This is a genomic window from Pseudomonas sp. NFX98 (assembly GCF_047784845.1).
Classification (GTDB): domain Bacteria; phylum Pseudomonadota; class Gammaproteobacteria; order Pseudomonadales; family Pseudomonadaceae; genus Aquipseudomonas.
Window position 1 is genome coordinate 173014 of sequence record NZ_JBLNNF010000005.1, and the last position, 115051, is coordinate 288064.

Here is a 115051-nt window from a genome sequence, read left to right on the forward strand (position 1 = left end):
GGCGTGGCCGTAGCGACGGATGCCTTTCTTGTCGCCGATGGCTTTGGTGAATGCCTGGCCGAGGGTGATACCGACGTCTTCCACGGTGTGGTGGTCATCGATATGCAGGTCGCCCTTGCTGACAATATCCAGGTCGATCAACCCGTGACGGGCGATCTGGTCCAGCATGTGCTCAAGAAAAGGAACACCGATATCGAATCGGGCCTTTCCGGTGCCATCAAGGTTGATCGAGGCTTTGATCTGGGTTTCCAGAGTGTCGCGCTCGACAGACGCCATACGTTCGGCCATCACCAGCTCCGCAAAATCATTGGGCGAAAAAGGCAACCATTATAGGGGCGCGGGCCGGAAACAGAAACACGAGAGGTGATATCGCTGACGGATAGAATCCCCAGTCGTCGGGGATAGACATGTCCATACAAGCCATTTCAGACACCCCAAAACAACTGTAGGAGCGAGCCTGCTCGCGATGAGGCCCTGACATTCAACATCTTCGTTGACTGTCAGACCGCAATCGCGAGCAGGCTCGCTCCTACAAGGAGAGTGCGTTTTACTTAGTGAAACAGTACCGCCGTCTTCTGCAGAGTCACCCACACGCCCCAAGCCAACGGAATACCCACCGCCAGCCAGGCAGCGATTGCCAGAGGCTTGGTGCCCGGCGCCGCTTTCCACTCCAGCGAAGTACTGGCATCAGCGCCTTTGTCGTGACCCAGCGCCTGTTCGGCAGCCAGTTCAGCGTCGGTCATGAAGTACTTGTCAGCCACCGGACGCACCAGCAGGTTGCAGATGAAACCCAACACCAGCAGGCCGGCAAGGATGTACAAGGTGATGTCGTAAGCCGCGGCACGTTCAACGCCGATGCTCAGCTGATATTCACGCAGGTAGTTCACCAGCACCGGACCCAACACGCCCGCCGCTGCCCATGCGGTCAGCAGACGACCGTGGATCGCACCGACCATTTGTGTACCGAACAGGTCCGCCAGATACGCCGGAACCGTCGCAAAACCGCCGCCGTACATCGACAGGATGATGCAGAACGCCGCCACGAACAGCGCAACGTTGCCCAGATGACCCAGGTTTGGAATCAGTGCGTACAGCGCAAAGCCCAAGGCGAAGAACACGAAGTAGGTGTTTTTACGGCCCAGGTAGTCCGAGAACGATGCCCAGAAGAAACGGCCACCAATGTTGAACAGGCTCAGCAGACCGGTGAAACCGGCGGCGATCGCGGCGATCGAAGCCAGTTGACCTGCATCCAGCTGACCGAACGGCAGATCATTGCCCAGCAATTTGCCGCCGAACACTTCCTGCAGCAACGGCGACGCCATGCCGAGGATGCCGATACCGGCGGATACGTTCAGGCACAGCACCAGCCAAACGAGACGGAATTGCGGGGTTTTCCACGCCACATTCACGTGCACGTGACGGTTGGTGATCATCGCGTTCGACGCTTTTTTCGCCGGAGCGGTCCAGCCTTCAGGCTTCCAGCCGGTTGGTGGTACGCGGTAGGACAGTGCGCCGCCGATCATGAACACGAAGTAGATCGCGGCCATCGCCACGAAGCTCTGCCATACGCCAACACCTTCAGGCGAACCAAAGTGGCTCATCAAGGCTGTCGCCAACGGTGCACCGACCATCGCACCGCCGCCAAAACCCATGATCGCCATGCCGGTCGCCATGCCGCGCTTGTCCGGGAACCACTTGATCAAGGTCGACACCGGCGAGATGTAGCCCAGCCCCAGGCCGATACCACCGATGACACCGGAGCCGATCCACATCAGCCAGATCTGGTGGGTATAAATACCCAGCGCCGAAATCAGCAGACCGCCACACCAGCACAGTGCCGACACGACACCGGCCTTGCGTGGCCCGGCATGTTCCAGCCAGCCGCCCCAGATGGCTGCCGAGCAACCCAGGAAGATGAAGAACAGGGTGTAGATCCAGCCGAGCATCGAAATCGGCCAGTCGCATTGCGAAGAAAAGACTTGAGCAATGAAGCTCATGTCAGGCGCACAGGCCATCGGTTTGGTGATGCCCAGCGCTTTGGACAGTGGCAGCCAGAACACCGAAAAGCCGTAGGCCATGCCGATGCAGAGGTGGATGGCCAGAGCGGCCGGTGGCACCAGCCAACGGTTGAAACCGGGCTTGGCGATGATGCGCTCCTTTGACAGGAACGAGGGCTGGTCGGCATAGCCGTCCGCCGCGATACTCGTGGTCATTGTGTATCCCCCAATTATTAGTATGGTTCGCCAGCCACTCTTCACCCCCAGCCTTTATGCGCACGCATGACTGTTTTTAAGGGTGAAGCTCCATTTTAGTGCGACATCAGGTCGCAGAAGGACCGACGAACGGGTGAAGGTTACCATTTGCACGTGACAGAAAAACCAAACTGATATCACCTTTTTCTACGTTGTCCGTTCTCGTACCACTGAAGGAAGCTCCATGCCCATCGTTGTCGAGTCATTGAACCAAGCCACCGAGCAAGATCGGCTGGATTTGCAGAAGATCTACCATGACGCCCCGCAGAGGCTGTTTACGCCGTTTACAGAGGCTGCGCAGCTGATGGAGGCCTGTTTACGGGACGGTTCGCTGATTGCCGGACGCTTCAATGATCGACTACTGGGTGCGGCACGCCTGCAACGGCACCCGGGCGTTTGGCATCTGTCTTATTTGTGTGTAAGAAAAATTACCCGGCGTCGTGGCGTCGCGGAGCGACTGGTGCGAGAAGCACAGAGCATGGCCACGCAATCCGGCGCCGAATTGCGCCTGCTCGCGCCCGCCGGTCATCTGGAGGCCCAGGCATTGGCGGCCAGCCTGAACGTGCCGCTGGATACCCTGTCCGACTGATCACTGACCGGTCGTCTCTTTTGGAGCGCTATACTCCCCGGCTAAATTTCGAATTCGACTAACTACAAGGACTCGCCCATGAAAGCGTTCGGCAAAATCCTGGGTCTGGTACTTCTCGGGCTGTTGCTGATCATTGTGGCGCTGGGCTTTGCCCTGACCCACCTCTTCGATCCCAACGACTACAAAGACGAGATTCGCCAGATTGCCCGCGACAAGGCCCACATCGAGCTGACGCTCAATGGCGATATCGGCTGGAGCCTGTTCCCGTGGCTGGGCCTGGAATTGCACGACGCCGCTGTCGCGACCCTGGCCAAACCCGCCGAGCCGTTCGCCGATTTGCAGATGCTTGGTCTGTCAGTCCGCGTGCTGCCGCTGCTGCGCCGCGAAGTGCAGATGAGCGATGTGCGCGTCGAAGGCCTGAACCTGCGTCTGAACCGCGACAAGGAGGGCCACGGCAACTGGGAAGACATCGGCAAGGTGCCGAAGCCTGCAACCACGGAGACGCCGCCTGCAACCACCAGCGAACCTGAACCGCAAACCACCGCCCAAGCGGAGAAACCGGCGCAGCCGATTCGCCTGGACATCGACAGCCTGACCGTCAACAACGCCCGCGTTGAGTACAACGACGAAAAAACCGGCAAGCAGTTCAGCGCCGAAAGCATCCAGCTCAGCACCGGTCCGGTGCATGACTCCACCAACATACCGGTCAAGCTCACCGCGTTCCTCGGCACCAACCAGCCGGTTCTGCGAGTGCGCACCGAGCTCAATGGCGAGTTGCGTTTCGAGCGCGCATTGCAGCGCTACAAGCTTGAAGACATGAAACTGTCCGGTGAAGTGGCTGGCGATCCATTGCAAGGCAAGACCATGACCTTCGCCGCTCAGGGCCAGTTGCTGCTGGACAAGGCTGCCAACGTCGCCGAGTGGACCGGCATCAAGATTTCCGCCAACCAGCTTCGTGCGCTGGGTGAGCTGAAGGTCAACGACCTCGACAAGACGCCACAGGTCAGTGGCGGCCTGTCGATTGCCCAATTCGATCTGGCGAAATTCGTCGACAGCATCGGTCAGAAACTCCCGGCCATGGCCGAAGGCAGCCTGAGCAAAGTGGAACTGGCGACCCGGCTGGCCGGTACGCCCACCAGCCTCACGCTGGATGACATCAACCTGAAACTCGATGACAGCACTTTCAGCGGTCGCATCGCCGTCGAGGACTTTGCCAAGCAATCGCTGCGCGCAACCCTCAAGGCAGATACCTTCAACGTCGACCGTTACCTCGCGCCGAAGTCAGCCGAAGCCAACAGCGCCAAACAAGTGCGTCAGGCCGAAGTCGCCAGTACCGAAGCCGATGCGATGGCCGGCGCCGGCAGCACACCGCTGCCGCAATCCCCGACCAAAGAAGCGTGGAGCAACGAACGCCTGGTACCGGTGGAGCGCCTGAGCAAACTGGATGTGGACGCTGACCTGACCTTCGGCCAGTTGACCCTGGAAAAACTGCCAATCCATAACGCGGTACTCAAGGCCAACGGCCAGGGCGGATTGCTGACGCTGTCGAGCCTGCGCGGCGATCTCTACGAAGGCAACTTCGAAGCCAAGGGCACCCTCGATGTGCGCCAGCAAGCGCCTGTGCTGAACATGCAGACGCAGATCAGCCGCGTACCTGCGGAGAAAATCCTCGAAAGCCAGGGCAAAGAACCACCGGTCAAAGGTCTGGTCACGCTCAACAGCACCCTGACCGGTACCGGCAACAGCCAGAAAGCGCTGATCGAAACCCTCAACGGCAACGCCAGTTTCGTTATCAACAATGGCGTGCTGCTCAATGCCAACCTTGAACAACAGCTGTGCAAAGGCATCGCCACGCTCAACCGCAAAACCCTCAACGGCGAGCCTCGGGGCAAGGACACACCGTTCCAGGAACTCAAGGGTAACCTGAATTTCCGCAATGGCGTGGCCAGCAACCCGGACCTGAAAGTGCGTATCCCGGGCATGACCGTCAACGGCGACGGCGACATCGACCTGCGGGTGCTGGGCATGGACTATCGCGTGGGCATCATCGTCGAAGGCGATACCAGCGCCATGCCGGACCCGGCCTGCCAGGTCGGCGACAGGTTTGTCGGCATCGAGTGGCCATTGCGCTGCCGTGGCCCGCTGGAGTTGGGCGCCAAGGCCTGCCGCCTGGATAACGAGCGCATGGGTCAGGTCGCCAGCAAAATGGCGGGCGAGCGGATCAGCGAAAAGATCGACGAGAAACTGGGCGACAAGGTCAGCCCGGAACTGAAAGACGCGCTCAAGGGGCTGTTCAAGCGATGAGAGCCGAGCAGTTTTCAACGGCGGTGCTGGACTGGTTCGACCGCCATGGCCGTCACGATTTGCCCTGGCAACAGGACATCAACCCGTATCGGGTGTGGGTCTCGGAAATCATGTTGCAGCAGACCCAGGTCAGCACCGTGCTGAACTACTTCGACCGTTTCATGGCCTCGCTGCCCACGGTCGAAGCCCTGGCCGCTGCGCCGGAAGACGAAGTGCTGCACCTTTGGACGGGGCTGGGTTACTACACCCGTGCGCGCAATTTGCAGAAGACCGCGAAGATCGTCGTCGAGCAGTACGGTGGCGAGTTTCCCCGGGACGTGGAAAAACTCACTGACCTGCCCGGCATCGGCCTGTCCACCGCCGGCGCGATCGCCAGCATCAGCATGGGCCTGCGTGCGCCGATCCTCGATGGCAACGTCAAACGCGTGCTGGCGCGCTTTACCGCGCAAGAGGGTTATCCCGGCGAGCCGAAGGTTGCCAAACAGCTCTGGGCGAACGCTGAGCGTTTTACGCCGCATGATCGGGTCAACGCCTACACCCAGGCGATGATGGACCTGGGCGCGACGCTCTGTACCCGCAGCAAACCCAGCTGTCTGCTGTGTCCGCTAGAGAAGGGATGCGAAGCGCACATGCTCGGCTTGGAAACCCGTTACCCGATCCCCAAGCCGCGCAAAGCCATTCCGCAAAAACGTACGTTGATGCCGATGCTCGCCAACGGTGAAGGGGCGATTCTGCTTTACCGTCGCCCTTCGACGGGCTTGTGGGGCGGTCTGTGGAGCCTGCCGGAACTCGACGACCTCGACGACCTGCAGCATCTGGCGACTCAGCACTCGCTGGAACTGGGCGCGCAACAGTCGTTGCCGAGCCTGGTACACACCTTCAGCCATTTTCAGTTATCCATCGAACCCTGGCTGGTTCAGGTCCAGGAGGCCGGCCAACACGTGGCCGAGGCCGACTGGCTCTGGTATAACCTCGCCACCCCGCCGCGCCTGGGCCTTGCCGCCCCGGTCAAAACCTTGCTCGAACGCGCGGCCGCCGTATTGAACGCAGGAGAGTCGTCATGACCCGCACCATCATGTGCCGCAAGTACAAAGAAGAATTGCCAGGCCTGGAACGCGCTCCGTTCCCGGGCGCCAAAGGCCAGGATATTTTCGACCACGTCTCGCAAAAGGCCTGGGCCGACTGGCAGAAGCACCAGACCCTGCTGATCAACGAAAAGCGCCTGAACATGATGAACGCCGAAGATCGCAAATATCTTCAGGGCGAGATGGACAAGTTCTTTTCCGGCGAGGATTACGCCAAGGCCGAAGGCTACGTGCCGCCGTCGGAATAACCCCCCGATTTCGTAAGCGACGGAATTAATTTAAGAAATTTTAAAAAAGTCGTTGACGTAAATCCGAAAAACCCTTTTAATGCGCCCCGTTGCCCAGATAGCTCAGTCGGTAGAGCAGGGGATTGAAAATCCCCGTGTCGGCGGTTCGATTCCGTCTCTGGGCACCAAATACCGAAAACCCTGAATCGCAAGATTCAGGGTTTTTTTATGCCTGCGATTTAATAGCCCTCGCTAGTTAGCTCTCACCGTTCCAATGGAAGACCAGGTTCCGGGCCGCACCGTTGCCGATATCCGCCACGTCCCGCCGCACCTCACCATTGCGAGTGGCGATGACGGTGTACTTGCCGGCTGGCAGTTGCACATACACCAACGGACCGGCGTCATTCAGGGTCAATACGGTTTGGCCTTGGGCTTTTTCAATGACCACATCCACGTCCGGAATGTATTTGTTATCCGTGCCGATCGCGAAGGTCATATGCAGGTTGTAACCTGTGGTTTGCTGGATGGCTTTTGCCTCATCCTCGCCAATCCCGCCGGACAGGTAGGTAATGCCGTTCTGCTCCTGCCGTTGAACCTGCACGCCAGCGCTGTCGACGGGCTCAAGGCTCGCGGCAGGCGAGATCACAGGAAACAGCAACATGCTGACGGCGACGAGGGGCAACATCAATGAATGGATATTTTTCATGATGACGACTCCCGGGTTCTGATGAACCCAATCGTTACCTTCTTTGGATTTGCTGGCGGCGTCAGGGGTTTTAGATTTATTTGGTCTGGGGGTGAGTACGAAACGTACTACGTAATTTGTGCCTCGAATTAACCTTGATTGTTCATCTGAAGCGCGAAGACTATTGTTGGCAGCTACCCGCAAAGGTCCGATACCGATGAATTTGCAGGACATGTCATCACTCGCCCCTGATCAGATCGAACTGCCGCTGACGGCTGACGCATCTGGCGAACCCTTCAAGCAACCCGCCGCCGACGGCTTCGTGCTCGGCGGCTTTACCTGGCGCCATGCTGCCCGGAACATCTCCCGTCCGGTCGTCATCATCAACGCCGCCACTTCCGTTCGTTGTCGCCATTACTCACGTTTCGCCGACTACCTGTTCGCTAACGGCTTCGACGTCATCACCTACGACTACCGCGGCATCGGCGAATCGCGTCCTGCATCGCTCAGGGGGCTTGAGGCTACATGGACCGATTGGGGCGCACTGGATTTCGAGGCGATGCTCAAACGCGCACAGCGTGAATTCCCCGGTCAGCCTGTCGATGTGGTCGGCCACAGTTTCGGCGGCTGTGCCGCGGGCCTGGGAGCCTCAGGGCACCTTATCCGGCGACTAGTGACCGTTGGCGCGCAGTTCGCTTATTGGCGCGATTATGCGCCGACCCACCGCTGGCGGATGTTCGGCAAATGGCATGTGGTGATGCCGCTGGTGACGATGATTTGCGGTTACTTTCCCGGCAAACGCCTCGGCTGGCTGGAAGATACGCCCGCAGGCGTTGTCCGTGACTGGAGCACGCCAACTGCCCGGTTTGAAACTCGCCCCAGCGGCCACGCAATCAACGCCGCCAAAGGGCGCCTGCCCTTCGTCACCGTTAACGCGCAAATCCTCGCGATCAGCATCAGCGACGACCCTTACGGCACAATCCCGGCCATCGAACGCCTGCTCGGTTACTTTACCGGCAGCGCCAATACCCACCTGCGCATCACCCCCGAAGACATCGGCGAGACAGAAGTTGGACATTTCGCCTTTTTTCGCAGCGCATACCAAGCCACACTATGGCCCATTGCATTGTCCTGGCTGCAAAACGGCGAACTGGCCCCCGATACACCCGGGCGGACAGTGCCCCGTAGCTGAGCCACTGCCCTTTCAACGAATTACGGAACGACGCCCATGGCCTCCGCCAACAAGCAGCAAAAACGCGCCTCTCGCGCCAAGGCCAAGGCCAAGCAGAACCGCACCCAACGCGCTGCCGCGCCGGTCGAACTGGACCCGAACGACGATCGCATCGATTTCGAATCGGTGGACCTGACCGACCTGTTCAAAGAAATGATCGATGCACAAAAGATCAGCCAACAAGCAATGTGTACAGCCTTTCTTGAACACCCGCTGCTCGCACTGGTGCTGGAGCAGGAGGGCGAAGAAACAGCGACAGACTTCATCATCGCTGCACTGATCGAGTATCGCCAATGGTCTACCGAAGCGGATGAAGCCAGTGCCCTGGCGTGGATCGAATCCCCGGCCTTCCAGACTGACTACGTAACGGCGTCCGAAGTCATCGCAGCCCAAAACCAACAGAAACCGAACTGAGTTCCCATGGCCTCCCTGAACAAGCAACAGAAACGCGCCAAACGTGCAAAAGCCAAAGCCAAGCAGATCCGCATGGTCGGCAGAAAATCGATTATGGATCAGGATCTACCCGATTTCGGCGAGCCGATCCCGGAATACACCCTGGCGATGTTCAGCAAAATGCGCGATGCGGAAGCCGTCAGCCGCAGCGAAATGCTCTCGGTCTTGCTGACGAACCTCGCCTTTATCATTATCGAACATCCCGAATTGCTGGACATGGAAAACGCCGACGACGAAGGCATGGCCGCCACCCACCTGGCCGCCGATATGCTGATCGATTACCGCATGTGGGCCGACGGCATGGATCGCGAAACCGCCCAGGCCTGGCTCAGCGAGCCGCAATTCATCAGCGACTTCGGCGATGCCCTGGACGTCTACACCCAGTCTTTGGAAGCGCCGGAAGAAAAAGCCGAGTAAGTGTTACAGCTCGAATAAAAACGGCCGCTTGTCATCACTGACAGCGGCCGTTTTTGTTTGAACCAGAGTACCTAGCGCGCGACAGCCGCGACCAGTTTCTCATTGCGACGACGGCGGGCGACCAGCAAGCCGGCAGCCACCACCATCAGGCTCAACAAACCTGTGGCGAGGATTTCCACGCGATGCGCATCCTGGAACAGCATGATGGTCAGGGCCGCGACGATAAACACAATCACCGCGTAGGTCAGGCCCGGGAACAGCCACATGCTGAAGACGATTTTTTCACCACGAGCCATACGCTGTTTGCGCATGCGAAGTTGCGAGATCGCGATCACCAGGTACACCAGCAGCGCAATGGCGCCGGAGCTGGCCAGCAGAAACTCGAACACCGCAGCCGGGGCCACGTAGTTGGCGAATGTGGCCAGGAACGCTGCGCCAGTGGACAACATCACGGCCCAGTACGGCGTACCGCTTTTATTGGTGCGCGTGGACATCGCCGGTGCATCACCGCGTTTGCCCAGGGAGAACAGCATGCGCGACGACGTGTAGAGCGCCGAGTTCAGGCAGCTGGTCACAGCAACCAGCACCACAATATCGACGATCATCTTGGCGTTCGGGATGCCCATGCGATCAAGTACGGTCTGGTAGGAACCGACGCTGGCCAGAATCGGGTCGTTCCATGGCACCAGGGCCACAACGATGAAGATCGATACGAGGTAGAACAAACCGATCCGCCAGATCACCGAATTGGTGGCCTTGGAAATTTGCTTGCCTGGGTCTTTCGATTCCGCGGCCGCAATGGTCACGATCTCGGTTCCCATGAAGGAGAACATGGTGGTCAGAATGGCACCCAGCACCGCGCCCATGCCATTTGGCAGGAAGCCTTGGGTGTCGAACAGGTGCGAAACGCCGCTGACCTGGCTGTTCGGCAGGAAGCCGAAAATCGCTGCCAAGCCGAGAACAATAAAGCCGATGATCGCCAATACTTTGATCAGGGCGAACCAGAACTCGAACTCACCGTAGTTCTTCACGCTAAACAGATTGGTCACGGTCAGCAGCATCGTGATGACCAGTGCGAAGGCCCAGATGTCCACACCCGGGAACCAGGCGTGCAGGATAGTCGCGGCGGCGTTGGCCTCCAGCGGAATCACCAGGACCCAGAACCACCAGTACAACCAGCCGATGGTGAAACCGGCCCAGTGACCGATCGCCCGATCGGCATATGTAGAGAAGGAACCTGTGTCCGGCGAGGCAACAGCCATTTCACCGAGCATGCGCATCACCAACACCACCAGCATACCGGCGGCCGCGTAGGCCAACAGCACGGCCGGGCCTGCTGCAGCGATGGCGTGGCCCGAGCCAACGAACAGGCCGGCGCCGATAACCCCGGCGATCGACAGCATGGTCACATGACGCGGTTTAAGCCCCTGTTCGAGGCCGTTAGAGCTTTGGGTACTGCTCATTGAAACTACCTTTGTAAGGAAAAGCGAATGCATGCATCCCGCCGAGAATTCTCTTCTGTAAAAAGAAACCAACGGGGCGTTCCGGAATCTGCACGCAATAATTACGCCAAAATGTTTCAAAACCCTCTATCCCGGCGACTTGGACCTGACCGGACAGTCATCGCAAGTCATTGAAAGTAATAGCACTTTGCCAGAACGTTACCCTGCGACTCACTTAAAAGACGAAACAGCACTCCGGAAACACACCCGTTAATGGCTCAATGCACAATAAAAGTGCAGATCAGCCACGTTTGGCCGGTTAGCGCTTCACACCCCCCGCCAAAGCTGGCAACATCGCGCCCTTTTTTACGCGACAGCCACCGCGCTTTACCTGAAAGCAGGGTTCAAACGGCTGTTCGGTTGTTGATGGGGCGACAGTCTGCTGTGCCGATGCGACAACCTGCCACATGCCACCCGTTTACTGCCCGTAACGCTGTTGGCTGCCTTTGAAACGCTATGCTAGGTTGGCCGCCTCGCCAGGAAGGCCACCAACAGCAGGAGCGAATACACAATGAGGAACGCACATGGCTGAGGCCACGCCCGCGCTTGAAATCCGCAACTTGCACAAACGCTACGGCTCGCTGGAGGTGCTCAAAGGCATCTCGCTGACCGCCCGCGACGGCGACGTGATCTCGATCCTCGGCTCCTCCGGCTCCGGCAAGTCCACGTTCCTGCGTTGCATCAACCTGCTGGAAAACCCGCATCAGGGCCAGATCCTGGTGGCCGGCGAAGAACTCAAGCTCAAGGCCGCCAAGAACGGCGAACTGGTTGCTGCCGACGGCAAGCAGATCAACCGCCTGCGCAGCGAGATTGGTTTTGTGTTTCAAAACTTTAATCTGTGGCCGCACATGAGCGTGCTCGACAACATCATCGAAGCCCCGCGCCGCGTGCTCGGCCAGAGCAAGGCCGAAGCCATCGAAGTTGCCGAAGCCTTGCTGGCCAAGGTCGGCATCGCCGACAAGCGCCACGCTTACCCGGCGCAGTTGTCCGGCGGTCAGCAACAACGCGCGGCCATCGCCCGCACCTTGGCCATGCAGCCCAAGGTCATCCTGTTCGACGAGCCCACCTCGGCGCTTGACCCGGAAATGGTCCAGGAAGTACTTAATGTCATCCGCGCACTGGCCGAAGAAGGCCGCACCATGCTGCTGGTCACCCATGAAATGGGCTTCGCCCGTCAGGTTTCCAGCGAAGTGGTGTTCCTCCACCAGGGCCTGGTAGAAGAGCAAGGATCGCCACAGCAGGTGTTTGAAAACCCGCTTTCGGCGCGCTGCAAACAATTCATGTCCAGCAACCGCTAACGGAGCTACCCACATGCAGAACTACAAAAAGGTCTTCCTGGCTGCCGCCGTCACCCTGGCGTTCAGCGCCGGTGCCATGGCCGAAACCCTGAAGATGGGCATCGAAGCGGCTTATCCGCCGTTCAACAACAAAGATGCCAGTGGCAATGTCGTCGGCTTCGACAAGGAAATCGGCGACGCCCTGTGCGCCAAGATGAAAGTCGAGTGCACCGTGGTCACGTCCGACTGGGACGGCATCATCCCGGCCCTGAACGCCAAGAAGTTCGACTTCCTGATTTCCTCGATGTCGATCACCGACGAGCGCAAGCAAGCGGTGGACTTCACCGAACCGTACTACTCCAACAAGCTGCAATTCATTGCGCCGAAGACCGTCGACTTCAAAACCGACAAGGCTTCCCTGAAAGGCAAAGTGATCGGCGCCCAGCGCGCAACCCTGGCCGGCACCTGGCTTGAAGACAACATTGGTGACGACATCACCATCAAGCTCTACGACACCCAGGAAAACGCCTACCTCGACCTGACCTCCGGTCGCCTGGACGGCATCCTCGCCGACAAATACGTCAACTACGAGTGGCTGAAAAGCGACGCTGGCAAATCCTATGAGTTCAAGGGTGACCCGGTAGAAGAAAGCGACAAGATCGGTATCGCCGTGCGTAAAAACGATCCTATCCGCGAGAAGCTGAACGTCGCGCTGAAAGAAATCGTTGCTGACGGCACCTACAAGAAGATCAACGACAAGTACTTCCCGTTCAGCATCTATTGATACTGACCTGCCTGGCCGGCGCCTGAGGGCGCCGGTTCTCGGCCTTGCCTGCCGCGATTTGAAAAGAAATCCATGATTATCGACCTCTACGGATTCGGCCCGGCGCTCGCCGCTGGCGCGCTGATGACTGTGAAACTGGCACTCTCGGCCCTGTGCCTGGGGCTGGTGCTCGGTCTGCTCGGCGCCTTGGCCAAGACTTCCCCGTACAAGCCGCTGCAATGGCTTGGCGGCACTTATTCGACCCTGGTGCGCGGCATCCCGGAATTGCTCTGGGTGCTGTTGATCTACTTCGGTACGGTCAACCTGATGCGTGCCTTGGGTGAGTTCTTCGGCAATCCCGACCTGGAACTCAACGCCTTCGCCGCCGGCGTGATTGCGCTCGGCCTGTGCTTCGGCGCCTACGCCACGGAAGTGTTTCGTGGCGCGATTCTCGCCATTCCCAAAGGCCACCGTGAGGCCGGCGTGGCCCTGGGCCTGTCGAAGTGGCGCATCTTCACCAGGTTGATCATGCCGCAGATGTGGCGTATCGCCCTGCCCGGCCTGGGCAACCTGTTCATGATCCTGATGAAAGACACCGCGCTGGTGTCGGTGATCGGCCTGGAAGAAATCATGCGTCACGCGCAAATCGGCGTGACCGTGTCCAAGCAGCCGTTCACCTTCTATATGGTGGCCGCGTTCATGTATCTGGGCCTGACCGTTCTAGCCATGACCGGCATGCACTTGCTGGAAAAACGCGCCGCTCGCGGCTTCGCGAGGAGCACCCAATGAACTGGGAAGTCATCATCAAGTGGCTGCCGAAACTGGCCCAGGGCGCGACCCTGACCCTGGAGCTCGTCGCCATTGCCGTTATCGCTGGCCTGCTGCTGGCAATTCCACTGGGCATCGCTCGCTCGTCGCGCCTGTGGTGGGTGCGCGCATTTCCCTACGGCTACATCTTCTTTTTCCGTGGCACGCCGTTGCTGGTTCAGCTGTTCCTGGTCTACTACGGCCTGGCGCAGTTCGACGTGATCCGCAACAGCTCGATGTGGCCGTACCTGCGCGATCCGTTCTGGTGCGCCACCGCGACCATGACCCTGCATACCGCGGCCTACATCGCCGAGATCCTGCGCGGCGCCATTCAGGCAATTCCACCGGGCGAGATCGAAGCGGCGCGAGCCTTGGGCATGTCCAAACCCAAAGCGCTGTTCTACATCATCCTGCCCCGTGCGGCGCGCATCGGCCTGCCCGCCTACAGCAACGAAGTGATCCTGATGCTCAAGGCCAGCGCCTTGGCCAGCACCGTGACCTTGCTGGAACTGACCGGCATGGCGCGCACCATCATTGCCCGGACCTACCTGCCCGTGGAGATCTTCTTCGCCGCCGGCATGTTCTACCTGCTGATGGCTTATGTGCTGGTGCGCGGCTTCAAGCTGCTGGAGCGCTGGCTGCGCGTCGATGCCTGCCAAGGGCGTTGATTCCCGCGTGCTGACGGGCGAGGACCTGCTCGCCCGCTTCACCGCGCTGGATGCTTTTCTGACAGAGCATCAGGCGCTGTGGAAGCCGCGGCCGTTCACTTACCTGCATCTTCCCTGGGAAACCTCCTACCCCGAGTTGGCCGGTTGGCTACGCGGGCGCTCGCTGGAGGATGCGGAAAACAGTCATAACCAACCTTGCCTGCTTGATGCGCCAGAGCCATTTGCGACCCTGGCGCAGATGTCCCTTGCCCTGAGCGCTGTGGATGAATTGCCCGTTCATGCACTGGAAGCCGCCGGCCATCGACTGAACGTCGATGTTCCGGGCCGCAAGTGGCAGCAGATCGAAGCCTTCGCCAGTCGCTTGCAGTTTGCCGAAGCGCCACGGCATTGGCTGGATTGGTGTTCGGGCAAAGGACACCTGGGCCGGCGTCTGCTGCAAACCGGGCAACAACTGACCTGCCTGGAATACGACCCGGCACTGGTTGCCAGCGGCCAGATGCTCAGTCAACGGCATCATTTGCATGCGCTGCACGTAGGACAGGATGTACTCGCGGCCAACACGGCCTCGTTATTGAAGTCCGAACATACGCCCGTTGCACTGCACGCCTGCGGCGATCTGCATGTGCAACTGATCCGGCTCGCCAGTGCCGCAGGCTGCAAACAACTCGCCATCGCCCCTTGTTGTTACAACCGGATCAGTCTGACCCAGTACTCGCCAATGTCCTCGGCGGCGCAGGGTTCCGACCTACAGCTGTCCCTCGACGATCTCGCGCTGCCGATGAGTGAAACCGTCACCGCTGGCGCTCGCGTGCGACGTCAACGCGATATGTCCATGGCCCGGCGACTGGGGTTCGACTTGTTGCAGCGAGAGCTGCGCGGCGTTGACGAGTATCTGCCCACCCCTTCCTTGCCGAGCGCCTGGCTCGATAAAACGTTTGCCGACTACTGCCATCATTTGGCCGTGCTCAAAGAGTTATCCACAATCGGCCCGCAGGATTGGCCAGCCAGGGAAGCCGCCGGCTGGCAACGCTTGGCGCAAGTGCGCAATCTGGAGCTGCTGCGCGGACTTTTCCGACGCCCGCTGGAGCTTTGGCTGGTGCTTGATCGGGCGCTTTTCCTGCGTGATCAAGGCTACGAAGTTCGTCTCGGCACCTTCTGCGAAACCCCGCTCACACCACGCAATTTCCTACTGCTGGCAGAACGCGCATAAAGCACCGCAGCCTGTGGATAACTCTGTTGATGAAAATATCGTGGATCCAATATTTACAGCTGTTTCAGGGGTGAAACGATACTGTTCAGTTTTCGTACACCTGAATAAAAAACCCGTAAAACAGTGATTTGCGTGCTGATGAGAACGGATCCACAAATTCGTCATATAGCCCGTGCATTGCAAATCCAGTTGTGCATAAGCATTCGATCAAAAGGACATAACTGCCGAAATAGAGGTACTTGTGCAGTAAATGCGGGGGAGGTCGTGACATGCCGGTCGCAGGTTTTCGACATGGATTTTCCAGCGCTTGATAACGCCTCTGGAGCGCTCGCCATCGACGATGGAAGCCAATCCAAAAATAGTCAGAATTCAGGGGTTTACAGAACCTCTCCAATCGCTATAATCGTCGCCCTGACACGCCGGTATAGCTCAGATGGTAGAGCAACTGACTTGTAATCAGTAGGTCCCGGGTTCGATTCCTGGTGCCGGCACCATACAAAACAAAGGCTTGCAGCGATGCAGGCCTTTTTTTTGCGCTACACGTAACAAGGCACGTAACAAGCAGAGCGTACGCGACATTTCTAGGGGCATCGCCGAGTCTTGGCTCATTTCTTGGAAGAGTCCTCCTTCGCAAGTTCTCCACGCTCTGGGCAACTCACTCTTCTTCTCGAGTCGCGTCGTGCGTTTCAGCGGCAATCTCAAAAAATTCCAATATTGCTTTTTGCTGGTCGAGATCAAAGGAGTGAGTTCATGAATGGCAAGGTAATTGGCTTCCTCGCTACCATCGTGCTACCGATTTTGTTATACCTAATCAGCCCGTACTGGAGTGCATACTTTTCTGACAAAAAGGAGTTGAGTTATGAGGTGCTACTCAAGCGCCAAATTACAAATCTCGACGCGTCAGAAAAATCTTGGCCTGGGATTACCATCTCTTATCAGGGTATTGATGTTAGCACTGGTTCGTTTTTAACGCTTGCTATTACTAACACTGGGAAACTGCCAATTAAACGTGAAGATTTCGATAGTCCAATTCTAATTCACATCTCTGAAAAAGAATCGATAATCTCTTTCCAATCCATATTCGCTTTCCCGGCAAACCTTGATGTAGTTTTGACCAGAGTAAAGGAAGGTTTAGCTGCTGCGCCACTGCTGCTTAATCCTGGCGACAGCTTCGTAATCGAGATTTTTTCTCGCGTTCCACTAGAGGTCTCAGACGTGACCAGCCGGGTGGTAGGCCTCCCCAAAATCAATCAGATTAAACAAGAGAAACGCACTGGGTTTGATATTACCCTTGCATCCAATTCAGACATTGGAAAGTCTGCTAAAAATCCGGTTAGCAATATTCCAGGGTGGGTAAATTTCATTATTACTCACCTAATGCTTATCGGATCACTACTATCCATAACAAGCGCTAAGCGCGCGCACAACTGGATAGGGAAAGTTTTCTTTGTTTCTTCATCGCTTGTACATTACTTGATTGCTATCGCCTCTCTGCAATTGACGGTAGTGTATTTAACAGAGGCGTTAGAGATACATAAAGCCGTTAGCTTTATTATTTTGATGGCGACCACCGTCATCTCAGCGATGGTGGCGTACTTCGTTAGGCGGAATGTATTAAATAAGCCATCCAGTGATAAGTCCCTACACCGCAGATTCCAGAGCTGATACGAAGGATCGCTTCAACTGCTCGGAGATTCTCTGGCCTCCAGTGGTGCGCACATGGCTCTGCTCAATTGGGGCCATGTTTGCATGCACACAGATGGCAGGACCTCTTCCGGGCGCTCCCGTAGGTGCTTTCGGCTATTCATGTTGACCCACGGGAAAGAGGTTAGGACGGTTAGTTTTTTTCTGATCGCCTTGTAAGCCTTGCTCTATACGGCTTTGCGGCTACTGCTCCAAGTTAGGTTTTGGTTAGCACAGGGTTATTTACTAACCTTTATAGATGTTAAAAAACCATAAAATAAATTCCTTATAAATCAGCACCTTAGAATTTACCAACCTAAAACCTAACCATAACTTACCCATCAAAGTTAGCTCTCAAGCCCAGTAAACATGGGGCCTGTAGAGAATCTCCCTCCCCATTTATAAAAACTAACCCTTTTCCCGAGCCACCTCTCAAAATCGCCTGCTGACAGCACTCAGCCATGCGCTAAAAAACAGGCCGCTCCTGCAGGGTTTCGCAGGCTTTTCGGTCCCACTGAATGACAGAGCGAGTCCCAGCAGGCCATCCGCTGGTTCTGGGGCCGTTGTGGCCCTTGGACCACCATAGACATGGTCAATCAGCCTGGCGGACATTCGCCGGTATCAGAAAAGTACGACAGCGAGATCCTATGAGGCGGTCCCGTAAACACAACCCACACATACCGGTGCAGATCGATCAGGCCGCCATTCCGGCGGCCGTTTTTTTCGACCACCGTTGGAGCGGCGTTTGGTACACCTCCTTCCGAGACGAAGGCGGAAACCGCAAGCGCGTCAATATCGCTGGCCCCACTGCAACGCTCGCTGAGCTGCACCGGATCATGGAAGAGCGGAACGGTGTCGATCGTGAGAGCCTCGGCCATTTGTGCAAAGAATTCCACGACAGCTTGAAGTTCAAGCAGCTTGCCAAGAAGACCGAGATGATTACGAATATTGCCGCGGCGTGCTGTTGACCGTCCCAACGAAATTGAAGAAGCCACTTGGGGAGCTCTCCGTGCGTAAATTCACCCCTGCACTCGTTCAACGTCTGATCGATCGGATTGCCGACGAGGGCACTCCTTCGAAAGCTGCCCATGCGCTACGTTATCTGCGGCGAGTGATGCAATGGGGTCGCAACCGCGGTTTTCTGGATACCAACGTTGCCCTGGGCATTGAGGCTCCGACCGAGCGGAAACAACGACGTCTGCCGAGCCCGAAGGTTATGCGTCAGCTTATTGCCAGGGCGCACGAGCGTGGCCAACTCAAGCGCGGGCAATCAGGATCATGTCCCGAGTATCTCGGATTCGTGATGGAATTGGCTTACCTGTGCAGGCTCCGTGGAATCGAGGATGTTACCCTGACCGATGCAAACGAACTGGAAGAAGGCGTGCAAACCAATCGCCGGAAAGGCAGCCGCGACAACATTGTGCGATGGACTCCGCGACTACGCGCCGCTTGGGACGGGGCAAAAGCCTACCGCCGATTGGTCTGGACGAGACAGGCCTACCCCATTCCGGTCGCGAAAGAGCGCCGTTTTATTATTGTGGCGGCACATGGAGGGGCGCTGCAGAAGTCGAGTCTGGACACTGCGTGGCAGCGCTTCATCACCAAGGCGGTCGAGGACGGCTCAATTACCCAAGAACAGCGCTTTGGATTGCACGATCTCAAGCGCCGGGGTATCACTGACACCCCTGGAACGAGGGCGGAAAAACAAGAAGCAAGTGGGCACCGTGACTCTTCAATGATGGATGTTTACGACTACAGCTTACCCATCGTTCCCCCATCTACAGGCTGAACACTAAATCAAGGAGCGGCGTCGAGTCTAGAAAAACAGATTTAACCAAAGGCTCGACAATGTGCCCATTACACACAGCTATAAAATTAAATCTATATTCCAACTCGGCCCTATACGAGTCAGGTTTCGTAAATGCCATATTCGCCATTTTCAACATAAATTCATTCAAAGGTAACGGACTACCATCATATAAATGTACTTCCCTAGCTACGTACTCAACTTTCCTGTGCTCCAAACGGATCTCTAGGGCTTCAAGGTCTGTATTTTCGGACAAAACGAATCTACCCAGAGCATGCTCACTGTAGATATGCTGAAGGAGAAGGCCTCCCAGCTTTACGCCAAACTCTTGTGCTTGTGACTCTCGAAGGTACCAGTAGTCATCGCATCCAGAAAAAATGCCTTTACAGTCTCCAGTCTTCCGTACACGTGACATGCAAAAAATAAAGCTGTTAAGAGACTCTCGCGAATAGACTGCGGAAGAATCGCGAAGTACAACTGTCGTTTCAGTCCTTCTCTCTATGTTAACTTTTTCTATGTGGGCACTGTGTCGCCCAGGAAATATAGTTGGCCGGTAGTCACCTAATCCAATGGTTCCACCACCGATCGTAACGAACCATTGAATTGGAACTTCAACGACGCCATCAAACAGCAATCGAAACGTGAGCATCCCCTCATTGGCATCGAGCAATTCTTCATTTTCGATACTCCGATATTCATACAGCGTCCCAAGTTTAATAGTGCCGTTATTGATATTGAATTTCTGCTGACAGCTTTTCGCTAGAAGCATTCCCCCGACCCTCTACTTGTCCCCACGAAGTCCTATCGTGCCCGAATGGAGAACTGCGAGGAAGCTGACTGGCCGAGAAACAGGATGGTCCTCCTCTACACCACGTACCAATGGGCGCGTCCCCCAAGAAAAACCAGAAATGTAGAGCGTCGTTCACGTACCAAGAATGAGCCTAAGTCTCTGATTTATCTACGGTGAGCAGCTTCCTTGTAATCAGTAGGTCCCGGGTTCGATTCCTGGTGCCGGCACCATACAAAACAAAGCCCTCGTAGCAATACGAGGGCTTTGTTGTTTCTGCCGTTTAAAAAATCCCAGGTCTTAGTGACCCGCGCTCTGCCCGCCATCGACGTGCAGGATTTCGCCAGTGACGAACTTGGCGTTGTCCAGGTACACGACCGCTTGTGCAATGTCTTCAATCTCGCCCATGTGCCCGACCGGGTGCAGAGCGCCCAGTGCGGCGTGGGTTTCTTCGCCGTGCATCGGGGTTTTGATGATGCCTGGGCTCACCGCGTTTACACGGATGCCGCGCTTGGCGTACTCGATAGCCAGGGAGCGGGTTGCTGCGTTCAGGCCACCTTTGGTCAGCGAAGCCAGTACCGAAGGCACGCCGTCGATCGCATGGTCCACCAGGCTGGTGGTGATGTTGACGATGTGGCCGCTGCCGTTTTTCTCCATCTCGTTGATAGCGAGTTGGGTGATGTAGAAGAAGCCGTTGAGGTTCACCGACAACACGTTGGCGTAGTCTTCAGCGGTGTACGCGGTGAACGGTTTGGCGATGAAGATGCCGGCGTTGTTGACCAGGGTGTCGATGCGGCCGAAACGGACGATTGCTTCACGGATCACGCGCTGGGCGGTTTCCGGTTCGCCGATGTCGCCGGCCACGGTGAGGATGTCCGGATCGGTGGAAGGTTTGATCGAACGCGAAGTGGCGACGATCTGGTAACCGAGTTCACGGAAGGCCTTGACCATGCCATCGCCGAGACCTTGGGATGCGCCAGTGATGACAACGACTTTTTTCGAATTGCTCATGATGAAATCCTCAGACAATAAAGAGTGGGGTAGAAAATTTGTGAATCAGGCTTCGGCGGGGGCCTGGGCCATTTGTCGCAACATCTGTTCGTAGTACTCGATCGATTGCGAACCGGACACCAGGTGACGGCCGTTCAGCACCATGGCCGGGACCGAATTGATGCCGTGCTGCCGGTAAAACTCCTCCAGCTCACGCACTTCGTCGGCAAACGCGCCCGACGCCAACACCTCGCGAGCACGGGCTTCGTCCAACCCGGCTTCTCCTGCCAGCCGCACCAGCGTCTGCTGATCACTCGGGTTCTGGCCTTCGCTGAAGTAAGCGCGAAGCAGGATCTTCTTCAGCGCCACCTGACGCCCCTCCTCCAATGCCCAAAGCAACAAACGGTGAGCGTCGAAGGTGTTGTAGAAGTGGGTGCGCTTCTCCAGGTCGAACTTGAAGCCGATGGCATTGCCACGTTCGATCTGCATTGCTTTGCCATTGGCGACGTCCTGGGCGGTACGTCCGTATTTGCGCATCAAGTGCTCGACGGCTTTCTCGCCTTCGGCCGGCATGCTCGGGTTCAGCTCAAAAGGCTTGTAGGTCAGCTCAACCGAAATCTCGCCCGCCACGTTCTCGATCGCCCGTTCCAGCGCCGCCGCTCCCAGTGCGCACCAAGGGCACACCACGTCGGAGACGAAATCGATGGTCACCGACGCCGTCATGACTGCCCCTCTTCCGCCAGTTGCTTGCGGTATTGGGTGGTGGTGATCCCGGCGTAGCCCCAGTTATCGGTGTCGACTTCCTCGATCACGATGTGGGTCAGGTCAGGGCGTTTGTTGAGCACGCGCTCCAGTGTTTCAGTGATCTCGGCAATCACCTGAGCTTTCTGCTCAGTGGTAACGCCATCGCGGGTGATGCGCACGCTTACGAAAGGCATGAGGAAACTCCAGTGACCTTCCCGTCGGGATGATGGGAGAGGCGTTGGAGTTCAATGTATGGAGTTAGCTGGAGGGGATAAAGGTGGGGGCGGGAACTACATTCGTTACGTGGTGTAATGAGTAGGAAACATCTCTAGTAGGGTAAGACTGTAAGATTCAGTCCGACCGGGCGTAATCCGATTGCTTACGTGTCGCCATTTTCCAGTTTCAGCGACACGTTTTTCTGATATGTCGCTGATGACGACACATCAGGATCAATGCGATCCAATTTGTTCGATGGCACTATCCTGACGACATGAACTACGCGATGTGCGTTCATTTCCCGAACAGAATCCAAAAGATCCTGCTGAAACTGTATCTGCTCAATTTCCATTTTGATGTTTGTCTCGTCCTGAATAAGGTCTACACGATCACCGTTTCCACAGTGATCTGCTTGAGCGCATAAAACGGCGCAAGCATCGCCTCATCCGCCGCCGCACAGGTTATCAACCGCCACTCGCGCTCAATCGGCGTCCAATGCTGCTGCCTGGCCCGACCAAGTTTGTCGGTGTCGGCGAGGACGACGATCTGCGCGGCCCGTTTGATGATGCATTCCTTGAGATACGCCTGCTGCGCACTCGCTTCGCACAAGCCGAATTCCGCGACCACGCCGTCCGCGCCGAGGAAGGCTTTGTCGACGCTCAAGCGGCTGAGGGTCAGTTCTGCCAAGGGTCCCAACGTGCTCATGCTCGATCCGCGCAAGTCGCCGCCAATCAAGGTCAGACGTACGCCGGGTGCGTTGGCCAGGGTCATCACGGCGAGCAGGTTGTTGGTGACCACGTGCACGTCCTGGCGTGAGCAAAGGTGATGGGCCAGTGCGGCGCAGGTGGTGCCGCCGTCGAGCAGCACGGTATCGCCGTCCTGCACGTGGGCAGCGGCCGCCAGGGCGATGGCGTCTTTCTGTTCCCACTGGCTGGTTTTGCGTTCTTCCAGCGAGGCTTCCGGTTCGTGCACGCCGACCACGGCGGTGGCGCCGCCGTAGGTGCGCACCAGGTGCCGCTGTTTGGCGAGCATGGTCAGGTCGCGTCGCACGGTCGCTTCCGAGACGCCGAGCGCCGCGCTCAATTGCTCGACGTTGGCATCGCCGATGCGCACGAGTTCGAGGATGGCGCGGTGACGTTCGGACACTTTCATGGCGGGTCTCGTTGTTTGGACGGTTGCCGATCTTACACGACAGCGCCGCCGCAGCTCATCCCCGTCGAGTGGCCAGCTCCGCGCCCTGGCGCAGTGCTTCGAGCAGGCTGCGTTCATCGGCGATGCCCTTGCCGGCGATATCGAAAGCGGTGCCGTGGTCGACCGAGGTACGAATCACTTCCAGGCCGACAGTCACGTTTACACCGGCTTCGAGCCCGAGCACTTTGACCGGGCCGTGGCCCTGGTCGTGATACATCGCTACCACCAAGTCGAAATCGCCGCGACCGGCACGGAAGAACAGCGTGTCGGCCGGCAACGGGCCGGTCACGTCGAGGCCGCGCTCCTGCAGCAGCTTCACCGCCGGGATGATTTTTTCTTCCTCTTCGCCATAACCGAACAAGCCGTTTTCGCCGGCATGCGGGTTGATGCCGCACACGCCGATGCGTGGCCGGGCAATGCCTGCCTTGATCAACGTTGCGTTGCCGCGTTCGATGGTGCGTTGCACCAAGCCCGGCTCGATCTTGCGGATCGCGTCGATGATGCCGATGTGGGTCGTGACGTGGATCACCCGCAGCTGCGGCGCCACCAGCATCATCGAGACTTCGTCGACGTGGGTCAGGTGCGCGAGCATTTCAGTGTGGCCGGGGTACTTGTGGCCGCCGGCGTGCAGCGCTTCCTTGTTCAGTGGCGCGGTGCAGATCGCATCGATTTGCTTGGCTTCGGCCAGCTCCACGGCGCGGGCGATGTATTGATACGCGGCGTCACCGGCAATCGGCGACAGCTCGCCGAATGGCAAGTCGTCGGGGATCAGGTCGAGGTCGATGCAATCGATGATGCCCGCCTCGTAGCGCGCCTGTGACGCGTCCTCAATTCGGCGCACTTTGGCGCTGCCACCGACGATCACGTTGGCCTGTTCCAGGCGTCGCGCATCGCCGATCACCAACGGCCGGCATTGTTGATAGACGATGTCGTGGGTCAGGCTTTTGACGATGATTTCCGGACCGACACCCGAAGCGTCGCCCATGGTGATGCCGATAATGGGGAGGTAATTGCTCATAGTGTTCATTCGAGTCCTTGGGTTCGTGTGCGTTGAGGCTGGGAGCGATCATTGATTTCGCTCAGGTGCTGCCATGCCGCATACAGGGCGCGGTCGGTGCCGAACGCGCCTGCCTTGGTAATGATTGCCGGGCGATAGCCATGGCGGGAGGCGGTGGGTCGACCATAGGCCACTCCGGCTTCGACTTCCGCCAGCAGTTGCAGGCTGTCGATGCCGACCGTGGTCAAGATCGCCCGCGCCGTCTCGCCGCCCGTGGCGATCAGACCACCGATCTTGGCGAAGTGCGGCTCGACCAGCACAGCCAACTGGGTCGAGAGGTGCGCGCCTTCCTGCGGATCGAACGCGTCGTCGCGACCGATGCGCAGCAACAGGTCACTCCAGCCGTCGAGCTGCTCGCCGATGCGCGCCTGCCAGGTCGCCCAATCCGGATGGCTGATGCCTTGGCGCAGGACCGCTGGCGGTACGATCAATTCGCTCAATCCGCCGCTCTCTTTCAGCACGCTGCACTGCCGCTCGCAGACACCGGAGAGGCTGCCGACCAGCACCAGGATCGGCGCCTGATTGCTTTCGCTGACGGCGGTTTCGGCACGCGGGTCAGGCGTGTCGAAGAAGTCTGGCAGCCGGGCGATTTCCCGCGCCAGGCCACCCGAACCGATCCAGAACAGCGGCTGCTCCAGGCTGGCGGTCAGCCGCGCCAAGGTCAGCAGATCGTCTTCGGTTTGCGCATCGACGATCAGTGCCTGCGTCGTGCTGCGGGCCAGTTCGGCGAAATGATGGACCAGTGCATCGGGGTTGCCACGCAAGGTGTCGAGGTCCAGTTTCGCGGTGCTCAGGCCGGCGGCGATGAGCATCGCTTCAACATCTGCCGGGCGGTCGGCGTTTTCCAGTTTCCAGGTGTCGGTGGTTTCCAGCGGCTGGCCGTTGACGAACACCCGACCGCCGCGCAGCGTGCGCCCGGTGGCCGGGAACGCCGGAGCGACGATGGCCAGGCCTGCCAGCGGTTGCAGGGCGGCAACTTCGGCCGCCCAGTTGCCGCGTAAGGTCGAATCGATTTTCTTGTACAAGCGCTGCCCGGGTTTGCGCAGGGCCTTGAACGCAGCGACGGTACGCTCGGCGGCCTGCTCGGGTGACAGGCGCCGCGTGTCGGTATCGGCGGCGATCACCTGCGCGTCGGGCTGATCATTCGAGGCGTCGAGCGTCACCACGGTCTGCAAACCGGCACTGGCAAAGCCGATGGCGCAATCCGCCGCGCCGGACAGATCGTCAGCGATGATCAACATGCTCATCGCAACGCCTCCTGCTCCTGGGGTTCGCGCTTCGGGACGGCGGCGGGTTGGCGTTGCTGGACGCGTTTGGCAACGGCGGCGGTGAGCAACGGCGCGAGAATGGCGGTGACGACTACACAAGCGGCCACCAGCAACGTCGCACTCTTGGCGGCTTCGGCGTACACCGGGTTCGCCGCTGCGATCAACGCGGGTACGGCGGCGGCATTGCCGGCAGTCGTCGCTGCGGCTACACCGGCTACGCCTGTGCCACCGGTTGCACGGTCAGCGAAAAACAGCGGGATACCCGTCAACACAACAACCGCTACACCGAGACCGAGGCCAAGCAGACCGGCCTGCCAGACGTTATGCAGATCCAGGCTGGCGCCAAGGGCCAAGGCAAAGAACGGGATCATCACCGGCACGGCTTTGGCCAGAAAATCGCGCATGTCCCGGTCGAGATTACCCAACAGCATGCCGAGCGCCAGCGGCAGAATGCTGCCCACCAGCGTCGGCCATGGGAACGCGGACAAGCCGGCGATGCCCAGCGTCACCATGGTCAGGAAAGGCCCGGACTCCAGCGACATCACCGAATAGGCGCCGACATCTTCGGAGCGGCCGTACTGCCCCATCAACGCCATGTAGAGGCCGCCGTTGGTGTCGTTCATTGCAGCGACTACCGCCAGCGTGGAAATGCCGGCGAAGAGCCCCGAGGAAATCGGCTGTTCGCCCAGGAAATGCCCGAGCACAATGCCGATCAGCACGGCGATACCGACTTTGGTCGCCAGCAGCGTGCCGCCCTTTTTCAGCAGGTAAGGCGTGGACTTGATGTTGATGCTCGCGCCCATGCACACATAGAACACCGCCAGAATGGGCAGTGCACCGGTGAACAACGCGTTGGTGAAGGAACCGAAAAATTTGGGGGTGTCCGGCAGGAATGTCGCCACCAGTGAACCGATGAGCAGAGGCACGATCATCATGCCGCCGGGGATGCGTTCAATGGTGCGCTTGATTGGAATCTGGGCCACGAGGGTCTCCTTTTATAATTGTTTGGTAAGACGTGTTTCACCTCGAAAGTGACTGAACCGATCACACAGTGATTGATTCAGTCAAAATAATCTTAGGGCATTGCCTTGAATTGCGCAAATCAATCATTCTATATGATCATTTCGATCAATCGAGAGGCCCGCTCGTGGTTGCCGTTCGGGTTGACACAAGCGCTATCGATGCCAGAGAATCAGCGCAAGAGCGCGAAACCGACTGCCTTCAGGTGGCGACAGTCGGCGTTAGGAACCCCGTTGATGACCTGAAAATCAACGCTCGGGTGAGACCTCTTCTCCCCCGCTTGAGGGAGCACAATATCAAGCACGTTCTGCGGAAAAGCAGCCTTAATCAGGCTGCTTTTTTTGTTTGTGCCGGCACGAGAAATCAGGCAGGTCTTCTTCTTTCCTCAGAGGCTTCCGACAATCTTGCAGGGCATTGCCTTTCAAAAACTCCTGCTGAGTTTTCTTACAGGCGAAAAAAACCCCGAACCAGTCGGGGTTTCAATCGAGCGGGGAAACTCAACCAATCATCAGAAAATATTGATCGGGTAATCCACGAACACACGCACTTCGTTGCCGCTGACGTTGTACTCGCTCGACTTCTGCGACACGCGCAGGATCGAGCTGCGCAGTTTCACGCTCAGGTCTTTGGCCGGGCCGCTTTGCACGACGTATTTGAACTGGTTGAAGATTTCGCGCTCGGTGCCACCTTCGCTGGTGGAAGTGGTGATGTTGTCACCGCGTACGTAGGCGAAGTTGTAGCTCAGGCCCGGAACACCGAAGGTGCTGAAGTCCAGGCCGTAGCCCAGTTGCCAGCTGCGCTCGTCTTCGGCGTTGAAGTCGGACCAGTAGGAGTTGGCCAGGTAGATGGTGTTGCCACCGTCACCCACGCGGTTTTGATCTTTCTGGTAGCCGCCGTAGGCGTAGCCCAGGTTGCTGTCGCCGGTGCTGCGCTGGTAGCCGAGGGTGAACGAGTGCGGCCCGGTGGCGTAGATGGCTGCCAGGCTCCAGATCTTGTTGTCGTCGCCGGTAGCGCCGACATCGCTGACGTAGGAGTCGTCCAGCTTGGTACGGTAGCCGTTGAAGTCCAGGGTCAGGGACTGATCCTTGGCGAGGGGGAACACGTAGTTGGCGTTCACGTATTGCTTCTTCAGCACGTCTTCGACGTCGGAGGCGTACAGGGAAGCCTTGAACTGTTCGGTGAACTGGTAGCTACCGCCCAATACGTTGATCGACTTCAAGCCACCACTGTCACGGCCTTCAGCGCTTTTACGCGATTCGGCGGTGAAGCGACCGGCGTTCAGCTCCAGGCCCTTGATCTCCTTGGAGGTGATCAAAGTACCGGTGTAGCTTTCCGGCAGCAGACGCACGTTGTCGTAGCTCAATACCGGCAATGCCGGCATTTGGTCGCCGTAGGTCAGTGTGGTGCTGGACAGACGGAATTTGACCGCCGCGCCGCCCTTGGACAGGTCGTCTGCTGCGTTGCCGCTGTCGCCTTGTTTAAAGAAGTCGATACCGCCGGCGCCGCTTTTGCCTTTGCCGCCGTCCAGACGCAGTGCGTACAGACCGAAAGCATCCACACCGACACCGATGGTGCCTTGGGTGAAGCCGGAAGAGAAAGTACCGATGGCCGCTTGGCCCCACTCGGCTTTGTCTTCGTTGCCGTCTTTGTAATCACGGTTCATGTAGGCGTTGCGCAGCAGCACTTTGAGGCTGCTGTCTTCAACAAATCCCTTGGATTCGGCCTGGTCGTTAGCCATGGCCTGTGTAGCGCTCAAAATCCCCAGAGCGATCAGGCTGATTCGCTTGTTCAACATTTTGTTTTCCTTATTACGGGTTGAAACGCGCTGTGTCGAACGGCTGAAACGGCACTATCGCGCTCTTTTTTCATTCCGCAAACAAAAAGGCCCGCACACGAGTACTCGCGGCGGGCCTTTTTATTGTTTTAGGGTCATGGCGGTCTGCCACAGGCGTTGGCCGAATCGTAGCGGCGTGCCTAAGGATGTGTCAATTTCATGAATCTTCTGTATTTAGGCGAAAATCGTCTAAGAAATTGCTTTACGTGGCAGAAAATTAAACTTGGCTGCGTTTTGACAGGCAATTTCAGTGCAGCAATTCCCGGTTTTTCGGGAGGAACATTCCGCTGCAAAGGCTGTGCGTAACAACATCGACACAATTGGAAACAAACAACCAAGGGAACTTCTCAAGAATAATTAACGGAAGTAAATAGCAAGCATTACCATTCGCACCCTAAACGCTACAGCCAAAAAAATCCTACGGATGCGCTTTTCAATGCCTGCCCCTTTTCGTCTTACGCCCTACAGTCTTGGGCTTTCTGCCTTGTTGTCTGCCGGTTTTTCCTACGCTGCACCTACAACGTTACCTGCCACCGCCATCAGCGCCGAAGCGGAAGCCGATGACCCGCGCGTGCAGGAAACCAACACTGCGACCCGCACCAACACGCCGGTACGCTATGTCCCGCAAGCCATTGATTCGATCAAAACCTCGAACGTCGTTGACTACGGCACCAACGATCTGGGCACTGCACTCAGCGGCATCCCCAACGTCAGCAGTGGCGCCGACACCCGTTTCGACAGCCTGCGCATCCGTGGCTTTGACGCCAGCAATGACTTCTATCTGGACGGCATCCGCGACGACAGCCAGTACGTGCGCGACTTGCACAACATCGAACGCATCGATGTGCTCAAAGGCCCGGCGGCAGTGTTGTACGGCCGTGGCAGCCAGGGTGGGATCGTCAACCGAGTGAGCAAACTGCCGGAGTTCGGCCGCCGCTCGACCATCGAAGCCCAGGGCGGCAGCGAGGACCTGCGCAGTCTTTACGCCGACCTCAGCACTGATCCGTCCGAGAACATCAGCCTGCGCCTGAACATGGGCAACATGGACGAAAACAGCTTCCGCGATGGCGTGAGTGGCAATCGCCAATTGTTCGCGCCTTCGATGAGCTGGCAACTGACACCCGATTTGAACTGGCTGGTGCAGTACGAATACAGCCGCTACAACCGCACGCCGGATCGCGGAGTCCCGGGCGTGAATGGCCGCCCGGCCGATGTCGGGCGCGACACGACATACGGCAGCGAGCACGATTTCATCGACGACAAGTCGCAATCCCTGCGCTCGAAACTCACCTACGAACTCAGCGACAACTGGCAACTGCGCCAGACGCTGGGCGTGTTCAAGCTCAACAGCGACTTCGACAACACCTACCTCACCGGCTACACCCCGGCGACCAATCGGGTCACGCGCCAGCACTGGCAGCAAGACCTGACCACCCGCAACGTCTACAACAACGTCGAGCTGGAAGGCGGATTCGATACCTTCGGCCTGGAACATCGTCTGCTGACCGGCATCGAGATCGGCAGCCAGCGCCGCGACCCAACTTTGTACACCGCCGCCACTTCCGGGCCGGGCAGTTCACCGGTGCCGTCGCTGGACTTGAACAACCCCAACCGCGACTTGCGCCACACCGGGCGCATGCAGGTATCGAGCAGTTCTCACACCGAAGTCGAAAGCCGCGCGGTGTATGTGCAGGATCAGTTGCAGCTGAACGATCAATGGCAACTGCTCGGCGGTTTGCGTTACGACACGTTCGACATCGAGTCGACCAACAAGCTGCGGGACATTTCCGAAGACCGTGACAGCCACAGCACCAGTCCACGTGTAGGACTGGTCTGGACGCCACTGCAGAATCATTCTTTCTACGCGTCCTGGTCGAAGACGTTCTCGCCGGTCGGCGGCGGTTTGATCGGCATCACGCCGGGCGCGGCGGGTAACACCAACGACCTGAGCCCCGAGCTGACCAAGCAAAAGGAAATCGGCGTGAAGAGCGATTGGCTCGACGATCGCCTGAGCACCACGCTCGCGATCTACGAACTGGAACTCTACAACCGCCGCACCAGCGATCCGAACAACCCGACCATTACCTTGCTCACCGGCCTGCAACGATCTCGCGGTATAGAGCTGACCGCAGCCGGCAAGATCACCGGCAACTGGTACGTACGCGGCGGCGTGGGTGTGCAGGACGCAACGGTCGAGAAAGACAACAACGGCTTCGAAGGCAAACGCATCAGCAACGTGGCCAAGCACAACGGCAGCCTGTTCCTGACCTGGAAACCGGAAATGGGCTGGTACGCCGAAACCGGCCTGACCCTGGTCGGTGACCGTTATGCCGACAACCTCAACACCACCGTGCTGCCGGGTTATGGCCGCTGGGACGCGTTGGCTGGGTTCCGGCAGAAGGATTGGGATTTGCGCGCGGCGCTGAACAACATCAGCGACAAGACCTATTACTCGTCGGCCACCAGTGCGGCGCAGATTCAACCGGGTGCGCCGCGTAGTGTGGTGGTGACCGGGACTTACAGTTTCTAAACACAAGATCAAAAGATCGCAGCCTGCGGCAGCTCCTACATTGGAATGCATTCCTCCTGAGCTGTCGCAGGCTGCGATCTTTTAAGCTAAAAAAAAGCGCTGCCCTCCCGGCAGCGCTTTTTTTGATCAATCCGTTGTTTTTCTTCTTATCCTTCCATCACATCCCACAACGCTTCCAGTTCTGCTTCGCTGAATAATCCAGCGGGGTAGCGCTCGATCATTGTCCGGCGCGGATCAGTTTCACTGATCGGACGCGTTCCATTGGACTTGAACCAGTGCGCCAGAATCTGGAGCGATTCGCTGTTTACCGCCAGGGGATGCATTGCCCGCTCGCTCACTACATTCACTTCGGCGTTCATTTCAGCGCTCTCTCCCGGTTTGTGAGCGGCTAACTTATCCAAGGTTTATGACAGAACAACTAAGTTCTCCCCCTCCCTGTTTTGCACCGTGAGCGATACAAGAGCTATGCCAATGTGTCCAGATTGTCGACGAGCGGATACAAAAAAGCCCGCAGTCCTTGAGGGCTGCGGGCTTGGTGCAGGGCGAGGCGCGAAAACGTTTGCCTGATCGATTTCACAATCAACTCAAGCTGTTACAACTGCACTCATTCTTTGTGCGGCGCCGGCTGTTGTTGGGTAAGGCAGTGGATGTTGCCGCCCCCCAGTAACAGTTCACGGCCAGGCACCATGACCACTTCGTGCTGCGGGAACAGGTTCTGCAAAATCTCTTTTGCCGGACCATCCAGCGGGTCGTCGAAGCTCGGGGCGATGATGCCGCCGTTGACGATCAGGAAGTTCACGTAGGACCCGGCCAGGCGTACCGACGGGTTGCGTTCCTGAGTGCCATCGACCGGATCGACACCGGCGCATTCTTCCTCGGTCGCATACAGCGGCCCCGGAATCGGCATTTTGTGCACCGTGAACGGGCGCCCCTTGGCGTCCGTGCTGCTTTGCAGCACTTTCATGGCCGCCTGGCAGCGTGGGTAGTTCGGATCCTGCGGGTCATCGGTCCAGGCCAGCAGCACTTCACCCGGACGCACGTAACAGCAGAAGTTATCCACATGGCCGTCGGTTTCGTCGTTGAACAAACCGTCCGGCAGCCAGATGATTTTATCCACAGCCAGATTCGCGCTGAGCACCGCTTCGATTTCTGCACGGTTCAGGTGCGGATTGCGATTACGATTGAGCAGGCATTCTTCAGTGGTGATCAGCGTGCCTTCGCCGTCGACGTGGATCGAGCCGCCTTCGAGCACGAAGCCCTCGGTGCGATAGCGCGAACTGCGCTCAATTTCGAGGATCTTGCCACCGACCTGCGAATCACGGTTCCACGGCGAATACAGACCACCATCGAAACCGCCCCAGGAGTTGAAGTCCCAGTTCACGCCACGGACTTCACCGTTGTTATTGATGACAAACGTCGGCCCGGTATCGCGGACCCAGGCGTCGTCGCTGGACATCTCGACAACGCGGATATTCGGCACGTCCAGGCGAGCGCGGGCGTTTTCGTACTGGCCGGCGGAAACCGCCACGGTCACCGGTTCGAAACGGGCGATGGCCTTGGCCACCGCCACGTGCGCGGCTTGCGCCGGTTTGCCACCCAGGCGCCAGTTGTCCGGGCGCTCGGGCCAAATCATCCACGTCTGGGTTTGCGGTGCCCACTCGGCTGGCATGTAAAAGCCGTCTGCGCGAGGGGTGCTGTTCAAAGTGGTCATGGCAGTCAGGACTCCAGGGATCCGTCGAGGGTTTTGAGAGCACCATACAGGTTCGGACGACGGTCGCGGAAGGAGCCCCAGGCGCTGCGTGTGTGTTCGAGTTTGTCGAGATCGAAGCTGTGGACCAATACGCCTTCTTCAGTCTCGTTGAGTTCCTGCATTTTCTCGCCGAACTGGTTGGCGATAAACGACGAACCGTAGAAGGTAATGTCGTAGCCGTCCTGCTCTTCGTTGCCGATGCGGTTGCTGGCGATCAGAGGCATCAGGTTGGCGCCGGCATGGCCTTGTTGTACACGCTGCCAGTGATCACGGGACGAAATGGTCTTGTCGTGCGGCTCGCTGCCGATGGCGGTCGGGTAGAACAGGATTTCCGCGCCTTGCAACGCCATGCTGCGCGCAGCTTCAGGAAACCACTGGTCCCAGCAGATGCCCACGCCGATTTTCGCGTAACGGGTGTTCCACACTTTGAAGCCGGTATCGCCCGGGTTGAAGTAGTACTTTTCGTGGTAGCCAGGGCCGTCCGGGATATGGCTTTTACGATAAATCCCGAGGTTGCTGCCGTCGGCATCAATGATCGCGATGCTGTTGAAACGTGCACGACCCGCCAGCTCGTAGAAGCTGATCGGCAGCACCACTTGCAGTTCCTTGGCGACTTTCTGGAAGTGCTTGATGGCGACGTTGTCTTCAACCGTCGTGGCCAGTTGCAGGTAATCCGGGTTCGGCTTCTGGCAGAAGTACGGCGCCTCGAACAGTTCCTGGATCAGGATGATCTGCGCGCCTTTGGCGGCGGCTTCACGGACCAGTCTTTCAGCAACTTCGATGTTGCCTTCCAGGTCCCAGGAACAGGCCATCTGAGTGGCGGCGACGGTAACGATACGGCTCATGGATCATCTCCGGGCAAGTGCTTGACGGTCGGGCATGGTTATCCATGCCCTGGCAATGGCGACTTTATAGCCGATAAAAATCGGCTTTCAAAGCGATTACTTTGCCTTCCGTCTAATTTTAAGCACTTAAACCCGATAACAATCGAATTAACACCCCGAAACTGTAGGAGCGAGCCTGCTCGCGATAGCGGTGTATCAGTCGCCATCAATGGCGCCTGTTCGACCGTGATCGCGAGCAGGCTCGCTCCTACAGGGGTTCTGTGTTTACAGACCTTCCGCGAGTACCTTCGAGAGCATGTCGACAAAGAAATCCACGCTCTGACGCGACGTCACCATCGGCGGCTTGATCTTCAGCACGTTGAGGAAGTCGCCGGTCGGCTGCATGAAAATCCCCAGTTCACGCAAGCGATCGCACAGCGCCGTGGTTTCCTCGGTCGCCGGTTCCAGGGTCTCGCGGTTACGGATCAACTCCACACCCAGATAGAAGCCCGAACCATGCACCGCGCCGACTAACGGATGAATATCGATCAGCGCTTCAAGGCGCTCCTTGAAATACCCGCCAACAACCTGGGCGTTCTCCCAGAGTTTTTCTTCTTCCATCACGTCCAGCACCGCCATGCCGACCTGGCAACTTACCGGACTGCCGCCGGCCGACGAGAAGAAATAACCTTCGGCCTCCAGCGCTTCGGCGATTTCCCGGCGAGTGATCACCGCGCCCAGTGGCTGGCCGTTGCCCATGCCTTTGGCCATGGTGATGATGTCCGGCACTACGCCCTGCTCTTCAAAGCCCCAGAAGAAATGACCCATGCGCCCGTAGCCGACCTGCACTTCGTCGGCGATGCACACGCCGCCCTGAGCGCGGACCATGGCATAGACCTGCTTCAAGTAACCCGGTGGCAGCGAGATGCCACCGGCATTGCCATACACCGGCTCGCAGATGAAACCGGCCAATTGACGCTTCTGTTCAGCGATTTTCGCCAGGTTGTGCTCGACGCTGCGCACGTAGTCCGGCGCGCTGTCCGGGCCACGGAATTCACCGCGATAGGTGTTCGGCGCAGTCACCGGGTGCACCCAGTCCGGGCGACTGCTCAGTGCCTTGGGGTTGTCGGCAATCGAGGTCGACACCGCGTCAGCGCCCACCGTCCAGCCGTGATACGCCTCCAGCACGCTGAGCATGTCGCGTCCGCCGCTGTAGGCCCACGCCAGACGGATCGCCAGATCGTTGGCCTCGCTGCCGCTGTTGACCAGGAACACACGGTCCATCGAATCCGGCGCAAGTTTCAACAAGCGCTCGGAGAACTCGGCGACCGCTGCATAGTTGAACCGCGAGTTGGTGTTGAGCAGCGACCACTGGCGACTGGTAACCGCAGCCATGCGCGGATGCCCGTGCCCCAGCACCGCGACGTTGTTGAGCATGTCGAGGTAGGAGCGGCCCTGCATGTCGATCAGGTGGTTGCGCCAGCCGCGCTCGATGCGCGGCGGGTCGACGTAATAGTGTTTTTGCGTGCGGGCGAAACTGGCGTCGCGACGGGCGAGCAAAGTCTGCGAATCGAGCTCTGCCTCAGCATCGCAGGCCAGCCCCAGCAAGGCTGCGGGCGACGGGCACAATGCTTGCCAGGCTGCGGCGCGCGACGGCGTACAGAACAGCGGCGCATCGATCCCCGAACCACGGCACAACTGCACGATCAACGGCCCGTTGACCGAACCCAAAACCTGGCCTTTGACCAACGCCGCACCGTTTTGCAGTGATGGCGTCAGGCCCCACAGCCGCACGCTCAATTGCGGGCCATCCAGTTGCAGCACGCCCTGCAACGGTTGATGAACGACACCGGCAAACGGCGCCTCGACTGCCGTGCCTTCGGGTACGCGCAATTCAACGTGCAACGGGCAAGTGTCCGGTTCGATGGCGCTGTCCGGCCGGGTGCGGGACAACCTGTATTGTCCGTAGCGACTGGCCGCCAAGCCATGGGCAGCGGAGGCTTCATTGAGCAGACGCTGATCGACGCCTTCCTGTTCCCAGTTCCCTGCCTCGAAATGCGGGCTGAGGACGCCCAGATCGATCAAGGCAAACTCCCGTCCGACCAGGCTCGGCAGCAGCGGCGCAAAACCTTCGCTGACAATACCCGGCAGGTTCTGGCCGACCGAGGTCAGGATCGCCGCGTCCATCAGCGCGAGCGGCACCGAAGTCGCGACGCGGAAAATCTCCCATTCGTGGGTCAGGTTGTCGCGGCTGTAGGTGTTGCCCGGATCGATGCTCACCTGTTGCTCGCCGCTGAGCACCAGCACCGCCGCGCGGGCGACGATCAGCGGCCACAACGCCAGCAACTCTTCATGGGTCAGCGGATTGACCGCGTGATACGCCTGCACCGCCGGCAAGATGCAGAACGGATCGCCTTCACCGTGATGTAACAACGCCGCGCACGTCACCGACAGGTCAGTGATGCGCCAGGTGCGCACCAGATCGCCGAAATCGATCACGCCTTGCAGTTGCCAATGTCGTTGCGCATCGCGCTGCCACACCACGTTGTCATCGGTGATGTCCATGTGGATGGCTTGCACTGGCAGCTTGTCGATCAAGGGCTGCAAGCGGCGCTCAGCGAGTTCGGCCGCGTCGGCGATCAGTTTGCGCTGCGCGTCATCCTGGATGACCGGCAACAGATGCGCGATCAGTGCCTGGGCATGTCGCGCATCCCATTGCAGGGTGCGCACCAGACCCGGATGATCAAATGCCGCCAGCGCCAGATCCATCTCCCCGCACAGGCGACCGAAACCGGCCACCACCGTGGGGTTGAAATAATCGAGGTGCGTCAGCGACTGGCCCTCGATGTAGTCCAACAGGCGCACATGCACTGCCTGACCGCAGACATCCAGAGACAGCAGGTCGGCGCCGTTGTTCGCCGGGATCACGCGCGGCACGTGCACCTCGGGATGCTCGCCCAAATGCTTGAGCCCGGCATGCTGGGCTTGCAGCTCCAGCGCCGAATAATCGCCCCGGCAGATTTTCAGGACGAAACGCCCCTGATCGCTGTCAACGCGGTAGTTGAGGTCCTGCTGGCTGCCGAGTGCCTGCAATCTGCCGCTCAGTCCGTAATGCTCCTGCAACAGCTCAAGCGCTTGCTCCGCAGTCACTTGCGGGCTGGGCAAACTGGCGCGATGAATCAACGTGGCGAGCGGCATACAACAACCTCTGGAATTTTATTAGGCGCCTATATCGCCACCGCTCGGGGCGATAAGCAACCCCTTGCCGGTCCGTCACGCCCAGCGGTGACGTGCAAGATGCTCGCACGTCACCGTCTAGGCATAATGCGTCCATACCCACAGGCGTTCGATGCATATGACTCCGACCCTCCCCCGCAGACCCCGCTGGCGCAGCCTGGCCCTGCTCGCGCTGTGCCTGGCGCCGTTGCTGTGGCCGCTGGAGCATCTGGCCGAGCGTTACTACCGCAGCGAACTGGCCGGGCAGAACCGCCAGACCCTCGATCTTTATGTCGCCAACCTGCTGGGGACGCTGCACCGTTACGAGGTGCTGCCGCAGATCCTCGGCGACTTGCCGGCCCTGCGCGCCGTACTCGGTGCGCCGGACGATAGCGTGACCCAAGGCAACGCCAACCGCCTGCTGAAAAACATCAGCGCCCAGACTGGCGCCGAGGTCATGTACCTGATGGACACCACGGGCAAGACCCTGGCCGCGTCCAACTGGGACAAACACGACAGTTTCGTCGGGCGCAATTTCTCGTTCCGGCCGTATTTCAGTGAAGCCATGGCCGGGCGGCTCGGGCGCTTTTTCGGACTCGGTACCACGTCCGCCAAACGCGGTTATTTCTTCGCCGCTGCCGTGCGTGACGGCGAGAAGATCACCGGCGTATTGGTGGTCAAAGTCGACCTCGACCACACCGAAAGCCTCTGGGGCAACACCCCGGAACAGCTGTTGCTGACCGATCACAACGGCGTGGTCATCCTCACTTCACGCCCGGAATGGCGCTTCCGCTCGACACGCCCGCTGAGCGAGGACGAGCGCAAAGCCATCAGCGCGATTCAACCTTATCCGACCCGCGATCCGAAGCCGTTGAAGCTTAACTCCAATGCCTGGCTGACCCAGACCCAGGCGATCGCGGAAACCGGCTGGAACGTCAGCATTCTCGCCCCGCGCACGCTGATCGACCGCCCGGTGCGCACGGTGGTCGCCATCGGTGGCGCGATGCTGTTGGTGTTGATGCTGTTGCTCGGCCTGATGATGCAGCGCCGCCGTCATTATCTGGAACGGATCGCCTTCGAAGGCAAGGCCCGGCGCGAACTGGAAGGCCGGGTCGCCGAGCGCACCAGCGATTTGGAAGGGCTCAACCGTCGTCTGAAACAGGAAGTGCTGGAGCGCGAACAGGCCCAGCAAGAACTGGTTCGCGCCCAGGATGATCTGGTGCAGGCCGGCAAGCTCTCGGCGTTGGGGACAATGTCCGCGAGCATCAGCCACGAACTCAATCAGCCGCTGGCCGCGATCCGCAGCTACGCGGAAAACGCCGAAGTGCTGCTCGATCATCAACGCACCGACGATGCCCGTGGCAACCTCAAACTGATCAGCGAACTGACCGGACGCATGGCCTCGATCATCGCGCACCTGCGCGCCTTCGCCCGACGCGATCGCCATGCGCCGGAAAGCGTCGCCCTGCAACCGGCGCTGGACGATGCGCTGGCGTTGCTGGCCAAGCGGCGGCGCAGCATGGAGGTCGAACTGATCCGCGATCTGCCCGCTGCGGCCTTGTGGGTCGAGGCCGGGGAAACCCGTCTGCGCCAGGTGCTCGGCAACCTGCTGGCCAACGCCCTCGATGCCCTCACGGAAAAAGGCCCGCCGCGCAAACTCTGGCTGAGTGCCCAATCCACCGCCGACGGCGTCAACCTGTACATTCGCGACAACGGCCCCGGTTTCTGCATGGAAGCCCTTGGTCGCGCCAGCGAGCCCTTCTACACCACCAAGACCCGCACCCAAGGCCTTGGCTTGGGGCTGGCGATCTGCGAAACCCTGATGCGTGCCTTCGGTGGTGAACTGTCGTTCGCCAACCACAAGGAAGGCGGCGCCTTGATTACCCTGAAGCTACGCGCAGGCGCGCCGGGTGTGAGCCTGCAACCGTCCGAGGACCGAAGTGCATGACCATCGACAACCGCATTCAGGTCGTGCTGATCGACGACGATCCCCATCTGCGTCAGGCCTTGAGCCAGACGCTGGATCTGGCGGGCCTGAAAATTCTGCCGCTGGCCGAGGCCAAGGGTTTGGCTGGCCAGTTGGAACGTGACTGGCCGGGCGTAGTCGTCAGCGACATCCGCATGCCGGGCATGGACGGCCTCGAACTGCTGACTGAACTCCACGCCCAGGACCCGGAGCTGCCGGTGCTGCTGATCACCGGCCATGGCGACGTGCCGCTGGCGGTGCAAGCCATGCGCGCCGGGGCCTATGACTTTCTCGAAAAACCTTTCGCCAGCGACGCCTTGCTCGACAGCGTGCGCCGCGCATTGGCCTTGCGCCGTTTGGTGCTGGATAACCGCAGCCTGCGTCTGGCCCTGAGCGATCGCAATGAGCTGAGCACGCGTCTGGTCGGGCAATCGCCGTCGATGCTGCGCCTGCGCGAGCAGATCGGCGCGTTGGCGGCGACCAAGGCCGATGTGTTGATCCTCGGCGAAACCGGTGCGGGCAAGGAAGTCGTCGCGCGCGCGCTGCATGATTTGTCGAGTCGGCGTAACGGCCCGTTCGTGGCGATCAACGCCGGGGCGCTGGCCGAGTCGGTGGTCGAGAGCGAGCTGTTCGGTCATGAGCCGGGCGCCTTCACCGGTGCGCAGAAGCGCCGTATCGGCAAGTTCGAATTCGCCAATGGCGGCACGTTGTTCCTCGATGAAATCGAAAGTATGAGCCTGGATGTTCAGGTGAAATTGCTGCGTTTGCTGCAAGAGCGTGTGGTCGAGCGCTTGGGCGGCAATCAACTGATCCCGCTGGACATCCGCATCATCGCCGCCACCAAGGAAGACCTGCGCCAGTCCGCCGATCAGGGGCGTTTCCGCGCCGACTTGTATTACCGCCTGAACGTCGCGCCGCTGCGCATTCCTCCGCTGCGCGAACGTGGCGAAGACGCGCTGGTGCTGTTCCAGCATTTTGCCGATGAGGCCAGCGCCCGCCACGGCTTGCCGCCCCATGAATTGCAGCCGGGGCAACGCGCGCTGCTGCTGCGCCACACTTGGCCGGGCAACGTGCGCGAACTGCAAAACGCCGCGGAACGTTTCGCCCTCGGCCTGGAACTGGCGCTGGACAACAATGAGCCACAAGACGCTGCCGGCACTGTCGTGGAATTGGTCAGCGGCGGTTTGAGCGAGCAAGTGGAAAACTTCGAGAAAACCCTGATCGCCGCCGAACTCGCGCGTTCGCACAGCTCGGTACGCAGCGTCGCCGAAGCCCTCGGCATTCCGCGCAAGACCTTGCACGACAAGCTGCGCAAGCACGGATTGAGCTTCGCCGACAGCGGCGCGGCCAGCCACAGCGACGACCTCGATTGAGCCGCCGTCAGATCATCCACTTCAAACAAGAGACCGCCGAATGAGCCGCGACAGTCGTCAACTGGAATCCGTCCTCCACCATGACATCCCCCTCACCCGGGACATGGGCGTCAAAGTGCTCGACTGGCACGATCAGCAACTGCGCCTGTACTTGCCGCTGGACGCCAACGTCAACCACAAGAGCACCATGTTCGGCGGCAGCCTGTACTGCGGCGCGGTGCTGGCCGGTTGGGGCTGGTTGCATTTGCGATTGAAAGAAGAAGGCATCACCGACGGGCACATCGTGATTCAGGAAGGGCAGATCAGTTACCCGCTGCCGGTGACCGGCGATGCCAATGCGATCTGCGTGGCGCCGGACCCGGTGATCTGGAAGAAATTCCTGACCACGTTCCAGCGCTACAGCCGAGCACGGTTGACGCTGCATACGCGGGTCGTCAATGAAGGCCGTGAAGAGGATGCGGTGAGGTTTACCGGGCAATATGTTTTGCACCGTTAACGCAAAAGATCGCAGCCTGCGGCAGCTCCTACGGGGATCGGCGTAGGAGCTGCCGCAGGCTGCGATCTTTTGATCTTAGCTTCGGGCCAAGGCCAACAACTGCTCCCGCCAAGCAGCCTTAGCCGGCAACGCCAAAAAGAACTCATTCAACAGCGATTCCCGTGCCGGATAACAGAACGGCGCACCGCTCAGATCCAGCACCTCACCGCCCGCGCCTTCCAACACACCTTGCGCCGCTGCTGTGTCCCACTGCGAAGTCGGCGCCAGACGCGGATAGCAATCCGCCGCGCCTTCCGCCAACAGGCAAAACTTCAGCGAACTGCCGATATTGGCCAATTGCAGTTCGCCAAGGCTGGCACTCAAACCGGCCAACAAACGCTCCTGTTCCGGGCTGGAATGACGGCGACTGGCAACCACGGTGAACGATTGACCGGGCGCCAGCGCCTCACGCACCTGAATCGCCACCGGCGTCCCACCTTTATCGCCACGCCACGCGCCGAGCCCGGCACCGCCGACATAGAAGCGGCCGTTAGTCGGCATCGACACCACGCCGAATACCACCTGGCCGTTTTCGATCAGGGCGATATTGACGGTGAATTCTTCGCTGCCGCTGATGAACTCCTTGGTGCCGTCCAACGGATCGACCAGCCACCAACGCTGCCATCCGGCACGCACGCTTTGGGGGATGTTGGCGTCTTCCTCGGACAGCACCGGAATGCTCGGGTCCAGCGCCGTCAGCCCGGCCAGAATCAGGTGATGAGCCGCCAGGTCTGCGGCGGTGACAGGCGAGTCATCAGCCTTGGCCGTCACCGCCGTACCGGTGCGCCAAAACGGCAGGATCGCTTCACCGGCCTTCAATGCCAGTTCAACCACGGGTGCCATCAACGGATGAGGGAAATTCATGGCTGAAACACCCCGCGTTGAGTCAGCAGATCACGGGCCAGATACAGCGCCGCCAAGGCACGGCCCTCAGTGAATTGCGGGTTTTGCGCCAACGCCGACAGCTCGCGCAAATTGACTTTGCCCAGGCCCATCGGCTCCGGCTCGTCACCTTCCAGACGTTCTTCGTACAGATCGGTGGCCAGCACCACCTGGATTTTCTGGCTCATGTAACCGGGCGACAACGACAGCTCGGTCAGATGCTCCAATTGCCGCGCGCCAAAACCGGCCTCTTCCTTGAGCTCGCGCTCGGCTGCCGCCAGCACGTCTTCGCCCGGCTCAATCAGGCCTTTGGGCAACGACAGTTCGTACTCATCCGTTCCGCCGCAATACTCCTCGACCAACACCGCGTGATCAGCATCGAGCATCGCCACGACCATCACCGCGCCATATCCTGCGCCTTTGCCGACCAAGCGTTCATAGGTGCGTTCCACGCCGTTGGAAAAGCGCAGTTTCAGCTCTTCGACGCAGAATAAACGGCTGGTGGCGACGATCTCGCGGGCGAGGATGGTGGGTTTCTGGCGCATGAGCGGCTCCTTGGCGTGAACGCGTTACTATACCCGGCCTATCCTGATTGTTTACCTCGGATATCTTTTTTACCGCTGGAGAAGTTTTTTATGTCACTGCTGCCCTGGCGCGACATCGACACCGTTCTGCTGGACATGGATGGCACGCTGCTGGACCTGCACTTCGACAACCATTTCTGGCTGGAGCATCTGCCCCAGCGCTACGCCGAATTGCACGGGGTCAGCCGGGCCATGGCCGAGATGGAGTTGCATCCACTGTTCGAGCGCAACGCCGGCCAGTTGCAGTGGTACTGCCTGGACTTCTGGAGTGCAGAGCTGAAGCTGTCGGTGCGCGACCTGAAACTGGAAACCGCACACCTGATCGCCCTGCGCCCGGATGCCGATACCTTTCTGGCGGCGATCAAGCAGGCCGGCAAACGCGTGGTGCTGATCACCAACGCTCACCGCGACGCCCTGTCACTGAAACTGGAAAAAATCGAACTGGCGCCGTATTTCGAGCGTTTGATCAGCTCCCACGATTACGGTTTCCCCAAGGAAAACCCGCAGTTCTGGGACGCGTTGCAGGCCGACATCGACTTCGACCCGGCACGCAGCCTGTTCATCGACGATACCTTGCCGATTTTGCGCAGCGCGCGGGATTTTGGTGTGGCGCATTTGCTGGCGGTGCGTGAACCCGACAGTCGCAAAGGACCGAAGGACACGGCTGAGTTTGCGGCGGTTGGGGATTATCGGGATTTGATTGCAGGTCTCTGATCTCCTGTAGGAGCTGCCGAAGGCTGCGATCTTTTGATCTTCGGTAATTTCAATATCGCCAAGGTCAAAAGATCGCAGCCTTCGGCAGCTCCTACAGGGCCTCGCATTACTCGGGAATCCGCAACGTCTGCCCCGGATAAATTTTGTCCGGATGCGACAACATTGGTTTGTTGGCTTCAAAGATCTTGTTGTACTGGTTGGCGCTGCCATACACGGCCAACGATATGGCGCTGAGCGTGTCGCCTTTCTTCACGACCACGAAGCGCGCAGCCGCGACGACAGGCCCGGTCACGGTGATCTGATCATCCACGCTGCCGACACCGGCAATGTTGCCCACGGCCAGCAGGATTTTCTCTTTCTCTTCCTGGCTTCCCACCTCACCAGTCACGGTGACTTTGTCGCCATCAACCGTCGCCTGCACATTCGGGTTACCCAAGCCGACCTTGCTGATGTGTTCTTTCAACTGCTCACTGGCATTGGCGTTGCCCGGCGTGAGCAAATCCAGCAGTTTTTCGCCTGCCTCTTTCACAAAGCTCAAAAGACTCATGGTGCACTCTCCTTGGGTTTGAGGTTCCAGACGCAAAAGCCTAGACCACCGCTGCCACTTGCGAATCCAACCCGACCAATGACCCCGCTTGCGATAGAATCCGCACCTTCCCGAACCCTGGAGCGACGATGGACATCAAGCAGCTGAAATTCCTCATCGCGCTCGACGAAACCCGGCACTTCGGCCAGGCCGCCGCGCGCTGCCACATCACCCAGCCGACGCTGTCGATGCGCCTGCGCAGCCTTGAAGAAGAACTCGACTTGCCGCTGGTCAATCGCGGCCAGCGCTTCGAGGGTTTCACCGCGCCGGGCGAGCGAGTGCTGGCGTGGGCACGTACTGTGCTGGCCGCCTACGACGGCTTGTATGCCGAGGCAGCGGCCTGTCGCGGCAATCTGGTCGGCACCTTGCGTCTGGGTGTGGTGCCGCTGTCGAGCTTTGATCCGCTGCCGCTGCTGCAACGCCTGCACGCCGAACACCCAAACCTGCGCTTTGAGTTGTCGGCACTCAGCTCCGAACAGATCCTCGAACAACTGGCGAACAATCGTCTGGATCTGGGGGTTTCCTATCTGGAGCGCCTGGACGGTGAACACTTCGACTCACTCACTTTCAGCGAAACCCGCATGGGCCTGCTCTACGATCAGCGCTTCTTCACCTTTGGCGAGGCGCCGCTGAGTTGGGAATCGTTGATCGAGCTTCCGCTGGGCATGCTCACCAGCGGCATGCACTTTCGCCAGTCCATCGACCACAACTTCCACAGCCGTGGCCTTACACCACAACCTTTGTTGCAGACCGATGCGGTGCATCAACTGTTACAAGCTGTGCACGGCGGTCTGTGTTGCGCTGTGATGCCACTGGATGGTGGCCTTGAAGGCCTGACCGAGCATTTGCGCCTGCAACCGATTGAAAACGCCCAGACGCTCGGCCGGCTGGGGCTGATCATGCGCCGCAGTGCTCCACGCTCGGCGTTGGCGGAAGCGTGTTTTGCGATCTATCAACAATCGCTACTGGGCTCTTGATCGACGGCATCTATCGGTAGATCAGTAATAGCGATTAGACGCGACAAGTTGCCGCGCCTAGTCTTAAAGCTGATCAAACCCGTCGGTGATGCCATGAAAGCCAAGCGCCCTGCCTGCGCGGCGCCTGCCCTAGAAACGCCCGCGCCCGCCGCCAGCCAGACGTACAGCTACAGCAACCTTGAACACTCGGAATCGGACAGCACCGCGCTGGCCGAGGAAGTCGCGTTGGCGATTGCCTATAACGGCATCAGCCAGGCCGTCATGCTGGTGACGCCGACAGACCTCGAAGACTTCATCGTCGGCTTCAGCCTGGGCAGCGGCATCATCGAAGACGCCACTGACATTTATGACCTGCAACTCAGCGGCTCGGGGTCGGCGCAATACGCGCAAGTGACCATCGCCAATCGCGCGTTCTGGAACCTCAAGCTGCAACGTCGGCAACTGGCCGGCACCAGCGGTTGCGGGCTCTGCGGCGTGGAAGCGGTAGAACAGGCCTTGCCGGACCTCAAAGTGCTACCCGGTGCACCACTGCCACCGGCCGAATGGCTCGACGGTCTGCGCCAACGCATCGGTGCGTTCCAGCCATTGGGCCAATACAGCGGCGCGGTGCATGCCGCCGTGTTCATGAACGGCCAAGGCGAGTTGTTGCTCGGTCGTGAAGACATCGGCCGGCACAACGCCCTCGATAAATTGATCGGCGGACTGGTCCGCCAGAACATTTCAACCGTAGGCGGATTGGCGATTGTCACCAGCCGCTGCAGTCTCGAACTGATCCAGAAAGTTTTGCGCGCCGGCATCCAGACCCTGGTCAGCCTGTCGTCGCCCACAGGCCTTGCCGTGCAATGGGCCCGTCGCCACAACCTCAACCTCATCCATCTGCCACAGAAGAATGCGCCGCGGGTCTATAGCCCGGCTTTGGAGAATCAAGCGTGAGTCAACACCGTCAAGCCGACCAGACACCCGTTCCTCGCTACAAACCCTACAAAGGTCCGGCCGGCGGTTGGGGCGCACTGATCAGCGTCGCCCAAGCCTGGCTGACCAGCGACAACGCGCTGAAAAACCTGCGCATGATGCTCAAGACCAACAAGAACGGCGGCTTCGACTGCCCCGGTTGCGCCTGGGGTGATTCCAATGAAGCCGGCATGGTGGCGTTCTGCGAGAACGGCGCCAAAGCGGTGAACTGGGAAGCGACCAAACGCCGCGTCGACGGCAAGTTCTTCGCCAAACACAGCGTCACCTCGCTGCTGGAACAAAGCGATTACTGGCTTGAATACCAGGGTCGCCTGACTGAGCCATTGATCTACAACGCCGAAACAGATCGCTATCAACCGATCAGTTGGGACGACGCGTTTGCACTGATCGCCAAACACTTGAAGGGCCTGTCGAGCCCGGATCAAGCCGAGTTCTACACCTCGGGTCGTGCCAGCAACGAAGCGGCGTATCTCTATCAGCTGTTCGTGCGTGCCTATGGCACCAACAACTTCCCCGACTGCTCGAACATGTGCCACGAGGCCAGCGGCGTCGCGTTGTCGCAAAGCGTTGGTGTCGGCAAAGGCACCGTGACCTTCGACGACTTCGAACACGCCGATGCGATTTTCGTCTGGGGCCAGAACCCCGGCACCAACCACCCGCGGATGCTCGAACCACTGCGTGAAGCAGTGAAGCGCGGCGCGCAGGTGGTGTGCATCAACCCGCTGAAAGAGCGCGGTCTGGAACGTTTCCAGCACCCGCAGCACCCACTCGAAATGCTCACCAACGGCGACAAGCCGACCAACACCGCATACTTCCGTCCGGCACTGGGCGGCGACATGGCCGTGATGCGCGGCATGGCTAAATTCCTGCTGCAATGGGAGCGTGATGCGCAGAAGGCTGGCGCTGCGGCGGTGTTCGATCACGGCTTCCTCAACGAACACAGCGTCAACGTGCTGGAATACCTGGCCGCCATCGACGACACCCCGTGGGAGCAGATCGTCGAGCAGTCCGGCCTGACCCTTGTTGAAATCGAGCAAGCGGCGCGCATGTACCTCAAGGGCAAAAACGTCATCATGTGCTGGGCGATGGGCATCACCCAGCACCGCCATTCGGTGGCGACCATCCAGGAAATCTCCAACCTGATGCTGCTGCGCGGCAACATCGGTCGGCCGGGCGCAGGCCTGTGCCCGGTGCGCGGCCACAGTAACGTGCAGGGCGACCGGACCATGGGCATCAACGAGCGTCCGCCAGTGGCGTTCCTCGACTCGTTGGAACGCCGCTTCCAGTTCAAGGTACCGCGTGAAAACGGCCACAACGTGGTCGAAGCGATCCACGCCATGGCCGAAGGTCGGGCGAAAGTGTTCATCGCCCTGGGCGGCAACTTCGCCCAAGCCACCCCCGACAGCCCACGCACCTTCAAGGCGCTGAGCAATTGCGACCTGACCGTGCAGATCAGCACCAAGCTCAACCGCAGCCATCTGGCCCACGGTAAAGACGCGCTGATCCTGCCGTGCCTGGGCCGGACCGATATCGACCGGCAAGCCGAAGGTCCTCAAGCGGTAACGGTCGAAGACTCGTTCAGCATGGTCCACGCCTCCAACGGCCAATTGGAACCGCTGTCGAACCAGATGCGTTCGGAGCCGGCGATTCTGGCCGGTATCGCGGCCGCCACGCTGGGCAGCCATCCGGTGGACTGGAACTGGCTGGTGGCGGATTACAGACGCATCCGCGACCTGATCGCCGACACCATCCCCAACTTCAAAGACTTCAACGAGAAGATCAAGAACCCGGGCGGCTTCTATCTGGGCAACAGCGCCGGAGCACGCAAGTGGAACACCGCATCGGGCCGGGCCAATTTCAAGCCGAACATGTTGCCCAAGGATCTGGTGCACGAACGCACCCGCGCCACCGGCAAGTTGCCGGACCTGATCATGCAATCGATGCGCTCCCACGATCAGTACAACACCACGATCTATGGCCTCAACGACCGTTATCGCGGAGTGAAGGGGCAGCGTGATGTGCTGTTCGTCAACGAAGCCGACATCATTCGCCTGGGCTTCAAGCCGGGACAGAAAGCCGACATCGTTTCGCTCTGGGATGACGGTGTTGAACGTCGGGTGAAGGGCTTCACGCTGCTGGCGTTCGATATCCCGGCCGGGCAAGCGGCGGCTTACTACCCGGAAGTGAACCCGCTGGTGCCTCTGGAAAGCACTGGGGATGGCAGCCATACACCGACGTCTAAGTTCGTCGCGATCCGGTTGGAAGCGGCGAGTGAGACTAGGTTGATCATGGCCCGTTCGGCGTAACGCGACGACTACAAGTGCCCCATCGCGAGCAAGCTTTGCTCCTACGGTTTTTTGAATCGCCCACTGATTATGTGGACGACGAAAATCCGTAGGAGCAAAGCTTGCTCGCGATGGCGTCGGAAGATTCAACACACCGACCAGCACTGATCAAATACTTTCCTTTCGCCCACAAAAAAGGCCGTTTTCTAACGAAAACGGCCTTTGTGAAGTAGTAAAAGACCGGCGAAAAATCGTTAAGTTCCGCCCAAAAAACAGCAACTTATAGAAATGTGCTCAAGTCGTGTTACTCGTCGGATTTCGATTGTCACACCCATGACACAGCCTCAGGATCGCGCCGTCATCCCCTTGAGGTTCCTCCATGAAGTTCTCCTCGATTCTCTTGTTGTCCCTTGGCCTGGTCAGTGGCATTGCCTCTGCTGGCGGCACCACCGAAGCAGGTGTGGGCGGCGCATTGGGCGGGGTTTTGGGCTCAGTCGTCGGCCAGTCGATTGGCGGCAATACCGGTTCCACTATCGGCGCAGCCTTGGGTGGCGCGGGTGGTAGCGCAGTCGGCGCAGACAAACGCAGCCGTGGCGAAGCCGCCATTGGCGGTGCGTTGGGCGCAGCAGGCGGTAACGTGGTCGGCCGCAGCATGGGCGGCACCACCGGCAGCCTGATCGGCTCCGCAGCAGGCGGCGGCGCCGGTGGCGCGCTGGGTAACTATATGGGCAACAAGAGCGATGATGACGACGATGATCGTCATTCCCATCGCGGCCGTGATGATCGTCGCTACTACCGTGATGGCCACCCGGGCCGCGGCCATGCCTATGGCCATCGCAAGCACCACAAGCACTACCGCCATCGCGACTGACCGAAAAGGTCTCGCTGGAAAGGTAAAAAAATCGCAGCCCGAGGGCTGCGATTTTTTTTGCCTGCCTTACACCACCAGACGCTCCAGAGCCCCGCGTAAACCGGGTGGAATGGCCACCGGCTGATTCGAACCGCGGTCGACGAACACATGCACGAAACGCCCTGCTGCGCAGGCCTCGTCTTCCCCTTGCTTGAATACCGCCAACTCATACTGCACCGAACTATTGCCCAGCTTGCCGACCCGCAAACCGATTTCGATCCGGTCCGGGAATGCGATGGAAGCGAAGTAATCGCACGCCGAACTCACCACGAACCCCACCACTTCGCCGTCATGGATGTCCAGGCCGCCCACTTCGATCAAATAAGTGTTCACCGCTGTGTCGAAGAAGCTGTAATAGGTGACGTTGTTGACGTGACCGTAGGCATCGTTGTCGTGCCAGCGGGTGGTGATGGGTTGGAAGTGTGGGTAGTCGGTGCGTTGGGGCATCAATGGGGTCCTTTCATGAATATTCCAGTGGAGTTTACTTGTCAGCGAATCCCTTACCCACCGCTGCCAACTCACCAATCAACCGCGCCGGCTGCCAGTGATCACCCTGGCGAGTCTCCAGCGCCAGCAAGCGTTGATGAATGTCTGCCAATCCCTGTTGATCCGCCCAGGCCATTGGCCCGCCCTTGTCTGCCTGGAAGCCATAGCCATTGAGATATACCAGATCGATGTCGTGGGCTGACCCGGCGATGCCTTCCTGAAGAATCTTCGCGCCCTCATTGACCAGCGCCAGCAAGCAGCGCTCCAGAATCTCCTCCGGGCTGATCTCACGACGATGGAAACCCAGCCCTTCGCTAACTTCCAGCACCAGTGCATCGACCAGAGGATCGTGCTCAGCCTGACGACTGCCCGGCTCATAGTGGTAAAAACCGTTGCCGCTCTTCTGGCCGAAACGGCCCAGTTCACACAGACGGTTATCCACCTGAACCTCAGGCGCATCCTGCCCCACACCCGATAGTTGCCGGGCGCGCCATTGGAGGTCCACGCCGACTACGTCGAACATGCGGAACGGCCCCATGGCGAAACCGAAACCTTGCAGCGCCGCATCCACCTGATAAGGATAAGCGCCCTCCAACAGCATTTTGCGTGCCTCCAGCACATAGGTATTGAGCATGCGGTTGCCAATGAAACCGTCGCAATTGCCCGCCACCACACTGACCTTGCCCATGCGCTTGCCCAGCGCCAGCGCAGCCTCAAGCACCGCCGGAGCCGTCTGGGCACCACGGACGATTTCCAACAGTTTCATGATGTGCGCCGGGCTGAAAAAGTGCAGACCCAGGACCTGTTGCGGACGGCGCGTAACGGCAGCGATGGCGTCGATGTCCAGCGCCGAGGTGTTGCTGGCCAGAATCGCTTCGGGTTTGAGCAGGCCGTCTAGCTCGCGGAAGATCGACTGCTTGAGTTCGAGGTTTTCGTACACTGCTTCGATTACCATGTCGACATCACAGATGTCCGCGTAATTGGCGGCAGCCGAGACTCGGGCGATACGCGCATCGGCCTCGGCCTGATCAATACGCTCCTGGCGCACGCTGTGCGCGTAGGTGTCGGCCACGGTGACCAGCGCTTGCTCAAGCATCTGCGGATTATTATCGACCCATTGCACCGACACGCCGGCGTTGGCCAGGCACATGACAATGCCACGGCCCATGGTGCCCGCGCCGATCACGGCTGCGCGCTGAATGTTGAACGGTGTCTGGCTCATATCTTGTTCTCTTGTTGGCGATCCAAAGACAGCCCTCACCATAGTCAGCCACCACGCTTTTTTGAAATTTATTCCTGTGATGAGCAACATTCAGCGGATGGATGCACCCGATGATCCCCGGTAGGAGCTGCCGAAGGCTGCGATCTTTTGATCTTAAAAAGCAAAGTCAAAAGATCGCAGCCTTCGGCAGCTCCTACAGGTTAGAGATTCGCTTCGGCCCACCTGCGAACCTCGGCATACGGATAATCCTCCAGCACCGCAAACCCCGGAATGGCCCGCGCCTTGAGTTTGGTGAACAGCGGCACACTGATCCCGCACAGAAACCGCGTCACACGCTCAGCCGATGGCAAGCTGCCGGTGTGTTGCTCATGCTTGTGGATAAACCCGCCACACAGCGCCTCGAAGTTTTTATCCACAAGCGCCGGCAACTCCGGTGGTGTCGGTAGCCGCGCCACCTGACCGTGACACACCGAACAATGTCCGCACTGCTGCGGGGCATTACTGTCGCCGAAGTACTCCGCCAGGCGATAACCCAGGCAACGGTCAGTGGCGAACAGATCCAGCATCGCGTGAATTCGCGCGATCTCGGTTTGTTCGTGTTGAGTGAAACCGGCGTGTAGTTCAATGCTGAGTGCCTGAGCGTCAAAGTCCGTTTGCAGCAGGCTGTAGACCTCGGTCATCAGCTTGCTCTCAAGCTCGACCCAGCCCTTCTCCTGGAAATAATCCAGCGCCTTGACCACCCGGTTGCGCTCGGCCTGATGCTGCTCGTACAGCGCGTCGAAACTCACCGTGGCCCAGCTCCGCGCGCGCTTGGAGGTCTGGATGATCGCCGCAACAAAATCCCTGCGCTCGCCTTCGAAACGCGCCAGTAATACCTCGGGTTCCTCCAGGTACTTGAAACGGTACTCGGCGTAATAGGCATAGCGCGGGGCGATGATTCCACGCAGCTCCAATTGCACCAGCAAGGTCTTGAGCGGGAGCTGGCGAATGTTGCTGTTATCCGCCAATGGCCCCAATAGAAACTCCCACTCCCCCTGTGGCGCGCAAGCCTGCAATTCGTCGAGTACATGGCGGATACCGTCGAGCTCAGGGGTATCGCCGTACACAAAGTTTTCCAGCACGTTGAGGCTGTCGCGGTTGGCCAGCACCAGGCAATCCGATGGCTGACCGTCACGCCCGGCGCGGCCGATTTCCTGGCTGTAGTTTTCAATGGATTTGGGCAGGTCGAAATGCACGACGTTGCGGATGTCGCTCTTGTCGATGCCCATGCCGAAGGCGATGGTGGCAACAATGCAATTGGACTGCCCGCCCATGAAGCGCTTCTGAATGCCCTCGCGTTGATCGTGGGGCAAACCGGCGTGATAGGCCTCGGCCTGAATGCCGTTGCGTTGCAGATGTTCGGCTATGTGCTCGGCGGTTTTTTGCAGGGTAACGTAAACAATGCTGGGCTGGCCGGGTCGCTCGCTCATCCATTCCACCAGGCGTCGGCGTTTGTCCTGCCCGCGCACGGGCTCTACCCATAGATTGAGGTTCGGCCGATAGAAACCGGTGGTCACCACGTCATCGGGAGCGATGGCGAATTTCGTCTGCATATCGACGATCACCTTGGGCGTCGCGGTGGCCGTCAGCAGCAGAACCTGCGGGATGTTGAACTGGCGTTGGTAATCCGGAAGCTTGAGATAATCCGGGCGAAAGTTGTGGCCCCACTCCGAGATGCAGTGCGCCTCGTCCACCACCAATAGCGAGATCGGCACCTGCTGCAAGAAATTGCGGAAACGCTCGTTCTTCAGGCGCTCCACCGAGATCATCAAGATCTTCAATTCACCGGACTTGGCGCGGGCCATCACGTCGCTGGCGTCATCACGGCTCTGGGCTGAGTCGATGCTGCCCGCTGCAATGCCATGGCGTTGCAGAAACGCCAACTGATCCTGCATCAACGCCAGTAACGGCGAGACCACCAGCGTCAGATGCGGCAGCAGCACAGCCGATAATTGATAGCACAGGGATTTGCCGGAACCGGTGGGAAAAATAGCCGCCGCCGAACGCCCCGCCAGCACGGCGCTGACGGTTTTCTCCTGACCGCGTCGAAACTGTGGATAACCGAAAACCTGTTCCAGGGTGTTGTGCATAAGCTGTCACTCCGTTGACCGCTGCGATGAGCAAAGCCTAGCCGGCGAATGCAGCGAGTCGAGAAAAGGTCGGGGCAAAAAACGATACGGGATGATACAGCGGATGGCTTGCCTGGATTGCAAGGCTTGAGGGCTGTAGCGACTGCTAGATTGCCATCGCGAGCAGGCTCGCTCCTACATTGGATCTGTGCCGTTCGCAAATACCTTGTAGGAGTGAGCCTGCTCGCGATGAGGCCAGCTCAATCACCATAAATGTCGAAATACCCTACAACGTCTGAGGCTCCTTCAACCAGGATGTAATCCCTTTCCTCAAAAACCAACAAAACCCCTACGAAACCTGTCGACCTAGGCCATCTTGTCGCACAACACCACGCCCTTCTATAGTCGGCGGCGCGGCTGAAATCAGTGTCTCGGCCTGCCGGGCACACTCGCCGATCTTGCACAGGACGCACCTCAATGACGCTCCCCGACCCACCGACCGACCGCTACCGCCCGCTCAAATCCAGCTACAGCGAAACCCCGGTGCTGGTCATCGACACCGAAGCCGACCCCTTCGAAATCCTCGACGCCGCCCGCCAACGCATCCGCGCCGCCAGCGACCTGCTCGAAACCTTGTATTGCCTGTGCTTCAAACAGGCCGACACCAGCGACATCCCCAACATCGTCAGCGCCCTCTACCTGCTGACCCAGGACGGCAACGACCTGCTCGACATCGCCCGACAACGCCTGCCGAAACTCACCGTCTGAGTTCCATACATTCCCCTGTGGGAGCTGGCTTGCCAGCGATGAACGATAACGCGCAGCAATGTGGATAAGTCCGTCAGCAACGCCCTATCAAAGCTTCGGCAACGTCCTACAAAAGAAGACACCTTGTCGGCTATCGCCAACCAGTGACTCAAACCTATAGTCCGGACTGTCGCTGCCAAATCAGCGGCTCGGGTTTGGTCACTCGAAAAGAGAGAACGCACATTTCCACTTACTAGAGGTTTTCTTCAGTGACCACGTTTAATCCTTTTCCAAATCGCTACCGCCCACTCCAAACCAATTTGACCGACACCACACCGCTAATCATCGACACAGAGGCCAACCCCCAAGACATCCTCGAATCCGCTCTCCAGCGCATCCGAGCGTCCAGTGAGCTGCTACGAACCCTGCACTGCCAAAGCTTCCTCGAAGGCGACATCGAAGACATCCCGCACATCACCCACGCGCTTTACCTGCTCACCCAGGACGGCTGCGACCTGCTCAAAGTCGCCCAACAACGTATGCTCAACTGGAAAGCGCCAGCCTGACGCTATTCAGCCAGCACGCCAAAGTGAAATTATTCCGGCTGTTTCAACACTAAACAGCCGGAATAACGGCAGTTAGCACGTATTTCTTTGAGAAACCAAGTTCACCGAAATGGCAAACTCTTCAATTTCCCTGTCGCAGGTCGCGACTACATTTAAGTGCTATTATTCTGGCAGTTATAGCGCCTTAATGAAGGAATATTGGCACATGGCCAAGAAGACAGCCCCACTCTTGCCCGCCGCTTCCAGACTCCTTTCCGAGTTCGGCGAGCGCCTGAAACTCGCTCGCCTGCGCCGCAAGCTCACCGCTAAACAAGTCGCTGAGCGAGCGGGCATGTCACTGATGACATTGCGCTCTCTGGAGTCTGGTGGATCAGGAGTGACCATCGGGGCATACCTGTCGGTCATGCAGGTTCTGGGGCTTGAAAAAGACTTGAGCAAACTGGCGGCAATCGATGAAGTGGGCCGGCAACTGCAGGATGCACAACTCAAACCCAAGGGCACCGACACAACAGACTCGAACCGACGAACTCGCAGAATCAGCACAGTGAAAAAAAACTCTTCAATACCTGAAAAAGACACCGGAGTGATTGAAAGTACTGCCCACACAGCTGATCTGTCCGCTGACTACCCCTTCAACACCCACTCACTTTCCAATCTGTTGACCCAGAAAAAAACCAAGCCCACGACAGGTGAGAAATGACCCGGATTGCCGTGTATGCCGATTGGGAATCCTTGAATGGTCCCAGGCGTCTTGGCTTTTTGCATGCCCGAAAGGCTCGCACCACGGAGGTCTTCGAGTTTGAGTACGACACGGCTGCGCTGGCAGATCCTGAGTTGAACTTCACATCGCTGGACACTCGAATCGGGCTCTATGAAGGTCGTCAGTTCCCTGGACAACATCAAAATCGCTTTGGCGTGTTCGCTGATTCAAGCCCGGATCGCTGGGGGCAGCTACTGATGAAGCGGCGACAGGAACGCGATATTCGCGACGGTTTGGCAGCCAAGGGCAGCAAGCTCTACGAGTCGGATTTCCTGTTAGGCGTACATGACCTTTATCGGGTCGGTGCGATTCGCTACAAGCTCAATGACCAAGGCCACTTTCTAGATGGCCGCGATGGTTTGGCCGCCCCGCCTTTCATTGAGTTGCGGGCGCTCGAGCAAGCAAGCCGAGCACTGGAAAATGATCCCGACAACACCGCACTCGACGGCCGCGAGTGGCTGAGAATGCTAATCGCACCTGGCGGTTCTCTGGGTGGTGCTCGCCCCAAAGCCAGCGTCGCGGACGAGCACGGTCACTTGTGGATAGCCAAGTTCCCCAGTACCCGCGATGACTATGACGTTGGCGCCTGGGAACTGGTGGTGAATGCCTTGGCCAATCATTGTGGCCTGCGAGTCGCAACCGGTATCGCCCGACGCTACGCCAGTGATCATCATTGCTTCATGGTCAAGCGCTTCGATCGAACGAACCGGGGTGGCCGACTGCACTTTGCCTCGGCCATGACCATGACGGATCGCGTTGATGGTGACGATGCCTCAGTCGGCGCGAGCTATCTTGAGCTGGCCGAAGTGCTGATGGAACACGGCTCGGAAACCAATGCTGACCTTCGTGAGTTGTGGTCTCGGATTGTGTTCAACATCCTGGTCTCCAACAGCGACGACCACCTGCGTAACCACGGCTTCATGATCCCGGCCGGGGGTGGCGATTGTCTGCCGCCTTTGACATGAACCCGGTGGCCCACGCTGACGGCTTGAAGCTAAACATCACCGATACGGACAATGCACTGGATCTGGAGCTTGCCCGGGAAGTGGCGGGGTATTTCCGGATCAATCGTGCGCATGCAGAAAGCATCATCGACAACTTCAAAGAAGTTGTCAGCCAATGGTCCACGCTAGCAGGGGCATTGGGCCTATCAAAACGCGAGCAGGACAATATGGCGCCTGCATTTCGATTAGCGGAGCCTATGCAATGAACCTCGCCCCCAACCTCCCCGACGACCCAACCCTCCACCAGCTCATCCAGCTCCTCCACGAAGAACTCGGCCTCCCCGAACGCAAAGCCATCAGCCTCAGCACCTCGATCAATTTCGACCTCGGCTGCAATGGTGCCGACGCACAGCACCTGATCGAAACCCTCGAAGAACGCTTCACCATCGATTTCGTGGATTTCGACAGTTATCGCTATTTTCAGCCCGACGGCTACGATGTATTTCTCAAGCGCAAAGCCAAGGGTCGCGGCGACAAGGAACCATTGACCATCGGCATGCTCTACCGGGCTATCAAGGCCCAACGCTGGGACACTGATGAGCTGGAACGCCCGTAACGTCCCCGGCGCATAACGATAAGGACATTGCGTGGACGTATTGATGGGCTTGTTGGCCGCCGTGCTGTGGGGCGGTACGGATTTTCTGGTGGGTTTGAACGCCCGCGCGGTGGGTGTCAAACGCGCCGTGTATTTCGGTCAGGCGCTGGGCTTTGCCATCATGAGCCTGCTGCTGATCGCCTTCCCCGTGTTCATTCTGCGGTCCATGGCCGCACCGCTTGATGTCTGGTTGATTGGCGTCGCTGCCGCCGTGCTGACCGTGTCCGGCGCGCTGGCACTGTCCAAAGCCTTCGCCCTCGGCAAAGCCTCCATTGTCGCGCCGCTAGTGACCTCCTACGGCGTGGTGACCACTTTGCTGTCCTGGGCCGGCGGCGAGCAGATCAGCCTGCTCCAGTTGCTGTGCATCGCGCTGTGTGTGATTGGCGTGGTTCTCTCCGCTATTCATTCCGACCCGAAGGTGCCCCACACCACGCAGGCGAGCAGCTCCATCGCTTTTGCGCTGCTGGCGGCGGTGTTCTACGGCACCAGTTTTTGGCTGCAAGGCCGTTTTGTACTGCCGATACTTGGACCGGTGACGATGCTCTGGCTCGCGTATCTGATCGGGTTGATCGTGTTGGTAGCGATCGTCCTCAGGATCGACGATGGCCTGAAAATCCCGCCGCTGAAAAACTGCCTGACATTGACCGGTGCGAGCCTGATGAACCTCGGCGGTTTTTCATCGTTTGCCTGGGGCGCGGTGGCCGGCTCGGTGTCGGTGGTGACCGTCATCAGCACGTTGTCAGGCGGAATTGCGGCGATTCTGGGGTATGTGTTTTTCAAGGAGCGGCTGGGGAAGGTGCAGGTGCTGGGGGTCGTGCTGGTGCTGGTCGGGGCGTTTGTCCTGCACCTTAAAACCTGAAACGCCCCGCACAAAAAAGCCGCCCCGAAGGGCGGCTTTTTCATTGCATCAAACCAACACTTACAACTTGGGACCAGCAGCCTTGATCGCGTCGCTCACTTCGAACTTCTTGAAGTTCTCGATGAACAGGCCGGCCAGTGCTTTGGCGGCTTCGTCATAGGCGGCTTTATCAGCCCAAGTGTTGCGTGGGTTCAACAGGCCAGTCTCAACGCCCGGTACGGCCAGTGGCACGTCGAGGTTGATGGTGTCCAGGTGCTCGGTCTCGGTACCGATCAGCGCGCCGCTCTGGATCGCTGCGATCACTGCACGGGTGGTCGGGATGTTGAAGCGTTTGCCGACGCCGTAGCCACCGCCGGTCCAGCCGGTGTTGACCAGGTAGACCTTGGAGCCGAAGCCGCGGATGCGCTTGATCAGCAGTTCAGCGTATTCGCCAGCCGGACGCGGGAAGAACGGTGCGCCGAAGCAGGTGGAGAAGGTCGACTTGATGCCGCTGCCCGAACCCATTTCGGTCGAGCCCACCAAAGCGGTGTAGCCGGACAGGAAGTGGTAGGCCGCTTGTTCTTCGTTGAGGATCGACACTGGCGGCAGCACGCCGGTCAGGTCGCAAGTCAGGAAGATCACAGCGTTCGGCTCGCCACCGAGGTTCTCCTCGGAACGCTTGGCAACGTGCTCCAGCGGGTACGCGGCGCGGCTGTTCTGGGTCAGGCTGACATCAGCGTAGTCGGCGTGCTTGGCGTCATCGATGACGACGTTTTCCAGGACTGCGCCGTGCTTGATGGCTTTCCAGATAACCGGCTCGTTCTTCTCGGACAGGTCGATGCACTTGGCATAGCAACCGCCTTCGATGTTGAAGACAACGCCTTCACCCCAGCCGTGTTCGTCATCACCGATCAGGTAACGGCTTTCGTCGGCCGACAGGGTGGTTTTACCGGTGCCCGACAGACCGAAGAACAGGGTCACGTCGCCTTCTTCGCCGATGTTGGCAGCGCAGTGCATTGGCAGCACGTCAGCGGCCGGCAGCAGGAAGTTCTGCACCGAGAACATGGCTTTCTTCATTTCACCGGCGTAACGCATGCCGGCGATCAGCACTTTCTTCTGTGCGAAGTTAAGGATCACGCAACCGTCGGAGTTGGTGCCGTCACGCTCTGGCACGCATTCGAAGTTGGCAACGTTGAGCACTTGCCACTCATCACGGCCAGCCGGGTTGTACTGGGCCGGGTTGATGAACAGGCAACGACCGAACAGGTTCTGCCAGGCAGTCTGGGTGGTCATTTTCACGGCCAGGTAGTGCTCAGAAGCGGCACCTACATGCACGTGGGAAACGAAATGCTCTTGCGCGTTGTTGAACGCCTCAACGCGGTCCCACAGGGCATCGAACTTGTCGGCCGGGAACTTGCGGTTGATCGGGCCCCAGGCGATGGCGCCCGTGGTGCTCGGCTCATCAACGATGAAACGATCGACTGGCGAACGGCCGGTACGGTGACCGGTACGAACAACCAGTGCGCCGGTATCGGCAAGCTCGCCTTCACCGCGGTTGAGGGCTTCTTTAACCAGATCATCAACACTCAGATCGGTGTACACGGCGTTATTGGCTTGCGTCATGAGGTTCCCCGTCGGCCAGTGGCCGAGTGCTCCAAACGTTTTTGTAGTAGAAAGTCGTGCACTACTACCGCGAAAAAAGTGGGCCGGATTATGCCAGAAAAGCCCAAAAAGAGTAGGCCCCTCCTGTCGTAACGGCGTTATTCCGGCGCTAACCAGTGAATTTACCTGCGCTGAACCGTTTTAGTGACGGGTATCTGACGGCGTCTCGACACCCGCTCCGGCGAACAATTGAGTCACGTCGGCGGCGTCGAACAGGTACTGCTGGTTGCAGAACTGGCAGTCGATCTCGATTTTGCCACCGTGTTCGACCACCAGGTTTTGCGCGTCTTCCATACCCAAACTGACCAGTGCATTGGCCGAACGTTCGCGCGAGCAGCTGCAACGGAAGCGCAGTTTTTGCACGTCGAACAGACGCACTTGCTCTTCGTGGTAGAGACGATGCAGCACGGTTTCGTTGTCCAGGCCCAGCAGTTCATCGGCGGTCAGGGTGGTGGCCAGCGCGGTGAGGTGCTGCCAGCTGGCCGCGCGCTCTTCTTCGTCTTTCAGGCGGTCGGCAGGCAGTTGCTGCAGCAACAGGCCACGGGCGCGACGGCCATCGGCGCACAGCTTGATGCGCGTGCCGATCTGCTGCGACATGACGAAGTAGTTGGTGAAGCAGTCAGACAGCGTTTCGCCGTCCAGATCCACCACGCCCTGGTAGCGCTGGCCTTGTTTCGGGTCGATGGTCAGGGTCAGCGAACCGTCCGGCATCAAGTCGGACAGGGTGGCGTCAGGGGCGATGCGGTCGGCCTCGTAACGGGCCAGGCCACGGATGTCGCGCTCGCTGGAGCATTCGATCATCAGCAGCGGGATCGGGCCTTCGGAGCGGGCCTGAAGGATCAGCAAGCCATCGAACTTCAAGGTGCCGACCAGCAACGCCGCGGCCGCCATCAGTTCGCCGAGCAGTTGTGCGACCGGTTCCGGATAGGCGTGCTTGGCCAGGACTTCGGCGTAGCTGAGCTCCAGCGAAACCATCTCGCCACGGGTGTCGCTGTCATCGAAGATGAAGCGTTGGGTGAAGTCGTTATCCGGTAGGTCGGTCATAAGTCTGGGTATCTGAAGTGGTGACTAGGTATGGCTTACAGGCCGGCGGCGGTGTGCGCTTTTCGACGAACGGCACACGCACGGCAGGCGAATTACCTCATATGGCTACGAACAGGCGCAATTACAAGTCTTGGCCCGGTTGATGCGATCGGCGGACCGGGCAAATCATTCGTTGCTGCTGCCACGAAACTTGAACAGATCGCGCCGTTGTTTTTTGCTCGGCTTGCCATCCGTACTCACGCCCAGGGCGCCTGCCTTGCGCTCGGCGGCGGCATTTTCGCGCTTGGCGATGCTGGCTTCGGTCTCGGCGTATAGGGTCTGAGCTTCCGGCGCGCCACGGCGCACGATCGACAGCGCCAGGACCACCACCGTACGCTCCTCGAAACCGGTGCGGAGCACGAACTCATCGCCGATGCGTGGCTCTTTGCCAGGCTTGCAGCGCTCACCCCGGCAATGCACCTTGCCGCTTTCAATCGCCGCTTTGGCCAAGGCACGCGTCTTGTAAAAGCGCGCTGCCCACAACCATTTATCGAGGCGGACTTTGTCGTCCTCTTCGTTTTTTTGTGCCATGGGATTTCCTCGTTCTGAAATATTTGTGAACTGTACTACCGTTCTGTCGTGCCAAGAATTTCTCCGTCCCGGACTACAATGCTGACATTCCATAACCTCCTCCGCGAGGCTGGAAATCCGGGCCGTAGATATCTGTCGCCTTTTACCCATTATTCTGCGTGAATACCGCGATTTCGGCCGCCTGCGGCCACCGTGGTTTCTACCGGTTGAGCAATTTTGAAGACATTTGACCATTTGACCGTTGTCGGTTTGCGCGAGTGGGTGGCGCTCCCTGATTTGGGAGTCGCGGGCCTTCGGGCAAAAATCGACACCGGTGCCAGCACCTCCAGCCTGCATGCCACCGACATCGAGACGTTCGAGCGCGATGGAGAGCAATGGGTGCGCTTCACCGCGCACCTGGGCACGGTGGTGCAGTTGCGTCACCGCCGCTGCGAAGCACCGTTGGTGACACGCAAAACCATTAAAAGCTCTAACGGTCACGCGCAGGTGCGATACGTGATCAGCACCACCCTGGCCCTCGGTGATCGGGTCTGGCGGGTCGAGTTCACGCTCGCCTGCCGCAAATCCATGCGTTATCGCCTGCTACTCGGTTCCAAAGCTTTGATCGACGGCCAGTTGGTGGTCAATCCAGGCATTAAATATGTACAAGACAAGCCGGTGTTCCCGGTATCTACCTTCTCCACAGGTGTTGCATGAAGATCGCTGTGCTGTCGCGGAACCCGCGTCTGTATTCCACCCGTCGCCTGGTCGAAGCCGGTACCGAACGCGGCCATGAAATGGTGGTGGTCGATACCCTGCGCGCCTACATGAACATCGCCAGCCACAAGCCGCAGATCCACTATCGCGGCAAGCCGCTGGAAGGTTTCGACGCCGTGATCCCACGGATCGGTGCGTCGGTCACGTTTTATGGCTGCGCAGTATTGCGCCAGTTCGAAATGATGGGGGTTTTTCCACTCAACGAATCGGTGGCCATCGCCCGCTCGCGGGACAAACTGCGTTCGCTGCAATTGCTCTCACGTCGCGGAATCGGTTTGCCGGTGACCGGGTTCGCCCACTCGCCGGACGACATTCCCGACCTGATCGAAATGGTCAACGGCGCACCGCTGGTGATCAAGGTGCTGGAAGGCACCCAAGGCATCGGCGTGGTGCTGTGCGAAACCGCCACGGCGGCGGAATCGGTGATCGAGGCGTTCATGGGCCTCAAGCAGAACATCATGGTCCAGGAGTACATCAAGGAAGCAGGCGGCGCCGACATCCGCTGCTTCGTGGTGGGCGACAAGGTGATTGCGGCGATGAAGCGCCAGGCCAAACCCGGCGAATTCCGCTCCAACCTGCATCGCGGCGGCAGCGCCAGCCTGATCAAGATCACGCCGGAAGAGCGCATGACCGCATTGCGTGCGGCGAAAGTCATGGGCCTTGCGGTGGCGGGTGTGGATATCCTGCGTTCGAATCACGGGCCGCTGGTGATGGAGGTGAATTCGTCGCCGGGGCTTGAGGGGATTGAGACCACCACTGGCAAGAATGTGGCGGGGATCATCATTGAGCATCTGGAGAAGAATGGTGGGCCGAATATGACTCGGACCAAAGGTAAGGGATAAAGAAAAGATCGCAGCCTGCGGCAGCTCCTACAGAGTACGCATTCCCCTGTAGGAGCTGCCGCAGGCTGCGATCTTTTCAGCGGTTAAACCGCATCCCTCGGCAACATCAACCCCAGCGGCAAGCGCACCCGCGCTTCAAGCCCACCACCGGTACGGTTGCGCAGCTCGACATTGCCGCCATGCATCGAAGCAATCCGCTTCACGATCGCCAAGCCCAACCCTGTGCCCTTTCCGCCCCGGGCTCGATCACCACGGGTGAACGGGTTGAAGATCGCTTCCAGTTCCGACGGATCGATCCCGGCACCACGGTCCATGACGCTGAGCACCACGTAAGGTGCAGCGGTGTCACCGGAGACATACGCCGCCACTTCCACGCCATTGCCCGCATGATGCAGCGCGTTGCCGATCAGGTTGTTCAGCAATCGCTTCATCGACACCCGACGCAACGGAAACGGCTGGATCGGTTCCAGGCGCAGGCGCACTTTCTCTTCGTTCTGGTTGTACGGCGCGGCGACCTCGCGGACCAGATCACTCAGGTCGACCTCTTCTACTGACTCATCACGGCCGTCGCGAATAAACGCCAGGAACTGGTCGAGAATCGCGTCCATGTCTTCGATGTCGCGGACCATGTCGTCCGTCAGGTCGTTGCGGTCACCCATCAATTCCAGGGACAGCCGCAAACGGGTCAGCGGCGTACGCAGATCATGAGACACCCCGGCCAGCATCAGCTCCCGCTCGCGACCGGCCTGCTCGACATCCTCGGCCATCTGGTTGAATGCCCGATAGACCTCGGTCATTTCACTCGGCGTATCGCTGATCGGCAGGCGCACGCTGCGACCCTGACCGAGTTGCCGCGCGGCGTAGACCAGACGTTTCAAAGGTTGGTTGAGCTGGCTGACGAAAATCCATGCCGAGGCAGTAGAGAGCAAACCAATGGCGAGGAACCAGCCGAGTACGTTCCAGATTTTCTGCCCGCGCAGCGGATGCGGATAAAGCGGTACTTTCAGCCAGCCGTCGCCCAGGCTTGGTGCACGTACCCACAATGCCGGTGGCGAATGCATACGCAATCGGACTTCGGTGTCGTCACCCAACTCGGCCTGCATCTGCCGCTGATAGATCTCGCTGTACGGCCAGTGTTGTTCGCCTTCCGGCACACCCGCACCGACCACACGGATCAGGGTCGCGGCTTCGGCAATTTTGTCGCGGTTGTTTTCGTCGGCGGCCCAATAGGCACGCAGCGTCAGGGCGACGCCGTGGCTGTACTGACGGTCCACCAGCACATCCTCGTTCATCAACAGATAAACCAGGGTCAGCGCCTTGGAGAACAGCACGACGATCAGCACCAGCCAAAGGGTGCGGGAGAAGAAACTCTGGGGGAACCAAACCGGGGTTTTCATGGGTAACCGTTACACACTTGCAGGAGCGAGCGATGCTCGCATATTGCGGATCGCGAGTCTGCGGGCAAGGTCATTTGACCATCGCCCACATGACCCGCTCCTACAAATCGCCGATCACTTGGTGGCGGCGCCATCCGGCACGAACACGTAGCCCACGCCCCAGACAGTCTGGATATAGCGCGGTTTGGACGGATCGGGTTCGATCATCCGGCGCAGACGGGAAATCTGCACATCGATGGAACGCTCCAGGGCATCCCACTCGCGGCCACGGGCCAGGTTCATCAGTTTGTCGCGGGTCAGTGGCTGACGGGCGTTCATCACCAGGGCCTTGAGAACCGCGAACTCACCGGTGGTGAGCATGTGCACTTCTTCTCCGCGCTTGAGTTCGCGGGTGGCCAGGGACAACTCGTAGTCGCCGAAGGTCACGCTTTCGTCTTCGCTGCCCGGTGCGCCCGGCACTGGAGCCGACTGGCGACGCAATACCGCTTTGACGCGGGCCATCAGCTCATCCGGGTTGAACGGCTTGGCCAGGTAATCGTCGGCACCCAGTTCCAGGCCCTTGATCCGGCTCAGCTCATCGCCCTTGGCGGTCAGCATGATGATGGGGATCTGATTGTTCGCGCCACGCAGGCGGCGGCAGGCGGTCAGACCGTCTTCGCCGGGCAGCATCAGGTCGAGGACGACCAGGTTGAACACTTCGCGCGCCAGCAGGCGATCCATTTGCTCGGTGTTCGGTACGGCGCGGGCGCGATAGCCCTTGCTGACGAAAAAACGCTCCAGCAGGCTGCTAAGGCCCGGATCGTCGTCAACAATTAGAATTTTTTCGCCTTCAGCAATGTTTGCAGTGCTGCTCATTAGATGCTCCTTTGATCTCGGCGCGCATTATGGCGTAGCTGCCGTTATACGCACCGTGTGCATTGTTAGCAGATTTTTCCTTTACCGCCAGAAAACCGGCCATTGAAGCCGCAGCCTGCGATGCCCCTGAATGGCTGAACGCTGGTTATAATGCGCGGCCTTTTGTGTCAGGCAACGTCAGACAGGTACTACAGACAGACGCGATTTATTTTTATAGCGTCAGCAGTAATTGTTCGATTTCACGGGTCAACGCAATGCCTGTTGACCCAGGCAGCGGCGCTGGCCAAGCCGCTCAACCAGACTCGCCAAGGCCCTAATCTGCGCCTGCGAGCCTGCTTTCACAATTTGTCAGGTGGTTTTATGGACAGCATCAACAGCCGCATCGCCGAGGAACTCGGCGTACGCCCACAACAGGTCGAAGCGGCCGTCGCGCTACTCGATGAAGGCTCTACCGTTCCCTTCATCGCCCGTTACCGGAAAGAAGTGACCGGCAGCCTCGATGACATCCAGTTGCGTCATCTGGAAGAGCGTCTGCGCTACCTGCGAGAACTCGACGAACGGCGCATCAGCATCCTTGCCAGCATCCAGGAGCAAGGCAAGCTGACCCCGCAACTGGAACGCGACATCAAACTCGCCGACACCAAGACCCGCCTCGAAGACTTGTACCTGCCGTACAAGCAGAAGCGCCGCACCAAGGGCCAGATCGCCCTGGAAGCCGGCCTTGGCGAATTGGCGGACGGTCTGTTCAACGACCCGACCCTGAGCCCGGAAACCGAAGCCGAACGTTTCATCGACGCGGAAAAAGGCGTGGCCGACGTGAAGGCTGCCCTCGAAGGCGCCAAGTACATCCTCATGGAGCGCTTCGCCGAAGACGCGGGCCTGCTGGACAAACTGCGCAACTATCTCAAGCAGGAAGCCACTCTCAGTGCCCGCGTGATCGCCGGCAAAGAAGAGGAAGGCGCCAAGTTCCGCGACTATTTCGAACACGACGAACCGCTGAAAAGCATGCCGTCGCACCGCGCGTTGGCGATTTTCCGTGGCCGTAACGAAGGCATTCTCAGCTCCGCGCTGAAAGTCGGCGATGAGCTGCCGGGCTCCATGCACCCGTGCGAAGGCATGATCGGCCAGCAATTCGGCATCCAGAACCAGAACCGCGCCGCCGACAAATGGCTGGGCGAAGTGGTGCGCTGGACCTGGAAGGTCAAGCTCTACACCCACCTGGAAACCGACCTGCTGGGTGAGCTGCGCGATGGCGCGGAAACCGAAGCGATCAATGTGTTCGCCCACAACCTGCACGACCTGCTGCTGTCGGCCCCGGCCGGCCCGCGTGCCACTCTGGGCCTCGACCCGGGCCTGCGCACCGGTTGCAAGGTGGCCGTGGTCGATTCCACCGGTAAGCTGCTGGATCACGCCACGGTTTACCCGCACGTACCGCACAACAAGTGGGACCAGACCCTCGCGATCCTCGCCGCCCTGTGCGCCAAGCATGCGGTGGACCTGATCGCCATCGGCAACGGCACCGCCAGCCGTGAGACCGACAAGCTCGCCGCCGAGCTGATCAAAAAGTATCCAGCCATGAAGATGACCAAGGTCATGGTGTCTGAGGCCGGCGCATCGGTTTACTCGGCATCGGAACTGGCTTCCAAGGAATTCCCGGACCTCGACGTATCGATCCGTGGCGCCGTTTCGATTGCCCGTCGCCTGCAAGATCCGCTGGCCGAGCTGGTGAAGATCGATCCGAAATCCATCGGTGTCGGCCAGTACCAGCACGACGTGTCGCAGCTGAAACTGGCGCGCGGCCTGGATGCGGTCGTCGAGGACTGCGTGAACGCCGTCGGTGTGGACGTGAACACCGCTTCCGTTGCGCTGCTGGCGCGGATCTCCGGCCTCAACGCAACACTGGCGCAGAACATCGTCAGCCACCGCGACGAACACGGCGCGTTCAAAACCCGCGCTGCGCTGAAGAAAGTCGCACGTCTGGGCGAAAAAACCTTCGAACAGGCCGCTGGCTTCTTGCGCGTGATGAACGGCGAAAACCCGCTGGATTCGTCGGCGGTGCACCCGGAAGCCTATCCGCTGGTGCAGCGCATTGCCGCTGAAACCGACCGTGACATCCGCTCGCTGATCGGCGACGCCGCGTTCCTCAAGCGCCTCGATCCGAAGAAGTACACCGATGAAACCTTCGGTCTGCCAACCGTGACCGACATCCTCCAGGAACTGGAAAAGCCCGGTCGCGACCCGCGTCCCGAGTTCAAGACCGCCGAGTTCCAGGAAGGCGTCGAAGACCTCAAGGACCTGCAACTAGGGATGATCCTCGAAGGCGTGGTGACCAACGTGACCAACTTCGGCGCGTTCGTCGACATCGGCGTTCATCAGGACGGTTTGGTGCACATCTCTGCGCTTTCGGAGAAGTTCATCAAGGATCCACGCGAAGCGGTGAAGGCTGGTGACGTGGTGAAAGTGAAGGTCATGGAAATCGACATTCCGCGTAAACGCGTGGGCCTGTCGATGCGCATGAGCGACACGCCGGGCGAGAAAATCGACGGTGCCCGCGGTGCACGTCCGGGTTCGGCGCCACGCCAGTCCCAGAACACCGCACCGCGCAAGGAAACCACGGCGGCGGCCCCGGCCAATAACGCCATGGCTTCGCTGTTCGCCAACGCCAAGCAATTGAAGAAACGTTGATGGAGATCCCTGCCGGGTATACCGAAAGCGCCTTTTTCAAGCTGCTCGGCTGCCGCCTGCACAGCCTGGAAACCGGGGTGGCGCAAGTCGCCCTGGTGCTGGAACCGGAGCTGCGCAATCGCGCCGGTAAACTGCACGGCGGGGCATTGTTCAGTCTGGTGGACATTGCCATGGGGCTGGCCTGTTCCAGTGCCCATGGCTTTGACCAGCAGAGCGCGACCATCGAGTGCAAGATCAACTACATCCGCGCCGTGTCCGACGGCGAGGTGATGTGCACGGCGCGGGTGATCCACCCGGGCCGCCGCACGCTGGTGGTCGAGGCCGACGTAGTGCAAGGCGACAAATTGGTCGCAAAAGCGCAAGGCACGTTCGCTGTCCTGTAGCTACCGGTCATCATTTTGAGTTAATTTCGGCGCAATGAACCCTGTAGGAGCTGCCGCAGGCTGCGATCTTTTGACTTTGTTTTTCAATAGCAAGATCAAAAGATCGCAGCCTGCGGCAGCTCCTACAGGTTATGTGTGCGGCTGACCGGCTAGAAAAACCAGGCGAAAACGCCAGTTTCAACTTCACCCTTGTAGACCGTCTTGCCCACCCCCATATTGGGGCGACTGACGCGTGAAGGAATCCAACTTGAGCGAACTTCTCAACCGCCGCCTGGCTCTGCTCGGCGAGCGCGCTAACCTCTCTCTGCTCGAACAGTGCCTTCACGGCATCGAACGTGAATGCCTGCGCGTGACCGGCGAAGGTCGCCTGGCGCAAACGCCGCACCCGGAAGAATTGGGTTCCGCGCTGACCAATGAACAGATCACCACCGACTACTCCGAGTCGCTGCTGGAGTTCATCACTCCGGCCCTGCCCGACCCGGCGGACACGCTGGCGAGCCTGGACAGCATTCACCGTTTTGCCTACAGCAAACTCGGCAACGAGTATCTGTGGAGTCCATCGATGCCGTGCCCGCTGCCGGCCGAGGAAGACATCCCGATCGCCTATTACGGCACGTCCAACATCGGGCAGCTCAAGTACGTGTACCGCAAGGGCCTGGCCCTGCGTTACGGCAAGACCATGCAGTGCATTGCCGGGATTCACTACAACTTCTCGCTGCCGGAAAAACTCTGGCCACTGCTTAAGGCGGCTGAAGGCTTTGTCGGCAGCGACCGCGATTTCCAGTCGTCGTCCTACATCGCGCTGATCCGTAACTTCCGCCGCTACAGCTGGCTGCTGATGTACCTGTTCGGCGCCTCGCCAGCGCTGGATGCCGGTTTCCTGCGCGGTCGTTCGCACCAGTTGGAACAACTGGATCCGGACACCCTTTACCTGCCATACGCCACCAGCCTGCGCATGAGCGATCTGGGTTACCAGAGCAACGCCCAGGCCGGCCTGACGCCGTGCTACAACGATCTGATCAGCTACACCGACAGCCTGCGCAAAGCGGTGGCCACGCCGTACGCGCCTTACGTCGAAGTCGGCACGCACAAGGACGGTGAGTGGGTTCAACTCAACACCAACATCCTGCAGATCGAAAACGAGTACTACTCCAACATCCGCCCGAAACGCGTGACCTATTCCGGCGAACGGCCGATCCAGGCGCTGATGGCCCGCGGCATCCAGTACGTCGAAGTCCGTTGCCTGGACATCAACCCGTTCCTGCCGATGGGCATCGATATCACCGAATCGCGATTCCTCGACGCTTTCCTGCTGTACTGCGCCTTGAACGACAGCCCGCTGCTGACCAATACCAGCTGCGGCAACGCGACCTCGAACTTCCTCAGTGTGGTCAAGGAAGGTCGCCGTCCGGGCCTGCAACTGCAGCGCGACGGGCAGCCGGTCGACCTGAAAGAGTGGGCCGGTCAGTTGCTGGAAAACATCGCGCCATTGGCCGCGTTGCTGGATCAGAGCCATGGCGGCGATGCCCACAGCAAGGCGCTGGACGCACAGATGGCCAAGGTCAAGGACCCGTCCCTGACGCCATCGGCCCAGGTGCTGGCGGCAATGGCCGAGCACAAGGAAAGTTTTACCCAGTTCTCCCTGCGCCAAAGCCAGGCCCATGCCGAGTTTTTCCGCAGCGAGCCGTTGCCGGCCGAGCAGCAGGCGAAGTTCGAAGAATTGGCGCGCTCTTCGCTGGCCCAACAGGTTGAGCTGGAACAGAACGAAGTCGGCGATTTCGATGTGTTTGTCGGGTCGTATCAGGCGAGCATTCTGGCGATCAGTAATTAATCGGCGCCTGTAAAAAAGATCGCAGCCTTCGGCAGCTCCTACAGGAAACACATTCCAATGTAGGAGCTGCCGCAGGCTGCGATCTTTTGCTTTTAGCCTACACACCGTCGCCGGCTTAGAATTTTCCGCTCATAAGCTCATTCGAAAAAGTTATTTATTTTCGAATTCTTAGATCATTTAGTCTCCTTTCACGCCGACTCTCGGTCGCCTGACAAGGAGCTACCCGATGAAACTGACTTTCCCTCTTCGCCTGCTGGCTGCCGCTTCTTTGGCTGCGGCGAGCATGTTTGCCCAGGCGGCTGACGTCACTGTCGCTTACCAGACCACCGTGGACCCGGCGAAAGTCGCCCAGGTCGACGGCGCGTACGAAAAAGCCACCAAGGCCGACATCAGCTGGCGCAAGTTCGATAACGGTGCCGACATCATCGCCGCCATCGCTTCCGGCGACGTGCAGATCGGCTACCTCGGTTCCAGCCCCCTGACTGCTGCCATTACCCGCAAAGTGCCGGTGGAAACCTTCCTCATCGCCACCCAGATCGGCGCCGCTGAAGCCTTGGTCGCCCGCGATGGTTCCGGGATCAAGACTCCGCAAGACCTGATCGGCAAGAAAATCGCCGTGCCATTCGTTTCCACTGGCCATTACAGCCTGCTGGCCGCGCTGAATCACTGGAACATCGACCCATCGAAAGTCACCGTCCTCAACCTCGCTCCACCGGCAATCATCGCTGCGTGGAAACGCGGTGACATCGACGCCACTTACGTATGGGACCCGGCGCTTGGCGTAGCCAAGGAAAATGGCAAAGTGCTGATCACTTCCGGCGAGCTGGCCAAATTCGGCGCACCGACCTTCGATGCCTGGATCGTGCGCAAGGACTTCGCCGAGAAGCACCCGGAAATCGTCACCGCGTTCGCCAAAGTGACCCTGGATGCCTACGCCGATTACCGCAAAGACCCAAAAGCCTGGCTCGCCAACCAAAGCAACGTCGACAAACTGGTGAAGCTCTCCGGCGCCAAGGCCAGTGACATTCCGCTGCTGCTGCAAGGCAACGTCTACCCGCTGGCGGCTGATCAAGTCGTCACCCTCGGCGCGCCCACCACCAAGGCCATCACCGACACCGCCGTGTTCCTCAAGGAACAAGGCAAGGTCGAAGCCGTACTGCCGGACTACGCGCCGTACGTCAGCGCCAAGTTCATCACCAACTGATCGGGAGTCAACGCGATGGCTTTGCTACAGCTGGAGCGCATCAGCGCACAGTACCCTGGCAGCCCGGAACCGGTGCTGGCGGATATTTCCCTTAGCCTGGGGCCCCGGCAATTGCTGGTCGCCCTCGGCCCGTCCGGCAGTGGCAAGACATCGCTGTTGAACCTGATTGCCGGTTTCGTCGAACCCAGCGCCGGGCGCATTACCCTCGACGGCGTGCCGGTCAAAGGCCCGAGTGCCGAACGTGGCGTGGTGTTTCAGGACGATGCCTTGCTGCCTTGGCAAGACGTGCTGGCCAACGTCGGTTTCGGTCTGGAACTGGCCGGGATTGCCCGGGAAAAACGTGAAATCCGTGCCCGGGAAATGCTCGCACTGGTAGACCTTTCCGGCTTTGAAAATCGCCGGATCTGGCAACTCTCCGGTGGCCAGAAACAGCGCGTCGGCCTGGCCCGCGCCCTCGCCGCCGATCCTCGCGTATTGCTCATGGATGAGCCCTTCGGCGCCCTCGACGCGTTTACCCGCGAACAGATGCAGGAGCTGTTGCTGCAAGTCTGGCGGCGCACCGCGAAACCGGTGTTCCTGATTACCCATGACATCGAAGAAGCCGTGTTCCTCGCCACCGACCTGATTCTGCTGGCACCCAATCCCGGGCAAATCGTCGAACGCCTCAGTCTGGATTTCGGCCAGCGTTACGCCGCCGGTGAGTCGGCACGCTCGATCAAGTCCGACCCGCGCTTCATCGAAACCCGCGAACACGTACTCGCCAAAGTGTTCTCCCAACGCAGCGCCGTACAGCGCCAGGAGCACGCATGAGCAGCTACGAAATTCCCGCTGCGGCGGTGAAGACAAACACCCCAGCCATCGCAGCCCGTCGCAGCTTGAGCACGCGCTGGATCAGCCTGCTGACCCTGGTCGCGTTGGTTTTCATCTGGTGGGCAGTGACAGCGACCGGTTTGATCGAGCCGTTGTTCCTGCCGCCGCCATCGGCCGTGCTGCAAAAAGGCTGGTTGCTGGCGACCAGCGGCTATATGGATTCAACCTTGTGGCAGCACTTGGGCGCGAGCCTCAGCCGCATCGGTCTTGGCCTCGGCTTCGCGGTACTGACGGCCGTTCCGGTCGGCATCGCCATCGGCCACAACCGCGTCGCTCGCGGCATTCTTGATCCGCTGATTGAGTTCTATCGTCCGATTCCGCCGTTGGCTTATCTGCCGCTGATCGTGATCTGGTGCGGCATCGGCGAGTTGTCGAAAGTGTTGCTGATCTACCTGGCGATTTTCGCCCCGATTGCCATCGCCACCGCCACCGGCGTGCGCACGGTCGACCCGGCCAAATTGCGCGCTGCGCAATCGCTGGGTGCGACGCGGGCACAGTTGATTCGTCATGTGATTCTGCCGAGTGCATTGCCGGATATCTTGACTGGCGTGCGCATTGGTTTGGGCGTCGGTTGGTCGACGCTGGTTGCTGCCGAACTGATCGCCGCCACCAGCGGCCTGGGCTTCATGGTGCAGTCGGCCGCGCAGTTCCTGGTCACCGATGTGGTGGTGCTGGGGATCCTGGTGATCGCGCTGATTGCCTTCGCCATGGAAATGGGCCTGCGCGCCTTGCAGCGCAAACTGGTGCCGTGGCACGGCCAGGCTCACTGAAAATCGCCTTTGAAAATCCTTATAGGAGTGAGCCTGCTCGCGATGGCGGTGTATCAGCCATGGCCATGTCGCCTGACACGCCGCTATCGCGAGCAGGCTCACTCCTACAAAAGCTCTACACACCGAATTTGAAGAGAACCACCATGAGCCACCTGACCATCGTCCCCCTCAGCTACGCCCTAGGCGCACAGATCAGCGGCGTCGACATCAGCCAGCCACTGAATCTGGAACAGCGCGATGCCATTGAGCAAGCGCTGCTCAAGCATCAAGTACTGTTCTTCCGCGACCAGCCGATCACGCCGCAGCAACAGGCACGATTCGCCGCGAATTTCGGCGACCTGCACATTCATCCAATCTACCCGAATGTGCCGGAGCAACCGGAAGTGCTGATCCTCGACACCGCCGTCACCGACGTGCGCGACAACGCGATCTGGCACACCGACGTGACCTTCCTGCCGACCCCGGCCATGGGCGCGGTGCTCAGCGCCAAGCTGTTGCCGGAGTTTGGTGGCGACACGCTGTGGGCCAGCGGCATCGCCGCGTATGAAACGCTGTCGGCGCCGATGAAAACCTTGCTCGAAGGGCTGACCGCCACTCACGATTTCACCCGTTCGTTTCCGCTGGAGCGCTACGGCAACACGCCTGAAGCGCTGGCCCAATGGGAAGAGGCGCGGCGCAAGAATCCGCCGCTGTCGCACCCGGTAATCCGCACCCACCCGGTGAGCGGACGCCGCTCGCTGTTCGTCAACGAAGGTTTCACCTCGAAGATCAACGAACTGTCGGAAACCGAAAGCGAAGCCATTCTGAAGTTCCTGTTCGCCCACGCCACACGGCCGGAATTCACCATTCGCTGGCGCTGGCAGAAAGACGACATCGCGTTCTGGGACAACCGCGTGACCCAGCACTACGCGGTGGATGATTACCGCCCGGCGCGGCGAGTGATGCAGCGGGCGACGGTGTTGGGGGATGTGCCGTTCTTTTAAGATCAAGAGATCGCAGCCTGCGGCAGCTCCTACATGGAAATGCGATCCCCTGTAGGAGCTGCCGCAGGCTGCGATCTTTTGCTCCGGGCTACTCCGCCGTCGAAGGCTTCTCCCAAAGATTGATCCCGCCCTCTTGGGCAAACCGGTCAATCTCCGCCAGTTCTTCCGCACTGAAGCTCAGATTCTTCAACGCCTCGACGTTCTCGATGATCTGCTCCGGCCGGCTCGCACCGATCAGCGCCGAGGTCACGCGCGGGTCACGCAGCGTCCAGGCCAACGCCAGTTGCGCCAGGCTTTGACCGCGACGCTTGGCAATTTCATTGAGCGCACGAACGTGAGCAATGTTGGCATCCGACAAGTGCGACGACAGCAACGAACCACCGCCCGGACGGTTGACCCGCGCATCCGCCGGCACGCCGTTGAGGTATTTGTCGGTCAGCAAACCTTGAGCCAGCGGGGTAAAGGCAATCACGCCCGTGCCGAGTTCGTCAGTGGTATCCAGCAGGTCTTTCTCCACCCAGCGATTGAGCAGGTTGTACGCCGGTTGGTGGATCAGCAACGGCACTTTCCACTCTTTGAGCAGCGCGGCGATTTCACGGGTTTTCACCCCGGAATAAGACGAGATGCCGATGTACAACGCCTTGCCCTGCTGCACAGCGGTAGCCAGTGCGCTGGCGGTTTCTTCCAGCGGCGTGTCCGGGTCGAAGCGGTGGGAGTAGAAAATGTCCACGTAGTCCACGCCCAGGCGTTGCAGGCTCTGATCGAGACTGGCCAGCACGTACTTGCGCGAACCACCGCCCTGGCCGTAAGGACCAGGCCACATGTCCCAACCAGCCTTGCTGGAGATGATCAGCTCGTCGCGATACTGCTTGAAGTCTTCACGCAGCAAACGACCGAAATTGATCTCGGCGCTGCCATACGGCGGGCCGTAGTTGTTGGCCAGGTCGAAATGGTTGATGCCCAGGTCGAACGCCGTGCGCAACAACGCACGCTGGGTATCGATCGGCGTGCTGTCGCCGAAGTTGTGCCACAGGCCCAGGGACAGCGCCGGCAGCACCAGACCGCTGCGACCTACGCGGCGGTAAGGGATGGAGTCATAGCGGTTTTCGGCAGCGGTGTAAGTCATCGAATCCTCTCTTGTCTGTCTTGAATCTGGTCTCGACTGCTTCGCCAGTCGCCCAGCATACGCGCAGACAAAAACCAGGAAACCCCGGATTCGACTAATTGCTGAAACGTTTCATATTTCTTTCTTCTAACCTTATGCCGACAATTCGCGCAGTGCTGCCGCTGCCAGAAAACCGGAGCGCGAACTGTAGCGTTGGTCGCGCCTGACGGTCTGGTCGATACGCTCAAGCAATTGCTCTGGCAGCGTGGCATTGAATCGCACCGACTTGCCGAAGTAAGGCGTGATATCAAACTCCACCACCGCCCAAACGCCGCCAGCGTATTCAGGGTTATCGAGGTGAGCGTCGATCTCGCGCACTTGAGGCAACGGCTCGCCATCGGCAACCAACCCTTCGTAATGCAGGGACAGCGCCTCTTTCACACTTTCGAGTGCCTGCGCCACGGTGCTACCGGCAGAGAAGCAACCCGGCACATCCGGGACGATCACTCCGTAGTCCGAGTCGGCATCCTTGTGCAGAACAACCGGGAATTTCATGTATTTGACCTTCCTTCGAATGGCTGAATATCCAGCACTCTAATATGGAAATCCCGCGCGCCCCCCACCCATACACATTCTGAGATGATCAAAATCTCACTCAAATTGCCCCCGCAAACACTTCCCCCAACCAATCCACAAACACCCGAACCCGTGGCGACATGTGTCGGTTGTGCGGGTACAGCACAGAAACCGGCATCGGTGGCGGTGGGGTTTCAGTGAGGATTTCCTTGATCAGTCCCTGGGCGATTTGCGTTTCCATGCGGTAGTGCGGGCACTGGATCAGGCCGAGGCCGGCAATCGCCGACGCGGCGTAGATTTCTGCGCCGAACACTGAAACGGCGCCATCGATTGCCACTTCCTTGAGCTCCCCATTCACCACGAATTCGAACGGGAACAACTTGGCGGTGGTGCGCGAAACGTAATTCACGGCGCGATGGTTTTTCAGATCTTCGAGGTTTTTTGGCTCGCCGTATTTGCGCAGGTACGCAGGGCTGGCGCAGGTGATCTGGCGCAGGTTGGCGACACGTTTGCCGATCAGTGTGGAGTCGCTCAAGGTGCCGGCGCGCAGTACGCAATCGATACCTTCGGTGATGAGGTCGACGTTGCGATCCGCTTCGCTGATGGACAGCTCGATATCCGGATAACGGGTCATGAATTGCGGAAGGGCCGGAATCACGAAGTGTCGGGCCAGGGTGCCGTGCAAGTCCACCCGCAAGCGGCCCTTCGGCGCCACGCTGCGAAACGCCAGTTCGGCTTCTTCCAGTTCTGCCAGTAATTGCAGGCAACGCTGGTAATACGCTTCGCCATCCAGCGTAGGTCGCACTCTGCGCGTGCTGCGTTCCAGCAAGCGGGTGCCGAGCCAGGCTTCGAACTGATTGAGCGTGTGAGTCAGCGTGGCCCGCGGTAGGTTCAGGTCTTCTGCCGCCAGGGTAAAACTGGAGCGTTCGTAGATCCGCACGAACACTTTCATCGCTTTGACTTGATCCACGGAATGCTCTCGATTGTTGGCGATTCTTGAACAGTCAAGGCAACTCTGGTGCATTTATCGACCCGAGTAAACATGTGAAATTGGCTTCACACCCCATCACAGGATCACCACCATGACTCACCAGACTTCGAAAGTTGCCCTCGTCACCGGCGCCTCCCGCGGCATCGGCGCGGTCATCGCCAGACAATTGGCCAGCGAAGGTTTCGCCGTCGCCATCAATTACGCCAGCAGCGCCAGCGAAGCATCGAAACTGGTGGTGGAACTGCGTCAGGCCGGCTATCAAGCCATAGCTATCAAGGCCGATGTGGCCAATGCCGAGGACGTGCGGCGGATGTTCGACGAGGCTGAAACCCAGCTCGGTAAAGTCGATGTGCTGGTGAACAACGCCGGGATTCTCAAGGTGCTGCCACTGGCACAACATAGCGACGAGTTGTTCGAGCAAACCTTCAACATCCACGCCCGTGGCACCTTCAACACCCTGCGCGAAGCCGCCACACGCCTGAACGACGGTGGCCGTATCATCAATTTCTCCAGCAGCACCGTCGGCCTGAACCTGCCGGGTTATGCGGTGTACATTGCCAGCAAAGCCGCGGTGGAATCGCTGACACAGGTGTTTGCCAAGGAGATGCGTGGACGTAACATCACGGTCAATGCGGTGGCGCCCGGGCCGGTGGCGACCGAGCTGTTTTTGCACGGCAAGAGCGAGGAGCAGATTCAGAATTTCGCGAAGATGGCGCCGCTGGAACGCCTGGGTCAGCCGGAGGATATTGCTCGTGTTGTGTCGTTTCTGGCGGGACCGGATTCGGCTTGGGTCAATGGGCAGGTTTTGCGGGTGAATGGCGGGTTGGTTTAACTATGCTCGCTGTATGGAGTTGAATCAGTAGGGCCGCCATCGCGGGCAAGCCTTGCTCCTACAGGTTTAGAGTCGTGCTCTGATTCCTCGAACGACGTAACATCTGTAGGAGCAAGGCTTGCCCGCGATGACGGCCTGAACGGCACCACACATCTGAATGGCGAAACCCACCATGCACACAACGATCATCATCACCTTCGGCCTGATCCTCCTCGCCCTGATGCTCTACATCGGCGAGAAAATCGGCTTCAGCCGCCAGATCCTGGCCTACAGCTTTATCGTGCTGTGGCTGGCGCTGACGCTGATCAATGGCGCGGTCGGCATTGTGCATGCCGGCCAGCCGTTGGGCACCGAACTGGTGGTCGGCAGTGCCGTTTTCGGTATCCCGGTGGCGGCGCTGGTGTTGTTCATGGTGATGACCACCGAAGCGTGAAGACTCCCGATCAACGCACCAGATGCAAGAACTGCATGTGCCGTTCGTACTGATCGAGGATGTCGTTGATGATCTGTTCCTTGGTGTAGCCCACCAGATCGTAGTTCTGGCTGCCCTCGCTCAAATGCACTTCGGCGCGGTAGTAACGACGGTTGTTGAGTTCCTTGGAGCCCATGCCGCCCCGGGCAAACGACGGCGTAAAGTAGCCGCGCATTTGTACCTGATAGATAAACGGGTGTTCATCGCCGTGACCGATTTCCAGGCTGACGCTGTCGTTGACCGGTTCCGGATGCGTGATGACACTCAGCCCCTTCTCGATGAACACCGCCGAGACCTCTTCGATCGCCGGACGCACTGTTGTATCGAGGAAGCGATACACCTCGTCCCGCGACGGAAAATGCACCGCCTGACTCAAGCGCTGACGCCAGCCGCCGCGCCGTGAGCCCGACACCGGCGCCAGGGAATGCAGCTGCGCGATCTGCTTTTGCGACTCCAGATAAAACGCCTTGTGCAGGCCCCACATCATCAACAGCAAAATCAGCGAGAACGGCAGCGAAGTCAGGACCACCGCTGACTTCAACGCATCGATGCTGCCGGAGAACAGCAACGCACTGGTCACCAGCGCGGTCATCGCACCCCAGAACACCCGCAGCCATTTCGGCCCGTCTTCATCCGGGTTGCCGCCCTTGGCGGACAGTGTCGAGAGCACCACGGTGCCCGAATCCGCAGAGGTGACGAAGAACACAAAGCTGATGAACACCGTTACGGCGATGACGGTTTTACTCCATGGGTAAGTTTCCAGCAGCAGGTACAGGGTCATCGACGGGTTGTCGATGGCCGACATGCCCAGCGCGCTCATGCCGTGATTGAGCACCTGGTCGATGGCGCTGTTGCCGAAGATCGACATCCACGCGAGGGTGAAACCGAGCGGAATCAACAGCACGCCAAAGACGAATTCGCGAATGGTCCGGCCACGGGAAATCCGCGCGATGAACAAGCCCACGAACGGCGACCACGCAATCCACCAAGCCCAATAGAACACCGTCCAGCCGCCCAGCCAGTCGCTCGGTTTGTCGTAGGCGTAAAGGTCGAAACTCTTCATCGGCAAGGCGCCGAGATAATCGCCCACGTTCTGGATCAATGTGTTGAGCAAATGCTGCGTGGGCCCGGCGAACAACACGAACAGCAGCAGCGCGCAGGCCAGCAGCATGTTGATGTCGGACATCACGCGCACGCCTTTATCCACACCGGACACCGCGACGATGATCGCCGCGCCCATCATCAGCGTGATCAGGCCGACCTGAATCCACTGGGTGTGAGCGATGCCAAACAAATAGTCCAGACCCGAGTTGAGGTGCAGCACGCCGAAGCCCATGTCGGCACCGAGGCCGAACACCGTGGCAATGATGCCGAAGCCATCCACCGCGTAACCGATAGGGCCGTTGATGCGTTTGCCGATCAGCGGATACAACGCCGAGCGCAAGGCCAGCGGCAGGTTGTGTCGGTAGGCGAAGTAGGCCAGCGCCATGCCGACGAAGGCGAACACGCCCCAGCCATGCAAGCCCCAGTGCAGAAAAAGAATCTGCATGGCCTGGCGCGCCGCATCCGCGGTGCCCGCCTCGCCTTGCGGCGGTTGGAGCATGTGGGTCAGCGGTTCGGATACGCAGAAGAAGAACAACGTGATGCTGATCCCGGCGGCGAACAGCATGCCGGCCCAGGACAGGTAACTGAATTCGGGCTCGTCGTGGTCGGCACCGAGTTTGATCTTGCCGTAGCCCGATAACGCGGTGACCACCACGAAGACCAGATACAGGGTCATCGCCAACATGTAGTACCAGCCGACCGTGTTGGCCGCCCAGTTTTGTGCGGCCAGCAACCAGGCACCGGCCTGCTCGGGCATGGCAATGACCACGACGCCGAACAACAGAATGAAGCTCGCCGCAAAGTAAAACACCGGCGGATTCATGCGGACCAGGCCGCTTGGAGGAAGGGACGATGCACTCATGAACGGTGCACCTCGAAGAGGTAAAACGTGGCTGTAGAAATCGGACTCAGCAAAGGCAAGCCTCCTGTTGTGAGCGGGCAGCGAACCACCGGTTTAACTTGAATGAACGTTCAAGTTAAACATGGATAGGGTGCTAAGGACTAATCGCAGGGCTGGGCGGTCGCTTTCTTACGCTAGCTCAAGGAGGGGTATAACGCGGCGGGAGTGGGGGAATTCTGTAGGAGCTGCCGCAGGCTGCGATCTTTTGACTTTGGTTTTTGCAGTGCCTTTGAAAAGATCGCAGCCTCGTTTCACTCGACAGCTCCTACAGCTCCTACAGCTGGCGCAACGGTTTATCTGCCTTACTTCTGCGCCCCATCATCCAGCTGCAAATTAGCCTGAGTCAGATTACTGCCCGCCGGCACGCTACGGGTCAGCCAGACATTCCCGCCAATGGTCGAGCCCTTGCCGATGGTGATCCGCCCCAGAATCGTCGCACCGGCATAAATCACCACGTCATCCTCGACAATCGGATGGCGCGGCTGGCCCTTCTGCAACTGGCCGTCTTCGTCCGCCGGGAAGCGCTTGGCGCCCAAGGTCACGGCCTGATAGATCCGCACGCGCTCGCCGATGATCGCGGTCTCGCCGATGACCACGCCGGTCCCGTGATCGATGAAGAAACTGCGGCCGATCTGCGCGCCGGGGTGAATATCGATACCGGTGGCCGAGTGAGCGATTTCCGCACTGATCCGCGCCAACAACGGCAACCCCGCGCGATACAAATGATGGGCCAGACGATGGTGAATCACCGCCAGAATGCCGGGATAGCACAGCAGCACTTCATCAACGCTGCGCGCCGCCGGGTCACCGTGATAGGCCGCCAACACATCCGTATCCAACAGGCTGCGCAGACCCGGCAAGGCAAGGGCAAAATCCTGAATGATCTGGATGGTCTTGGCTTCAACTTCGGTCTCGGCCTCGGCTCCGTGGCGAGCGGCATAACGCAATTCGAGTCGCGCTTGCGCCAGCAACGCATTCAGCGCGACATCAAGGGTGTGACCGACGTAGAAGTCTTCACTTTCCTCGCGCAGGTCCACCGGCCCCAGACGCATCGGGAACAGCGCACCGCACAGGGCTTCGAGAATGTCCGCCATGGCCGCTCGGGACGGCAACTCGCGACCACCCTGCTCGGTGCTGGCGCGGCCGTTTTGTGCACGCCACTGGTCACGTGCCGTGCGCAGCTGACTGACGATGGTCTGCAATTGCCAATGGCTGGAACGCTCACTCACGGTAAAAACTCCTCACGGGCGGCCGGACGGTCTGGCCGCGTCAACGGCGATTACTTTACGGCAAGGGTCGCGGCGCAAATTAAGAACCAATTGTGCTGTGTTAAGCACCATCAGCTATAAGCGATTGACGGTTGCCCCGACAAATACGCGTGCCTATAGTCCTGACATCATTCACCGCCAGTACGGACTCATGATCAAACAACAGCTTGCCCGCTTTAACCGCCTCGACCTGCTCGGTCAGCCCACCGCCCTGGAAAAACTCGAACGCCTGTCGACCTGGCTGGGCCGCGATGTCTACGTCAAGCGCGATGACCTGACGCCACTGGCCATGGGTGGCAACAAGCTGCGCAAACTCGAATACCTCGCGGCCGATGCCTTGGCCGAGGGCGCTGATACCTTGATCACCGCTGGCGCGCTGCAATCCAACCATGTACGCCAGACTGCCGCCATTGCCGCCAAGCTGGGACTTGGCTGCGTAGCGCTGCTGGAAAACCCGCTGGGCACCGATGACGTCAACTACGTCGGCAACGGCAACCGGCTGTTGCTCGACCTGTTCGATGCCAAGGTCGAACTGGTGGAAAACCTCGACAACGCCGACGAACAATTGCAGGCATTGGCCGCTCGCCTGCGCAATAACGGCAAGAAACCGTACCTGGTGCCGATCGGTGGCTCCAATGCATTGGGCGCCTTGGGTTACGTACGGGCCGGTCTGGAACTGGCCGAACAGATCAAGGATACCGGCCTGAATTTCGCCGCCGTGATCCTGGCCTCGGGCAGCGCCGGAACCCACAGCGGTCTGGCATTGGCGTTGAGCGAAGCGTTGCCGGAATTGCCGGTGATCGGCGTGACGGTTTCGCGCAGCGATGAAGATCAGCGGCCGAAGGTACAGGGCTTGGCCGAGCGCACTGCCGAGTTGTTGGGTGTGACGTTGCCGGCGAGCTTCAAAGTCGAGTTGTGGGACGAGTATTTCGCGCCGCGCTATGGCGAGCCGAATGCCGGGACGCTGGCGGCAGTGAAGCTGCTGGCGAGTCAGGAAGGCCTGCTGCTTGACCCGGTCTACACCGGCAAGGCCATGGCGGGGTTGCTGGACGGTATCGGTCGGCAGCGTTTCGATGACGGCCCGATCATTTTCCTGCACACCGGTGGGGCGCCGGCGTTGTTTGCCTACAAAGACTTTCTATAAAGATCAAAAGATCGCAGCCTGCGGCAGCTCCTACAGGAGTTCGCCGTTTCTTGTAGGAGTTGCCGCAGGCTGCGATCTTTTCAAGACCCATCACTTATTCGTTAATCGCATAATAAAAATAGAATTTATTATTTTCTAATCTAATAACGCCATCATATAGTCACGCCGCAGGCGAATTTGCAGCGAGACGCATACGCTGCTTTAGGGCAGGATATCGCAGTCGTCCAATTCCCGAATTTGCCAACTTTCCTTAAGCGTCTTCCATAAGAAAACACAGGGGCTTGTCATGAATTTTTCCGCACTACGTCGTAATCTGCTGGTGGGATCGCTGGGCCTGGCACTGAGCGCCGGCCTGATCGGCAACGCCGTTGCCGGTGAGCAGCTGCAACAAATCAAGGACAAAGGCGTGATCAACGTCGGCCTGGAAGGCACTTACCCACCGTTCAGCTTCGTCGACGCCGACGGCAAACTGACCGGCTTCGAAGTCGAGTTCTCCGAAGCGCTGGCCAAAGAGCTGGGCGTGAAGGTCAAACTGCAACCGACCAAATGGGACGGCATCCTCGCGGCGCTGGAATCCAAGCGTCTGGACGCGGTGATCAACCAGGTGACCATCTCCGAAGAGCGCAAGAAAAAGTATGACTTCTCCGAGCCGTACACCGTTTCCGGGATTCAGGCGCTGGTGCTGACCAAGAAGGCCGCCGAGCTGAACATCAAGTCCGCTGCCGATCTGGGTGGCAAGAAAGTCGGCGTGGGCCTGGGCACCAACTACGAACAGTGGGTCAAAGCCAACGTGCCAACCGCTGACGTGCGCACCTACGAAGACGATCCGACCAAGTTCCAGGACCTGCGTGTCGGCCGTATCGACGCCATCCTGATCGACCGTCTGGCCGCGCTGGAATATGCCAAGAAAGCCAAGGACACCACTGCTGCCGGTGAAGCGTTCTCCCGTCAGGAAGCCGGTATTGCCCTGCGCAAAGGCGAGCCTGAACTGTTGGCTGCGGTGAACAAGGCGATCGACAAACTGCGCGCCGACGGCACCCTGAAAAAGCTCTCGGAAAAATACTTCAACGCTGACGTCACTCAATAATGGAAGAAGCTTTTCAACTCGCGCTGGATTCCGCGCCCTTTTTGCTAAAGGGCGCGTACTACACGGTGATCTTGAGCCTGGGCGGGATGTTCTTCGGCCTGGTGATGGGCTTCGGCCTTGCGCTTATGCGCCTGTCGCGCTTCAAGCTGGTGAGCTGGATCGCCCGCATCTACGTGTCGTTCTTTCGCGGCACGCCGTTGCTGGTGCAACTGTTCGTGATCTATTACGGCTTGCCGCAATTGGGTGTCGAACTTGATCCGCTGCCGGCGGCCCTGATCGGCTTCTCGCTGAACATGGCTGCCTATGCCTGTGAAATCCTGCGCGCTGCGATCAGCTCGATCGAACGCGGTCAGTGGGAAGCCGCTGCCAGTATCGGCATGACCCGCGCGCAGACGCTGCGCCGGGCCATCATTCCGCAAGCGATGCGCACGGCATTGCCGCCGCTGGGCAACAGTTTCATCTCGCTGGTCAAGGACACTGCGCTGGCAGCCACCATCCAGGTGCCGGAGCTGTTCCGTCAGGCGCAGCTGATCACCGCCCGTACCTTCGAAATTTTCACCATGTACCTTGCCGCCGCGCTGATCTACTGGGTTCTGGCCACGGTGCTTTCGCACCTGCAGAACAAGCTGGAAGAGCGGGTCAATCGGCACGACCAGGAGTCCTGACCCCATGATTGTCGTGGAAAAACTGACAAAGCAGTTCAAGGGTCAAGTCGTGCTCAACGGCATCGATCTGCAAGTGAAGGAAGGTGAGGTCGTGGCGATCATCGGGCCGAGCGGCTCGGGCAAGACCACGTTCCTGCGGTGCCTGAATTTCCTGGAAGAACCCACTAGCGGCCGGATCAAGGTCGGCGATATCGAAATCGATACCAGCCGTCCGTTGAACCAGCAGCAAAGTCTGGTGCGCAACTTGCGCCAGCACGTGGGTTTCGTGTTCCAGAACTTCAACCTGTTTCCCCATCGTACCGCTCTGGAAAACGTCATCGAAGGCCCGATCATCGTCAAGAAGATCCCGCATGCCGATGCCGTTGCCCTGGGTAAAAAGCTGTTGGCCAAGGTGGGCCTGGCGGGCAAGGAAGATGCTTACCCGCGCCGTCTCTCGGGCGGCCAGCAGCAACGCGTGGCGATTGCCCGCGCGCTGGCGATGGAACCGGAAGTGATCCTGTTCGACGAACCGACCTCGGCGCTCGACCCGGAGTTGGTGGGCGAAGTGCTGGCGACGATCCGCGGTCTGGCCGAAGAGAATCGCACCATGGTCATCGTGACCCACGAAATGGCTTTCGCTCGTGACGTGGCCAATCGTGTGGTGTTTTTCGACAAGGGTGTCATCGTCGAACAAGGCGAATCCAAGGCGCTGTTTGCCAACCCGAAAGAAGAACGCACGAAACAGTTCCTCAGCAAGTTCCTGAACAACTCTCACAACTAAATAACCCCTCGAAAACTTGTTAACTTCCACGGAAGGAAGTTACACACCGCCTACACCAACACCATTCACGCACAATAAAAACGCACGAACAATAGACGACTTCTTGTCAGCGCGTGCGGTACATATTTATATTCCGCAACATACCTGCGCTGATAACACATCATCAGCGACTCTGACACCCGCACCCACCCATACCGACCTTCAAGCCAAATACCCCCGGTATTTCATGGGCATTTTCGCCACACCGATAGCGTTTATTAACTTTATCGCGTAGGAACTTTCTGAATAACACCTCATTCCACGCCCAACTAACAAACTCTATTGACACTTATTCCAGCGCACTCTTATCTAGTCTCCAACCGGCGTCACTCATCACGCTCACTCATTCTTTAAACCTAAAGTAATGAATTGTTTTGCCGTTCGCATTTCACGTTTTTTATTTTTCAGAAACGGACTTCGCTGCAAAACTTCAAGGAGACTCCATGAAAAGCACCTCGAATCAATCCGAACTCGCGGCCCCGACCGTGGCGCAATCCCACAAGACCGGCATCAACATCACCTCGGCCGCACACCTGCTGATCGATGTGCCGCCCTACGCGGCGATGGACGAAGGCGATCTGATCGAACTGTTCTGGGACAACTGCTACGTTGCTTCCCGGGTGCTTACCCGCGATGAGGTCGGCCGATCCGTTCAGTTGCGGGTCCCGGAAAGCTTCATCGCCAATGGATCTTCGCGCATTCACTACCGGATCATGCAGATCGGCCAGGGCGCTGCGGTATCCGCTGCCAGGCGCGTGCAGATCAAACTCGATTGCCCCGGTGGTCAGCCGTCTGCCTTGCACGGCGATGAAAACCAGAGCCTGGCGCCGGTGGGCATCCCCGAAACCATTCGTCGTCAGGGGCTGAATCAGAACCAGATCAAGCGGGGTGTGCCGCTGACCATCGAACCGTATCTGAACATGGCGGCCGATGACGAAATCACCCTGCGTTGGGGCGATGTGCGCATGGACCTGCCAAGGCTCAAGGCGGGTGATGTGGGCCAGCCGATTCAGGTCTGGGTACCACCGGAGATCATTGACGAAGCCGGCGAAGACCTGCGTCTGGAGGTGACTTACTGCATCCTCGATCGCGTGGGCAACAACTCGCGGTGGGCGCCCGCACGTACGCTGAAGATTGGCTGTACCAACCCCTATCTGAACGTCCCGAAGAAGGAACAACTCAAGGCCGCGGAGCCCCGCTGTTGCTACGCGTGCAAGTGTTGCCCTGCGGACAGCACCCCTTCTAAATATATTCCTAAAAGTTAGTTCATAACTTATTTATAAACGCTTAGGGTATATACACCGGACCACCGGACATTCTTGTTTTCGTTCGTCGCACACAGCGGCGTTTCCATGAGATGTGAGGTAGGTATGGTCCGGAACACAATCACCCCAGTGCAGATCGCCAGGGCATTGCGTGCAGCCAAGGAGCGGCACTGATGTCCAGTCTGGCAGATGCAGTCGTCCAGAGTGATCTGGATATCGCCCCGTTGTTGTTGCCCGCACAAGTGCTGCGCAACGACGCTCAAGCGATCAAGGCCGCCCATGAGCTGGCGCAAACCGCCCGCCTGCAAGCGGCCAAACGCGACCAGCAGCGCAAGCTGCCGTGGTCGGAAATCGAACAGTTCACCCGCAGCGGCCTGGGCAGCATTGGCATCCCGCGCGAGTACGGTGGTCCACAGGTTTCGTTCGTCACCCTGGCCGAGGTGTTCGCGATCATTTCCGCGGCAGACCCGGCCCTTGGGCAGATCCCGCAGAACCAGTTCGGCATCCTGAACCTGGTGCTGGGCAGCGCCACTGAAGCGCAGAAAAAACAGCTGTTCAAAAGCGTACTCGATGGCTGGCGTATCGGTAATGCCGGGCCGGAACGCGGCACCAAAAACACCCTGGAACTCAAGGCACGCATCACCGCCGACGGCGATGGCTTTGTCCTCAGCGGCCAGAAGTTCTATTCCACCGGCGCGCTGTTCGCGCACTGGGTCGCGGTCAAGGCGCTCAATGACGACGGCAAGCAAGTGCTGGCCTTCGTGCGTCGCGGCACGCCGGGGCTGCGGATCGTCGATGACTGGTCCGGCTTCGGTCAGCGCACCACCGCCAGTGGCACGATTTTGCTCAACAACGTGCGGGTCGACGCCGAACTGGTGGTGGACAACTGGAAGATCAACGACAAGCCCAATACCCAGGGCGCCGTCTCGCAACTGATTCAAGCCGCCATCGACGCCGGCATCGCCCGGGGCGCCATCGACGATGCCATCGAATTCGTGAAAACCCGTGCGCGGCCGTGGATCGACGCCAATGTCGAACGGGCCAGCGATGACCTTTACGTGATCGCCGACATCGGCAAACTGAAAATCGAACTGCACGCCGCCGAAGCCCTGCTGCGCAAGGCCGGGCAAGTACTCGATCAGGTCAGCGCCGCGCCGCTCACCGCCGAGTCCGCCGCCCGCGCTTCGATTGCGGTGGCCGAAGCCAAAGTGCTGACCACCGAGATTTCGCTGCTGGCCAGCGAAAAGCTCTTCGAACTGGCTGGCAGCCGCGCCACCCTCGCCGAATTCAACCTCGACCGCCACTGGCGCAACGCCCGCGTGCACACCCTGCACGATCCGGTGCGCTGGAAGTATCACGCCGTGGGCACCTACCACTTGAACGGCACCTTACCGGCTCGCCATTCCTGGATCTGACGACCAGACATCTGGAGAAACACATGACAAGTTCTCACCACGTCGCGGTCCTAACCAGCGATGAGCAAGCCCTGATTGTCGCCAGCGACCTGGCCGAAGATTTCAAGCGCGACAGCGCCCTGCGCGACCGTGAACGTCGACTGCCACACCCGGAGCTGGAAGTGTTTTCCCGTTCTGGCCTGTGGGGCATCAGCGTGCCGAAAGAGTACGGTGGCGCGGGCGTTTCCAACGTCACGCTGGCCAAGGTCATCGCGTTGATCAGCCAGGCTGACGGCTCGCTCGGACAGATCCCGCAGAACCATTTCTACGCACTGGAAGTGCTGCGTGTGAATGGCAGCGCCGAGCAGAAGAAACGCCTGTACGCCGAAGTGTTGGCCGGTCAGCGTTTCGGTAATGCACTCGCCGAACTCGGCACCAAAACCGCCCACGACCGCGTCACTCGTCTGACCCGCGACGGCAGCGGCTATCGCATCAACGGTCGCAAGTTCTACGCCACGGGCGCGATTTATGCTCAGCGCATCCCGACCTCGGTAATCGATGAAAACGGCGTGCAGCAATTGGCATTCGTACCGCGCACCAGCAAAGGCCTGACCGTTATCGACGACTGGAGCGGCTTCGGCCAGCGCACCACCGGTAGCGGTTCGGTGGTGTTTGAAGATGTGTATGTCGCCGTCGAAGACGTGATCCCGTTCCAGACTGCGTTCGAGCGCCCGACCCCGGTCGGTCCGCTGGCGCAGATTCTCCACGCCGCCATCGACACCGGCATCGCCCGCGCGGCCTATGAAGACGCACTGCACTTCGTGCGCACCAAGACCCGGCCGTGGATCGACGCGACCCATGAGAAAGCCATTGAAGATCCGTTGACCCTCAAGAGCTTCGGCCACTTGAGCATCCGCCTGCACGCCGCCGAAGCGCTGCTGGAACGCGCCGGTGAATTCCTCGACAAGGCCCAGGCCGACACCCAAGCCGAGACCGTCGCCGCCGCCTCGATTGCCGTCGCCGAGGCTCGCGCAATCAGCACTGAAATCTCCCTCGCGGCCGGCAGCACCTTGTTCGAACTGGCCGGCAGCCAGGCAACCCTGATCGAACATGGCCTCGATCGCCACTGGCGCAATGCCCGCGTGCATACCCTGCACGACCCGGTGCGCTGGAAGTATCACGCGGTCGGCAATTACTACCTCAACGATGAAAATCCTCCGCTGCGGGGGACTATTTGATGACCGCTACGAAAAAGAAAATCCTGCTCAACGCGTTCAACATGAACTGCATCGGGCACATCAACCACGGCCTGTGGACGCATCCGCGCGACACGTCGACCCAGTACAAAACCATCGAGTACTGGACCGAACTGGCGCAATTGCTCGAACGCGGCCTGTTCGACGGTTTGTTCATCGCCGACATCGTTGGCGTTTACGACGTCTACCAACACTCAGTGGAGGTGCCGCTCAAAGAGTCGATCCAACTGCCGGTCAACGACCCGCTGCTGCTGGTTTCGGCCATGGCAGCGGTGACCAAAAACCTCGGCTTCGGCCTCACCGCCAACCTCACCTACGAGCCGCCGTACCTGTTCGCCCGGCGCATGTCGACGCTGGATCATCTGAGCCGTGGCCGGGTGGGCTGGAACATCGTCACCGGCTACCTCGACAGCGCCGCCAAAGCCATGGGCCTGAGCGAACAAGTCGAGCACGACCGCCGTTACGACCAGGCCGACGAGTACCTGCAAGTGCTCTACAAACTCTGGGAAGGCAGCTGGGAAAACGGCGCGGTGCTCAACAATCCGCAGCAGCGGATCTACGCGCAACCGGAGAAAGTGCACAAGGTCGAGCACAAGGGCGAGTTCTATCAGGTCGAGGGTTATCACCTCTGTGAGCCGTCGCCACAACGTACGCCGGTGCTGTTCCAGGCGGGCAGTTCGGATCGCGGCTTGCTGTTCGCCGGGCGGCATGCCGAGTGCGTGTTCATCAGCGGCCAGACCAAGGCATCGACCAAGGTTCAGGTGGACAAGGTCCGCGCTAGCGCCGTTGAAGCTGGCCGCAATCCCGAGGACATCAAGGTGTTCATGGGGCTGAACGTGATCGTCGGCGCCACCGAAGAGCTGGCGTGGGCCAAGCACGCCGAGTACCTGAGTTACGCCAGCGCCGAAGCCGGCGTGGCGCATTTCTCCGCGTCCACCGGGATCGATTTTTCCGAGTACGCCATCGACGAACCGATCCAGTACGTGAAGAGCAACGCGATCCAGTCCGCCACCAAAAACCTGCAAAACAACGACTGGACGCGACGCAAATTGCTGGAGCAACACGCCCTCGGCGGCCGCTACATCACGGTGGTCGGCTCGCCCGGGCAAGTGGCCGATGAGCTGGAATCGTGGATCGCCGAAACCGGTCTCGACGGCTTCAACCTGACACGGATCGTCACGCCGGAAAGCTATGTGGATTTCATCGATCTGGTGATTCCGGAGCTGCAACGGCGCGGGTCGTACAAGACCGCTTATGACGACGGCAGCTTGCGGGAAAAGCTGTTTCGCGAAGGGGCGCATTTGCCTGGGCGGCATACCGGTTCGGCTTTCCGCCGCTAAAAGCATCGCTGGCAAGCCAGCTCCCACAGGGGTCGCGTGAACACCCGAGAACACTGTGGGAGCTGGCTTGCCAGCGATGAGGCCCGACCAAACACCACAAATTCTCTGAACTGACTGGAAAAACCCTCATGAAAAAGAACTACCTCTCTCACCCAGTCAAAGCACTGGCCCTGGCCCTCGGCCTGTTTAGCTCCGCGGTTTTCGCCACCGACGCGCCCCTGAAAATAGGCACCACCGCCGCCTTCGCCATTCCGCTGGAAGCGGCGGTCGAAGAAGCCGGGAAACAAGGCCTGAAAGTCGAACTGGTGGAGTTCACCGACTGGATCGCACCGAACGTCAGTCTTGCCGCCGGTGACATCGACGTGAACTACTTCCAGCACATCCCGTTCCTGGAAAACGCCAAGGCTGCCTCCGGTTTTGACCTGGTGCCGTTCGCGCCAGGGATTATCAACAACGTCGGCCTCTACTCGAAAAAATACAAAAGCTTCGATGAGCTACCACAAGGCGCCAGCGTCGCTATCGCCAACGATCCAATCAACAGCGGACGCGGTTTGCAATTGCTGGCCAAGGCCGGTTTGATCACGCTCAAACCGGGTGTGGGATACAAGGCCACCGAAGAAGACATCATCGCCAACCCAAAGAAAATCAAGATCCTCCAGGTTGAAGCGGTGCAACTGGTGCGCGCCTACGACGACGCCGATCTGGTCCAGGGCTACCCGGCCTACATTCGTCTGGCGAAGACTTTCGATGCCGGTTCCGCGCTGCTGTTCGACGGCCTCGATCACAAGGAGTACGTGATCCAGTTCGTGATCCAGCCAAAGAGCAAAACCGACCCGCGCCTGATCAAATTCGTCGACATCTACCAACACTCGCCCGCCGTTCGCGCCGCACTGGATAAAGCCCATGGCAAGCTCTATCAAGCCGGTTGGGAGAGCTGAGCATGACCGCCGCGATTCAACGGCGACTGGAGATTCCAGAGCCTCAAAACGCCGAACAAACCGAGCTGCATCCTGAGCTGAATCACGCCCACGTCCGCTTCGTCGGCCTGGGCAAAACCTACGACGGTAAACAAGGCCCGGTGGCCGCCCTGCACGGCATTGACCTGGCGATCCAGCGCGGGGAAGTGTTCGGTATCATCGGTCGCAGCGGCGCCGGTAAATCCTCGCTGATCCGCACCATCAACCGCCTGGAGCAACCAACCTCGGGTCGGGTGTTGATCGATCAGGTGGACATCGGCGAGTTCGACGAGGACCGCCTGGTGGCGCTGCGTCGACGCATCGGCATGATCTTCCAGCACTTCAACCTGATGTCGGCCAAGACCGTTTGGCAGAACGTCGAACTGCCGCTGAAAGTCGCCGGTGTGCCCAAGGAACAACGCGAACAGAAAGTCCGCGAGCTGCTGGAGCTGGTGGGCCTGCAAGCCAAGCAAAAGGCCTATCCGGCGCAGTTGTCCGGCGGCCAGAAACAGCGTGTCGGAATTGCCCGTGCGCTAGTGCACGACCCGGCGATCCTGCTCTGCGACGAAGCCACTTCGGCGCTGGACCCGGAGACCACGCAATCGATCCTCGGCCTGTTGCGCGAGATCAATCAGCGCCTGGGTTTGACCATCATTTTGATCACCCACGAAATGGCGGTGATCCGCGAAATCTGCGATCGCGTCGTAGTGCTTGAACATGGACGCATCGTTGAGCAAGGCCCGGTGTGGGAAGTGTTCGGCAACCCACAGCATGAGGTCAGCAAGACCCTGCTCGCACCGTTGCAACATGCCTTGCCACCAGAGCTGCAAAGCTGCTTGCAACCTCAACCGCAGTGCTCGGACGACGCGTTGGTACTGCGCCTGCAATTTACCGGTTCAGCTCAAGACGAACCCGACATCGCCGCCCTGTTCAGCGCGCTCGGTGGTCGCGTGCGCTTGCTGCAAGGTGGCGTGGAACGCATTCAGGGCCACGCTCTGGGGCAACTGCTGCTGGCAGTGAGTGGCTCGTCCCTCGGCGCCGAGGAATTGCGTCAGCGCGCCAGCCATTGGGCACAACAGGTGGAGGTGTTGGGCTATGTGGTTTGATCGCTTGCTACAGGGTTTCATCGACACGTTTCTGATGGTCGGCGTGTCGTCGCTGATCGCACTGTTGGCGGGAATTCCGATGGCGGTGATTCTGGTCACCAGCTCCAAGGGCGGCATCTACGAAGCCCCGGCGCTGAACCGCGCACTGGGCGCGTTCGTGAACCTGTTTCGCTCTATCCCGTTCCTGATTCTGATGGTGGCGCTGATTCCGTTCACCCGGTTGATCGTCGGCACCACGTACGGCGTATGGGCGGCCGTAGTGCCGCTGACCATCGCGGCTACGCCGTTCTTTGCGCGCATCGCCGAAGTCAGTTTGCGCGAAGTCGATCACGGCTTGATCGAAGCGGCGCAAGCCATGGGTTGCCGACGCCAGCACATCGTCTGGCATGTGCTGTTGCCGGAAGCGCTGCCGGGGATTGTTGGCGGGTTCACCATTACGCTGGTGACCATGATCAACTCCTCGGCCATGGCCGGGGCGATTGGTGCCGGCGGCTTGGGGGATATCGCGTACCGGTATGGGTATCAGCGCTTTGACAGCCAGATCATGTTGACGGTGATAGTGTTGCTGGTGGCGTTGGTGGCGGTGATTCAGTTGGGTGGGGACAGACTGGCTCGTGGTTTGAACAAGCGATAAGTGAAGATCAAAAGATCGCAGCCTTCGGCAGCTCCTACAGGGGATCGCATTCCAAATGTAGGAGCTGCCGAAGGCTGCGATCTTTTAAAGCGCGAAAGCGCTTATAGTTCGCGCATCTCCTTTTTCTGCGCAGCCAACCATGAAACAAACCCCCGACGATCTCCAGCAGATCACCGCTACCACCCTGGGTCATTACAACTCAGTGGCCGAAGGTTTTCGCGAAGGCACTCGCGATCACGATGTCAGCCAGAACATCGATGCGCTGCTGCGGCATATTCAGGGCGAGGCGCCGTTCGACATTCTCGATTTTGGCTGCGGTCCCGGTCGCGATTTACAGACCTTCACGCGCAAGGGCCACAAGGCAGTCGGTCTGGACGGTTCGGAAAAATTTGCGCAGATGGCCCGAGAGGACAGTGGTTGCGAGGTCTGGCAGCAGGACTTCCTGAAGCTCGATCTGCCGGCCGAGCGATTCGACGGGATCTTTGCCAACGCAGTGTTGTTCCACATCCCGCGCCAGGAGTTGCCTCGGGTGTTGACGCAATTGCGCGAGGCACTGAAACCCTGTGGCGTGCTGTTCAGTTCCAATCCCCGCGGCGAGAACCAGGAAGGCTGGAACGGGCCGCGCTATGGGGCGTATCACGATCTTCTGGCGTGGCAGCAATTGCTGACTGAAGCGGGGTTTGTGGAGCTGGAGCATTACTATCGGCCAGCGGGGCTGCCACGGGAGCAGCAGCTTTGGTTGGCGAGTGTCTGGCGGCGCGTTGACTAAAGAACAAATCAAAAGATCGCAGCCTGCGGCAGCTCCTACATAGAACCGGTTTTCACACCGCTTTTGTAGGAGCTGCCACAGGCTGCGATCTTTTGCTATCGGGTTAGCCAGCTTCCTGCTTCGGCTCGCGAATCTTGTACCAGGCCACATACAACGCCGGCAAAAACAGCAACGTCAGCAGCGTGGCGACAATGATCCCGCCAATCATCGCGTAGGCCATCGGCCCCCAGAACACTTCCCGGGCAATCGGGATCATCCCCAGACTCGCCGCCGCAGCGGTCAACAGGATCGGCCGGCGTCGGTGTTCGGTGGCTTGCACCACCGCATCCCAAGGCGCATAGCCCTTGTGCTCGTACTCTTCGATCTGGGTTACCAGGATCACCGAGTTTCGGATGATGATGCCAATCAACGCCAGAATCCCGAGGATCGCCACAAAGCCCATCGGCGTGCCGGTCGGCACCAGCGCGATCACCACGCCAATCAAGCCCAGCGGCGCAACGCTGGCCACCAGGAACAGCTTCTGCACGCTGTGCAACTGGATCATCAGGAAAGTCGCCATCAAGAACAGCATCAACGGCACAACCTTGGCGATCGGCCCCTGGGCCTTGCCGCTTTCCTCCACCGTACCGCCGGTGGCGACCTTGTAACCCACCGGCAATTTGGCGGCAAAGGCATCAATGGATGGCTTGAGGATCTTCACCAGGTCGGTCGGCTGAATGTCGTCGCGTATCGCCGCCTTGATGGTAATCGTCGGTTGGCGATCGCGACGCCACACCAGCGGCTGTTCCAGTTCGTAGCGCACCGTGGCGAACGCCAGCAGCGGAATCGACGTGCCGCTCGGTGTGACGATCTGCAGGTTCTGCAGGGTTTCCGGCGTACCACGTTCGGAGTCCACCGCGCGGCCGACCACGTTGATCAGGTAAATGTCGTCGTCCACCTGGGTCACCGCCGTGCCGCTAACGATGCCGTTCATCAGGTTGGCCACGTCCTCGGAGGACAGTCCCAACTGCCGCGCCTTGTCCTGGGCGATATCGATGCGCAGGACTTTGCCCGGCTCGTTCCAGTCGTAGATGATCTCGCCGATGTGCTGGTTCTTGTCCAGTTCGGTAGCAAGCTCGATGGCATGCCGGCGCACCTGATCGATGTCTTTGCCGCTGACCCGGTACTGGATCGGTCGCCCAACCGGCGGCCCCATTTCCAGGGCCTGGACATAGCCGCCAATGCCGACGAACTCGTTGCGCAAGCGCTCACGAATCTTCTGCATCATGGCTTCACGGGTCTTGCCTTTGCTGACGATCACCAACTGCGCGTAGAACGGGTTTTGCAGTTGCTGGTCCAGCGGCAGGTAGAAACGGATCGCACCCTGGCCGATGTAGGTACTCCAGCGCACGATGTCCGGATCGCCCTTGAGCGAAGCTTCGAGCAGATCGACCGCCCGACGGGTTTCGTCGATCGAGGCGTTTTGCGGCAGGTTCAGGTCGACCAGGATTTCCGGCCGGTCCGAGGACGGGAAAAACTGGTTTTGCACAAAGCGCATACCGACCACCGACAACACGAACAACAGCACGGTGATGCCGATGGCCCACCAGCGATTGCGCATGCACCACAGCAACCCGCCGTTGAAGGCCTTGCCGATGCGCCCGGGCTCGCCTTCATGGGGTTTCACGTTGGTGCTGAGGATGTGCACACCAATCACCGGCGCAAACAGTACCGCGACCACCCACGACACGAGCATCGCACAGGCAATCACCGCAAACAGCGTGTAGGTGTACTCGCCCGCCGAGCTCGCGTTCAGACCGATCGGCACAAACCCCGCCACCGTCACCAGCGTACCGGTGAGCATCGGAAACGCTGTGGAGGTATAGGCGAACGTCGCTGCCTGCTCCTTGGTCTCGCCCATTTCCAGGCGTGTGACCATCATTTCCACGGTGATCATCGCATCGTCCACCAGCAGGCCGAGGGCAATGATCAGCGCACCGAGGGAGATCCGCTGCATCGTGATGCCGCTGTATTCCATGAATACAAATACCATCGCCAGCACCAGCGGAATCGAACACGCCACCACCAGTCCGGCGCGAACGCCAAGGCTGACGAAGCTGACCAACAGCACGATCACCACGGCCTCGAACAATGCACTGGTAAAACCGCCGACGGCTTCTTCCACCACAACGGCCTGGTCGGAGACGTTGTGCACGCCGACACCCACCGGCAAGTCGGCGGTCAGCTGGTTGATGCGCTCGTGCAGCGCCTTGCCGAACGCCTGGACGTTGCCGCCCTTCTGCATGGCGATCGCCAGGCCGATGGCCGGTTGACCGTTGAAACGGAACTCGGGCGTTGCCGGATCAACATAGCCGCGGCTGATTTCGGCGATGTCGGCCAGACGATAGAAACGGTCGTTGAGCTTGAGGTTGACCTCGGCCAGGTCTTTCTCGGACGTGAACTGACCCGAGGTGCGCACCGAAATCCGCTCCGGTCCGGCCTCGATGACCCCCGCAGGGGTCACGGCGTTCTGGGTTTGCAGGCTCTGCACCACCTGGAGCTGATCGATGCCCAGCGCTGCGAGCTTGCGTGTGGAGATGTTCAGGTACAGCACTTCGTCCTGCTGGCCGACCATCTCGATCTTGCCCAACCCCGGCACACCGCGTATTTCCATGCGGGCCTGTTCCACATAGTCGCGCAACTGACGCATCGTCAGGCCATCGGCGGTGAACGCATAGATCGAACCGAAGACGTCACCGAACTCGTCGTTGAAACCCGGCCCCTGCATGCCCTGGGGGAACTGGCCACGGATGTCGTTGATCTTCTTGCGCACCTGATACCAGATTTCCGGGATATCCCCGGCCTTGGTGGTATCGCGCAAGTACACGTACACCGTCGACTCGCCGGGCCGCGTGTAGCTTTTCACGTAATCGAGAGAATCGAGCTCTTCGAGTTTTTTCTCGATGCGGTCGGTGATCTGCTTGAGGGTTTCCTCTTGGGTAGCCCCCGGCCATTTGCTCTGGATCACCATGGTCTTGATGGTGAACGAAGGGTCTTCTTCGCGCCCAAGGTTGATGTACGAGAACACACCCATCAGCAACGCGACGAACATCAGATACCAGATGAACGACTGATGCTTGAGGGCCCATTCCGAGAGGTTGAAAGGCCCTTTCATTGACTGTCCTCGTCGAATTTCACTGGTTGTCCTGGTTTGAGACTGTTTACGCCGGCAGTGACTACCCGCTCACCGTTTTTCACGCCGTCGTCCAGCACTACGGTGTTGTTGGTGCGGCTCATCACCGTGACATTCCGCGGGGAGACGGTTTTTTTCTGTGCATCAATGACCCAGATGCGTGGCTTGCCATCGACCTCCTGCAACGCGGTGGCGGGTAATTCGATCCGCGGTTTGACGGCCGAACTCAGGGTGACGCTGATGGCCGTGCCCAAGCGAAAACCTTCCGGCGTTTCGGCCAGGGTCAGGCGGGCACGACGAGTGCGAGTGGCGCTCTGTGCCTGGGGTTCGATTTCGCGGATGATCGCGGTGGTGTTGGTGCTTGGGTCCAATTGCCCGGCGACCAGAAACACGGTGTCGCTGGGCAGTTGGTCAACCAGAGTATCCGGCAGGTCGATCACCGCTTCCTTGATGTCCGGCTGTGCCAGCGTCACCACTTGCTGCCCGGCCGTCACCACTTGTCCGGCCTCGGCGCTCCACGCCGTGACCACCGCTTTATGGTCGGCGCGCAATTCGGTGTAGGCCAGTTGGTCCTTGCTCTGGTCGACCGCGGCCCGGGCCTGATCAAGGGAAGCCTGGGTGGTTTTAAGGTCGGTGTTGGCCGAATCGAGCTGGGCCTGCGAGCCTACCCCGCGATCGAACAAAGCTTGCTGCCTGCGGGCGGTGGCCTGCGCGTTGATGAGTTGTGCATAGATTTTTGCCAGGTCGCCCTCGGCCGAACGCAGTTGGTTCTGCTGGTCGGATGGATCGAGCGTGGCGAGCAGCGTGCCCTTCTCTACCTCGGTCCCGACGTTGACATTACGACTGGCGATTCGCCCGCCCACACGGAACCCGGTATTGCTCTCGTAACGCGCCTGGATACTGCCGGCGAAGCGCCCCAGATCCTCTTCGTTCAGCGCTTGAATCTTGATCGACAGCACCGGCCGTACCGGCTCCGGCGGTGGCTCGTTTTTGGAACAGGCGCTCAGCACCAGCCCAATGGACAACGCCCATAAAGGCTTCATGGCTTGGCTCCCCAACTCAGGTCCTTGTAAGTGTTTTCGGCAATCTCGACTTCCATGCCTGGGTGCAGCAGTTGCCCACCGGCGACGATGACTTTTTCGCCGCCCTTCAGTCCGTCTTTGATGATGACCTTACCCGTCAGATAGCGGCCGACCGTGACCGAATGCAACTGGGCCTGCCCTTTGTCGTCGACAATCCAGACGGCGGGTTCACTGATGTTTTTGGTCAGCGCCGACCACGGCAACTCGATGACCGACTTGCCCGACCCCCTGGCCGTGGCGCTCACCACCGAGCCCAGTTGCATTCCTTCGGGCAGGCTGTTGAGGCCGACCTTGACCTGTACGGTGCCTGACTCCGCCGACACTGACGGGGTGACTTCACGCACGGTGCCGGTGGTTTTGATGGCCGGGTTTTCGAGCAGACTGAGGACAATGGTTTGATCCTTCGGCTTCTCGGCCAACAGTGATTCATAGACGTTGAACACCGCATCCCGGTCGCCGTCGCGGGCCAGGCCGAAGATCGGCATCGTCGCCTGCACCACTTGGCCGACTTCCGCCTGGCGGTCGGTAATGATGCCCGGCGCATCGGCGATCAGTGCCGTATAGCTCAACTGATCCTTGGCATTGGCCAATTGCGCCTGGGCAGCGTTTAGCGCGCTCTGGCTACTGCGCAAGGCAGCCTGGGCCGAGTCGTACTCGCTCTGGCTGGTATAGCCCTTGGGCAAGAGTTTTTGCTGGCGCACGAATGCCGCGGCGTTCTGTTTGACCAGCGCCTGTTGAGCGACCACTTGCGCCTGGGCCGAATCGACATTGGTCTGCAAATCCTTGGGATCGAGACGAGCCAGTACCTGCTTGGCCGTCACCCGATCACCGACGTCGACCGAACGCTGGATGATCTTGCCGCCGACACGGAAAGACAGCTCGGTCTGCACCCGTGCCTGGATATCGCCGGTAAGCGTGACCGTAGCCGCGTAATCCGCTGGTTTGACGACTTGTACGAATACCCGCGGCAGGTATTCGGGAATCGGTTTTTTCTCTTCGCACGCGGTCAGCAACGCAATGACGCTCAAGGCCATTACCACTTTCAATCCGGGAACCGCCATGCAAACTCCTTGGCCTTTTCTGGTGTTTCAGAGACAACACGACTCTGAGCTTAGAACAGGGTTTGGCCTTCGCCACGTCGATTGATATTTCCTTGAAAAAGAACTGCTTCAGATCAAAAGATCACAGCGTCGAAAGCTCTCTGCGAGGTGGTGGTAGGGATCCGGATGAAGTGTCTATAAATCTGTGGATTGGCGAACGTTCTTGCGCGTGGCCGTCAAATACGCCCGCCTATTTATTTCTATCAGAGTGCCATCATATTTGCGTTTGAATGCGTGACCACTGCGATAAAAGGTGACGGCTTCGGGAGTCACTGACAGTGCTGGAGGAGCGAAATCTTTTGAAGCCCGCGATGCACGCGGCGATATCGGTTCGGTGGTTTTTACTCGGCCCTTACTCTCAACAAATTGTTTTAAAGCGGGAATGGTCTTGGGATCACGTGCAGCCCAAAAGGACCCCATCCGTGCTGTAAACGTCACGGCACCCAGCCCAAGCGCTATAAAACCAAAGTTCGCGGCAGCCTCGGTGTCCTTGTTGATGGCTGCAACAGCTGCGCCTACCCCTGTAACGGCTGCAGCCATTGTGGTGATTCCCGCAAGCGCCGCCCCCGTGGCCCCGACCGTTTGCTTGATCGATAGCTGACCTACCGCGCCCCACTGCAAGGCATCTTTCCCCAGTTTGTAGGGTATGGAAGGTGACATGACAATACGTGCGTTCGCCACGCTGAACAGGCTTGTAATGATCCTGGCAAACCTTCCCGACGAATCACTGAAGTTCACCGGATCACCCAGGCAATACGCATACGGATTCAGCCCGCCCCGACCAAACGGGCTCAAGCTGTCCGGGCTGTTGAAACGCATCAGTACCGGGTTGAACGATCGATGCCCATTGCCCAGCAAATAGTGCCCGGTGACGGAATCCATCACTTCGCCGTTAATGGCCGGAAGGCTGCCGAGGCCGCTTTTTACCCGGCGATGGCCGTAGGGCGTAAAGGCCTGCCAAACAGGTCGGCCTTGGTGAGTGAGCAGCAAGACCGAACGTTGCTGATCGGTCGCCAGCAAGCGACTCTGCGGGTAAGCACCTTCGCGTCTTTGCTCCGCCAGCAGTTGCGTGCCGCTCTGGAACAAACTCTCGCTGACCTGACCAGCCAGCTGGGTCGCCAGATGCTCGCGGCAGTAAAACCGCGGCGTTTTTTCCTGGTCGGCAGGCTCACGCCCGACAAGTTGGTCCAGGGCGTCATAGCGATACCGGCACAGTACTGTTTTTTGCGAGCTCATCAGGCCAACCTCGTACTCAAGCGTTCAGCTTGCACCCGCAAGTACGCGAAAACACCTAGCAGAACTGCTAGTACCGAGCGAAACCTGTCTCGCCAAGTTGCCGAGGATGCGGAAGACGACTATTTTCCTTTGCGCCGTAGGAAGGATCTTTTTTTTGAATTGCCCCTCCAAGGACGGACCGCTTTTGGCCAGACTCCCGGCCGACCACTCACAAGGAAGAGAAAAATGGCAGACGTGAAAGTGCCCCCGCCGATGAATCCGCAGGACATCGTCAAGTTACTGGTAGCGTTGCGCAGGGCGTTGAAGGCCAGGGTGGCCTGAAACCGTAAAGCGAAAAGATCGCAGCCTTCGACAGCTCCTACAGGTGTACTCATCGCCCTGTAGGAGCTGCCGAAGGCTGCGATCTTTTGCTTTTGCGGGGCAATAAAAAACGCCGACGCTGTATCAGCCGTCGGCGTTGGAAACCTTGAAAGGGTTTACCTCGCGAATCAGAACGCAGGCAGTACCGCGCCGCTGTACTTCTTCTCGATGAATGCTTTCACTTCCGGGCTGGTCAGGGCTTTGGCCAGTTTCTGGATGGCATCGCTGTTCTTGTTGTCCTCACGGGCCACCAGGAAGTTCACGTAAGGCGAATCAGCACCTTCGATCACCAGGGCGTCCTTGGTCGGGTTCAACTTGGCTTCCAGCGCGTAGTTGGTGTTGATCATGTCCAGATCAACTTCCTTCAGAACACGCGGCAACAGGGCCGATTCGAGTTCCTTGAACTTGAAGTTGTGCGGGTTCTTGGCGATGTCTTTCGGGGTCGCCAAAGCGTTTTTCGGGTCTTTCAGCTCGATCAGGCCAGCCTTCTGCAGCAGGATCAATGCACGGCCGCTGTTGCTGCCTTCGTTCGGGATAGCGATGGTCGCGCCGTCAGGCAGCTCGGCCAGGGTTTTGTATTTGCTGGAGTAGCCACCGAACGGTTCAACGTGCACGCCTTGCACGGTGACCAGGTATTTGGCTTTGTCATCCTTGTATTTGCCAGCGTTGAAGCTGTCCAGGTAAGGCTTGGTCTGGAAGTAGTTGGCATCCAGACGTTTTTCGCCAACCTGTACGTTCGGCTGTACGTAGTCGGTGAACACCTTGATTTCCAGATCCACGCCTTCTTTGGCGAGGGTTGGCTTGATCAGCTCGAGGATTTCAGCGTGTGGGACCGGGGTCGCGGCAACCACCAGTTTCTCGCCAGCCTGGGCCAGGCCCGTGGTGAGGGCAGCCGCCAGAGCGGTGAACAACAGAACCTTTTTCATGCAGTGTCCTTATCGAAAATCACAGTCGCTTGTGGCGACGGCTATTAGTACAAGTGCCAGTGAAGTGCTATCGCTGGCGTGAAGCGGACAATACCGGGATTTTTTATTCCCGGACAATAACGTTTATTCAGTTTCATATTCCATTTTGTTCATACAGCGCACTAGAGCGTCTGCGTCAGGCTTTCCAGCAAACGTTTGAGTGCCGAACGCTCATCGTCTGAGCCATTTTTGCTCGTATAAACAATGTCTTGCTCGATTTTTTCCAACGAAATCGGTACCTCCGACAGGTTCAGATGCTCGGGCAAAATCTCGTCGCCGGTGCTCACCAACAGCGCAAAGTGAATGACGTTTTCCAGCTCACGGGTGTTGCCCGGCCAGGTGTGTCGCTCCAGCACTTGTTGTGCGGCTTCGCTGATCAGCGGCACCGGCAGATCCAGGCGCTGGCTGTAGATGCCGAGAAAGTATTCGGCGAGCGACAGGATATCGCCCACCCGTTCACGCAGGGCCGGCAGTTCGAGCTGACCTTCGCTGAGATAGTGATAGAGCCGCTCATGGAATTTGCCGGCGGCGACGGCCTTGGCCAGGTCGATGCTGGTGGCAGCGACCAGACGCACATCCACCGGACTTGGCTGATGGGCGCCGACGCGGGTGACTTCGTGGTTTTCCAGGGCGGCGAGCAGCTTGATCTGAATCGGCAACGGCAAGTCACCGATCTCGTCCAGGTACAACGTGCCGCCGTTGGCCGAACCGAACCACCCGGCACGGCTGCTGGCCGAGCCGCTGTAACTGCCTGCGGCATAACCAAACAATTCGGCGTCGGCGTAAGTCGGGCTGATCGCTCCGCAATTGACCGAGACAAACAGCCCGCCGCGGTCACTGGCACGATGGATGTGCCGCGCCAGCAATTCCTTGCCGGTGCCGGTTTCACCACGGATCAGCACCGAAACCTCACGGGTTGCCAGTTGCTCCAACTCCTGGCGCAATTGCCGGGAGCGCGGATCGACGAACACCAGCGCCTTGGCGCGGATGCTCAGGGGACTTTTTTCGGCGTCGGGAAACGTCAGCAATGGCTGACCGAAAGTTTCAAAACTCATGGCAGACTCCCGCCCAAAACCGCCGGGAGACGGGGGCGATTCTAAAAAAATAAAAGGTTCAAGCGCGGCGCAGGGCGTTATGTTCCATGCGGTTTTGCAGGCGATAGAGATAGGCGAATCCCTGCTCCCAACGCTGGTGGCCGGACTTCACGTTGATGTGCCCCGCACCTGCCAGGATCCCCGCTTCCGCGCCCCACTGACGCGCCAGTTCCAGAGCTCGCGGCGCGCTGACCGCACTGTCGTTGTCGGAGCTGACTACCTGACTCGGAAACGGCAACAGATCCGTCGGAATCGGCGCGAAGTTGCGCAGGGCCGGCGCGCACGTCGGGCGCTCGACGTCTGCCGGCGCAACCAGCAAGGCGCCGCGCACCTGACGCAAAAACTGCACCGGCGCGGTCGCCGCCCAATAGGCGACCGTGATGCAACCGAGGCTGTGGGCAATCAGGATCACCGGCGTGCTGTCGGCGGCAATCGCCTCGGCCAGCGCCGCGACCCAGTCTTCACGACGCGGCGTCAGCCAGTCGGCCTGCTCCACCCGTGCGCTGTTCGGCAGGCTGTTCTGCCAGTGGCTTTGCCAATGATCTTCTGGCGATCCTTGCCAGCCCGGCACAATCAGGTAGCGAATTGATTCGTTGCGCATGGGGAGCTCTCCTGCTGCGTGTCTGTTCCTGGTCGAGTATAGGGAGGAGAGTTATATTCGTTAAGGAATAAGAAGCTATTTATTAAGACCCATATGGCATAACCCTGTAGGAGCTGCCGCAGGCTGCGATCTTTTGATCCTGGCTTTTAAAAAGATCAGAAGATCGCAGCCTGCGGCAGCTCCTACAGGTTTTGTGTTTGGCCAGGCATAAAAAAGGGACCGCACCCTGCCAAGGAGACGGCCCCGGAAACTCAAAATCTGTCAGTGCTGATCAACAACTCTGGGGAGCCGATAATTAGCTAAATCAGTTATCCAATAAAGGAATATTTAATTACTTTATTAGATCCTAATCGCATATGTCGATTTACCGTCTTCATCCCTTCTTGCGTCACAACCTAACGTCTCTTTGGGTCAAATTGATGACGATCGACTGAGCTTGAGTTTCCGGATGCATGGCTTAGACCTGTGCGGCACGTACCTGCTGCGGTTCGACCGCTTCCTTGCGCTCAAACCGGTTGGCCCGGCCAAACGTGCCGAAATCATTGAAGCGCACGCCCATCTCGCGCATCACCTTGTGCGCCACTGGCGCGGTCAACTGGCGAATATAAAACGGTTCCTTCACCACAAAATGATGGATGCCGTGGGTACTGCCGAAGTTGAAGCAGAAGGCTTGCAACGGCCACAGCCACCAGGCGTTCAGCACTTGGGTTTGCTGCATCACGTTGCCCAGTTCGACGTCACCGTAGTAATGCATGTTCGAGCTGATGAAGTGCAGGCAAAAAGTGCGCAACACGTTCGGGCCGATGATCACCACTGCCGCGATGTCGATCACCTGCATCACCGACAGGGTGGTCGCCGACCACTCGATTGGCGCGCCCAGCAAATAGGCGACGCCGTTTGCCGCATGGAAGCCGAGAAACACGTACCACGCGCCCCAATGCATCAACGCCAAAGGTGCGTACACCTTCAAAGTGCGTTTGATGATGCTGAACTTGTGCGCCCAGGTTTTCGCCCGAAGCATGCGAATGAACGCCGACATGATGTTGTCGCCAATCATCAGAAACCGTGCAAAACCCCAAGGCTCGCCATTGGTGATTGCCCGTTCTTCCATGTCGGTTTCCGTACCGGACACCTTGTGGTGGTTGAGGTGCAGGTGACGACGAATCCATGGGTTGATCGTACTCGGCCGCGCCAGCCACACCAGGCCCATCATCAGGTTGTGCGGCACCCGCTGCTTTCGAAAGTACATGCTGTGAATCAGGTCATGTTCCAGCTCGTGGGTCAGCGAGGCGAAAAACGCATTGAGCAAAAGACACACCCACCACGACATATGCCCGGTCATGTAGAGCGCCGCCGAACCGATCATGCCGGCCAACGCGAAGGCCAGAATGCCCGCGCCCATGGCGTCCTGATGCTTGAGAATCGGGTAACGCTCGCGCAACTCGACGCCTCTGGCCAGCACCGCTTCGCGAATATGTGCTGATCGCTGAGCTGCATTCAGTCGCTGGGGACTTGCAGAAGTACGGTCCATGCTTCCATCCTCTGGTTATTGATGTTCGCATCCTGCCTGCTGTACCCGTGCGCAGCGGTAGCCGTGAACGCCAACCTGTTGACCGGAAGCGCCAATCAGCATGACTGAACCGACCTCGCTCGCCAGCTGGACCCGCGCCTTGCGCAAGCAACTCGATGCCTTGGGCTTCGACAGCACCGCGCTGTGCCGGCAAGCCGGGCTCGACCCGCAACTGATGGACGATCCGAACGCGCGTTACCCGTTGTCCAGCACCACGCGCCTGTGGGAACTCGCGGTGCAGGTCAGCGGTGATCCGGCGATCGGCCTGCGGGTTTCGCGCTTCGTCAGCCCCACGACGTTTCACGCACTCGGTTATGCGCTGGTTGCCAGCGGCAGTCTGCGCGAAGTGTTCGAACGCATCGTGCGCTATCACCAGGTGGTCAGCGATGCCCTGGAACTGGAGCTGACCCGCGCGGAAGACCGCTACCGCTTCCATTTGAAAATCCCGCCGGGCAATCCCGCTCCCGCTTACGAAGCCATCGATGCCTTCACCGCGATTTACGTGCGCACCTGCCGCAATCGCCTGGGCCGCGATTACGCCCCGCTGGCGGTGTACCTGCGTCGACCGGAACCGGCCGATCCGCATCAGTGGCACAAGGTGTTTCGCGCTCCGGTGTACTTCGCCAACGACGAGGACCGAATCGAGTTCGCCCTGGCTGATTTCGACAGTCACCTGGACGACGCCAACCCGGAACTGGCCGAACACAACGAAACCGTGCTCAAGCGCACCTTGGCGCAGCTCAAGCCGCTGACATGGGAGCGCAAGGTTCGTGATGCCATCGAAGAACAATTGCCGGAAGGCGAACCCAGCGCAGAACACATCGCCAAGGCCCTGCACCTGAGCCTGCGCAGCCTGCAACGGCACCTGGCGGACGAAGGTTATCGGTTCGATACGCTGCTCAACGAAAGCCGCGAGAACCTGGCGCTGTTGCACCTGCGTGATCCGCAATGCTCGTTGAGCGAGATCAGTTATCTGCTGGGGTTCGCCGACACCAGCAGCTTCAGCCGCGCGTTCAAGCGCTGGACCGGGATGACCCCGGGGCAGTTTCGGGATGGGTTGCGGTGATCAGCCTTTAACCAGGCTGCGTGCCATACCCGCTTTCCACTGCTCGAGCATTTGCTCTCCAATTTCGGCAAAGAGATTGTGTGCCTTCATGTATTGGCCCATCTCATCCATCGCCATTTCCATCCCATGGATGACTTGTTGCAGCAATTCGTTGCAGCGGCCCTCGGTCAAATTGCACGCGGACCGACCAAATCGCATCAGCATTTTGTACTTGGGCCACGCCTTCGATCCGCCCAATAGCAATGCCATGCTATCGACCTTGATGTAGACCGACGTGGTGATGATGTCGTATGCGGGTGCCAGGCTGATTTGCGAATCGGCTCCACAGTCCTCGTAGAGCACACCGAAGTTTTTCAGGTGCGCGTCGCCATTCTTCAAACCCGATGAAAGTGCGACGATTTTAAAAAACGACTCAAGGGCTTGATTCAGCAGTGGAGGAGAAACAAACGCCTTGATCTGCTTGGCCGCGCCTTCGTATGAACCATCGTATTTGGCTTTTGAAGGCCAGCCGTTGAGCACGCAGAAGTCTTCGAATCCGAGATAGCCTTTGTCATTCAGATCGAAGCGTTCAACGATCAAAAACTTGCCGTGTTCACTGAGTTCGAACTTCGGCACTTCAAGACCTGAATGCAGTGCAGCCCGCATGCAGAAGTATTCGTTGGCAGCGAGTTCAGGGTATTGCTCCGGGTGAAAGGTTTTGACCAGATGCGTTGCCCTGCGATGGGACGGCCGATCGATGGTTGACGCGCTGTCACGAATCAGAACTTTCGGCTGGACACCGGAAACGCCTGAATACCGGCCATAGGTCTGCAAGAGGTCTTCGAACAAACCTTGCGCACCATCATGTACAAGCAGGTCCGCCAGGCTGGTTTCAGGTGGACGGTCGTTCGGATCCTGCGCCGTTGAAATGCCCACTCTTCCGAGCTGGTGCGGGCCGACTAAGGCAAGCATCGAGAATTCATCAAACCCCCGGACAGCTTTGCTGAAACGACGAGTCAACTCATCACGCAGAGCTCCCTCCGGCAGGTTCATTTCAAAAACCGGTGGAACGCCCGGTTCCCACGCATAGCTCTCCAAGCGCACCGGCATGGTCAATGAGACGGCGTTTTGCTCTGACGCGTTCTCGGCGTACGCAAACACGGTAGCGATGGGGGACTGACCACGACCAAGAATTCCGACGGCACTGTTGGAAACACTGACCGCCAGCCGATCCTTTTCCTGCGGATCATTCATGGAAATTCACCTTTTTCAGGGTGTCCAGTGTCGGGCGCTTCGATTGTCGCGGCACAGCCGTAAGCTCATAACCGAAACCGTTGAGGATCGCCTCAACCTTGCGCAGACCGATTTCGGAGAGGGTGTTGTTTTCGATTCCGGAGATCGTCGCACGGCTCATTCCATACTGCTGCGCCAGTGCCTGCTGGGAGAGTTTTCTCTTCTTGCGCAAGGTTCGGATCAAAAGTCCAGTCACATTTCCCGGCGCTCCAGATCAGGCATCAAAGCACCGCCAGTGCCCGCAACCGCTCTGCATCCAGAATTTCGATTTCCCCGTAACTCAGCCCGATAATCCCCTGCCCCTGCAAATCCTTGAGAATCTGATTGGTGGTCTGGCGTGACAGCGACAACATCGACGCCAGTTGCTCCTGCGGCAGTTGCAGGACGCGGCGGGGTTCGTCGAGTTCGCCGTAGCCTTCGGCGATCATCAGCAAGCGATGCGCGAGCCTTGCCGGTGCAGGCAACAGGCTCAGTTGCTCCAGATTGATGAAGGTCATGCGTAGCTTCTGGCTCATCAACAATGCCAGTTGCCGCCAGTGCACCGGTTCTCCGTCGAGGACCGCCAGCAAAGGGTTCTGCGCAATGTGCAACAGCGTGCAATTGCTCACGGCGAACGCATCGTGGGTACGCGGCAGACCATCGAACAAACCGATTTCGCCGAACCAGTGCGGTGCCTCCACCAGGCTCAGCAATGCCTCTTTGCCCTGCTCGCTGACGGCGCCGATGCGCACCGCGCCTTCAAGCACCGCGTACAGGCCACACGGCGGATCACCACGCTTGAACAGGCGCTGCCCCGGCGACAAGCGCCGCACCCTGGCGGCGGACAGCAGACTATCCTGTAGGGAAACAGGCAAATGGCTGAACCACTGACCACGCATCAGGCGTGGGCGCCAGACCTGCATATCCATGAAAACTCCTAGAGATTGTCGCCTGGCTGACAGAGCGTGAAACGGCCCCGAGGCATGATCCGTCACCCTACAGGAGGAATAACAATGAAAAAAAGCCTCGTTGACCATCTCAGTCAATACGCCGCGTACCACCGTGACCCGCGCAACATCGCCACCCACTTCATCGGCATTCCGCTGATCGTGCTTGCCGTCGCCGTGCTGTTGTCTCGTCCGCAGTGGGCCGGGGGCTGGCTTTCACCGGCGGTGCTGGTGTCATTGGCCAGCGCATGGTTTTACCTGCGCCTGGAATTGCGCCTCGGGGTGTTGATGACGGTGTTGCTGGGGCTGTGTGTCTGGGCCGGTCAGGTGCTGGCGCAGCAAAGCACGCTGGTCTGGTTGAGCAGCGGTGTGCTGATGTTCGTGATCGGTTGGGCGATCCAGTTTGTCGGGCATCACTACGAAGGGCGTAAACCGGCGTTCGTCGATGATGTGACGGGGCTGATCGTCGGACCGTTGTTTGTGGTGGCTGAGCTGGCGTTCTTGTTGGGGATGCGGCATGAGCTCAAAGAGCGGATCGAGGCGCGGGCAGGTGAGGTGCGGGTCAACCCGAATAAAGCGGCGGCTTAGATCGCTTTAAAAGATCGCAGCCTGCGGCAGCTCCTACAGAGACTTATGACCGACATAAATCCCCTGTAGGAGCTGCCGCAGGCTGCGATCTTTTGATCTTAGATGTTGGCGACTTTCTGCCAGACCTTCGGCTTGAAGAACAGCGTCTCGCCCTTGGCCAAACCAATCAGGCTGTCGTGATCCTTCACCACTTCGGCCTCGATCAAATCTGTCTGGCCTTCAACCTTCAGAGTCACCCGCGTAGTCGCGCCCAGCGGACGAATATCGCGTACTTCCGCCGCATGGTGATCGTCCAGTTCATGGCGCGACAACGACACCTCGTGCGGACGGAACAGCACGTGGTTGTCCTCGCCCAGATGCAGACGGTTCGAGTCACCGAGGAAGTGATAAACGAAATCGCTGGCCGGGTTTTCGTAGACGTCACCCGGTGAACCGATCTGCTCGATCACACCCTTGTTCATCACCACGATGCGGTCGGCGACTTCCATCGCTTCTTCCTGGTCGTGGGTCACGAACACCGAGGTCAGGTTGATGTCTTCGTGCAGGCGCGCCAACCAGCGGCGCAGCTCTTTACGGACCTTGGCGTCGAGGGCGCCGAAGGGTTCGTCGAGCAGCAGCACTTTTGGCTCAACCGCCAAGGCGCGGGCCAATGCGATCCGCTGGCGCTGACCACCGGAGAGTTGTTCCGGGTAGCGATCCGACAGCCAATCCAGCTGCACCATGTTCAGCAGTTCGTGGACTTTTTCTGCGATCCGGCTTTCGCTCGGGCGCTGGTTTTTCGGCTTCATGCGCAGGCCGAACGCGACGTTGTCGAACACCGTCATGTGGCGGAACAAGGCGTAGTGCTGGAACACAAAACCGACGTTGCGATCACGCACGTCGTGGCCGGAAACGTCTTCACCGTGGAACACGATGTTGCCCTGATCCGGGGTTTCCAGACCGGCGATGATCCGCAGGAGCGTGGTCTTGCCGCAACCCGACGGACCGAGCAGCGCGACGAGTTCACCGCTCTGGATGTCCAGGCTGATGTTGTCCAGCGCCTTGAACGCATTGAAATTCTTGCTGACGTTACGCACTTCGATCGACATGAATTATTCCTCCGCGGCGCTGGCGCGCAGGCGGTTAATACGGTTTTCGCTCCACTGCTTAAGCAGCAGGATGAAGAGCGCCATGATCAGCAACAGGCTCGCTACCGCGAACGCGGCCACGTGGTTGTATTCGTTGTAGAGGATCTCGACGTGCAGCGGCAGGGTGTTGGTCACCCCGCGAATGTGCCCGGAAACCACCGATACCGCACCGAACTCACCCATGGCCCGCGCGGTACACAACACCACGCCGTAGATCAGGCCCCATTTGATGTTGGGTACGGTCACGTGCCAGAACATTTGCCAGCCGTTGGCACCGAGCAGGCGCGCGGCCTCTTCTTCCTGGGTGCCTTGTTCCTGCATCAGCGGGATCAGCTCACGGGCCACGAACGGCACGGTAACGAAGATCGTCGCCAGCACGATGCCCGGCAGCGCGAAGACGATCTGGATGTCGTGATCCTGCAACCACGGCCCGAACAGGCCTTGGGCGCCGAACATCAGCACATACACCAGACCGGCGATCACCGGCGATACCGAGAACGGCAGGTCGATCAGCGTCACCAGCATGCTCTTGCCGCGGAACGAGTACTTGCTCACGCACCACGCGGCACTGACGCCGAACACCACGTTCAATGGCACCGAAATCAGCACGGCGATCACCGTGAGTTTAAGCGCCGACAGTGCGTCGGGTTCGAAGATCGCGGTGAAGAATGCACCAAGGCCCAGCTTCAAGCCTTGAGACACCACAATGAACAGCGGAAGCAACAGAAACAGCGCAAAAATCAGCCAGCCGAGGCCGATCAGGATTCGCCGCGAAGTCGCACTGCCACGGCGGGCAGCGTTGGCCGAAGAGGCGGCAGCAATTGACGATTGGGACATGGGTGCGCCTCCTTATGGGGTTTCGATGCGACGCTGCAGCAAGTTGATCAGCAGCAGCAAAATGAAAGAAACCACCAGCATCAGTACACCAATGGAGGTAGCGCCGGTGTAATCGTACTGGTCGAGCTTGACCATGATCAGCAACGGCAGGATCTCGGTTTTCATCGGCATGTTGCCGGCGATGAAAATCACCGAACCGTACTCGCCGACCCCGCGGGCAAAGGCCAGAGCGAAACCGGTCAACCAGGCAGGCAATAGTGCCGGCACCAGGATATGGCGGAAAACCTGCAATGGTTTTGCACCGAGGCACGCCGCCGCCTCTTCCACTTCACGAGGGATATCGGCCAATACCGGCTGTACGGTACGTACTACGAATGGAAGTGTCACAAAAGTCAGGGCAAGGGTGATGCCCAGAGGGGTGTAGGCGATCTTGAAACCCAGATCCGCTGCAAACTGACCCACCAGACCGGTAGGGGTGTACAACGCGGTCAACGCGATACCGGCCACCGCCGTGGGCAATGCGAACGGCAGGTCGATCATTGCGTCGATGATTTTGCGTCCAGGAAACGTATAACGCACCAGCACCCAGGCCAGCAGCGTGCCGATGATGCCGTTGATGATCGCGGCATAGAGCGCAGTGCCGAAGCTCAGCTTTAACGCCGCCAGCACCCGCGGTGCCGAGATGATTGCCCAGAACTGATCCCAGGTGAGTTGAGCGGCATGCACGAACATCGCCGCCAGTGGTATGAGCACAATCAGGCTGAGGTACACCAAGGTGTAGCCCAGCGTCAGCCCGAAGCCGGGTATGACGGGGGAGATACGACGCGACATAAAAGTCCTTGGTTGAGAACGCACAAAGCCCCGAAAGTAAATCCGGGGCTCGTTGATGGCTATTTAAGATTACTGCGCCTGGTAGATCTGGTCGAATACGCCGCCGTCATTGAAGAATTTCGGCTGCGCGGTTTTCCAGCCGCCGAAGTCCTTGTCGATGGTCACCAGCTCCAGTTTCGGGAACTGCTGGGCGTACTTGGAAGCCACGTCCTTGTCCCGCGGACGATAGAAGTTTTTCGCCGCAATTTCCTGGCCGGCCGGGCTATACAGGTGCTTGAGGTACGCTTCAGCGATCTGCTCGTTACCCTTTTTCTCGGCGTTTTTGTCGACTACGGCTACCGGAGGCTCGGCAAGGATCGACAGCGAAGGCACGACGATTTCGAATTTGTCGGCACCACCGTCTTCTTTCAAAGCCAGGAAGGCTTCGTTTTCCCAGGCCAGCAACACGTCGCCCTGCCCGTTGTTCACGAAGGTGATGGTCGAACCGCGAGCACCGGTGTCCAGCACAGGCACGTGCTTGAACAGGGTTTGCACGTATTCCTTGGCTTTGGCTTCGTCACCACCGTTGGCTTTCAGGCCATAGGCCCACGCCGCGAGGAAGTTCCAGCGCGCACCGCCGGAGGTTTTCGGGTTCGGCGTGATCACCGATACGTCATTCTTGACCAGATCGCCCCAGTCCTTGATGCCTTTCGGGTTGCCCTTGCGCACGAGGAACACAATGGTCGAGGTGTAAGGCGTGCTCGCTTCCGGCAGACGCTTCTGCCAGTCAGCCGGCAGGGTCTTGCCGAGCTTGGCGATTTCGTCGATGTCACCGGCCAGGGCCAGGGTCACCACGTCGGCACGCAGACCATCGATCACCGCCCGACCCTGCTTGCCCGAACCACCGTGGGACTGCTGGATTTTCACGGTGTCGCCGGCATGGTCTTTCTGCCAGAACTTGACGAACTCGGCGTTGTAATCCTGGTACAGCTCACGAGTCGGGTCGTACGAGACGTTGAGCAGCTCGTAATCCTTGGCAACCGCGGAACCAGCAAAAAGGGCACTGGCCAAGGCGGCCAAAGCGAAGTGACGAATCGACGACATGGTGAAAGCTCCTGGAATTCTAATTGTGTTGGCTAGTTCTTATGGATTTCTGGAATCGCGGTGCCGGTTCAAAGATTGCGTCAGCTCGGTTTGTTACCCGGCTGCTGCAAGCGGAATTTTTCCTTGCGTTCGATCTGCACCACCTGAGCGTTGTGCACGGTGATTTCCACCGCGCCGAACCGCAGATCGCGCAGAGCGCTCTGGATTTCACGCAAGATGGTTGCTTCGTCCTGGCCGTCAACGCTACGTAGAGATGCGCTCATGGTGCTGCTCCTTCGACTGTGTGGTTGCCTGGCAGTGGCGGCACTGCTTGCGGCGTGGAACCAATAGTAGAGAGGCGTAGATATTCTTAAAAAGACTATTTAAGAATGTTTATATAACCAAAAGAGATTATTTGGTGGGACAAGGGTTTGCGCAGTGCTATTGGCCCCAAGATCAAAAGATCGCAGCCTTCGGCAGCTCCTACAGAGGTACACATTCCGCGATCTTTTAGCGATTAACGAATGACTGGAGCCCGATCCCAATCCAACTGCCCAGCCGGCACCGGTCGCCCAAACCAATAGCCCTGACCCAGATGGCAGCCGTGTTCGAGCAGGAACGCCGCCTGTTCGATCTGCTCGACCCCTTCCGCATGCACCTGCATGCCCATGCTCTGCGCCAGGGCGATGATCACCCGCGCAATAGCGGCGTCATCCTCGTCCGAAGGCAAGCCTGCGACAAACCCCTGATCAATCTTGAGCTTTTGCACCGGCAAGCGCTTGAGCCGCAGCAGTGACGAATAACCCGTGCCGAAGTCGTCGATGGCCAGGCTCACACCCAATTCGCGCAGGCGATGCATTTGCTCCAGCGCGACTTCCGGGTCCTCCATCACCGCGCTCTCGGTGATCTCCAGCTCCAGACAGGCCGGGTCCAGTCCGGTCTCACGCAGCACCTGCGCCACTTGCTGGTACAACTCACGGCGAGCGAACAGCCGGGAAGAAACGTTCACCGCGACAAACGACAACACCACACCGGCCTGCTGCCATTGGCACATTTGCCGGCACGCCTGCTGCATCACCCAGGCGTCGATTTCGGCGATAAGTCCGGTCCGTTCGGCCACTGGAATGAATTCGGCTGGCGACACCAGGCCTCGTAGCGGATGCTCCCAACGCACCAACGCCTCGACGCCGATCAACCGGCGGGTCTGAAGGTCGTGAACCGGCTGGTAATAGACCCTCAACTCTTGTTGATCCAGGGCGCGGCGCAACTCGAAGGCAATCTCGACCCGCTGCTGGGCGTGGGCGGTCAACTCCTCGGTGTAAAGCGCGTAACCATTGCGGCCGGCACTCTTGGCCTTGAACAGCGCGGAATCGGCGTTGCGCAGCAACTGTTCGGCGCTCAGTGCATCGCCGGGGAACAGGCCGATGCCGATGCTGGTGTTGATGAATAGCTGATGCCCGTCGATCTGGAACGACTCCTTCAGACCCTCGATGATGCGTTGGGCCAGCGCTGCGGCCTGACCCAACTGCGGACAGTTCTCGGCCAGCACCGCGAACTCATCGCCACCGAGTCGCGCCAGGGTGATGCCGGGGCCGAACATCGCCTTCAAGCGCTCCGCTACCGCTTTGAGCAACTGGTCGCCAATGGTGTGCCCGAGGCTGTCATTGATCATCTTGAAATGATCCAGGTCGATCATCAGCAACGCGCAACCGCGCTTGTGGATCTGCGCCGAGGCCAGCGCCTGTTCGATGCGATCAGTGAACAGCAGGCGATTGGGCAAGTCAGTCAGCGGATCGTGGTGCGCCAGGTGCATCAGTTCTTGTTCGGAGTTTTTGATCGCGCTGATGTCGGAGAACACCGCGACGTAATGGCTGAGCTGCCCCGAATCGTCGCGAATGATGCGGATGGTCTGCCATTGCGGGTAGATTTCACCGCTTTTGCGCCGGTTCCAGATTTCCCCGCTCCACTCGTCTACGCTGTCGAGGGTCGAGAACATCGCCTGATAGAAATCCGCCGAATGACGGCCGGACTTGAACAAGTTGGGGCGCTGCCCTAGCACCTCCTCGCGCTGATAACCGGTGATCTGCATGAAGGCCGGGTTGACGTGAACGATCAAGCCTTCGCGATCAGTGACCAGCACGCCTTCACGGGTGCAATCGAACACCGCAGCCGCCTGTCGCAAGCGCTCGCGATCTTCGCTACGTTCGCGCAACCTGGCGCCGATTCCCAGACAACGCAGCAAGCGCGTCCGGGCAATGAAGATCAACCCGGCGCTGAATATGACCCAGGCATAACCGTTGATCAGTTGCCATCGTGATAGCTCGACGGAGTTATCAAAGAAACTGTTCAATAAATAGTCACCGGCCTGCAGCCAGATCACAGAAAGCAACAGGTAAAGCAGCGCTGCGCGCAAAGCGTCGCGATAGCTGGCAGACATAAGACTGTCCATGTCCCTACTAAATTGCCGGGATTATAGGTGAAAGACACATCCAGCCACTCTTATCTGAAAGGGCGACTGGTTTTCTCTGTGGGCTTGGTGATAATGCAACGGCTGTTTTTTTCTTTATCGAGGGCCCTATAGCCTATGTGGTACGAAGGTTTTCTCGGCTTGTCGCCCTGGTCACTGGTGGCAGTCACCCTGCTGATGACCCACGTGACGATTGTCGGCGTCACGGTCTATCTGCACCGTTACTCAGCGCATCGCTCGCTTGAGCTGAATGCTGGCCTGAAACATTTCTTCCGTTTCTGGCTGTGGCTGACCACGGCTCAGAACACCCGCGAGTGGACCGCTATCCACCGCAAGCACCACGCCAAGTGCGAAACCGAAGATGATCCGCACAGCCCGGTCGTCAAAGGCTTGTCCACGGTCCTGCGCAAAGGTGCCGAGCTGTACCGCGCCGAAGCGGAAAACCCCGAGACCCTGCGCATCTACGGCAAGAACTGTCCCGAAGACTGGATCGAACGCAATCTTTACACCCGCTTTCCGCTACTGGGTGTGGCGATCATGGGCGTCATCGACCTGCTGCTGTTCGGCACAATCGGCATCACCATCTGGGCCATCCAGATGATGTGGATTCCGGTGTGGGCCGCCGGTGTGGTCAATGGCCTGGGCCACGCCGTCGGCTATCGCAACTTCGAGTGCCGCGATGCGGCGACCAATCTGGTGCCATGGGGCATCCTGATCGGTGGCGAAGAACTGCATAACAACCATCACACCTACCCTAACTCGGCAAAACTGTCGGTGAAGAAGTGGGAGTTCGACATGGGTTGGGCCTGGATCAAAGTCTTCAGCTTCCTGCGTCTGGCCAAGGTCCAGCGCGTCGCGCCTATCGCCCACCGCGTCGAAGGCAAGGGCAGCCTGGACATGGACACCGCCATGGCGATCCTCAACAACCGCTTCCAGATCATGGCCCAATACCGCAAATTGGTGATCGGTCCACTGGTCAAGCAAGAGCTGGCAAAGGTCGATCACTCTGTCCGCCACCAGTTCCACCGCGCCAAGCGCCTGCTCTCCCGGGAAACCAGCCTGCTGGACGAAAAGCATCACGTACGCATCCAGAACATGCTCGAGCACAGCCAGGCGCTGAAGGTAATTTACGAGAAACGCCTCGCGTTGCAGCAGATCTGGGTCAAGACCAGTTCAAATGGTCACGACATGCTCGCCGCCATCAAGGACTGGGTGCATGAAGCCGAAGCCAGCGGGATTCAATCCCTGCGTGACTTCGCCGATCAGCTGAAAACCTACTCCCTGCGCCCTACCGCTGCCTGATGCCGTTGATCGGTGCGCTCTTTCCCGGGGCGCACCTTTCGGAACTTCGCTTCAAATCCCCCCTCTCAAAGACACTTCGCCATCCAGGCGTGCTTCGTTGTGGCCGCTTCGAACTTAAGGCGGTGCATGCCCTTTGAGATTTGTACCGATGGTCAATGAAAACCTGAAAGACCGTACTCCAACGCAGTGGCCCGAGGCCGCGCAAACCCTCATGGCGCTGATGCGCGCCCAAGGTGAAGTGGCGCGCCTGAGCGAACGCGAGCAACTGTTCAGCACCTTGCTGGTGAGCGTCAACGCGGTACTTTGGGCCTTCAACTGGGAAACCCGTCAGGTGCTGTACGTCAGCCCAGCCTATGAACGGATTTTCGGCCGATCCGCCG

At 59.1% G+C, this 115051-nt stretch carries 104 protein-coding genes, 2 tRNA genes and 2 pseudogenes (2 of these 108 running past the window's edge); 58 read left to right on the top strand and 50 right to left on the bottom strand.

Annotated features, from left to right (window positions below; translation table 11 throughout):
- On the bottom strand, positions 1-288 hold the 5' end (the start) of the coding sequence (gene hisB, locus ACM110_RS08420) for an imidazoleglycerol-phosphate dehydratase HisB (RefSeq protein ID WP_007939452.1). Its footprint begins 306 nt before the window's first position; only the first 288 of its 594 coding nucleotides appear in the window; its start codon is at positions 286-288; its stop codon lies off the left edge, out of view.
- A 263-nt stretch (positions 289-551) separates the two neighbouring features.
- Positions 552-2213: an OFA family MFS transporter gene (locus tag ACM110_RS08425; protein ID WP_338584240.1), complete on the bottom strand. Its 1662-nt coding sequence runs from the start codon at positions 2211-2213 to the stop codon at positions 552-554.
- Between the two features lie 223 nt (positions 2214-2436).
- Between ACM110_RS08425 and ACM110_RS08430 the strand changes: the two genes are divergently transcribed.
- The 5 genes from ACM110_RS08430 to ACM110_RS08450 all read left to right on the top strand — a co-directional run bounded on the left by ACM110_RS08430 (position 2437) and on the right by ACM110_RS08450 (position 6645).
- Positions 2437-2841 carry an acetyl-CoA sensor PanZ family protein gene (locus tag ACM110_RS08430; protein WP_416127406.1) on the top strand — a complete coding sequence of 135 codons (405 nt, stop codon included), beginning with the start codon at positions 2437-2439 and terminating at the stop codon, positions 2839-2841.
- Between the two features lie 78 nt (positions 2842-2919).
- Positions 2920-5145, top strand: coding sequence for an AsmA family protein (locus ACM110_RS08435; protein ID WP_416127407.1), 2226 nt, complete (start codon positions 2920-2922; stop codon positions 5143-5145).
- Complete coding sequence (mutY, locus tag ACM110_RS08440; protein ID WP_416127408.1) at positions 5142-6209, top strand: A/G-specific adenine glycosylase; 1068 nt, start codon at positions 5142-5144, stop codon at positions 6207-6209. The genes ACM110_RS08435 and mutY overlap by 4 nt, the downstream gene beginning before the upstream one ends.
- A complete protein-coding gene (locus ACM110_RS08445; protein ID WP_416127409.1) occupies positions 6206-6478 on the top strand; it encodes an oxidative damage protection protein in 273 nt (90 codons plus the stop codon). The genes mutY and ACM110_RS08445 overlap by 4 nt, the downstream gene beginning before the upstream one ends.
- 91 nt (positions 6479-6569) lie before the next feature.
- Positions 6570-6645 (top strand) — tRNA-Phe (locus ACM110_RS08450).
- 68 nt (positions 6646-6713) lie between these two features.
- On the opposite strand, the gene ACM110_RS08455 is transcribed toward ACM110_RS08450, so the two are convergent.
- Positions 6714-7163: a carboxypeptidase regulatory-like domain-containing protein gene (locus ACM110_RS08455; RefSeq protein WP_416127410.1), complete on the bottom strand. Its 450-nt coding sequence runs from the start codon at positions 7161-7163 to the stop codon at positions 6714-6716.
- 196 nt (positions 7164-7359) lie between these two features.
- Here ACM110_RS08455 and ACM110_RS08460 point away from each other — a divergent pair, with 196 nt between their 5' ends.
- Genes ACM110_RS08460 through ACM110_RS08470 form a run of 3 tightly spaced genes read left to right on the top strand, consistent with a single transcriptional unit; the run spans position 7360 to position 9243 of the window.
- Positions 7360-8334, top strand: a complete 975-nt coding sequence (locus ACM110_RS08460) for an alpha/beta fold hydrolase (protein WP_416127411.1) — start codon at positions 7360-7362, stop codon at positions 8332-8334.
- A 36-nt stretch (positions 8335-8370) separates the two neighbouring features.
- Positions 8371-8787, top strand: a complete 417-nt coding sequence (locus ACM110_RS08465; protein WP_416127412.1) for a hypothetical protein — start codon at positions 8371-8373, stop codon at positions 8785-8787.
- A 6-nt stretch (positions 8788-8793) separates the two neighbouring features.
- On the top strand, positions 8794-9243 hold the full coding sequence (locus ACM110_RS08470; RefSeq protein WP_416127413.1) for a hypothetical protein: 450 nt from the start codon (positions 8794-8796) through the stop codon (positions 9241-9243).
- A gap of 71 nt (positions 9244-9314) precedes the next feature.
- Here ACM110_RS08470 and gabP read toward each other — a convergent pair whose 3' ends face one another.
- Positions 9315-10706, bottom strand: a complete 1392-nt coding sequence (gene gabP, locus ACM110_RS08475) for a GABA permease (RefSeq protein WP_416127414.1) — start codon at positions 10704-10706, stop codon at positions 9315-9317.
- Between the two features lie 563 nt (positions 10707-11269).
- Between gabP and ACM110_RS08480 the strand changes: the two genes are divergently transcribed.
- The 8 genes and pseudogenes from ACM110_RS08480 (at position 11270) to xerC (ending at position 18942) form a co-directional block, all read left to right on the top strand.
- Positions 11270-12043, top strand: a complete 774-nt coding sequence (locus ACM110_RS08480; RefSeq protein WP_007972784.1) for an ABC transporter ATP-binding protein — start codon at positions 11270-11272, stop codon at positions 12041-12043.
- A gap of 13 nt (positions 12044-12056) precedes the next feature.
- Entirely contained in the window at positions 12057-12806 is a 750-nt protein-coding gene (locus ACM110_RS08485) for an ABC transporter substrate-binding protein (protein WP_338584228.1), read from the top strand.
- A gap of 72 nt (positions 12807-12878) precedes the next feature.
- Entirely contained in the window at positions 12879-13574 is a 696-nt protein-coding gene (locus ACM110_RS08490; RefSeq protein ID WP_338584227.1) for an ABC transporter permease, read from the top strand.
- Positions 13571-14260, top strand: a complete 690-nt coding sequence (locus ACM110_RS08495; RefSeq protein WP_095192339.1) for an ABC transporter permease — start codon at positions 13571-13573, stop codon at positions 14258-14260. The genes ACM110_RS08490 and ACM110_RS08495 overlap by 4 nt, the downstream gene beginning before the upstream one ends.
- Complete coding sequence (locus ACM110_RS08500; RefSeq protein ID WP_416127415.1) at positions 14241-15470, top strand: methyltransferase; 1230 nt, start codon at positions 14241-14243, stop codon at positions 15468-15470. The genes ACM110_RS08495 and ACM110_RS08500 overlap by 20 nt, the downstream gene beginning before the upstream one ends.
- Positions 15471-15888: 418 nt before the next feature.
- A tRNA-Thr gene (locus tag ACM110_RS08505) sits at positions 15889-15964 on the top strand.
- Between the two features lie 256 nt (positions 15965-16220).
- Positions 16221-17135, top strand: coding sequence for a hypothetical protein (locus ACM110_RS08510; RefSeq protein ID WP_416127416.1), 915 nt, complete (start codon positions 16221-16223; stop codon positions 17133-17135).
- Between the two features lie 665 nt (positions 17136-17800).
- A pseudogene (xerC, locus tag ACM110_RS08515) lies at positions 17801-18942 on the top strand (site-specific integrase).
- Here xerC and ACM110_RS08520 read toward each other — a convergent pair.
- From ACM110_RS08520 to ACM110_RS08560, 9 genes are all read right to left on the bottom strand, one after another.
- Positions 18932-19729, bottom strand: coding sequence for a hypothetical protein (locus tag ACM110_RS08520; RefSeq protein WP_416127417.1), 798 nt, complete (start codon positions 19727-19729; stop codon positions 18932-18934). The pseudogene xerC and the gene ACM110_RS08520 overlap by 11 nt on opposite strands.
- 318 nt (positions 19730-20047) lie before the next feature.
- On the bottom strand, positions 20048-20758 hold the full coding sequence (locus ACM110_RS08525) for an SDR family NAD(P)-dependent oxidoreductase (RefSeq protein ID WP_416127418.1): 711 nt from the start codon (positions 20756-20758) through the stop codon (positions 20048-20050).
- A 45-nt stretch (positions 20759-20803) separates the two neighbouring features.
- Positions 20804-21460, bottom strand: coding sequence for a DsbA family oxidoreductase (locus ACM110_RS08530; protein ID WP_338584204.1), 657 nt, complete (start codon positions 21458-21460; stop codon positions 20804-20806).
- The gene (locus ACM110_RS08535) at positions 21457-21675 is read right to left on the bottom strand and encodes a tautomerase family protein (protein WP_056852134.1); all 219 of its coding nucleotides are present in this window, start codon (positions 21673-21675) and stop codon (positions 21457-21459) included. Before ACM110_RS08535 ends, ACM110_RS08530 begins: the two co-directional genes overlap by 4 nt.
- A gap of 403 nt (positions 21676-22078) precedes the next feature.
- Entirely contained in the window at positions 22079-22849 is a 771-nt protein-coding gene (locus tag ACM110_RS08540; protein WP_338584201.1) for a DeoR/GlpR family DNA-binding transcription regulator, read from the bottom strand.
- 55 nt (positions 22850-22904) lie between these two features.
- Positions 22905-23906 carry a 4-hydroxythreonine-4-phosphate dehydrogenase PdxA gene (pdxA, locus tag ACM110_RS08545; protein ID WP_416127419.1) on the bottom strand — a complete coding sequence of 334 codons (1002 nt, stop codon included), beginning with the start codon at positions 23904-23906 and terminating at the stop codon, positions 22905-22907.
- 5 nt (positions 23907-23911) lie between these two features.
- A complete protein-coding gene (locus ACM110_RS08550) occupies positions 23912-25192 on the bottom strand; it encodes a four-carbon acid sugar kinase family protein (protein ID WP_416127420.1) in 1281 nt (426 codons plus the stop codon).
- Positions 25189-26196 (bottom strand): 2-keto-3-deoxygluconate permease, encoded by a 1008-nt coding sequence (locus ACM110_RS08555; protein ID WP_338584198.1) that lies wholly within the window; start codon positions 26194-26196, stop codon positions 25189-25191. The genes ACM110_RS08550 and ACM110_RS08555 overlap by 4 nt, the downstream gene beginning before the upstream one ends.
- A gap of 545 nt (positions 26197-26741) precedes the next feature.
- A complete protein-coding gene (locus ACM110_RS08560) occupies positions 26742-28028 on the bottom strand; it encodes an OprD family porin (RefSeq protein WP_416127421.1) in 1287 nt (428 codons plus the stop codon).
- Between the two features lie 475 nt (positions 28029-28503).
- Here ACM110_RS08560 and ACM110_RS08565 point away from each other — a divergent pair, with 475 nt between their 5' ends.
- Positions 28504-30597 (top strand): TonB-dependent receptor, encoded by a 2094-nt coding sequence (locus ACM110_RS08565; protein ID WP_416127422.1) that lies wholly within the window; start codon positions 28504-28506, stop codon positions 30595-30597.
- Between the two features lie 146 nt (positions 30598-30743).
- Here ACM110_RS08565 and ACM110_RS08570 read toward each other — a convergent pair whose 3' ends face one another.
- The 4 genes from ACM110_RS08570 to ACM110_RS08585 all read right to left on the bottom strand — a co-directional run bounded on the left by ACM110_RS08570 (position 30744) and on the right by ACM110_RS08585 (position 36369).
- On the bottom strand, positions 30744-30956 hold the full coding sequence (locus ACM110_RS08570; RefSeq protein ID WP_338584195.1) for a hypothetical protein: 213 nt from the start codon (positions 30954-30956) through the stop codon (positions 30744-30746).
- Between the two features lie 245 nt (positions 30957-31201).
- Positions 31202-32308: an agmatine deiminase gene (gene aguA / locus ACM110_RS08575; RefSeq protein ID WP_338584194.1), complete on the bottom strand. Its 1107-nt coding sequence runs from the start codon at positions 32306-32308 to the stop codon at positions 31202-31204.
- Between the two features lie 5 nt (positions 32309-32313).
- Complete coding sequence (gene aguB, locus ACM110_RS08580) at positions 32314-33192, bottom strand: N-carbamoylputrescine amidase (protein WP_416127423.1); 879 nt, start codon at positions 33190-33192, stop codon at positions 32314-32316.
- A gap of 264 nt (positions 33193-33456) precedes the next feature.
- Positions 33457-36369 carry an aminotransferase gene (locus tag ACM110_RS08585; protein ID WP_416127424.1) on the bottom strand — a complete coding sequence of 971 codons (2913 nt, stop codon included), beginning with the start codon at positions 36367-36369 and terminating at the stop codon, positions 33457-33459.
- A gap of 157 nt (positions 36370-36526) precedes the next feature.
- On the opposite strand from ACM110_RS08585, the gene ACM110_RS08590 reads away from it, so the two are divergent.
- Genes ACM110_RS08590 through ACM110_RS08600 form a run of 3 tightly spaced genes read left to right on the top strand, consistent with a single transcriptional unit; the run spans position 36527 to position 40222 of the window.
- The gene (locus ACM110_RS08590; protein ID WP_416127425.1) at positions 36527-38335 is read left to right on the top strand and encodes a sensor histidine kinase; all 1809 of its coding nucleotides are present in this window, start codon (positions 36527-36529) and stop codon (positions 38333-38335) included.
- Entirely contained in the window at positions 38332-39726 is a 1395-nt protein-coding gene (locus ACM110_RS08595) for a sigma-54-dependent transcriptional regulator (protein WP_416127426.1), read from the top strand. The genes ACM110_RS08590 and ACM110_RS08595 overlap by 4 nt, the downstream gene beginning before the upstream one ends.
- Positions 39727-39766: 40 nt before the next feature.
- Entirely contained in the window at positions 39767-40222 is a 456-nt protein-coding gene (locus ACM110_RS08600) for a thioesterase domain-containing protein (protein WP_416127427.1), read from the top strand.
- Positions 40223-40297: 75 nt separating this feature from the next.
- Here the strand turns inward: ACM110_RS08600 and cysQ are convergent, their stop codons facing one another.
- Positions 40298-41125 carry a 3'(2'),5'-bisphosphate nucleotidase CysQ gene (gene cysQ, locus ACM110_RS08605; protein WP_416127428.1) on the bottom strand — a complete coding sequence of 276 codons (828 nt, stop codon included), beginning with the start codon at positions 41123-41125 and terminating at the stop codon, positions 40298-40300.
- On the bottom strand, positions 41122-41688 hold the full coding sequence (gene nudE / locus ACM110_RS08610) for an ADP compounds hydrolase NudE (protein ID WP_338584187.1): 567 nt from the start codon (positions 41686-41688) through the stop codon (positions 41122-41124). Before nudE ends, cysQ begins: the two co-directional genes overlap by 4 nt.
- A gap of 90 nt (positions 41689-41778) precedes the next feature.
- Between nudE and yrfG the strand changes: the two genes are divergently transcribed.
- A complete protein-coding gene (gene yrfG, locus ACM110_RS08615) occupies positions 41779-42441 on the top strand; it encodes a GMP/IMP nucleotidase (protein ID WP_416127429.1) in 663 nt (220 codons plus the stop codon).
- Between the two features lie 106 nt (positions 42442-42547).
- On the opposite strand, the gene lysM is transcribed toward yrfG, so the two are convergent.
- Positions 42548-42988, bottom strand: a complete 441-nt coding sequence (gene lysM / locus ACM110_RS08620) for a peptidoglycan-binding protein LysM (protein ID WP_075947144.1) — start codon at positions 42986-42988, stop codon at positions 42548-42550.
- 128 nt (positions 42989-43116) lie between these two features.
- Here lysM and ACM110_RS08625 point away from each other — a divergent pair, with 128 nt between their 5' ends.
- From ACM110_RS08625 to ACM110_RS08640, 4 genes are all read left to right on the top strand, one after another.
- A complete protein-coding gene (locus ACM110_RS08625; protein ID WP_416127430.1) occupies positions 43117-44004 on the top strand; it encodes a LysR family transcriptional regulator in 888 nt (295 codons plus the stop codon).
- Between the two features lie 93 nt (positions 44005-44097).
- A complete protein-coding gene (gene fdhD, locus ACM110_RS08630; protein WP_416127431.1) occupies positions 44098-44937 on the top strand; it encodes a formate dehydrogenase accessory sulfurtransferase FdhD in 840 nt (279 codons plus the stop codon).
- Entirely contained in the window at positions 44934-47282 is a 2349-nt protein-coding gene (locus tag ACM110_RS08635) for an FdhF/YdeP family oxidoreductase (RefSeq protein ID WP_416127432.1), read from the top strand. Before fdhD ends, ACM110_RS08635 begins: the two co-directional genes overlap by 4 nt.
- Before the next feature lie 358 nt (positions 47283-47640).
- On the top strand, positions 47641-48132 hold the full coding sequence (locus tag ACM110_RS08640; RefSeq protein ID WP_338584181.1) for a glycine zipper domain-containing protein: 492 nt from the start codon (positions 47641-47643) through the stop codon (positions 48130-48132).
- A 66-nt stretch (positions 48133-48198) separates the two neighbouring features.
- Here ACM110_RS08640 and ACM110_RS08645 read toward each other — a convergent pair whose 3' ends face one another.
- From ACM110_RS08645 to ACM110_RS08655, 3 genes are all read right to left on the bottom strand, one after another.
- On the bottom strand, positions 48199-48618 hold the full coding sequence (locus tag ACM110_RS08645) for an acyl-CoA thioesterase (RefSeq protein ID WP_416127433.1): 420 nt from the start codon (positions 48616-48618) through the stop codon (positions 48199-48201).
- A gap of 34 nt (positions 48619-48652) precedes the next feature.
- Positions 48653-49879, bottom strand: a complete 1227-nt coding sequence (locus ACM110_RS08650; RefSeq protein WP_416127434.1) for a 3-hydroxyacyl-CoA dehydrogenase NAD-binding domain-containing protein — start codon at positions 49877-49879, stop codon at positions 48653-48655.
- 200 nt (positions 49880-50079) lie between these two features.
- The gene (locus ACM110_RS08655; RefSeq protein WP_416127435.1) at positions 50080-52008 is read right to left on the bottom strand and encodes an ATP-dependent DNA helicase RecQ; all 1929 of its coding nucleotides are present in this window, start codon (positions 52006-52008) and stop codon (positions 50080-50082) included.
- A 456-nt stretch (positions 52009-52464) separates the two neighbouring features.
- Here ACM110_RS08655 and ACM110_RS08660 point away from each other — a divergent pair, with 456 nt between their 5' ends.
- From ACM110_RS08660 to ACM110_RS08685, 6 genes and pseudogenes are all read left to right on the top strand, one after another.
- Positions 52465-52755: a hypothetical protein gene (locus ACM110_RS08660; protein WP_416127436.1), complete on the top strand. Its 291-nt coding sequence runs from the start codon at positions 52465-52467 to the stop codon at positions 52753-52755.
- Between the two features lie 248 nt (positions 52756-53003).
- Positions 53004-53300 (top strand): hypothetical protein, encoded by a 297-nt coding sequence (locus tag ACM110_RS08665; RefSeq protein WP_416127437.1) that lies wholly within the window; start codon positions 53004-53006, stop codon positions 53298-53300.
- A 205-nt stretch (positions 53301-53505) separates the two neighbouring features.
- Entirely contained in the window at positions 53506-54000 is a 495-nt protein-coding gene (locus ACM110_RS08670; RefSeq protein WP_416127438.1) for a helix-turn-helix domain-containing protein, read from the top strand.
- Positions 53997-55270 (top strand): annotated as a pseudogene (locus ACM110_RS08675) (type II toxin-antitoxin system HipA family toxin). The gene ACM110_RS08670 and the pseudogene ACM110_RS08675 overlap by 4 nt, the downstream one beginning before the upstream one ends.
- The gene (locus ACM110_RS08680) at positions 55267-55620 is read left to right on the top strand and encodes a DUF1493 family protein (protein ID WP_416127439.1); all 354 of its coding nucleotides are present in this window, start codon (positions 55267-55269) and stop codon (positions 55618-55620) included. The pseudogene ACM110_RS08675 and the gene ACM110_RS08680 overlap by 4 nt, the downstream one beginning before the upstream one ends.
- A 43-nt stretch (positions 55621-55663) precedes the next feature.
- Entirely contained in the window at positions 55664-56518 is an 855-nt protein-coding gene (locus ACM110_RS08685) for an EamA family transporter (protein ID WP_416127518.1), read from the top strand.
- Positions 56519-56578: 60 nt separating this feature from the next.
- On the opposite strand, the gene ACM110_RS08690 is transcribed toward ACM110_RS08685, so the two are convergent.
- From ACM110_RS08690 to ACM110_RS08700, 3 genes are all read right to left on the bottom strand, one after another.
- Positions 56579-58120, bottom strand: a complete 1542-nt coding sequence (locus ACM110_RS08690; protein WP_338584173.1) for a phosphoenolpyruvate carboxykinase — start codon at positions 58118-58120, stop codon at positions 56579-56581.
- Between the two features lie 180 nt (positions 58121-58300).
- Entirely contained in the window at positions 58301-59203 is a 903-nt protein-coding gene (hslO, locus tag ACM110_RS08695) for an Hsp33 family molecular chaperone HslO (RefSeq protein ID WP_416127440.1), read from the bottom strand.
- A gap of 165 nt (positions 59204-59368) precedes the next feature.
- Entirely contained in the window at positions 59369-59773 is a 405-nt protein-coding gene (locus tag ACM110_RS08700; protein ID WP_338584171.1) for an RNA-binding S4 domain-containing protein, read from the bottom strand.
- Between the two features lie 234 nt (positions 59774-60007).
- On the opposite strand from ACM110_RS08700, the gene ACM110_RS08705 reads away from it, so the two are divergent.
- Both ACM110_RS08705 and rimK read left to right on the top strand, forming a co-directional pair.
- Positions 60008-60469, top strand: a complete 462-nt coding sequence (locus tag ACM110_RS08705; protein ID WP_416127519.1) for an ATP-dependent zinc protease — start codon at positions 60008-60010, stop codon at positions 60467-60469.
- Complete coding sequence (gene rimK / locus ACM110_RS08710) at positions 60466-61371, top strand: 30S ribosomal protein S6--L-glutamate ligase (RefSeq protein WP_007972871.1); 906 nt, start codon at positions 60466-60468, stop codon at positions 61369-61371. The genes ACM110_RS08705 and rimK overlap by 4 nt, the downstream gene beginning before the upstream one ends.
- 83 nt (positions 61372-61454) lie before the next feature.
- Here rimK and ACM110_RS08715 read toward each other — a convergent pair whose 3' ends face one another.
- Both ACM110_RS08715 and ompR read right to left on the bottom strand, forming a co-directional pair.
- Positions 61455-62768, bottom strand: a complete 1314-nt coding sequence (locus ACM110_RS08715) for an ATP-binding protein (RefSeq protein ID WP_416127441.1) — start codon at positions 62766-62768, stop codon at positions 61455-61457.
- 114 nt (positions 62769-62882) lie between these two features.
- Positions 62883-63623 (bottom strand): two-component system response regulator OmpR, encoded by a 741-nt coding sequence (gene ompR / locus ACM110_RS08720; protein ID WP_020795794.1) that lies wholly within the window; start codon positions 63621-63623, stop codon positions 62883-62885.
- Positions 63624-63983: 360 nt separating this feature from the next.
- On the opposite strand from ompR, the gene ACM110_RS08725 reads away from it, so the two are divergent.
- The 7 genes from ACM110_RS08725 (at position 63984) to tauD (ending at position 72349) form a co-directional block, all read left to right on the top strand.
- Positions 63984-66308, top strand: coding sequence for a Tex family protein (locus ACM110_RS08725; RefSeq protein ID WP_416127442.1), 2325 nt, complete (start codon positions 63984-63986; stop codon positions 66306-66308).
- Positions 66308-66691 (top strand): PaaI family thioesterase, encoded by a 384-nt coding sequence (locus ACM110_RS08730; RefSeq protein WP_338584168.1) that lies wholly within the window; start codon positions 66308-66310, stop codon positions 66689-66691. The genes ACM110_RS08725 and ACM110_RS08730 overlap by 1 nt, the downstream gene beginning before the upstream one ends.
- Positions 66692-66938: 247 nt before the next feature.
- Positions 66939-68522: a glutamate--cysteine ligase gene (gene gshA / locus ACM110_RS08735; protein ID WP_416127443.1), complete on the top strand. Its 1584-nt coding sequence runs from the start codon at positions 66939-66941 to the stop codon at positions 68520-68522.
- A 226-nt stretch (positions 68523-68748) separates the two neighbouring features.
- The gene (tauA, locus tag ACM110_RS08740) at positions 68749-69726 is read left to right on the top strand and encodes a taurine ABC transporter substrate-binding protein (protein ID WP_416127444.1); all 978 of its coding nucleotides are present in this window, start codon (positions 68749-68751) and stop codon (positions 69724-69726) included.
- A gap of 15 nt (positions 69727-69741) precedes the next feature.
- A complete protein-coding gene (gene tauB / locus ACM110_RS08745) occupies positions 69742-70536 on the top strand; it encodes a taurine ABC transporter ATP-binding subunit (protein ID WP_416127445.1) in 795 nt (264 codons plus the stop codon).
- Complete coding sequence (tauC, locus tag ACM110_RS08750; protein WP_416127446.1) at positions 70533-71366, top strand: taurine ABC transporter permease TauC; 834 nt, start codon at positions 70533-70535, stop codon at positions 71364-71366. The genes tauB and tauC overlap by 4 nt, the downstream gene beginning before the upstream one ends.
- Before the next feature lie 143 nt (positions 71367-71509).
- Entirely contained in the window at positions 71510-72349 is an 840-nt protein-coding gene (gene tauD, locus ACM110_RS08755; protein WP_416127447.1) for a taurine dioxygenase, read from the top strand.
- A gap of 88 nt (positions 72350-72437) precedes the next feature.
- Here the strand turns inward: tauD and mgrA are convergent, their stop codons facing one another.
- The 3 genes from mgrA to ACM110_RS08770 all read right to left on the bottom strand — a co-directional run bounded on the left by mgrA (position 72438) and on the right by ACM110_RS08770 (position 75000).
- The gene (mgrA, locus tag ACM110_RS08760; protein WP_416127448.1) at positions 72438-73475 is read right to left on the bottom strand and encodes an L-glyceraldehyde 3-phosphate reductase; all 1038 of its coding nucleotides are present in this window, start codon (positions 73473-73475) and stop codon (positions 72438-72440) included.
- A gap of 132 nt (positions 73476-73607) precedes the next feature.
- On the bottom strand, positions 73608-74009 hold the full coding sequence (locus ACM110_RS08765; protein ID WP_416127449.1) for a type II toxin-antitoxin system HicB family antitoxin: 402 nt from the start codon (positions 74007-74009) through the stop codon (positions 73608-73610).
- A gap of 100 nt (positions 74010-74109) precedes the next feature.
- Positions 74110-75000 (bottom strand): LysR family transcriptional regulator, encoded by an 891-nt coding sequence (locus ACM110_RS08770; protein WP_416127450.1) that lies wholly within the window; start codon positions 74998-75000, stop codon positions 74110-74112.
- Positions 75001-75112: 112 nt separating this feature from the next.
- Here ACM110_RS08770 and ACM110_RS08775 point away from each other — a divergent pair, with 112 nt between their 5' ends.
- Entirely contained in the window at positions 75113-75853 is a 741-nt protein-coding gene (locus ACM110_RS08775; RefSeq protein ID WP_416127451.1) for an SDR family oxidoreductase, read from the top strand.
- 172 nt (positions 75854-76025) lie between these two features.
- On the top strand, positions 76026-76286 hold the full coding sequence (locus tag ACM110_RS08780; RefSeq protein WP_338584159.1) for a hypothetical protein: 261 nt from the start codon (positions 76026-76028) through the stop codon (positions 76284-76286).
- 10 nt (positions 76287-76296) lie between these two features.
- Here ACM110_RS08780 and betT read toward each other — a convergent pair whose 3' ends face one another.
- Positions 76297-78252, bottom strand: a complete 1956-nt coding sequence (gene betT / locus ACM110_RS08785) for a choline transporter BetT (RefSeq protein ID WP_416127520.1) — start codon at positions 78250-78252, stop codon at positions 76297-76299.
- 380 nt (positions 78253-78632) lie between these two features.
- A complete protein-coding gene (epsC, locus tag ACM110_RS08790) occupies positions 78633-79559 on the bottom strand; it encodes a serine O-acetyltransferase EpsC (RefSeq protein WP_338584158.1) in 927 nt (308 codons plus the stop codon).
- Between the two features lie 190 nt (positions 79560-79749).
- On the opposite strand from epsC, the gene ACM110_RS08795 reads away from it, so the two are divergent.
- From ACM110_RS08795 to ACM110_RS08850, 12 genes are all read left to right on the top strand, one after another.
- Entirely contained in the window at positions 79750-80742 is a 993-nt protein-coding gene (locus ACM110_RS08795) for a D-cysteine desulfhydrase (protein WP_416127452.1), read from the top strand.
- A 286-nt stretch (positions 80743-81028) separates the two neighbouring features.
- Positions 81029-81829 (top strand): cystine ABC transporter substrate-binding protein, encoded by an 801-nt coding sequence (gene tcyJ, locus ACM110_RS08800; RefSeq protein WP_338584156.1) that lies wholly within the window; start codon positions 81029-81031, stop codon positions 81827-81829.
- On the top strand, positions 81829-82494 hold the full coding sequence (tcyL, locus tag ACM110_RS08805) for a cystine ABC transporter permease (protein WP_416127453.1): 666 nt from the start codon (positions 81829-81831) through the stop codon (positions 82492-82494). The genes tcyJ and tcyL overlap by 1 nt, the downstream gene beginning before the upstream one ends.
- 4 nt (positions 82495-82498) lie before the next feature.
- Positions 82499-83254 carry an L-cystine ABC transporter ATP-binding protein TcyN gene (gene tcyN / locus ACM110_RS08810; protein ID WP_416127454.1) on the top strand — a complete coding sequence of 252 codons (756 nt, stop codon included), beginning with the start codon at positions 82499-82501 and terminating at the stop codon, positions 83252-83254.
- A gap of 482 nt (positions 83255-83736) precedes the next feature.
- Complete coding sequence (locus tag ACM110_RS08815) at positions 83737-84558, top strand: hypothetical protein (RefSeq protein ID WP_416127455.1); 822 nt, start codon at positions 83737-83739, stop codon at positions 84556-84558.
- 173 nt (positions 84559-84731) lie between these two features.
- Complete coding sequence (locus ACM110_RS08820) at positions 84732-85973, top strand: SfnB family sulfur acquisition oxidoreductase (RefSeq protein ID WP_416127456.1); 1242 nt, start codon at positions 84732-84734, stop codon at positions 85971-85973.
- A gap of 23 nt (positions 85974-85996) precedes the next feature.
- Complete coding sequence (locus ACM110_RS08825) at positions 85997-87190, top strand: SfnB family sulfur acquisition oxidoreductase (RefSeq protein ID WP_338584151.1); 1194 nt, start codon at positions 85997-85999, stop codon at positions 87188-87190.
- On the top strand, positions 87190-88548 hold the full coding sequence (locus tag ACM110_RS08830; protein ID WP_416127457.1) for an LLM class flavin-dependent oxidoreductase: 1359 nt from the start codon (positions 87190-87192) through the stop codon (positions 88546-88548). Before ACM110_RS08825 ends, ACM110_RS08830 begins: the two co-directional genes overlap by 1 nt.
- A 128-nt stretch (positions 88549-88676) precedes the next feature.
- Positions 88677-89486 carry a MetQ/NlpA family ABC transporter substrate-binding protein gene (locus ACM110_RS08835; RefSeq protein ID WP_416127458.1) on the top strand — a complete coding sequence of 270 codons (810 nt, stop codon included), beginning with the start codon at positions 88677-88679 and terminating at the stop codon, positions 89484-89486.
- A 2-nt stretch (positions 89487-89488) separates the two neighbouring features.
- The gene (locus ACM110_RS08840) at positions 89489-90610 is read left to right on the top strand and encodes a methionine ABC transporter ATP-binding protein (RefSeq protein WP_416127459.1); all 1122 of its coding nucleotides are present in this window, start codon (positions 89489-89491) and stop codon (positions 90608-90610) included.
- Positions 90600-91244 carry a methionine ABC transporter permease gene (locus ACM110_RS08845; protein WP_338584147.1) on the top strand — a complete coding sequence of 215 codons (645 nt, stop codon included), beginning with the start codon at positions 90600-90602 and terminating at the stop codon, positions 91242-91244. Before ACM110_RS08840 ends, ACM110_RS08845 begins: the two co-directional genes overlap by 11 nt.
- 139 nt (positions 91245-91383) lie before the next feature.
- A complete protein-coding gene (locus ACM110_RS08850; protein ID WP_416127460.1) occupies positions 91384-92013 on the top strand; it encodes a class I SAM-dependent methyltransferase in 630 nt (209 codons plus the stop codon).
- A gap of 103 nt (positions 92014-92116) precedes the next feature.
- Here the strand turns inward: ACM110_RS08850 and ACM110_RS08855 are convergent, their stop codons facing one another.
- The 8 genes from ACM110_RS08855 to ACM110_RS08890 form a co-directional block, all read right to left on the bottom strand.
- Positions 92117-95167: an efflux RND transporter permease subunit gene (locus ACM110_RS08855; RefSeq protein WP_416127461.1), complete on the bottom strand. Its 3051-nt coding sequence runs from the start codon at positions 95165-95167 to the stop codon at positions 92117-92119.
- Positions 95164-96228 carry an efflux RND transporter periplasmic adaptor subunit gene (locus ACM110_RS08860; protein ID WP_416127462.1) on the bottom strand — a complete coding sequence of 355 codons (1065 nt, stop codon included), beginning with the start codon at positions 96226-96228 and terminating at the stop codon, positions 95164-95166. The genes ACM110_RS08855 and ACM110_RS08860 overlap by 4 nt, the downstream gene beginning before the upstream one ends.
- On the bottom strand, positions 96225-97328 hold the full coding sequence (locus tag ACM110_RS08865) for an efflux RND transporter periplasmic adaptor subunit (protein WP_416127463.1): 1104 nt from the start codon (positions 97326-97328) through the stop codon (positions 96225-96227). Before ACM110_RS08865 ends, ACM110_RS08860 begins: the two co-directional genes overlap by 4 nt.
- 174 nt (positions 97329-97502) lie before the next feature.
- Positions 97503-98603 (bottom strand): RHS repeat-associated core domain-containing protein, encoded by a 1101-nt coding sequence (locus ACM110_RS08870; protein WP_416127464.1) that lies wholly within the window; start codon positions 98601-98603, stop codon positions 97503-97505.
- Between the two features lie 488 nt (positions 98604-99091).
- Positions 99092-99889 carry a MetQ/NlpA family ABC transporter substrate-binding protein gene (locus tag ACM110_RS08875; protein ID WP_416127465.1) on the bottom strand — a complete coding sequence of 266 codons (798 nt, stop codon included), beginning with the start codon at positions 99887-99889 and terminating at the stop codon, positions 99092-99094.
- Positions 99890-100050: 161 nt separating this feature from the next.
- On the bottom strand, positions 100051-100983 hold the full coding sequence (locus ACM110_RS08880; RefSeq protein WP_416127466.1) for a sigma 54-interacting transcriptional regulator: 933 nt from the start codon (positions 100981-100983) through the stop codon (positions 100051-100053).
- A gap of 58 nt (positions 100984-101041) precedes the next feature.
- Positions 101042-101623 (bottom strand): alpha/beta hydrolase, encoded by a 582-nt coding sequence (locus ACM110_RS08885; RefSeq protein WP_416127467.1) that lies wholly within the window; start codon positions 101621-101623, stop codon positions 101042-101044.
- A 457-nt stretch (positions 101624-102080) separates the two neighbouring features.
- Positions 102081-103154 carry a fatty acid desaturase gene (locus ACM110_RS08890; protein ID WP_416127468.1) on the bottom strand — a complete coding sequence of 358 codons (1074 nt, stop codon included), beginning with the start codon at positions 103152-103154 and terminating at the stop codon, positions 102081-102083.
- Positions 103155-103254: 100 nt separating this feature from the next.
- Between ACM110_RS08890 and ACM110_RS08895 the strand changes: the two genes are divergently transcribed.
- Positions 103255-104259: an AraC family transcriptional regulator gene (locus ACM110_RS08895; RefSeq protein ID WP_416127469.1), complete on the top strand. Its 1005-nt coding sequence runs from the start codon at positions 103255-103257 to the stop codon at positions 104257-104259.
- Here ACM110_RS08895 and ACM110_RS08900 read toward each other — a convergent pair whose 3' ends face one another.
- From ACM110_RS08900 to ACM110_RS08910, 3 genes are read right to left on the bottom strand one after another with little or no spacing between them, the layout of a single operon-like run.
- Positions 104260-105492: a type II toxin-antitoxin system HipA family toxin gene (locus ACM110_RS08900; RefSeq protein ID WP_416127470.1), complete on the bottom strand. Its 1233-nt coding sequence runs from the start codon at positions 105490-105492 to the stop codon at positions 104260-104262.
- Positions 105485-105715: a helix-turn-helix domain-containing protein gene (locus tag ACM110_RS08905; RefSeq protein WP_416127471.1), complete on the bottom strand. Its 231-nt coding sequence runs from the start codon at positions 105713-105715 to the stop codon at positions 105485-105487. The genes ACM110_RS08900 and ACM110_RS08905 overlap by 8 nt, the downstream gene beginning before the upstream one ends.
- 37 nt (positions 105716-105752) lie before the next feature.
- Positions 105753-106439, bottom strand: a complete 687-nt coding sequence (locus tag ACM110_RS08910; protein ID WP_416127472.1) for a Crp/Fnr family transcriptional regulator — start codon at positions 106437-106439, stop codon at positions 105753-105755.
- An 84-nt stretch (positions 106440-106523) separates the two neighbouring features.
- Between ACM110_RS08910 and ACM110_RS08915 the strand changes: the two genes are divergently transcribed.
- Positions 106524-107045, top strand: a complete 522-nt coding sequence (locus tag ACM110_RS08915; RefSeq protein WP_416127473.1) for a DUF962 domain-containing protein — start codon at positions 106524-106526, stop codon at positions 107043-107045.
- A gap of 98 nt (positions 107046-107143) precedes the next feature.
- On the opposite strand, the gene ACM110_RS08920 is transcribed toward ACM110_RS08915, so the two are convergent.
- The 6 genes from ACM110_RS08920 to dibA all read right to left on the bottom strand — a co-directional run bounded on the left by ACM110_RS08920 (position 107144) and on the right by dibA (position 113339).
- A complete protein-coding gene (locus ACM110_RS08920) occupies positions 107144-108133 on the bottom strand; it encodes a sulfate/molybdate ABC transporter ATP-binding protein (protein WP_416127474.1) in 990 nt (329 codons plus the stop codon).
- 3 nt (positions 108134-108136) lie between these two features.
- Positions 108137-109009, bottom strand: coding sequence for a sulfate ABC transporter permease subunit CysW (gene cysW / locus ACM110_RS08925; RefSeq protein ID WP_201115438.1), 873 nt, complete (start codon positions 109007-109009; stop codon positions 108137-108139).
- Positions 109010-109021: 12 nt separating this feature from the next.
- Positions 109022-109840 carry a sulfate ABC transporter permease subunit CysT gene (cysT, locus tag ACM110_RS08930; RefSeq protein ID WP_034148416.1) on the bottom strand — a complete coding sequence of 273 codons (819 nt, stop codon included), beginning with the start codon at positions 109838-109840 and terminating at the stop codon, positions 109022-109024.
- A 69-nt stretch (positions 109841-109909) separates the two neighbouring features.
- Positions 109910-110923: a sulfate ABC transporter substrate-binding protein gene (locus ACM110_RS08935; protein WP_338584130.1), complete on the bottom strand. Its 1014-nt coding sequence runs from the start codon at positions 110921-110923 to the stop codon at positions 109910-109912.
- An 80-nt stretch (positions 110924-111003) separates the two neighbouring features.
- Complete coding sequence (gene oscA, locus ACM110_RS08940) at positions 111004-111186, bottom strand: sulfur starvation response protein OscA (protein ID WP_022643503.1); 183 nt, start codon at positions 111184-111186, stop codon at positions 111004-111006.
- A 233-nt stretch (positions 111187-111419) separates the two neighbouring features.
- Positions 111420-113339 carry a phosphodiesterase DibA gene (dibA, locus tag ACM110_RS08945; protein WP_416127475.1) on the bottom strand — a complete coding sequence of 640 codons (1920 nt, stop codon included), beginning with the start codon at positions 113337-113339 and terminating at the stop codon, positions 111420-111422.
- Positions 113340-113486: 147 nt separating this feature from the next.
- Here dibA and desA point away from each other — a divergent pair, with 147 nt between their 5' ends.
- Together desA and ACM110_RS08955 are read left to right on the top strand one after the other, a co-directional pair.
- Positions 113487-114671: a delta-9 fatty acid desaturase DesA gene (gene desA / locus ACM110_RS08950; protein ID WP_338584128.1), complete on the top strand. Its 1185-nt coding sequence runs from the start codon at positions 113487-113489 to the stop codon at positions 114669-114671.
- 148 nt (positions 114672-114819) lie between these two features.
- Positions 114820-115051 carry the beginning of a GGDEF domain-containing protein gene (locus tag ACM110_RS08955; protein WP_416127521.1) on the top strand. 758 nt of this gene lie beyond the right edge of the window, so only the first 232 of its 990 coding nucleotides appear in the window; it begins with the start codon at positions 114820-114822; its stop codon lies beyond the right edge, outside the window.

What these genes read in the sequence shown, in the direction of transcription:
- ACM110_RS08425 (WP_338584240.1), bottom strand. Translation starts at nt 2,213, where the DNA reads ATGACCACGAGTATCGCGGCGGACGGCTATGCCGACCAGCCCTCGTTC.
- ACM110_RS08430 (WP_416127406.1), top strand. Translation starts at nt 2,437, where the DNA reads ATGCCCATCGTTGTCGAGTCATTGAACCAAGCCACCGAGCAAGATCGG.
- ACM110_RS08435 (WP_416127407.1), top strand. Translation starts at nt 2,920, where the DNA reads ATGAAAGCGTTCGGCAAAATCCTGGGTCTGGTACTTCTCGGGCTGTTG.
- mutY (WP_416127408.1), top strand. Translation starts at nt 5,142, where the DNA reads ATGAGAGCCGAGCAGTTTTCAACGGCGGTGCTGGACTGGTTCGACCGC.
- ACM110_RS08445 (WP_416127409.1), top strand. Translation starts at nt 6,206, where the DNA reads ATGACCCGCACCATCATGTGCCGCAAGTACAAAGAAGAATTGCCAGGC.
- ACM110_RS08455 (WP_416127410.1), bottom strand. Translation starts at nt 7,163, where the DNA reads ATGAAAAATATCCATTCATTGATGTTGCCCCTCGTCGCCGTCAGCATG.
- ACM110_RS08460 (WP_416127411.1), top strand. Translation starts at nt 7,360, where the DNA reads ATGAATTTGCAGGACATGTCATCACTCGCCCCTGATCAGATCGAACTG.
- ACM110_RS08465 (WP_416127412.1), top strand. Translation starts at nt 8,371, where the DNA reads ATGGCCTCCGCCAACAAGCAGCAAAAACGCGCCTCTCGCGCCAAGGCC.
- ACM110_RS08470 (WP_416127413.1), top strand. Translation starts at nt 8,794, where the DNA reads ATGGCCTCCCTGAACAAGCAACAGAAACGCGCCAAACGTGCAAAAGCC.
- gabP (WP_416127414.1), bottom strand. Translation starts at nt 10,706, where the DNA reads ATGAGCAGTACCCAAAGCTCTAACGGCCTCGAACAGGGGCTTAAACCG.
- ACM110_RS08480 (WP_007972784.1), top strand. Translation starts at nt 11,270, where the DNA reads ATGGCTGAGGCCACGCCCGCGCTTGAAATCCGCAACTTGCACAAACGC.
- ACM110_RS08485 (WP_338584228.1), top strand. Translation starts at nt 12,057, where the DNA reads ATGCAGAACTACAAAAAGGTCTTCCTGGCTGCCGCCGTCACCCTGGCG.
- ACM110_RS08490 (WP_338584227.1), top strand. Translation starts at nt 12,879, where the DNA reads ATGATTATCGACCTCTACGGATTCGGCCCGGCGCTCGCCGCTGGCGCG.
- ACM110_RS08495 (WP_095192339.1), top strand. Translation starts at nt 13,571, where the DNA reads ATGAACTGGGAAGTCATCATCAAGTGGCTGCCGAAACTGGCCCAGGGC.
- ACM110_RS08500 (WP_416127415.1), top strand. Translation starts at nt 14,241, where the DNA reads ATGCCTGCCAAGGGCGTTGATTCCCGCGTGCTGACGGGCGAGGACCTG.
- ACM110_RS08510 (WP_416127416.1), top strand. Translation starts at nt 16,221, where the DNA reads ATGAATGGCAAGGTAATTGGCTTCCTCGCTACCATCGTGCTACCGATT.
- ACM110_RS08520 (WP_416127417.1), bottom strand. Translation starts at nt 19,729, where the DNA reads ATGCTTCTAGCGAAAAGCTGTCAGCAGAAATTCAATATCAATAACGGC.
- ACM110_RS08525 (WP_416127418.1), bottom strand. Translation starts at nt 20,758, where the DNA reads ATGAGCAATTCGAAAAAAGTCGTTGTCATCACTGGCGCATCCCAAGGT.
- ACM110_RS08530 (WP_338584204.1), bottom strand. Translation starts at nt 21,460, where the DNA reads ATGACGGCGTCGGTGACCATCGATTTCGTCTCCGACGTGGTGTGCCCT.
- ACM110_RS08535 (WP_056852134.1), bottom strand. Translation starts at nt 21,675, where the DNA reads ATGCCTTTCGTAAGCGTGCGCATCACCCGCGATGGCGTTACCACTGAG.
- ACM110_RS08540 (WP_338584201.1), bottom strand. Translation starts at nt 22,849, where the DNA reads ATGAAAGTGTCCGAACGTCACCGCGCCATCCTCGAACTCGTGCGCATC.
- pdxA (WP_416127419.1), bottom strand. Translation starts at nt 23,906, where the DNA reads ATGAGCAATTACCTCCCCATTATCGGCATCACCATGGGCGACGCTTCG.
- ACM110_RS08550 (WP_416127420.1), bottom strand. Translation starts at nt 25,192, where the DNA reads ATGAGCATGTTGATCATCGCTGACGATCTGTCCGGCGCGGCGGATTGC.
- ACM110_RS08560 (WP_416127421.1), bottom strand. Translation starts at nt 28,028, where the DNA reads ATGTTGAACAAGCGAATCAGCCTGATCGCTCTGGGGATTTTGAGCGCT.
- ACM110_RS08565 (WP_416127422.1), top strand. Translation starts at nt 28,504, where the DNA reads ATGCCTGCCCCTTTTCGTCTTACGCCCTACAGTCTTGGGCTTTCTGCC.
- ACM110_RS08570 (WP_338584195.1), bottom strand. Translation starts at nt 30,956, where the DNA reads ATGAACGCCGAAGTGAATGTAGTGAGCGAGCGGGCAATGCATCCCCTG.
- aguA (WP_338584194.1), bottom strand. Translation starts at nt 32,308, where the DNA reads ATGACCACTTTGAACAGCACCCCTCGCGCAGACGGCTTTTACATGCCA.
- aguB (WP_416127423.1), bottom strand. Translation starts at nt 33,192, where the DNA reads ATGAGCCGTATCGTTACCGTCGCCGCCACTCAGATGGCCTGTTCCTGG.
- ACM110_RS08585 (WP_416127424.1), bottom strand. Translation starts at nt 36,369, where the DNA reads ATGCCGCTCGCCACGTTGATTCATCGCGCCAGTTTGCCCAGCCCGCAA.
- ACM110_RS08590 (WP_416127425.1), top strand. Translation starts at nt 36,527, where the DNA reads ATGACTCCGACCCTCCCCCGCAGACCCCGCTGGCGCAGCCTGGCCCTG.
- ACM110_RS08595 (WP_416127426.1), top strand. Translation starts at nt 38,332, where the DNA reads ATGACCATCGACAACCGCATTCAGGTCGTGCTGATCGACGACGATCCC.
- ACM110_RS08600 (WP_416127427.1), top strand. Translation starts at nt 39,767, where the DNA reads ATGAGCCGCGACAGTCGTCAACTGGAATCCGTCCTCCACCATGACATC.
- cysQ (WP_416127428.1), bottom strand. Translation starts at nt 41,125, where the DNA reads ATGAATTTCCCTCATCCGTTGATGGCACCCGTGGTTGAACTGGCATTG.
- nudE (WP_338584187.1), bottom strand. Translation starts at nt 41,688, where the DNA reads ATGCGCCAGAAACCCACCATCCTCGCCCGCGAGATCGTCGCCACCAGC.
- yrfG (WP_416127429.1), top strand. Translation starts at nt 41,779, where the DNA reads ATGTCACTGCTGCCCTGGCGCGACATCGACACCGTTCTGCTGGACATG.
- lysM (WP_075947144.1), bottom strand. Translation starts at nt 42,988, where the DNA reads ATGAGTCTTTTGAGCTTTGTGAAAGAGGCAGGCGAAAAACTGCTGGAT.
- ACM110_RS08625 (WP_416127430.1), top strand. Translation starts at nt 43,117, where the DNA reads ATGGACATCAAGCAGCTGAAATTCCTCATCGCGCTCGACGAAACCCGG.
- fdhD (WP_416127431.1), top strand. Translation starts at nt 44,098, where the DNA reads ATGAAAGCCAAGCGCCCTGCCTGCGCGGCGCCTGCCCTAGAAACGCCC.
- ACM110_RS08640 (WP_338584181.1), top strand. Translation starts at nt 47,641, where the DNA reads ATGAAGTTCTCCTCGATTCTCTTGTTGTCCCTTGGCCTGGTCAGTGGC.
- ACM110_RS08645 (WP_416127433.1), bottom strand. Translation starts at nt 48,618, where the DNA reads ATGCCCCAACGCACCGACTACCCACACTTCCAACCCATCACCACCCGC.
- ACM110_RS08650 (WP_416127434.1), bottom strand. Translation starts at nt 49,879, where the DNA reads ATGAGCCAGACACCGTTCAACATTCAGCGCGCAGCCGTGATCGGCGCG.
- ACM110_RS08655 (WP_416127435.1), bottom strand. Translation starts at nt 52,008, where the DNA reads ATGCACAACACCCTGGAACAGGTTTTCGGTTATCCACAGTTTCGACGC.
- ACM110_RS08660 (WP_416127436.1), top strand. Translation starts at nt 52,465, where the DNA reads ATGACGCTCCCCGACCCACCGACCGACCGCTACCGCCCGCTCAAATCC.
- ACM110_RS08670 (WP_416127438.1), top strand. Translation starts at nt 53,506, where the DNA reads ATGGCCAAGAAGACAGCCCCACTCTTGCCCGCCGCTTCCAGACTCCTT.
- ACM110_RS08680 (WP_416127439.1), top strand. Translation starts at nt 55,267, where the DNA reads ATGAACCTCGCCCCCAACCTCCCCGACGACCCAACCCTCCACCAGCTC.
- ACM110_RS08685 (WP_416127518.1), top strand. Translation starts at nt 55,664, where the DNA reads ATGGGCTTGTTGGCCGCCGTGCTGTGGGGCGGTACGGATTTTCTGGTG.
- ACM110_RS08690 (WP_338584173.1), bottom strand. Translation starts at nt 58,120, where the DNA reads ATGACGCAAGCCAATAACGCCGTGTACACCGATCTGAGTGTTGATGAT.
- hslO (WP_416127440.1), bottom strand. Translation starts at nt 59,203, where the DNA reads ATGACCGACCTACCGGATAACGACTTCACCCAACGCTTCATCTTCGAT.
- ACM110_RS08700 (WP_338584171.1), bottom strand. Translation starts at nt 59,773, where the DNA reads ATGGCACAAAAAAACGAAGAGGACGACAAAGTCCGCCTCGATAAATGG.
- rimK (WP_007972871.1), top strand. Translation starts at nt 60,466, where the DNA reads ATGAAGATCGCTGTGCTGTCGCGGAACCCGCGTCTGTATTCCACCCGT.
- ACM110_RS08715 (WP_416127441.1), bottom strand. Translation starts at nt 62,768, where the DNA reads ATGAAAACCCCGGTTTGGTTCCCCCAGAGTTTCTTCTCCCGCACCCTT.
- ompR (WP_020795794.1), bottom strand. Translation starts at nt 63,623, where the DNA reads ATGAGCAGCACTGCAAACATTGCTGAAGGCGAAAAAATTCTAATTGTT.
- ACM110_RS08725 (WP_416127442.1), top strand. Translation starts at nt 63,984, where the DNA reads ATGGACAGCATCAACAGCCGCATCGCCGAGGAACTCGGCGTACGCCCA.
- ACM110_RS08730 (WP_338584168.1), top strand. Translation starts at nt 66,308, where the DNA reads ATGGAGATCCCTGCCGGGTATACCGAAAGCGCCTTTTTCAAGCTGCTC.
- tauA (WP_416127444.1), top strand. Translation starts at nt 68,749, where the DNA reads ATGAAACTGACTTTCCCTCTTCGCCTGCTGGCTGCCGCTTCTTTGGCT.
- tauB (WP_416127445.1), top strand. Translation starts at nt 69,742, where the DNA reads ATGGCTTTGCTACAGCTGGAGCGCATCAGCGCACAGTACCCTGGCAGC.
- tauC (WP_416127446.1), top strand. Translation starts at nt 70,533, where the DNA reads ATGAGCAGCTACGAAATTCCCGCTGCGGCGGTGAAGACAAACACCCCA.
- tauD (WP_416127447.1), top strand. Translation starts at nt 71,510, where the DNA reads ATGAGCCACCTGACCATCGTCCCCCTCAGCTACGCCCTAGGCGCACAG.
- mgrA (WP_416127448.1), bottom strand. Translation starts at nt 73,475, where the DNA reads ATGACTTACACCGCTGCCGAAAACCGCTATGACTCCATCCCTTACCGC.
- ACM110_RS08765 (WP_416127449.1), bottom strand. Translation starts at nt 74,009, where the DNA reads ATGAAATTCCCGGTTGTTCTGCACAAGGATGCCGACTCGGACTACGGA.
- ACM110_RS08775 (WP_416127451.1), top strand. Translation starts at nt 75,113, where the DNA reads ATGACTCACCAGACTTCGAAAGTTGCCCTCGTCACCGGCGCCTCCCGC.
- ACM110_RS08780 (WP_338584159.1), top strand. Translation starts at nt 76,026, where the DNA reads ATGCACACAACGATCATCATCACCTTCGGCCTGATCCTCCTCGCCCTG.
- betT (WP_416127520.1), bottom strand. Translation starts at nt 78,252, where the DNA reads ATGAATCCGCCGGTGTTTTACTTTGCGGCGAGCTTCATTCTGTTGTTC.
- ACM110_RS08795 (WP_416127452.1), top strand. Translation starts at nt 79,750, where the DNA reads ATGATCAAACAACAGCTTGCCCGCTTTAACCGCCTCGACCTGCTCGGT.
- tcyJ (WP_338584156.1), top strand. Translation starts at nt 81,029, where the DNA reads ATGAATTTTTCCGCACTACGTCGTAATCTGCTGGTGGGATCGCTGGGC.
- tcyL (WP_416127453.1), top strand. Translation starts at nt 81,829, where the DNA reads ATGGAAGAAGCTTTTCAACTCGCGCTGGATTCCGCGCCCTTTTTGCTA.
- tcyN (WP_416127454.1), top strand. Translation starts at nt 82,499, where the DNA reads ATGATTGTCGTGGAAAAACTGACAAAGCAGTTCAAGGGTCAAGTCGTG.
- ACM110_RS08815 (WP_416127455.1), top strand. Translation starts at nt 83,737, where the DNA reads ATGAAAAGCACCTCGAATCAATCCGAACTCGCGGCCCCGACCGTGGCG.
- ACM110_RS08820 (WP_416127456.1), top strand. Translation starts at nt 84,732, where the DNA reads ATGTCCAGTCTGGCAGATGCAGTCGTCCAGAGTGATCTGGATATCGCC.
- ACM110_RS08825 (WP_338584151.1), top strand. Translation starts at nt 85,997, where the DNA reads ATGACAAGTTCTCACCACGTCGCGGTCCTAACCAGCGATGAGCAAGCC.
- ACM110_RS08830 (WP_416127457.1), top strand. Translation starts at nt 87,190, where the DNA reads ATGACCGCTACGAAAAAGAAAATCCTGCTCAACGCGTTCAACATGAAC.
- ACM110_RS08835 (WP_416127458.1), top strand. Translation starts at nt 88,677, where the DNA reads ATGAAAAAGAACTACCTCTCTCACCCAGTCAAAGCACTGGCCCTGGCC.
- ACM110_RS08840 (WP_416127459.1), top strand. Translation starts at nt 89,489, where the DNA reads ATGACCGCCGCGATTCAACGGCGACTGGAGATTCCAGAGCCTCAAAAC.
- ACM110_RS08845 (WP_338584147.1), top strand. Translation starts at nt 90,600, where the DNA reads ATGTGGTTTGATCGCTTGCTACAGGGTTTCATCGACACGTTTCTGATG.
- ACM110_RS08850 (WP_416127460.1), top strand. Translation starts at nt 91,384, where the DNA reads ATGAAACAAACCCCCGACGATCTCCAGCAGATCACCGCTACCACCCTG.
- ACM110_RS08855 (WP_416127461.1), bottom strand. Translation starts at nt 95,167, where the DNA reads ATGAAAGGGCCTTTCAACCTCTCGGAATGGGCCCTCAAGCATCAGTCG.
- ACM110_RS08860 (WP_416127462.1), bottom strand. Translation starts at nt 96,228, where the DNA reads ATGAAGCCTTTATGGGCGTTGTCCATTGGGCTGGTGCTGAGCGCCTGT.
- ACM110_RS08865 (WP_416127463.1), bottom strand. Translation starts at nt 97,328, where the DNA reads ATGGCGGTTCCCGGATTGAAAGTGGTAATGGCCTTGAGCGTCATTGCG.
- ACM110_RS08870 (WP_416127464.1), bottom strand. Translation starts at nt 98,603, where the DNA reads ATGAGCTCGCAAAAAACAGTACTGTGCCGGTATCGCTATGACGCCCTG.
- ACM110_RS08875 (WP_416127465.1), bottom strand. Translation starts at nt 99,889, where the DNA reads ATGAAAAAGGTTCTGTTGTTCACCGCTCTGGCGGCTGCCCTCACCACG.
- ACM110_RS08880 (WP_416127466.1), bottom strand. Translation starts at nt 100,983, where the DNA reads ATGAGTTTTGAAACTTTCGGTCAGCCATTGCTGACGTTTCCCGACGCC.
- ACM110_RS08885 (WP_416127467.1), bottom strand. Translation starts at nt 101,623, where the DNA reads ATGCGCAACGAATCAATTCGCTACCTGATTGTGCCGGGCTGGCAAGGA.
- ACM110_RS08890 (WP_416127468.1), bottom strand. Translation starts at nt 103,154, where the DNA reads ATGGACCGTACTTCTGCAAGTCCCCAGCGACTGAATGCAGCTCAGCGA.
- ACM110_RS08895 (WP_416127469.1), top strand. Translation starts at nt 103,255, where the DNA reads ATGACTGAACCGACCTCGCTCGCCAGCTGGACCCGCGCCTTGCGCAAG.
- ACM110_RS08900 (WP_416127470.1), bottom strand. Translation starts at nt 105,492, where the DNA reads ATGAATGATCCGCAGGAAAAGGATCGGCTGGCGGTCAGTGTTTCCAAC.
- ACM110_RS08910 (WP_416127472.1), bottom strand. Translation starts at nt 106,439, where the DNA reads ATGGATATGCAGGTCTGGCGCCCACGCCTGATGCGTGGTCAGTGGTTC.
- ACM110_RS08915 (WP_416127473.1), top strand. Translation starts at nt 106,524, where the DNA reads ATGAAAAAAAGCCTCGTTGACCATCTCAGTCAATACGCCGCGTACCAC.
- ACM110_RS08920 (WP_416127474.1), bottom strand. Translation starts at nt 108,133, where the DNA reads ATGTCGATCGAAGTGCGTAACGTCAGCAAGAATTTCAATGCGTTCAAG.
- cysW (WP_201115438.1), bottom strand. Translation starts at nt 109,009, where the DNA reads ATGTCCCAATCGTCAATTGCTGCCGCCTCTTCGGCCAACGCTGCCCGC.
- cysT (WP_034148416.1), bottom strand. Translation starts at nt 109,840, where the DNA reads ATGTCGCGTCGTATCTCCCCCGTCATACCCGGCTTCGGGCTGACGCTG.
- ACM110_RS08935 (WP_338584130.1), bottom strand. Translation starts at nt 110,923, where the DNA reads ATGTCGTCGATTCGTCACTTCGCTTTGGCCGCCTTGGCCAGTGCCCTT.
- oscA (WP_022643503.1), bottom strand. Translation starts at nt 111,186, where the DNA reads ATGAGCGCATCTCTACGTAGCGTTGACGGCCAGGACGAAGCAACCATC.
- dibA (WP_416127475.1), bottom strand. Translation starts at nt 113,339, where the DNA reads ATGTCTGCCAGCTATCGCGACGCTTTGCGCGCAGCGCTGCTTTACCTG.
- desA (WP_338584128.1), top strand. Translation starts at nt 113,487, where the DNA reads ATGTGGTACGAAGGTTTTCTCGGCTTGTCGCCCTGGTCACTGGTGGCA.